Origin of the sequence: Mesorhizobium sp. M1252, from assembly GCF_040318265.1 — a bacterium.
Lineage (GTDB): Bacteria > Pseudomonadota > Alphaproteobacteria > Rhizobiales > Rhizobiaceae > Mesorhizobium.
In genome coordinates this window covers 114673-218868 of record NZ_JAMYLX010000011.1, presented here as the reverse complement: position 1 = coordinate 218868, position 104196 = coordinate 114673, and the positions used below count along the sequence as shown (strand labels likewise).

The window sequence follows — 104196 nt, the reverse complement described above, 5'->3', positions numbered from 1 at the left end:
TGCTTTTCGGAGTGGCTGTCTGCTGGGCCATTTTGTGTCGGTTTGACCTCCAATGCTCTTTTTTCTCAACTTCTTTTTCCCCAATACTCGCTGAACATCGGGCGCCGCTCGCCGCGCCCCCCCCCCTTCGTTTGGGAGGTTGTATCAGGCAGCGATGTCGAAACGGTCGGCGTTCATCACCTTGGTCCACGCCTTGACGAAATCGCCAACGAATTTCTGCCCGGCATCCGCCGACCCGTAGACCTCGGCCAGCGCGCGCAGCTGCGCATGCGAGCCGAAGATCAGGTCGGCGCGTGTGGCGGTCCACCTGACTGCCCTGGTCTTGCGGTCGCGTGCTTCATAGACCTCATGCGAGCCCGGCTCGGAGGCCGGATCCCAGATGGTGCTCATCGAGAGCAGGTTGACGAAGAAGTCGTTCGTCAGCGTGCCCGGCCTGTCGGTCAACACACCATGCTTCGAGCCGCCGGTGTTGGCGCCGAGCACGCGCAGGCCACCAACCAGCACCGTCATCTCCGGCGCCGTCAGGTTGAGCAGTTGCGCCCGGTCGACCAGCATGGCTTCGACCGACATCGGCGGTTTGCCCCTGACATAGTTGCGGAAGCCGTCAATTTTCGGCTCGAGCGCCGCAAAGGAATGGACGTCGGTCTGCGCCTGCGAGGCGTCGGTGCGGCCGGGCGTGAAGGGAACCTTCACCGCATTGCCGCCATCCGTTGCGGCTTTCTCGACCGCGGCGACGCCGCCGAGCACGATGAGGTCGGCCAGCGAGACCTTCTTGCCGCCTGCGTTGTACTCGTTCTGGATGGCTTCGAGCTTCGCCAGCACGGTGGCCAGTTCGACAGGCTGGTTGACCTCCCAGTCCTTCTGCGGCGCCAGACGAATGCGCGCGCCATTGGCGCCGCCGCGCTTGTCGGAGTTGCGGAAGGTCGAGGCCGAGGCCCAGGCGGTCGAGACCAATTGCGAAACGCTGAGGCCCGAAGCCAGGATCTTGGCCTTCAGCAATGCGATATCCTGGTCGCTGACCAGCTCATGGTCGACGGCCGGAACCGGATCCTGCCAGATCAGCTCTTCCTTCGGCACCAGCGGGCCGAGATACCGCACGACCGGCCCCATGTCGCGATGGGTGAGCTTGTACCAGGCACGGGCGAAGGCATCGGCGAACTGCTCCGGATGCTCGTGGAAGCGGCGCGAGATCTTCTCATAGGCCGGGTCGGCCCGCAGCGCGAGGTCGGTGGTCAGCATTGCCGGCGCATGACGCTTCGAGGGATTGTGCGCGTCCGGCACCGTAACCGCGCCAGAGCCGCCCTTCGGCGTCCACTGATGGGCCCCGGCCGGGCTCTTGGTCAGCTCCCATTCGAAGTTGAAGAGATTGTCGAAGAAGTTGTTGCTCCACTTGGTCGGCGTCGTCGTCCAGGTAACTTCGAGGCCGGACGTGATCGCATCGCCGGCAATGCCGGTGGCATGCTTGCTCGACCAGCCGAGGCCCTGCGCCTCGATGCCCGCGCCTTCCGGCTCGGCGCCGACAAGTGCTGCATCACCGGCCCCATGGGTCTTGCCGAATGTGTGGCCGCCGGCGATCAGCGCCACGGTTTCCTCATCGTTCATTGCCATGCGCGCGAAGGTCTCGCGGATGTCGCGGGCCGAGGCCAGCGGATCCGGCTTGCCGTTCGGCCCTTCCGGGTTGACGTAGATCAGGCCCATCTGCACCGCGCCGAGATGGCCGTGCAACTCACGGTCGCCGGAATAGCGCTTGTCGTCGAGCCACTTGGTTTCCGAACCCCAGTCGACATCCTGCTCGGGCTCCCAGACATCGGCGCGGCCACCGGCAAAGCCAAAGGTCTTGAAGCCCATCGATTCCAGCGCGACGTTGCCGGTGAGAATCAACAGGTCGGCCCAGGAGATCTTGCGGCCGTATCTCTGCTTGACCGGCCACAGCAGCCGGCGCGCCTTGTCGAGATTGGCGTTGTCCGGCCAGCTGTTCAGCGGCGCGAAACGCTGCTGGCCCGCACCGGCGCCACCCCGGCCGTCGCCGATGCGATAGGTGCCGGCGCTGTGCCAGGCCATGCGGATGAACAGCGGCCCGTAATGGCCGAAATCGGCCGGCCACCAATCCTGCGAATCCGTCATCACCTTGTGCAAATCCTCGATCACCGCGTCGAGGTCGAGCGTCTTGAACTCCGCGGCGTAGTCGAAAGCTTCGCCCATCGGGTCCGAAAGGCTCGACTGCTGGTGGAGAACGCCGATGTCGAGCTGGTTCGGCCACCAGTCGCGGTTGGTCCTGGCGGAGGTTCCATGCGCGACCGGGCATTTGCCGGCGCTGTTGTCGTCGGTCATCGCGTCCATCTTGGCCTCCGAATTGCTGATTTATGTGTTGTTTTTTCCGGGCCGGCCGGGAGCCGCGCCACTCTGGAATGGTTCCAGACTAAGCCGTCTCTTCGATAAAAACAAATTGCCTTTCCTGTTTGTTGCGATAGGCTTTCCTTATGATTGGCTTGACCGTGCGGCAGATGCAATATTTCGAGGCTTTGGCGCAAACGCTGCATTTCGGCCGCGCCGCAAAACTCGCCGGCGTCAGCCAGCCGGCGCTGTCCGCGCAGATCGCCGAGATGGAGCAAAGGCTGAACTGCCGGCTGTTCGAGCGCGGCGGCAAGACGGTGCGGATGACGGAAGAGGCGCAAGCGCTGCTGCCACGCATCGAGCGCATCCTGCGCGACATCAGTGATGTCGAGACGACGGCCCGGCGCGGCCGCCCGGCCATGGAAGGCCGCTTCCGGCTGGGCATCATCCCGACCGTGGCGCCGTATCTTTTGCCGCATGTGCTCCCGGAGCTGAAGCGGCATTTTCCGTCCCTGCAGCTCGAACTGCGCGAAGCAGTGACGGCATCACTGGTCGAGGACACGGCAACCGGACGGCTCGACGCCTTCATCGCCGCGCTGCCGCTCGAGCAGCCGGGCCTGGTCACCGAGGAACTGTTCGCCGACCGCTTCTTCCTCGCCGTGCCAGCCGGAGATCCAGCCTTCGCCTCGCCACCGGTGCCGCCGGAAAGCCCGGCGCTGGAGCGGTTGATGCTTTTGGAGGAAGGCCACTGCCTGCGCGAACAGGCGCTGGCCCTGTGCGGCAGCGTGCGTCCCGTAGCGATGGCAAGCTACGGCGCCACCAGCCTGACGACGCTGCTGCAGATGGTGGCGCATGGTCTCGGCGTCACGCTCATCCCCGAAATGGCGGCAAGGCCGGCCAGCGCCATGCCGGACCTCAAGATCGTGCCGTTCCAAGAGCCAATGCCGCAACGCACGATCTGCCTCGCCTGGCGCCGCAACAAGGTGCGGCATGATGAATGCGTGGAACTGGCGAAGATCATTCGGGGGTTGGATGCGGCGGTGCTGGGGGTGTGAGTCGTTCGGGTCTTAGATGGCGCCTTGGGAACCCCGAAAAGAAACTCAAATCAGGCGCGTTCGAGAATACCCGCCTTGACGGCTGGTCGCCAGATCGCACCAAAGCCTCAAGGGATAAATACCAGAAATACATACGCGAAAAATACCACGGCATGGACGATTCCGGTCAGGAAGGTCGTCCTTTCGTTGCTAAAGCTTACGCCGCATATGAAAAGCGCTAAAACCAAAAGTACTGCGTCAGCTTCCGGGAGCCCCAGGGTCAACCCTCGTCCCGTAAGCAGGCTGGCTGCTGCGACCGCAGGTATTGTCAAACCAATCGTGGCGCAAGCCGAACCCATTGCGACATTCAGGCCGCGCTGCAGCTCATTGTTGAGTGAAGCGCGAACCGCCGAAATGGCTTCCGGCATCAAAACCAGACCCGCGATCATTGCTCCCACAATGCTGTCAGCCTGGGCCACCTGGTAGGCAACGAGCGCATCTTCCACACTTGCGGCGACCTGCTCGGCGAGCATGACAATTCCGATCAGTCCGATGACCAGGAGCAGAGCGCTGGAAGAGACGCTTTTGTGAGGGGCGGTTCGCGCCGGAGCGTCGTGTGCCAGTCCTTCGATGAAGTCGTCCCGGTGCCGGACGGTTTGCGCGAACACAAAACTTGCATAGAGCAGCACAGAAAGTACGCTCACAAAACCAAGTTGAGCTGCTGAAAATGTGCCGGGATCGGTGGTCCGTGTATAGGTCGGCAGGATAAGCGTCATGACGGTCAGTGCGACCAGAACGGCCAGATATGCGCTGGTCCCTTGACGGACAATTGCCTGCTTGCGGTGACGCCAGCCGCCAAACGTGAGACACATTCCGACAACGCCCGTGGAGGCAATCATCACCGTCGAGAAGACGGACTCACGTGCAAGCGTGGGGTTGTTCTCTCCATGCAGCATCATGGAAACGATGATCGACACCTCGATAGCCGTCACGGCAAAAGTCAGCACCAATGTGCCGTAGGGCTCTCCCACACGGTGGGCAACCGCCTCGGCGTGGTCGAGCACCACGAAAATGGTGATGAACATGATCGCACTCGAAAGCGCTCCGACGAGGACCCTGACGCTCTGCGAACCTTCGTCCACCGATAGCCCGCTGGCTATGACCGCAACGGCCATCGCGACGGCAGCCAATGGCATCGCATAGGACGTCACCAATCGTGCGAAACCAGTCATTCAAGCCCCCATGCGTTTCTGCGAACCTTGCGGCAGGCCTGTATGGAGCACCCCGATGTCATTGCGAAGCCGGCAATCTCCATCACCGGCCTCAGCCCCTCAAGCCGTCTTCTGCACCACCAGCCCCAGTTCCTCCATCATCGCCTCGCGCATCAAAAACTTCTGCGGCTTGCCCGTCACCGTCATCGGCAGTTCGGTGCGGAAGCGGATGTAGCGGGGGATTTTGTAGTGGGCGATCTGGCCGGCGCAGAAATTCTTGATCTCCTGCTCGGTGGCGATCTGGTTGGGCTTCAGCACGATCCAGGCGCACAGCTCCTCGCCATATTTGGCGTCGGGAATGCCGAACACCTGCACCTCCTTGACCTTGGGATGGCGGTAGAGGAATTCCTCGACCTCTCTGGGATAGACGTTTTCGCCGCCGCGGATGACCATGTCCTTGACCCGGCCGACAATGTTGCAATAGCCCTCGGCGTCGATGGTGGCGAGATCACCGGTGTGCATCCAGCCGTCGGCGTCGATCGCCTCGCGGGTTTTTTCCGCGTCGTCCCAGTAGCCTTTCATGACGGAATAGCCGCGGGTGCACAGCTCACCCGGCGCGCCGACGGCGACGGTGGCGCCCTCGGCGTCGATGGCCTTGACCTCGACATGCGGATGGATGCGGCCGACAGTGGAGACGCGTTTTTCCAGCGGATCGTCGACGCTGCTCTGGAACGAGACCGGGCTGGTCTCGGTCATGCCGTAGGCGATGGTCACCTCTTCCATATGCATCAGCGACACCACCTTCTTCATCACCTCGATCGGGCATGGCGAGCCCGCCATGATGCCGGTGCGCAGGCTGGAGAGATCGAAGCTGGTGAAGTCGGCGTGGTCGAGCATGGCGACGAACATGGTCGGCACGCCGTAGAGGCCGGTGCAGCGTTCCTGCGCCACCGCCTTCAGCGTCGCGCCGGCGTCAAAACCCTCGCCAGGAAACACCATGGTCGCGCCCTTGGTAACGCAGCCCATCGTGCCCATCGACATGCCGAAGCAGTGGTAGAGCGGCACCGGGATGCAGAGCCGGTCGTCGACGGTGAGCTTGATCGCAGCGGTGACGAAATTGCCATTGTTGACGATGTTGGTGTGGGTCAGCGTCGCGCCCTTGGGCGCGCCCGTCGTGCCTGATGTGAACTGGATGTTGATGGCCTCGCCCGGCTTCAGCCCTTCGGAGATGCGGTCGAGGCTGTCATGCTCGTCGCGGCCGGCCATCGACAGCACATCGGCGAAATTGAACATGCCGGGCGAGTTGTCGTCGCCCATGCGAATGACGATCTTCAGCGCCGGCAATTTCTGCGCCCTGAGCTTGCCGGGGGTGGCCCTGGCCAGCTCCGGCGCCAGCGTCTCGAGCATGCCGAGATAGTCAGAGGTCTTGAAGCTGGCGGCGGTGACCAGCGCCTTGCAGCCGACCTTGTTGAGGGCATATTCCAGCTCCGTCAGCCGGTAGGCCGGGTTGATGTTGACCAAGATCAGGCCGATCCGAGCGGTGGCGAACTGGGTGACCAGCCATTCCCAGCGGTTAGGCGACCAGATGCCGACACGGTCGCCTTTTTCGAGGCCAAGCGCCAGGAAGCCGGCGGCGAGCGTATCGACCGTGTCCGACAGTTCGCTCCAGGTGAAGCGCTTGTCCTGGCCGACGAAGACGGCAGCATCCTGCGTGGCGTATCTGCCGACCGTGTCGGAGAAAAGCTGAGGGATCGTCTTGTCGAGCAGCGGCACCGAACGGTCGCCCGACACATGTGCCCGGCCGTCGAGCGGAGCGATGAACGCCCTGCCGCGCCCGCGCAGATTGGTGGCGTTCTTGAGCTCGTCGAGATTAATCGCCATCGCCGTTTCCTCCCGATGAGTGAGCCTAGCAGCCTGATGGGGTGGTGGAAAGTACAGGCGGTTCCCCTCCCCCTCGAGGGGAGGGTGCCTCGCGAAGCGAGGCGGGTGGGGTCCTCGGCGAAGTGCTCGACTTCCTTGGTCACGGTCGACCCGGCTTGGGTGGTCTCGCGTCGAGCACTGCCGGAGCGACCCCACCCGTCCATCCGCCTTTGGCGGCTGTCCACCCTCCCCTCAAGGGGGAGGGAGCGCGCTCATCTTCGCGGCTATTTCCCGCACTAGCGCCTCATCCGCAGCAGCACGATCTTTCCTGGCAGCCACGAGGCAGGCCTGCGACTTCAGCACAACCCCATCGGCCAGCACCTTGAGATGGTTGGCGCGCAGGGTCGAGCCGGTGGTGGTGATGTCGACGATGACGTCGGCGAGGCCTGCCGCCGGTGCGCCTTCGGTGGCCCCGAGGCTTTCGACGATGCGGTAGACCTGGATGCCGTGCTTTTGCGAGAAGAACTGCTGCGTGAGCCGCCAGTATTTGGTTGCGATCCTCAGTCGCCTGCCGTGGCGCTGGCGGAAATCGGCGGCGACATCGTCGAGATCGGCCATAGTATCGACGTCGAGCCAGATGCCGGGCACCGCGACCACGACATCGGCATGGCCGAAGCCGAGGCGAGCGACGATTTCGGCGCGCGCCTCCCAGTCGGCGAGGTTTTCGCGCAGCAGATCCTCGCCGGTAATGCCGAGGTCGACCGAACCTTGCCCAATCTCGCCGGCGATTTCGGACGCCGACAGGAACGCCACCTCGATGCCCTCGGCGCCGTCGATGCGGGCGCGGTACTGGCGCTCATCGCCGGGCAGGCTGACGGCAAGCCCGGCCCTGGCCAGTACCTCCAAGGCCTGCTCCTTGAGCCGGCCTTTCGATGGGATTGCCAGCGTGATCATTGCGGCTCTCCCCGCAGCGCTTCGATGCGGTCGAGCCAGACAGAGAAGCCGACGCCGGGGATCGGCGTCTTGGCGCCGAGCAGGGTCAGCAGCCGGTCGTAGCGACCGCCGCCGGCCAGCGGCCGCTCGCCACCAAGTGCTTCGATCTCGAAAACGATGCCGGTGTAGTAATCCAGCGGACGGCCGAAGGCAGCGTCGTAGCGGATCGTCTTTGCAGGCAGGCCATGTGCCTCGATGGCTTTGGCGCGGGCGGCGAATTTTTCCAGCGCCGCGCCCAGCGAAAGCCCGGCAGAGGCCGCAAAACTTTCGAGCGCAGCACTCGAGCCGTCGAGCGGCACGTCGATGGCGAGGAAATCCCTGAGTGCTGCAAAGGCCTCGTTCGACAGCCGCACGCTGCGCAATTCGGCCTTTTCGATCAGCCGCCGGGCAATGTCGACTGGCGCGCGTCCGCCGGATGCCAAAAGGCCGGCCTCTTCCATGCCGCCGGCAATGTGGGCGGAAAGCGCTTCGAGATCGCCATCGAGCACCAGGGCCGCGACTTCGCCGTCAAGCTCACCGTTGCGTGGCGGGTTGGCGAGATCGGACAACGCTGCCTGCAGCATCGGCGCCGAACCGAAGGCACGCGCAAGTCGCATGCGCCAGCCGCGCGGCAGGCCGAGGGCCGCCAGCACCGCCTCGAAGATGGTCTGGTCGCCGAGCGTGATCGCAAGAGGTTGCGCCGGCAGCACCAGCTGCAGCAGCGCATGCGCATCGACCAGCGAACGCGCATCGGCCTCGGCCGTATCGCGGTCACCGAGATCCTCGATGCCGGCCTGAAAGAACTCGTTGCCGCCCTCGCGGCGCTGGCGGAACACTTCGCCGATGTAGGAATAGCGACGCGGCGTGCCCGCCTGCGAGGCGATGTGGTCGAGGCAGACGGGGATGGTGAATTCGGGCCGCAGACACAGCGTCTTGCCGGTCTCGCTTTCGGTGAGAAAGATGCGGCGGCGCAGATCCTCGCCGGCCATATCGAGGAATGGGTCGGCCGGCTGCAGCACCGCGACCTCAACCGCATGGGTGTTGCGGGTGGCGAAGAGCTTAGTGATTTCGGATGCGATGGCGGGATAGCGAGTCATCGGCTGGTTGGGTGCGAGGCACCCCCCTCTGGCCTGCCGGCCATCTCCCCCTCAAGGCGGGAGATTGGCAGCTTTAGCGTCGGATCGTTTCCTGCAGCGATGAAGATTCGCGAAAGCGCCGATGACATCCAATCTCCCCCCTTGAGGGGGAGATGGCCGGCAGGCCAGAGGGGGGTGTTCAAGCGCCACCCTTCGCACGGTCGGCCGCCTGCGCCGCCAGAATCTTCTTCACCTCGGCGACCAGCTCGCTCTCCGCCACGGTCACCTGCGCTGGCCTTGCGGCCCGCCATTCGGCGTTGTCGGTGATCTCGGCCGACATGCGTGCGCCTTCGATCAGATCCTTGATCTGCAGCTCGCCCTTGGCGCGCTCGTCGCCGCCCTGAATGATGGCAACCGGGCTGCCGCGGCGGTCGGCATATTTCAACTGCGCCTTCATGCCGGCGCCGCCGAGATACATTTCGGAGCGGATGCCGGCCGCGCGCAGGCCGGCCACCATCTTCTGGTAGCGGCCGAGGCTTTCGGTATCCTTGTCCATCACCAGCACGACGACCGGCGCGATCACGTCTGTGGTGTCCAGCTTGCCGAGGTTCTTCAGCGCCGTCATCAGGCGGGAGACGCCGATCGAAAAGCCGGTCGCCGGCACCGGCTCGCCACGGAAGCGCGAGACCAGCCCGTCATAGCGGCCGCCACCACCGACCGAACCGAAGCGCACGATCTGGCCGTCTTCGTTGGGGATTTCGGCCAGAAGCTCGGCCTCGAAAACCGGGCCGGTGTAGTATTCGAGGCCACGCACGACGGAGCGGTCCATGGCGATACGATCTTCGCCGTACCCTGCCGCCCTGACCAAGGCTTCAATCGTGGAGAGCTCGCCAACGCCTTCCTGATAGATCGCGTTCGCATCGACATTGGAATCCTGGCGGGCCTGTTCCCTCGCTGTCGCGAGAAGAACGGCCTCGGCTTGCGCCTCATTCAGTCCGGCACCCTTGGCAAAGTCACCCTCGCCTTCCTTGCCGCCATCCCAGCGCCCCGGACCAAGCAGCAGTCTCACGCCTTCCGGTCCGAGCTTGTCCAGCTTGTCGATCGCGCGCAGCACCGTCAGCCGACGCCCTGCATTCTCATCGCCGCCAAGGCCGATCGCTTCCAGCACGCCATCGAGCACCTTGCGATTGTTGACGCGGATGACGTAGTCGCCGCGCTTGATGCCGAGCGCTTCCATCACGTCGGCCATCATCATCGCCATTTCAGCATCAGCCGCGACGCCCGGTGTGCCGATGGTGTCAGCGTCGAACTGCATGAACTGGCGGAAGCGGCCGGGGCCGGGCTTTTCGTTGCGGAACACCCAGCCGGAGCGGTAGCTGCGATAGGGCTTCGGCAGTCGCTCAAAATTCTCGGCGACATAACGCGCCGTCGGCGCAGTCAAATCGTAGCGCAACGACAGCCACTGCTCGTCATCGTCCTGGAAAGAAAATACGCCCTCATTAGGCCGGTCCTGGTCGGGCAGGAATTTGCCCAGCGCATCGGTGTATTCGATCAGCGGCTGGTCGGCCGGCTCGAAACCATAGAGCTCATAGACCGAGCGGATCGTCGCCATCATCTTCTCGACGGCGCGGATGTCTTCCGCACTGCGGTCGGCAAAGCCGCGCGGCAGCCGCGCTTTCGTCTTTTCCGATTTGTCGGCCATGGGATGGGTCTTTTCGCTTAGTAATCGATGACTTGTTTGGAGTGGGCGTGTCCTAACCGAAGCGGCTTTGTGCGGCAAGGGTTTGCGCTTTTTCCTTCTCCTCCGAAACAAAACGCACCAAAAGGAAACAATTCCGCCATCGGCGCGGCATCGTGCCGACACAATCAGAGCCGATAAGCGCGCCGAAACAAAGGGTTGGGGCCATGACTGCGGCACACAAGTTCGACATCAGAGACGACGGCTTGCATGAAGTCCGGCTGCGGCCGGCCGAGAGCCGTGCGCAGGTGACGGCGAGCCTCGGTCCGTTTGAGGTCACCGCCGACGAGCGCAAGGGTTCCACCATGCGCGAGGCGCTGATGACCGGATTGCTGGTGATTTATCCGGCCTTTGCGGCACTGGCGGCGATTGTGGCGGGATTGTTCCTGACTGGCGCCAGCGGGACGTGAGTTCCTTACCCTCCCCCTTGTGGGGAGGGTCGACGCGTAGCGTCGGGGTGGGGGTGCGGCGCCAAGATACCCCCACCCGCGCCTTCGGCGCGACCTCCCCACAAGGGGGAGGTAGGGGGACAGCGCCCTACTTCGGCCTCTTAAAGGCCTTGCGTTCCTTCTCCACCTGCTCCCGGCAAACACACCCCTCGAGATGGTCGTTGACCAGACCCATCGCTTGCATGAAGGCATAAACCGTCGTCGGTCCGACAAAGCTCCAGCCGCGCTTTTTCAACTCCTTCGAAATCCTGATCGAGACCGCTGTCGTCGGGTTGGCGCGTAGATGCGCCATGTCCACCACCGCCGGCCGCTCCTCCGGCCCCGGCTCGAACTTCCAGAACCAGGCGGCCAGCGAACCGAACTCGTCGACCATTTGGCACGCCCGTTTGGCGTTGTTGATGGTCGAGACGATCTTGCCGCGGTGACGGATGATGCCGGCATTGGCGACCAAGCGCTCGACATCCTCGTCGGTGAAGGCGGCGACCTTGTCGAAGTCGAAACCGGCGAAGGCCTCGCGGAAATTCTCGCGCTTGCGCAGAATGGTCAGCCAGGACAGGCCGGACTGAAAGCCTTCCAAGCAGATTTTTTCGAACAGCCTGCGGTCGTCGGCGACCGGCCGGCCCCATTCATGGTCGTGGTAGTGCAGATAGTCCGGCAGATTGCCGTGCCAGAAGCAGCGCGTGATCCCGTCGGAGCCGGTAAGCAGTCCGGTGTTGTCTTGCGCCATGGCCGATCCATCCGTTAACGCGCTTTCGCGCTGCATTTACCACGGCTTTACCAGATTCCTGAACCCGGCGGTAACCACACCAAAAGGTTTACTGACAAAGCGGCATTTTACGCATTCCGATTCATGTTTCGGTTGCCGCTTCGCGCCAAGGATCGCGCAACCGGGGGCAAGTTCCGCCTCCGTCCGTTCGACGATCAAGGTGCGTTCCGATGAAGATCTTTTTGCGTTCCGTGCTCGGCGCCGTGGCCATTCTGGCCGCCGGCGTCACCTCGTCTGCCGCCAACGACCGCTATGCCGAAAGGCCGCCGGTGATGGTGAGCCCCGACCTTTCCGCACCCTGGGTGCTGCAGCTTGGCCGGGCGCCCGGCATCGTGCGGCAGAGCCGACAGGTGGTCCAACAGCCGCGCGTTCGCTATGCGCAGCCGGCGCGACCCGATCGGGTTCGCACTGCTTCCGTGCAGGCGCCGGTCAAGCGCGTGGTGATGCGGCCGCAGATCAATCCGCTCTATCTGCCGCAGGAAGTCGCCTATGACGGCCCACAGAAGCCGGGCACGATCGTCATCGATACGACGCAGAACTTCCTGTTCCTGGTCGAGAAGAACGGCAAGGCGCGGCGCTATGGCGTCGGCACCGGCAAGCCTGGCTTCGAATGGTCTGGCACGCACAAGATCACCAACAAGCGCGTCTGGCCGGACTGGCGCCCGCCAGCGGAGATGATCAAGCGCGAGGCCGCCAAGGGCCGCTACCTCCCGACCTATCTGGCCGGCGGCGAGGAAAACCCGCTTGGCGCCCGCGCGCTCTATCTCGGCACGACGGAATACCGCATCCACGGCACCAACCAGCCATGGACCATCGGCGGCTCGGTGTCTTCCGGCTGCATCCGCATGCGCAACGAGGACGTGGTTGACCTTTACGAGAGGGTCAATGTTGGAACGACCGTGGTCGTGATATAGTCGGCTACCGAATCATCTGGTCCAGAAGGTTAGACCTTCAGGATCGGGAAGAGTTTACGGGGACGGGCCGTGTGGGGATGCGGCCAGTCAGGAAAGGGCAGCCCGGGAAACCGCGCTGCCCTTTCTCTTTGCGGCTATAGCTGAGCCAGGCTGCGCCAGAACGTCGCGCCAGGGGGATGACGGTTCGCTTTCACGCTGCCTTGCCGCATTTCCCCTGCTATAGGGACGGCTAAACTCCCCTGCGCCAAACTCGCTGCAAAGGTTCAGCCATGTCTCCGCCAGACGATAGCCGCTATCTCCGGGGCGGCCCGGTCGCCCAGCGCATCATGGCATCCGTGCGCGAGGATGCCGCCATCGCCACCGCCGAAGGTTTTCCGCCCAAGCTGGTGTCGATCACCGTCGGCGATACCGCTGCCGTCGATGTCTATGTGCGCAACCAGCGCGCCAAGGCCGCGCTTGCCGGCATCGGTTTCGAGGAGCGGCGGTTCCCCGCCGACATCAGCGCCGGCGAACTCGAGGCGGCGATCCACGGCCTGAACGCCGACCCGCGCGTCACCGGCATCATCATCCAGCGGCCGGTGCCGGCGCATATCCCGATCAAGACGCTGCAAGCGGCGGTGCATCCACTGAAGGACGTCGAGGGCATGCATCCGGCGTCGATCGGCAATATCGTCTACAACCAGCTCGATCTCGCGCCTTGCACGGCTGCGGCCTCGGTCGAGCTGCTCAAGGAAACCGGCCTCGACCTCAAGGGGCTCGAAGTCGTCGTCGTCGGCCATTCCGAGATCGTCGGCAAGCCGATTGCCTTCCTGCTGATGAGCGAAGGCGCAACGGTGACGGGTGTGCCACCACATGACGCGCTCGGTGGCGGCACATGCGCGCCGCGCCGATGCGCTGTTCGTCGCCGTCGGCAAGCCGCGGCTGATCAAGGCCGACATGGTGAAGCCCGGTGCGGCCGTCATCGACATCGGCATCAATTCCGAGATCGGCCCGGACGGCACGAGCCGCATCGTCGGCGACGTCGACACCGAGAGCGTGAAGGAAGTCGCGTCCTGGATCACGCCGGTGCCGGGCGGCGTCGGCCCGATCACTGTGGCGATCCTCTTGCGCAACACAATGGTCGCGCTCAGCCGCCAGCGCGCGCGCTACCAGGCGACGTATGGCGTGGTGGGCCGGCTGGCAGCGGAATAGCTGCTTACTCGGCGGCGACCAGGTTTCCTTCGGAGACGCCCTCCGGCTTCGGACCACCATAGGCCCAGTCGAGCAGCTTGATCGTGTGCACCACCGGCAGCTTTGCAGCCGAAGCGATCTGGGTGATGCAGCCGATGTTGCCGGTGGCGACGATTTCGGCGTCGGTCGCCTCGATGTTCTTCACCTTGCGGTCACGCAACCTTGCGGAAATCTCCGGCTGCAGGATGTTGTAGGTGCCGGCGGAGCCGCAGCACAGATGCCCCTCGCGCGGTTCGCGCACGACGAAGCCCGCCTTGGACAGCAATTCCTTCGGCTGGCGGATGATCTTCTGACCGTGCTGCATCGAGCAGGCGGAGTGATAGGCGACGACGGTGCCGGGTTTGCGCACCGGCTCGGGCAGGTCGAGGCTTGCGAGATATTCGGTAATGTCCCTGGCCAGCGCCGAGACCCGCGCGGCCTTGTCGGCATAGGCCGGATCGAGGCGCAGCATGAAGCCGTAGTCCTTGATCGTTGTGCCGCAGCCCGATGCGGTGATGACGATGGCGTCGAGCCCGCCCTGGTCGATGGCACGCGTCCACGCATCGACATTCTGCCGTGCCGAGGCAAGGGCTGCTGCCTCGCGGCCCATATGATGGACCAGCGCGCCACAGCAGGCTTCGCCCTGCGGCACCACGACCTCGACGCCAAGCCTGGTCAGCAATGCAATCGTCGTCTCGTTGATGGCGGGGTCGAGCACCGATTGGGCGCAGCCGGTGAGGATGGCGACGCGACCTTTCTTCGTCCCCTTGCCAGCATGGACGCCGGGAGAGGCCATTGGCGAGACCGTCGGGATCGAGGCCGGTGCCAGCTTCAGCATCGCGCTGAGCGGCTTCAGGGCCGGCACCTTTTCGAACAGACCAATGAACGGCTTGCCCAGTCTCGCCAGTTTCAGCGCGGCACGAAAGCGCCCGGGATAGGGCAACACGAAGGCCAGCATGGCGCGGGTGAGCCGGTCGAGCACCGGCCGCTTGTAAGTCTCCTCTATATGGGCGCGGGCATGGTCGACCAGATGCATGTAGTTGACCCCCGACGGACAGGTCGTCATGCAGGCGAGGCAGGACAGGCAGCGGTCGATATGGGTGACGATCTCCTTGTCGGCCGGGCGGCCGTTCTCCAGCATGTCCTTGATGAGGTAAATCCGGCCGCGCGGCGAATCCAGCTCGTTTCCCAATGTCACATAGGTCGGGCAAGTGGCGGTGCAGAAGCCGCAATGCACGCATTTGCGCAGGATCTTCTCCGATTCCGCGACATGGGGATCGGCGAGCTGGGCAAGGGAGAAGTTAGTTTGCATCTCTTTTAGTCTTTAGTTTAGACGCAATTCCGGACGGAAAACCGCTTCACACTTTTCCTGGAATTGCTCTAGGCCATGCGGCCGGGATTGAGGATGGACTTGGGATCGAACTCGGCCTTGAGCCGCGCCGACAGTGCGGCCTTATGCGGTGCCTGCGGCTCGAACACCGGAACGGCGGCGCGATGCGAAGGGGTGGCGCGCACCAGCGTGGCGTGGCCGCCGCCAAGCTTTCTGATCAGCCCGCGCAGCAGGGCGGCCTCGGGATCGCCCTCCTCCATGCGCAGCCAGACCAGCCCGCCCTGCCAGTCGTAGAAGGCGCTGACACCGATCTGCATGCGTAGCGTCAGCACCATCTGATGGGCCTGAAACGGCGCCATGGAGACGCGCCAGACCGGCTTTTCGCTACGGTCGGCGAATGGCGTGCAGTCCCTTATGTCACGCCAGAGGGAATGCGAGGCCTCGCCTGCAATCTCCTGCAGCGGGCCCGCATTTTTGAGCAGGGTTTTCAGTGCCTCGATGCGGTAGGCGACCGAAGGGCCGAAGCCTTCGACGCGCAGCAGCGTTGCGGCGTCGGCCCCGAGACTGCCGCCGGCAACGCGCGCGGCGGTGCGCTCGGGCAGATGGGCGGCGCTCGACACTTCGGCGCTGGAGCCTAGCGCCAGCGCCATGGCGGCAGCCGCCGCATCGTCGAGCAAGCCGCGCACGGCAAGCGTCACCTCGATCTCGGCCGCCGGCAGCACCTTGAAGGTGACATCGGTGAATACAGCCAGCGTGCCCCAGCTGTTGGCCATCAGCTTCGACAGATCGTAGCCGGTAACATTCTTGACGACGCGGCCGCCTGATTTGAACGCTTCGCCACGACCGGCAACCGCGTTGATGCCAAGGATATGGTCGCGCGCGGCGCCCGCCTTCAGCCGGCGCGGGCCGGACAGGTTGGCGGCAAGCACGCCGCCGATCGTGCCTCTTCCCTTGATACCGCCGAACAATGGGCCGTAGTCCATCGGCTCGAAAGCAAGTTGCTGGCCGTTTTCGGCGAGCAGGCTTTCTATATCGGAAAGCGGTGTGCCGGCCTTCGCCGACAGCACCAGTTCGGCCGGCTCGTAGAGGGTGACGCCGGTGAGCTTCGAAAGATCGAGCGTGTGTTCGCTCTGCTGTGGCCGGCCGATGCCGCGCTTGGAGCCGTGGCCGATGATTTCCAAAGGTGACTCTTCCGCGGCCGCCCATTGGACGATGGAGAGGGTCTCGGCCGATGTGGTGGGAGTGAAGGTCGTCATGGCGAAGATGGGTCGAGTTCCTTCGCGCCCCCCTCTGTCCTGCCGGACATCTCCCCCTCAAGGGGGGAGATCGGAAGTCGCATCCGATTTCGCCAATCTCCGACCTTGAAGGAAGGGTAAGGCGCGCAAGCTGCCAATCTCTCCCCTTGAGGGGGAGATGTCCGGCAGGACAGAGGGGGGTGTTCACGCGCCAACTTAGCCACTCAAAACCTCGGAATGTCCGGAAACGCCACCTGGCCGCGATGCACGTGCATGCGCCCAAGCTCCGCGCAGCGGCGCAGTTGTGGAAACACCTTCCCGGGGTTGAGCAGATGGTTGGGGTCGAAGGCGCATTTGACGCGCATTTGCTGGTCGAGGTCGATCTGGTTGAACATCTCCGGCATCAAATCGCGCTTCTCGACGCCGACGCCGTGCTCGCCGGTCAAGACGCCGCCGACCTTGACGCAGAGCCGCAAGATGTCGGCGCCAAAACTTTCCGCCTTGTCGAGTTCGCCCGGCACGTTGGCGTCGTAGAGGATCAGCGGATGCAGATTGCCGTCGCCGGCGTGGAAGACATTGGCGACGCCAAGGCCGTATTTCTCCGACAGTTCGCGCATGCCGGCGAGCACACGCGGCAATTCCTTGCGCGGGATGGTGCCATCCATGCAGTAATAGTCGGGCGAGATGCGGCCGACCGCCGGGAAGGCCGCCTTGCGGCCGGCCCAGAAACTCAGCCGCTCCTGTTCGGATTGCGAGATGCGGCAGGTGGTGGAGCCGTTCCTATAGGCGATCGCTTCGACGAGACCGATCAGGTGATCGACCTCGACGCCCGGCCCGTCGAGTTCGACGATCAGCAGCGCCTCGACATCAAGGGGGTAGCCGGCATGGACGAAATCTTCCGCGGCATGGATCGCCGGCCGGTCCATCATCTCCATGCCGCCAGGGATAATGCCGGCGCCGATGATGTCGGCGACGCATTGGCCGCCCTGCTCGCTGGTCGGAAAGCCGATCAGCAGAGCGCGCGCCGTCTCCGGCTTCTTCAGGATGCGTACCGTGACCTCGGTGACGACGCCGAGCAGGCCTTCGGACCCCGTCATGACGCCGAGGAGATCATAGCCTTCCGAGTCCAGATGATTGCCGCCCAGGCGCACCACCTCGCCGTTCATCAGCACCATCTCGATGCCCAGAACATTGTTGGCGGTCAGGCCGTATTTCAGGCAGTGCACGCCGCCGGAATTTTCCGCGACATTGCCGCCGATCGAGCACGCGATCTGGGAGGATGGGTCAGGGGCGTAGTAAAAGCCCTCCTGCTCGACGGCAATGGTGATGCCAAGATTGGTAACGCCTGGCTGAGCGACGACGATGCGGTCGGGATAGTCGATGGCCAGAATGCGGTTGAAGCGGCTCATGACCAGCAGCACGGCATCCTCGAGCGGCAGCGCGCCGCCCGACAACGAGGTTCCGGAGCCGCGCGGCACGACACGGATGTTGCGGTCGTTGCAGTATTTCAAGATGCGCGACACCTGCGCCACCGTTTCCGGCAGCACCACGACCAGCGGCAATTGCCGGTAGGCGGTGAGACCGTCGCTTTCGAAAGCGCGCATTTCGTTGGTGGCGTCGACGACGCCCTCGCCCGGCACGATGATGCGCATGTCGGCGACGATCTCTGCGCGCCTTCGCATCGTGGCGTCGTCTGGCTTGGGCATGACAAGGCCGGACATCGGCGGCGTCCTCCGCTTGGCTGGTAAAAATCTTTTACCAGTTACATCCGGATGTTGCAAACACCGCGTCGGGCAAAGAGCGTACTGCCAGCCTTCCGCAGCGGCAATCTGCCGCTATGGATCTTAACCCTCCCCCTTGTGGGGAGGGTCGCGAACGCAGTGAGCGGGGTGGGGGTCCGCGCGACGAAAGCTCTTTACGAGCACCCTCACCCCGATCCGCTATGCGGATCGACCCTCCCCACAAGGGGGAGGGTAAAGTGCGCTCCTACTCCCCCGGATGTTTCGCCGGCTCGGAGTGCATCCGCCTGACTCGCCGCACGCCCCACCAGACCAGCACGATGGCGACCGGCACCGCCGCGGCAGTGACGATTTCGGGTGCAAAGGCATGGCCGAAGATCGAGGCGCCCTTGGCGAGATAGGAGATCAGGCCGACGACATAGTAGGACACTGCCGCCACCGACAGGCCTTCCACCGTCTGTTGCAGCCGCAGTTGCAGCCGGGCGCGGTTGTTCATCGACGCCAGCAGATCGCGGTTCTGCTTCTCGACCTCGACATCGACCCAGGTGCGCAGCAGCGTGGTGGCGCGGGTTAGTTTGCGCGACAGGTTGGCCTGGCGCTCCTCGACCGAACGGCAGGTGCGCATGGCAGGCGCCACCCGCCGCTGCAGGAAGCCGCCCCAAGTGTCGTAGCCGGGCACGGCTTCTTCGTCCAGCGCTTCCAGCCGCTCGACAACGATGCCGTCATAGGCGCGACTGGCGCCGAAGCGATAGAGGCTGGAGGCGGCATCAGCCTCGAGTTCAGCGGCAAGCTCGGTCAGGTCGGCGAGCAGCGTCTGGCTGTCGCGGGTTTCAGCGACCTTCATTTCCAGCGTGGTCTGCGCCAGCCGGTCCTCGATGCGGCGGGCGCGGCCCGACAGCGTCAGCGCCAGCGGCAGGCCGAGCATGGCAAGCGTGCGATACGTCTCGACGTCGATCAGCCGCTGCGACAGCGCGCCGGTCCGCGCCGGCGTCAGGCCGCGATCAAGCACCAGGATGCGGGTCAGGCCGTCGCCGTCCTGGCGGAAATCGGTGACTATGGCCGCATTGCCGCGCTCGACCAGCGAATAGCAGAGGCTCGTCGGGTCGAAGGCCGCAATCAGCTTCTCGCTTGCCGGCGTCCATTTGCGGATCTCCAGCCTTATGCCTGAGATCACCGTTCCCGGCGGCGAGAACCCGTTGCCGAAAGGAGAATCCTCCTGCGCCCTGCCGCTTTCGGCAAGCGGCCCTTCCCAAAGATAGGTCGAGAATTCGGTGTGCCGCTCCCAGCGCACCGTACCCTTGCCCCACTTCATGGCGTGGTGGCGGGCATGGCGGTCGGGCGCGGCAATGCCGAGGCGCCGCGACAGTTCGGAGAGCACGGCCATGTCGACGCCGGAGCCGCCCTCGGTCATGAAGGCGAGTTGCACAAGCACGCGCGGCTTCTCGATCAGCGGATGCGGCCGGGCATGGACCTCGCCAAGCGCGCCGGGCCGTCCCTCATGCGCGGGAAAGCCCATCACGCTGCCCTGGGCGCGCGGCTGGAATTCGAGGTTGGACGTCTCGTCCGACACGGTGGTCCCCCTGTTCTCGACCCTTCGTGTGATGGCGTGCTCTAAAGGCAATCCATGAGGCGCGTAAACACCAAAGTCTAGCATCGTAAGTCCTGCCGGCGCGACGCGCAGACCGACCCGATTGGGCGAATTGGATAAATAATTTGACCAGTTGGCGACGCTGGCTTTATCTTGCGCGACACAGGTTCAATTTCCCAGGCCCCCGTTGAGCGATATTTTCTCCAGGATCGAGCATTCGCGCACCGCCGACGAGGTGGTGCAGCAGATCGAAAGCCTGATCCTTGAAGGCGTGCTGCGCACCGGCGACCGGCTGCCGGGCGAGCGCGAGCTGGCGCGCCAGTTCGACGTGTCGCGGCCGATCCTGCGCGACGCGCTGAAGGCGCTGGAAGGGCGCGGGCTGCTGATCACCAAGGCCGGCGGCGGCACCCATGTCGCCGACGTCATCGGCCAGTTGTTCACCAAGCCGGTGACCGACCTCATCTCGATGCACCGCAAGGCGGTGACCGACTATCTGGAATACCGCCGCGAGATCGAGGGTGTTGCGGCCGAATATGCGGCGCGGCGCGCGACAGCGGACGACATTGCGCTGCTCGACCGCATCATGGCGCGCATGGACGAGGCGCACCGCACCGGAGATTTCGACGACGAGGCGGAAATCGACGTCGAGTTCCACCATGCTGTGTGCGAATGCGCGCACAACATCATCCTCTTGCACACACTGCGCTCCTGCTACCGGCTGCTGTCTGAAGGCGTGTTCCAGAACCGGCTTCTGGTGTTCAGCGTGCCCGGAGCGCGCGAGGCGCTGCTGGCCCAGCACCGGGCGATCTACAAAGCGGTGAAGGCAGGCGATCCGGCTGCCGCCCGGCAGGCGGCGATGGACCATATCTCCTATGTCGAACGCTCGATGCTCGAGGCCGAACGCAGCGGCGACTGGCAGCGCGTGTCGCGGCTCAGGCTTAAGCAGCGCTCCGACGCCGACGACGGCTTCAAGACGACTGGCTAACGAGGAACCACCATGAGCGACATCCTCACCATTGCCGATCTCAAGGACCTGGCGCGCCGGCGGGTGCCGAAGATGTTCTACGACTATGCCGATTCCGGCGCCTGGACCGAAAGCACCTACCGCGCCAACGAGGAGGACTTCCAGAAGATAAAATTCCGTCAGCGCGTGCTGGTCGACATGAGCAACCGCTCGCTGGAATCGACCATGATCGGCGAGAAAGTGGCGATGCCGGTGGCGCTTGCCCCAACTGGAATGACCGGCATGCAGCATGCCGATGGCGAGATGCTGGCCGCGCAGGCGGCAGAGGAATTCGGCGTGCCGTTCACGCTGTCGACGATGAGCATCTGCTCGATCGAGGATGTCGCGTCGGTGACCAAGAAGCCGTTCTGGTTCCAGCTCTACGTGCTTCGCGACAAGGATTTCGTGCTCGACCTGATCGACAGGGCGAAGGCTGCAAAATGCTCGGCGCTGGTGTTGACGCTCGACCTGCAGATCCTGGGGCAGCGCCACAAGGATGTCCGCAACGGGCTGTCGGCGCCGCCCAAGATGACGCTGGCCAACATTGCCAACATCGCCATGCGGCCACGCTGGCTGATGGGCATTGCCGGCACCAAGCGCCGCACCTTCCGCAACATTGTCGGCCATGCCAAGGGCGTCGGCGACGTCGCTTCGCTGGCATCGTGGACTACGGAGCAGTTCGACCCGCATCTGTCGTGGAAGGATGTCGCCTGGATCAAGGAACGTTGGGGCGGCAAGCTGATCCTGAAAGGCATTCTCGACAAGGAGGACGCGCTGATGGCGGTCGAGACCGGCGCCGACGCCATCATCGTTTCCAACCATGGCGGGCGCCAGCTCGACGGCGCATCGTCGTCAATCATGGCGCTGGAAGAGATCGCCGATGCCGTCGGCGACAGGATCGAGGTGCATATGGACGGCGGCATCCGCTCGGGCCAGGACGTGCTGAAGGCGCTTTGCCTCGGCGCCAAGGGCACCTATATCGGCCGCCCGTTCCTGTACGGGTTGGGCGCCATGGGCGAGCAAGGCGTGACCCTGGCGCTGGACATCATCCGCAAGGAGATGGACGTCACGCTGGCACTGTGCGGCAAACGGCTGGTGACCGAGATGGGCAAGGACCAGTTGCGGCGATAGGGTCTTGTTCACCGATTAGACCCTAGCCTCGCTGGATCACGGAGACGAAGCCGCCTTGACCGAGACCGGCATCCACTACCTCGACGCGCGCGCGCCCGATGGCATGCGCCTCTATGCGATCGGCGACGTGCATGGCCGGCTCGATCTGCTCGCCGCCATGCATCGCCGCATCGAGAGCGAACTCGAATACAAGCCGACCAGCGATTGGCGCGTCATCCACCTCGGCGACTATGTCGACCGCGGACCAGAGTCCAAGGGCGTCATAGACTTCCTGATCGAGGCACAGAAACGCGATCCACGGCATCTGATGCTCGCCGGCAACCACGATATCGGCTTCCTCGATTTTCTCGACGAGCCCGACCCGGAAGGGCTGTTCATCCGCTATGGCGGCGTGCAGACGGTACAATCCTATGGCGTCGACCTAGCGGGACACGCAAGCTGGTTCGGCAAGGCCGAGGCGTTACGGCGGGGACACCAGGCACTGGTCAATGCTGTACCGCAAGCCCATGTCGACTTCCTGCGGTCGCTGCAATTGTCACTGATATCAGGTGATTTCTTCTTCTGCCATGCCGGCGTCAGGCCTGACGTGCCGCTGGAGAGCCAGAGCCCGCAGGATCTGGTCTGGATCCGCGACGTCTTCCACAACCATCCAGGGCTTTACCCGAAGGTGATCGTGCACGGCCACACACCGGTGCCGGAGGCGGAGGTGATGCCGAACCGCGTCAATGTCGACACGCTCGCCTGGCAGTCAGGCATGCTCAGCGCGCTCGCCGTGGACGGCGCGGACAAGCGTATCCTGACTGTGCAGGGAAAAGCGTTTTAGCGAAGCGCGGCGGTGACGCCGTAGCCGTCGACGGCCTGATGGTTGTTGGCTGCATCGGCGGAATAAATGCCGAGACCGCACAAAACGATGGCAGACAGCATGACAAAGGACAGAAGCGCTGCTTTCACGGACGTCATCTCTAGTTGAGCTTCCTGCATCTGGGCACGAGGCGGTTACCAATGGGTTGAAACCGAGAATTCGTCTCAAAGTTTCGACGATTTCGCGCTTGTAGGTCGATTCTGTATCGGCGGTGTGTCGCGCGGATCACACAGAAGGTTCATCGCGGTTGCATTGCCGATGCATAGCGCGCGCCTTGTAGGATGGCGTTCGGCCACAAACCAAGGACGAAAGAAGTTGTCCCCGGCAGATTCCCCGCCGCGTGCCAATTATGCAACGGCCGCGCGTTGGCTGGGTTCAGATCGTCGCCACCCAGGCGCGGGCAATGGCCAAGCCCGCGGCATCAGCCTCGGGGCCGTTGAGAGCCATTTCGCTGTCGAGGCGATCGTGCCAGTCGGGATGGCGATCGGCAATCAGCGGCGCGAAGGACGTGCTCCAGTCCCTCACCATCGGCCGGTCGGCCTCGAAATGGAACTGGAAGCCGTAGACGGCGCGGCCGATTCGGAACGCCTGGTTCTCAGCAATTTCGCTGCCGGCAAGCCGCACCGCATTTGACGGCAGCGCGAAAGTGTCGTCGTGCCATTCGAAGATGGGGAAATCCTGGGGAAGTGCGCCAAGCACCGGATCGGTTCTGGCGTCCGGCGTCAGCGATACCTTGTGCCAGCCGAATTCCGAGGCGCCGCCGATCTGGTTCTCACCGCCGAAAGTGCGGGCAACCAACTGGCTGCCCAGGCAGATACCGAGAACCGAGCGATCCTTGGCGGCGAAATCGCGGGTCAGTTCGAGCAGCGCCGGGAAATACGGGTAGTCATCGTCGGCCAGCGCATTCTGACCGCCGCCAAGCATCACCATGGCATCGTGTCCGGTCGCGTCGTCCGGCAGCGCATCGCCCTTGTAGGGCCGGCGCAGGTCGAGATCGGCGCCGGCTTCGGCGAGCGCGGCACCAACCTGGCCAAGGCCGGTGTTGTCGTAGTTCTGGACCACCAGCACCCGCATCGCAAAACCCTGCTGACATGAAATGACGCGACGAGCGATATCATGTCGCCCGTATTGCAGCCAAGATGCGTATTCGGGAGAGAGCTATGCCACTGCAGAACCGGGTCGATCCGTTCGGCGCCATCCATGCCATATCCGAGCGCGGCCTGTTCACCGGCAATCGCGGCATCATCCACGATCCTGAGACCAAGACGCTGCTGAAAAAGCGTTGGGCCTTGCCGGCCTGGATCATCTGCGTCTGCCAATTCCGCAATGTGCGGCGCGAGCCGATGGGCAGGAACAGGCCGGGCGGCAGGGCCGGCTGGACCGAGTTGTTCTTCCTCGACGAGGTGACGGCGCTGGCCGCCGGGCACCGTCCCTGTTTCTATTGCCGGCGTGAGCGAGCCACGGATTTTGTCGGGCGTTTCGGCAAAGTCTTCGGTGTAAACGAACCGCGCGCGCCAATGGTGGACAAGCGGCTGCACAAGGAGCGGCTGGCTTCCGGCGGCAAGCCACCTGATGTCACCATGGGAGAGCTTGCCGAATTGCCGGACGGAGCGATGATCGCGGATGGCGGCTCGGCCTATGCGCTGCGCGGCGGCAACGCGCTGCCCTGGTCGTTCGCAGGCTATGGCGATGCGGCGGCCTTCGACAGCCTTGCCGGCCGGTCGCTGCGCCTGCTCACACCGGCCACGACCGTTTCGGTGCTGCGGCACGGTTTTGAACCGGTGTGGCATCGTTCCGCCGAGACTTGACGCCAGGCACCGCCTCGCCCATTCCTCGGCGATGCGCGCCAGTTACAAGATGCAGCGGCTGTTCGTGCCGGACGACCTCGCGGCAGGCATCGAATTCGATGCCGGCCAGCAGCAGAGCCACTATCTCATGCATGTGCTGCGGCTCGGCGAAGGCGCCGAGATCCTGGTCTTCAACGGCCGTGACGGCGAGTGGTCGGCGGCGATTGCCACCAGGTCGAAAAGGGCGGTGCGGCTGAAGGTGCTGGCCTCGCAGAGACCGCAACCGCCCCTGCCTGACCTGATCTATTGCTTCGCGCCGCTGAAACAGGGCCGGCTCGACTATCTCGTTCAGAAGGCGGTCGAGATGGGCGCCGGCATCCTGCAGCCGGTGATCACCCAGCACACGCAAGTGGCAAAACCCTCCATCGACCGGCTGCGCGCCAATGTCGTCGAGGCGGCCGAGCAATGCGGCATACTGGCGGTGCCGGAAGTGCGAGAAGCCGAGAAATTCGAGCGTCTGCTCTCCGGCTGGGACAAGGAGCGGCGACTGATCTTCTGCGACGAGGACGCCTCGACCAACAACCCGCTGCCGGCATTGCAGGCGGTGCCGGAGAAGAAGCTGGCGCTGCTGGTCGGACCGGAAGGCGGCTTTTCCGACGACGAACGCAAGATGCTGCGGGCGCTCCCCTTCGTCACTGCCATCCCGCTCGGACCGCGCATCCTGCGCGCTGACACAGCAGCTGTAGCGGCGCTTGCGGTGATGCAGGCGACGGTCGGAGACTGGTAAGAAGCGTAAAGATCAATTCCTGTTGACCTGTGGCTCAGGATTTTTCGCTTGATCGGCTGCTGACATTTCGTCCATTTAGCGCCGGCGGGCTCCGAGAGCCGCAGAGGGGGCCCCATGGCGCGCGACACAACCGATTTCCGGCCAATCGAAGACATCGACGAACTGGTCGAGCATCTGGCCGAAGGCAACAAGCCGCGCGACAAGTGGCGCATCGGGACCGAGCACGAGAAGTTCCCCTTCTATGTCGACGGCAACGCGCCGGTGCCTTATGGCGGCGAGCGCGGCATCCGCGCCATCCTCGAAGGCATGCAGCAAAAGCTCGGCTGGGACCCGATCATCGATGACGGCCGCATCATCGGCCTGGTCGAGCCGACCGGCCAGGGCGCGATCTCGCTCGAGCCGGGCGGCCAGTTCGAGCTGTCGGGCGCGCCGCTGGAAACGATCCACCAGACCTGTCGCGAGGGCAATGCGCATCTGGCGCAGGTACGCGAGATCGCCGAGCCGATGGGCATCCGCTTTCTCGGCCTCGGCGGCAGCCCGAAATGGTCGCTGGCCGAGACGCCGAAAATGCCGAAATCGCGCTACGAAATCATGACCCGCTACATGCCCAAGGTCGGCACCAAGGGTCTCGACATGATGTATCGCACCTGCACCATCCAGGTGAACCTCGACTTCGAAAGCGAAGCCGACATGCGCCGCAAGATGCAGGTGTCGCTGAAGCTGCAGCCACTGTCGACGGCGCTGTTTGCCAACTCGCCCTTCACCGACAGCCGGCCGAACGGACTGCAGAGCTGGCGCGGCGACATCTGGCGCGACACCGACAACCAGCGCTCGGGCCTGCTCGAATTCTGCTTCTCGCCCGAGTTCGGCTTTGCCGACTATGTCGAATGGGCGCTCGACGTGCCGATGTATTTCGTCATCCGCGACGGCCACTATCACGACATGACGCACATCACCTTCCGCCAGTTCATGGCCGGCGTTGCCCGCAATGAAGTACCGGACGGACTGCCCACCATGGGCGACTGGGCGAACCATCTGTCGACCCTGTTCCCTGACGTCAGGCTGAAGCGCTTCCTCGAAATGCGCGGCGCCGATGGCGGGCCGTGGCGCCGCATCTGCGCGCTGCCGGCCTTCTGGGTCGGGCTGCTCTATGACGAGGCCGCGCTCGACGCCGCCGAGGCGCTGACTTCGAGCTGGACCTATGAAGAAACGCTGGCGATGCGCAATGCGGTGCCGGAACAAGGCATTTCCGCGCCGTTCCGCAACACGACGCTGCGTGAGATCGGCCGCGATGTAATGACGATTTCGCGCCTTGGGCTGAAAAATCGCGGCAGGAAGAACCGCGACGGCTATGACGAGACCTCGTTCCTCAACACGCTGGACGAAGTCGTGGCGCGCGGTACCACCAGTGCCGAGGAAATGCTGTCGGCCTACCACACGCGCTGGGGCGGCTCGATCGAGCCGGTGTTCATGGAATATGCGTATTAGCGTCGCGCCTTGAGCAGCGGCAAAAGCCGCTTCAATCGAACATCGAAACGAACTAGGTTCTCCCTCGAGGATTTCCCGGAGGAGAAACCGATGCCTACCTTGTTCGACATATTGGCGCAGGCGCAGAACGGCAACGGCATGCAGGCGCTTGCCCAGCAGTACGGGCTTTCCATGCAGCAGACGCAGGCGGCTGTCGCCGCTCTGCTGCCGGCCTTCTCGCAAGGGCTGCAACGCAACACCGCCGATGCCTATGGGCTAGGCGCCTTCATGACGGCGATGGCGAGCGGCCAGCACGCCAAATACTTCGAGGACGCGACCAGGGCTTTCTCACCGCAAGGCGTCAATGAGGGCAATGGCATTCTGGGTCATCTGTTCGGCTCGAAGGAGCTGTCGCGCGCGGTGGCCAGCCAGGCCGCGCAGGCGACCGGCGTCAGCCAGCAGATCCTGCAGCAGATGCTGCCGGCCATCGCTTCGATGGTGATGGGCGGATTGTTCAAGCAGACGACAAACCAGTTGACCGGGGGTCAGATGCAGGCCGCCGGTGGCTTCGGCGGCGGCAGCAATCCGCTCGGCGAGATCATCGAACAGATGATGCGGCAGGCGGGCGGCGGGGCACAGCCTGCGCCGCAGCCAGCACCCAATCCTTACGGTGAGAACCCGCTGGGCAAAGTGCTGCAGGACATGTTCGGCGGCGGCGCCCAACAGCCGCAAAGCCAGCCGCAACAGGCGCCCAACCCATATGGCGACAATCCGCTGGGCAAGGTGCTGCAGGATATGTTCGGCGGTGGCGCGGCACAGCAACCGCAGGGCCGGCCGCAGCAGCCAACACAGCCGCAACAGACGCAGAGCCCTTACGGCGACAACCCGCTGGGCAAGATTTTTGAAGAGATGATGCGGCAAGGCGGTGGTGGCGGCTTCGGCCTGCCCGGTGGGCAGCCGGCGCCGCAGCAGCCGCAAGCACCCCAGCCGCGACAGGCACCGCAGGAGCGCCAGGCGCCGCAACCGCAGGCCAATCCGAGCGGCAGGCCACGCAATCCGTTCGACGATATTTTCGGCAAGATGTTCGAGACCGGCGCCCAGCAGCGCGACGACTATCAGAAGGGCGTGGAAACGATCTTCGACCAGTTCAAGCGGGACATGGACCGGCGGTAGTTGGCGGTAGTTGGGCGCTGACCTTCGCGGCTTCGGAGCAAGGAACGAAGCGACGCGGCGCAGACCGCACGATGACGACGGAGCTTTAAAAGAAAAGCCCGGTCCTGGAGGAGGACCGGGCCAGTGTGCAGGCTGGCCGGCGGGGAACCGGCAGGGAGTGGGGAGCCTGCTATACTCGTTGGTCGTAGCGAGCCTGAGAAAGGTTCACGGCAACCGAAACAATGCGCCCGATATCACGCTATCTGGCGGGCGAGATCTTCGATTGTATCGGCGCGATCGCTCGCAATCGCACGCAGCTTCACGGTCGGATCGGCGCCGAACGGCACATCGATGGCGACATGGAGATCCGCGCGCGTCAGGCCGATATCGGCGAGTTCGGCGTCCGACATCTCGCCGAGGCGATAGAAGGCCCGGCGATTTTTCCAGGCCTGGTAGGCATTGAGAAGGGTGTTGGCCACGCGCGTCGCAACGGCCGGACGCGAGGTGATGCGCGAGGTCTCGGTGGCGAAATCAAACGTGGTCATGTCGGTCTCCTTCAGACTCGAACTGGACAAGACCAGGCGATCGGCGCTGGGGACAGCGGCCGTTCCGGTCTCGATTCACATGCCTTCATGTGGACAATGTGAATTTGCCACGCACCGATTGATTAATCCAACGAATGTTTCTAATCTTTAGCATCAACGCTAGTGATGGATTGGACCGATGAAAGCGCCGCTCGATCTCGACCAGTTGCAGACCTTCATCTCGATTGCCGATACCGGCAGCTTCACCCGTGCGGCCGAGGAAGTGCTGCGCACGCAATCGGCGGTGTCGATGCAGATGCGCCGGCTGGAAGAGCGGATCGGCAAGCCGCTGTTCGAAAAGGACGGCCGCACCAACAGGCTGACCGAGGAAGGCGACAAGCTGCTCTCCTACGCGCGCCGCCTGCTCTATCTCAACCGCGAAACGCTGGCCGCCTTCGATGATCAGCGGCTCGAAGGCACCATCCGTATCGGCACCCCCGACGACTATGCCGACCGGTTCCTGCCCGAAATCATGGCACGCTTCACACGGTCAAATCCGCGCGTCGAACTGACTGTCATCTGCGAGCCGACACCAGGCTTGGTCGAGCATATCAAGCGCGGCAATCTCGATCTTGCGCTGGTGACGCACAATGATACGCGCGGCCAGTCGGAAGTGGTGCGGCGCGAGCCGCTGCTATGGGTGACCTCGGCCAACCATGCCACGCACGAACAGGAAGTGCTGCCGATGGCCTTCGGCCGGCCGAACTGCATCTGGCGGCGCGCCGCCGTCGATGTGCTCGACCGGCAAAGCCGCGACTATCGCATCCTCTTCACCAGCTTCTCGGCGACCGTCATCACCGCCGCGGTGCTGTCGGGGCTGGCGATCTCGGTGCTGCCGGAATGCGCGCTGCGGCCCGGCATGCGAGTGCTGGGCGAAGCCGACGGTTTTGGCGCGCTGCCCGACTGCCGCATCGGCATCATGCGCGGCCAGACCTCGCGGCCCGAAATCGTCGACGCGCTGGCCCGGCACATCTCGGAAAGCCTCGACAATATTTCCGTGCCGCTCGGCGAAGAAACGGGAAGCTTCGATTTCGCCTCGCTCGCCTTCGCCAAGATGAAGCGGAGCAAGCCGAACCAGATCCTGCCTGGCTGGTAGGAACGATCAGGCCGACGCTGCCGCCTCCGTCGTTGCGTTGGCCGACGACAGGCCGGGCAGCGCCACCAATTGCGCCGGCTCCAGCGGCGGCGACAAGAGGTAGCCCTGCAGCTGCTGGCAGCCCATGGCGACCAGCAGCGCCTTTTGCACCTCGGTCTCTACGCCCTCGGCGGTGACCTCGACCTTGAGCGCGCCGGCGAGATCGATCAGCGCCTTGACGATGGCGCCCGAATTGCCGTCGCCGTCGAGAAGCCGCACGAAGGAGCGGTCGATCTTGAGCTTGTCGATGGCATGGCGGCGCAGATAGCTCAGCGACGAATAGCCGGTGCCGAAATCGTCGAGCACAATGCCGACGCCCGACTGGCGCAAGGCGGCCAGAGCCGCTCTGGTGGTGTCGTTGTTTTCCAGGAGAACGTTTTCGGTGATCTCGAGCTGCAGGCGCTTCGGCGCCAGTCCCGTTTCGGCGAGGATCGAGGCAACCTCTTCGGCAAAGCCGACGTCGCGCAATTGCAGCGGCGAGACATTGACGGCGAGCCACGGCAGTTTGGTCTTCACGGCGAAGCGGCAGGCTTCCAGCAGGGCCCATGCGCCGAGCTGCCCGATCATGCCGCGTTCCTCGGCGATGGCGATGAACTGCGCCGCCGGCAGTGCGCCATGGACCTCATGCGCCCAGCGCATCAGCGCCTCGGCGCCGACAATGGTCTTGCCGTCGCTGGCAAAGACCGGCTGGTAGGCGAGCTTGATACCGGTGCCGCCATTTAGCGCGCTGCGCAGCTCGCTCTCGACCTTGCGCTTGCGCAGCAAAAGGTCGTCCATGTCGCCAGCGAAGACCTGGTAGCGGCCACGGCCGTTCTTCTTGGCTTCGTAGAGCGCGATGTCGGCCTTGCGCAGCAGATCGTCTGCATCGGCATCAGGGCCTGTCGACAAGGCTATGCCGATGCTGGCGCTGATAAAGACCTGATCGTCCATCAGTTTGAACGGCTCCTGCAGTTTCTGCAGCACCCTCTCGGAAATATCCTCTGCGTTCCTTACGTCGCGGACATCGATCAGGATCACCGCGAATTCGTCGCCACCCAGTCTTGCCACCGTGTCGACGTCGCGAACCGTATGCTGAAGCCTGGCCGCCGTCTGGCGCACGAGTTCGTCGCCTGCCGGGTGACCAAGCGTGTCGTTGACATGCTTGAAGCGATCTAGATCGAGATAAAGCAGCGCGACCTTGCTTTCATTGCCGGAGGTAAGCAAGGCACGCCGCAGCCTGTCCTCGAACAGTGCCCGGTTGGGCAGGCCGGTGAGCGTGTCGTGAAAGGCGAGATATTGCGCCTGGGCCTGGCTGGTCTGCAGCGCCGATGACGCACGGCGCAGACGCCGGAGCAGAAAGGCGAGCACGCTCGCCGCGACTAGCGCGGCCAGAGCCAGGGCCGGGCTGGCCTTGCCCACCAGCGTCAGGCCGGGCCGTTCCTGGTCCCAGGCAATATAGCCGAGGATGACACCCTGTTTGTCGATAAGCGGAATGGCAGCCGAGCCAAGCGGCTGAGCCATCGGCAAGAGATGCGCCCCCGCCAGCAGATATTTCTGGGCAATCTTGCCGATCACCGCGTCGTTGATGAACTCTATAGAGACATGCAGATATTCGCTGCCGGGTGCCTGGGTGACGCGATCCGAACTCGGCACCAGAGGCATGACGCTGAGTATGGCAGGCTGACCGCCAAGCGAGACCAGATCGTCGGCAACGAATTTTGCGCCGGCCTGGCTTGCGTCCTTGCTCATCATCTGGCGCAACCTGGCGATTGTCGGCCGCAAAGCGGGTTCGTCCTCGCCAAAGACGGCAGGCGACACGACCTTCCCTTCGCGCATGGCGTGGACCGGCCGGTTGGCGTCGTCCAGCACATAGATCCGGTTGTGGCCGTAATACGAGGACATCCAGACGCTGAGATTCTCTGCCATCCAGGTCTGGTTGCCGGCCTTGGCGTTGATAACGGAATCATCCCAGACGGCGACGCTTTCCTGCTCGCGCTTTACCGCGGCGACCTGGTCCTGCAGGCCGTTGGCCAGGAAAACCTTCTGCCGATCGAGCGAGACCCGGTCGGCCTGCATGGTGGCGTAAAGGCCGAAGCCGACAACGATGGCCAGTGCAAAAACGGCAAGCGTCAGCACCGTCAGGGTGACCTGGAACGTCAACGGGCTGCGTTGTCTGCGGGCGCTCATGCGTCCTCCTTGGCCCAGAGTCAATCAGGACAGGCTTAAGATCAAGTTATGGAATCTTGACGCGGAGCGACAACAGCCGCTCAATCGGCCGATGAGCGACGCAGAATCCGAATCACGAACCAATGCCACCGAATACACGGTGAGCGAGATTTCCGGCGCGCTGAAGCGCACGGTCGAGGATGTCTTCGGCCATGTGCGGGTGCGCGGCGAAATTTCCGGCTATCGCGGGCCGCACTCTTCCGGCCATGCCTATTTCACACTGAAGGACGACCGCGCGCGGCTCGATGCCGTGGTCTGGAAAGGCACGATGAGCCGGCTGAAATTCCGCCCCGAAGAGGGGATGGAGGTGATCGCCACCGGCAAACTCACCACCTATCCCGGCAAATCCAACTACCAGATCGTCATCGACAATCTAGAACCCGCCGGCGCCGGGGCGCTGATGGCGCTTTTGGAAGAGCGCAAGCGGCGACTGCAGGCCGAAGGGCTGTTCGATGCCGGCCGCAAGCGGCGGCTGCCCTTCATGCCGCGCACCATCGGCGTCGTCACCTCGCCGACCGGATCGGTCATCCGTGACATCATCCATCGCATCAAGGACCGCTTTCCGCTGCATGTGCTGGTCTGGCCGGTGAAAGTGCAGGGCGAGACGGCGGGGGCGGAAGTGACGGCGGCCGTCAACGGCTTCAACGCGCTGGCCTGGGATGGAGCGATTGCCCAGCCCGACCTTCTGATCGTGGCGCGCGGCGGCGGCAGCCTCGAGGACCTCTGGGGGTTCAACGATGAAGGGCTGGCGCGCGCCGTCGCTGCCTCGCGCATCCCGGTGATTTCGGCCGTCGGCCACGAGACCGACTGGACCTTGATCGATCTCGTCGCCGACATGCGGGCACCGACGCCGACAGGTGCGGCGGAGATCGCGGTGCCGGTGAAAGCGGACCTCGAAGCGACACTAGCCAGTCTTGGCGCACGGCTCAAAGCAGCTACCTTGCGCAATTTCGAACGCAAGCGGCAGGCCTCGCGTGCGGCCGCCCGCGCGCTGCCCTCGCCCGACCAGTTGCTGGCGCTGCCGCGACGGCGGCTGGACGAGGCGGCCAGCCGGCTTAGCCGGGGGCTGATGGTCTCCACCGAAAGAAAGCAAGCTCGGTTCTTCGCCGTGAAGCTCACTCCGGCAACGCTGTCGCGGCGAATTGCCGAGGCGCGACGCACCAACGACCGCAACCTTTTGCGCGCTCAAGGGGCGCTGCGCGCATTGGCGAGAGCCCGGCGCGCGGAGTTGAATCGTGCGGCGGATCAGTTGCCAAAATGTGCGAAAGCATCCCTGCAACGGCACAGGCAGCAACTGGCTTTGCTGCAAGGCCGCATTACGATCGAGCCAACGGCACGGCGGCAAACCGTGCAGAGGGATCTGCTGACAGCTTTGACGAGACGCGGCACGCAAGCGGTACTGCTCAGGCTGGAGCGACTGCGCGGCCGCATCGTCCAATCCGAGAGGCTGATGGCAACGCTGTCGCACAAGGCTGTGCTGGCCCGCGGCTTCGCGCTGGTCAAGGATGCCGACGGCGCGGTGATCAAACTGGCAGTTGATGTGGCGCCGGGCGCTGGCCTGCAGCTGGAGTTCGCCGACGGCATCGTAAATGCAGTCGCGACCGGCGACGCCGAGCGGGTGCAGGCCGTTGCCAAACCAGCGGCCACGCCGCCCGCCAGCAAACCCGCTGCAAAGCCGACGGCCAGCAAACCGAAAGAGCCGGGCAATCAGGGCTCGCTTTTTTAGAGGACCGCATGACCGGACATGACCCGCATCTTCAAACGCCGGCGGGCAAGCCGCGCGCGCGTGCTTTCGGCATTGCCTTCGAGGGCACGCCGGGCGGCTTCAACGCCATCACCGATGTGCTCGGCGTATCGGTCGGCTATGCGACGCTGATTTCCGGCGAGGGTCTGCTCAAGGTTGGCACGGGGCCGGTGCGCACCGGCGTCACCGCCATCCTGCCGCGGCCGTTGGCTGAGCTCGCCACGCCGGTGTTTGCCGGTGTCTTCAGCCAGAACGGCAATGGCGAGTTGACGGGGTCGCACATTATCGAGGAAGTCGGCGCCTTCAACCTGCCGGTCACGATCACCAACACGCATTCCTGCGGCGTTACCCGCGACGGCACGCTGCGCTGGATGCAACGCGTGCTGTCGGCGGCGCTCGACAGCGGCTGGGGCCTGCCGGTTGCGGCGGAGACCTATGATGGTTTCCTCAACGACATCAACGGTCATCACGTCGGCTTCGAACATGTCGAAGCCGCGCTCGACGGTGCCGCCGGTGGAGCGATCGAGGAAGGCAGTGTCGGCGGCGGCACCGGCATGATTGCCTTTGGCTTCAAGGCCGGCTCGGGCACGGCATCGCGCATCGTCGAGTGGCAGGGCATCAGGCATACGGTCGGCGTATTCGTGCAGGCGAATTTCGGCAAGCGGCGCAATTTCACACTGCGCGGCGCCCGCGTCGGGCCCGATCTGGTAGAGCCGGCGATGCGCGAAGGCACGCCGCGTGCCGAAAAGGGCTCGATCATCGCCATCGTCGCCACCGATGCGCCATTTCTGCCGCACCAGATGAAGCGGCTGGCAAAGCGCGTGCCGCTCGGCATCGCCATGACAGGCGGCTTCGGGTACCACAGTTCGGGCGACATTTTTCTGGCCTTCACCACCGCCAATCCGCAAGCAGCACTTGCACCATCGGGACGAACCGCAAACGTCGCTTACATCCCGGACGTCAATATCGATCCGTTCTTCGATGCGGTGGCGCAAGGCGTAGAGGAGGCGATCCTCAATGCAATGGTCGCCAATGAGGATATGAGCGGACGCGACGGCAATTTCGTGCCGGCGCTGCCGAAGGCCTGGCTGAAAGATCGATTTGGATAGAGGACAAGGCCTGGCGGCACCAGGCCTGTTGCGTCACGGTTTGGCCGCGTTGCTCTGGTCGGCCTCGGCCGCCTCTTCGAGCCGCGATGCGATCAGTTCCTGGATGTCGCCGACTTCTTCCTGGATATCTTCCAGCGGAATGCCGACCTCAGCGGCCTTGGCCGCGCACTCCTTGGCGAGGGTCTCGGCCTGCTTCTCGATCTTTACCGGCGAGTGCTGGCAGTGGACCTTTTCACCGATCCATCCGCGCAAGAACTCGATCGCATGTTCACTCATACTGCTTTTCCCTGGCGGCTATGCCGGTTGGTAACCGTAAACGTCCGCACCCGGTAAAGGATGCATGCTGCCATTCGAACCGAGTCGGCTTCGCCCGGCAAGTTGATCTTGTCGGAGGTCCGAAGAGCCGAATGAAGGGAAGGGTTCAATGAGCACGTTCTGATTGTTTGATAGAGTGGTACGTTGGCCGGGATCGGCTTCGGCTCTATGCTATTGTTCTTACGATCTTTTCCTGCTGTCGACGGCCGATTTGTATCACAATAGGGATCACAACGCGTAACACATTTTCTGCTGCTTCGTGGTACACCGCCACAGCTACACGGTCGAAGCCGCCGCTATATAGTGACATCATTATGCGATGTCGACTCTATCAGCCATCCTGCTTCTTTCCGCCGCGCTGTGTCAAACGTCATCCCCGTCCAGTATGGAGATCGGATGGCCCCGGAGGGCGTATGAAGATATTGATTTTATTGCGTTTCGTGAGCCAAAATCAGAAAGCTCTCGTCAGCGTCACCCCGCTCGACTGCCTCCGCCACACTCAGCGCCTCCGACGTCGATTCCTTGCACGTAACGCGCGGGCCGGATGAACGACAACATTGGCGCTTTGGCAGCGCGCTCCTGCTAAGGACGATGTCTCGATGCGACAAGCTCTGCCTTGCGCTGCGCCGTCTCCAGCCCGATTGAGATGAAGGCGCGCGCATGCCGGGCCAGTTCCATATTGTCGGCCCACAGATTGCGCCAGATCGCGGTCTTCCGTGACAGGTTCTCGTCGACGATCTTCGACGAGAAGGATTCAAAGCTGAGGTCGTCCCTATAGCCGATTGCGGTCAGCGCATCGAAGATCGCGGCAAAGTCGATATTGCCGGTGCCGAGGAAACCGCGATGGCTCTCGCCGATATGGACATAGCCGATCTTGTCAGCGGCATGACGGATAGCCAGTCCGACATCGGCCTCCTCGATGTTCATGTGGAAGGTATCGAGATGCAGGAAGATGTTGTCGGAGCCGGTGTCCGCGATGAAGGCCAGGCCTTGTGAAGCGGTGTTGAGCAGATTGCTTTCGAAGCGGTTGACGATCTCCAGATTGAGCGTGACGCCGGCGGCCTTGGCCGTCTCCGCAACCTTCGCAAGTGTCCCCGCGCTGCGGTTCCACTGATCGCGCGTCGGCGCCTGCGTCTGCAAGCCGTGGCTGGTACTGAGGATGCCGCCAATCTTCTGGCCGCCGAGATCGCGGGTGAGCGCGATCGTCTCGTTGAGGATCTTGACGCCGCGCGCGGCAACCGCCTTGTCGGCACTCGAAATGTCGCCGTCGGCCGGCAGGCCGATGCTGATCGCGACGCCAAGCTTGAGGTCGGCGATGCGCCTGGCCAGCCCGCCAACGTCGACATTGGCGGGGTCAAGATAGGAGAACTCGATCAGGTCGAAACCGGCCTCCTTGGTGTTGGCCAGCGTGCGTTCGAGGTCGCCTTGCGCCGAACTCGCCGACCAGACGAAGGAATGAATACCGATGCGCGACATGATCGTCTCCCGTTTCTGGAATTGAGATGCGGCCGGGTTGCCCCGGCCGCATCGGCCTTGGGAGGCTTAGCGGGCTGCGGTCCAGCCCTTGTAGTCTTTCAGGTTCTCGCCCGTGATCAGCTTCGGGTCGAGCAGCACGGTCGGCTCCGCCGGCTTCTTGCCGGCAAGCAGCTCAGCCGCCATCGTCAGCGACTGGCCAGCCATCACGTAGGGATCCTGCGAAGCCGAGGCCTTGATCATCGAGGTGCCGGAAGCGAGTTCCTTCTCGATATCGGGAGCGCCATCCACTGCGGTGAAGATGAATTCCGAGCGATTGAGCTGCTTGGCCGCAAGCTGGGCGCCGATCGCCGTCGGATCGTTGATGGCAAACACCGCATCGATCTTGTCGAAGCGGGTCAGCAGCGACTGAAAGACCTTCAGGCCGCCGTCGCGCGAGCCTTCGGCATTCTGGTCGTCGGAGAGGATCTTGATGTCGGGGTGTTTTGCAAGGACGTCCTTGCAGCCCTTCACCCGCTCCAGGATCGACGACGACGCCGGGCCGTTGAGGATAACGTAGTCGCCCTTGCCGCCGGTGTGGTCGACCAGATACTGGCAGGCCTCTTCGCCGGCCTTGACGTTGTTGGTCATGACGGTGACGTCGGCGCCTGGCGCCGAGACGTCGAAGGCGGCAACGACGATGCCCGCTGCTTGCGCCTTCTTCACCGCCGGGCCGATCGCCTTGGCATCGACCGCATTGAGCATGATGACGTCGACGCCGGCGGCGATGAAGGAATCGACCTGAGAGACCTGCTTGTTGAGGTCGTAGTCGGCCGACACTGACGTCACCTCGACCTTCGGGTTGATCTTCTTGGCCGCGTCCTCGATGCCCTTGATGGTGGCGACGAAGAAGGGGTTGCCGAGCAGGCCGACCGAGATGCCGACCTTGTTGAGGTCCTTGGCCGATGCGGGCGCGATGGCGGCAGCCGCGAGTGCGACGCCGCAGAGCAGTTTAGCGATGGTCTTCATTGCTTTCCTCCAATTGCCCCGCGCCTCTCACGGTGCGTTACACAAACCGGTCGTTTACGCCGGCGACCAAGGTCAATCACGTTCTCGCTCCTGCCTGGAGCCTGTAGCGGTCGAGGGCGACTGCCACGATGATGACCAATCCCTTGATGATGTACTGCCAGATGTCCGAGACACCGGCCAAGATAAGCCCATTGGAGAGCACCGCTATGATCAGGCCGCCGATCAGCGTGCCCCAGATCGAGCCGACGCCGCCGACGAAGCTGGTGCCGCCGAGAATGACCGCGGCGATGGCATCCAACTCGTAGGACTGGCCGAGTTGCAGCCCGTTGGCCGCATAAAGCCGGGCCGCTGACATGGCGCCGCCAAGGCCGGCCAGCAGGCCGGAAACGCCATAGACAAAGAGCAGCACCAGCGGCACCTTGATGCCGGTCAGCCGCGCCGCTTCGGCATTGCCGCCGACGGCATAGATCCAGGTGCCGAGCACGGTGCGCTTGAGCACCAGCCAGGACAGCACCACGACCGACAAGGCGATGATGACCAGCCAGGGAACGCCGAACAGCGTACCGTTGCCGATGAAGTCGAACGGCAGGTCCGAGTTGAACACCGTGGTGTCCTGGCCGAGCAGGCGGGCGACGCCGCGCACAGCGGTCAGCGACCCCAGCGTGACGATGAAGGGCGGCAGTCTGATATAGGCGATCAGCAGCCCGTTGATGACGCCGAAGCCGAGGCCGACGAGAATGGCCGCCGGCACGCCCAGCAGTCCCCAATCAGGCACCAGCGACACCATCACCGCCACCATCGCCGAGGCGGCAAGTATCGAGCCAACGGACAGGTCGATCCCGCCGGTCAGGATGACGAAGGTCATGCCCGCTGCCAGCACGATGTTGATCGACGATTGCTGCATGACGATCAGCAAATTGGTCTGGGTGAAGAAGCGCGCGTTCATCAACTGAAAGCCGACCGCCAGCAGGATCAGGATCGGCAGCATACCAAGGGCGGCGAAGGCGGTGCGCAACCGCCGGCTCCTGCCGACAACCTGGCCACTGATCTCGGTCGCCTTGTCGGTCATCCCTTGGCCGCTCCCGTTGCAAGTTCCATGATTGCTTCCTGGCGCAGCGGCTGGTCTTTGGACGCCGTAACCTCGCCGGCAATCGTGCCGTCGCGCATTACCAGCACGCGGTCGGCAACGCCGATCACCTCCGGCAGTTCGCTGGAGATCATCAGGATGGCGATGCCCTTTTTGGCGAGATTGTCGATCAGCCGGTAGATTTCCGACTTCGCTCCGACATCGACGCCGCGCGTCGGTTCATCCAGGATGACCACTTGCGGCTCGGTCTCGAGCAGGCGGGCAAGCAACACTTTCTGCTGGTTGCCGCCCGACAGCGAACCGGCATTGGCCTGTACCGACCTGGTGCGGATGGAGAGATCCGAAACGGCAGTGGCAGCACGTCTCTCGGCGGCTTTGAAATCGCGCAAGCCGCCGGGCCGCGCATCCCTGGCCAGCACGCCCATGCTGATGTTGTCGGAGATCGACATGTCGAGAAAGAGGCCGAGCTCCTTGCGGTCCTCGGTGAGATAGGCGATGCCGGCATTCAGTGCCTCGCTTGGCGAGCCGATGGTTACGGGCTTGCCGTCGAGTTCCAGCGTGCCGGCGATGCGTCTGTCGGCACCGAAGATCAGTCGCGCGAGTTCGGTGCGGCCCGAGCCGACAAGGCCAGCCAGAGCCAGCACCTCGCCCTTGTACAGTTCGAAGGAGCAGTTCTTCAGGAGATTGCCGTCCGCCATGCCGCGCACCGACAAGGCGACCGCGCGCTTGTTGTCCGGCGGGCGATGATCCTTCCTGTAAAAAGCGGACAGGTCGCGGCCAACCATCATCGAGACGAGGCGCGAGGCGTTCAGCTCGGCGCGCTCGAGTGTGCCGACATAGCCGCTGTCGCGCAGCACGCTGACACGATCGGCCAACTGGTAGACCTCTTCCATGCGGTGGCTGATGTAGATGATGGCGATGCCTTGCGACTTCAGCGTCGCGATGACCTCGAAGAGACGGTCGGTCTCGCGCGAGGTCAGCGAGGTGGTTGGCTCGTCCATGACGATGATGCGCGCGCTGGTCGAAAGCGCGCGGGCGATTTCGACCAGCTGACGCTCGCCGAGCGACAGGCTGGAAACCTGAGCCCGTGCGGAGAAGGACACGCCGAGACGCTTGATGATCTCATTGCTGCGCCGGTAGCACTGGTCGCGGTCGACGATGCCGAAACGCCTCGGCTCATTGCCGAGGAAGATGTTCTGCGCGACCGTCAGGTTGGGCGCCAGCGACAGTTCCTGATAGATAACCGCAATGCCGTGAGCCCGCGCCTTGATCGGGTCGCCGGTGACGACCGGCACGCCGTCGATCAGTATCTCGCCGCCGGCATCAGGCCGATAGGCGCCGGACAGCACCTTCATCAAAGTCGACTTGCCGGCACCGTTTTCACCCATCAGCGCATGGACTTCGCCGGAATGGACGGTCAGCGACACGTCCTGCAAGGCGCGGACTGACCCGAACGTCTTCGAGATGTGCCGCATTTCCAGCACTGGCTGGCGCGTGACTTCGGCCTGAGCAGCGACGATCACCGTGCGCCTCCCGCTGCCGCGCGGGGGATGCCCTGCTCGCCGATGAGGCCACGCCATGTGTCGCGATATCGGGCAAGTCCGGTGAACCTTGCGGCACGCACGGGCTCCGGCACTTCCGCGGCAAATTCGCGGCCGACGGTCTCGAAGGCCAGCGCCGCCGCCCCGGTGGCGCTGCCCTCCAGTGTGGCCCCTTGCAGGAAGGCCTGGCTGGGACGCAGTTGCGCCACTAGCCCGGCGAGCAGGCCGCCAGCGTTCAGTCCGCCATCGACGATCACGGTGTTGTCCGAATGGATCTGGTCGAGGCAGAGGTCGACCATCAGCGCGACGTAGAGCAGCGCCACGGCTGCGCGTTCCTCGGCGCTTGGCATGCGGCCGACCAATTTGCCGGCGCGGCCGGGCATTGGTCCGCCCGGCGCGAAGCTCGGCAGCGCCATGCTGCCGGCGTTGATCACCCGCTGCACTGCCGCCGGCGCGATCGCGCCTTGCCAGCCGTCGCTGATCGTGGCGAATTCGCGCCCGCCCATGAAGCGGATGGTCGGCACAGGGCCGCCGTCGATATCGACATTGACCAGCATGTCGCGCTGGCCATCGAGCGCGTCGAGCAGGCAATCCGGATTAAGCACGACGACCCAGGTGCCGGTCGAGACGACGGTGACCGGGCCAAGCTCCTGCCGGCGATAGGCATGGAGCGCGGCATTGCTGTCATGGACACCATTGTGGATGGCGATCCGCCGCTTCGTGTCGCCGAGGCGTTGCTCGCCGACAACCGAGCCCGCCCGCTCGAAAGCGGGCATCCGGTCGCGCCAGCCCTCAATATCGACCAGCGAACTGAAGTCGCGCTTGCGCGGCGCCCATAAATGCGAGTGGCAGCCGAGATAGGACACTTCCGAGACCGCCCGGCCGCCAAACCGCCAGCTCCAGTATTGTGGATAGCCGAGGATCGATTTCGCGGCCGTGAATGCACCGGGTTGCACCGCCTGTAGCCACAGCATGTGGCGACCGTAGTTGAAGCCGAGCGGCAATCGCGGCGAGAAGGTCTCGGTGAAATCCGGAACGAGGCGATCAATTTGCGCGGCAATATCAGCCGGCGGCTCTTGCTCATAATCGAGTATCGGATGCGTCAGCGCCGCCTCGTCGACCAGGGCAAAGGTGCAGCCATGGCCCGACACCATCACGCCCTGTACGCCATGGACGTCGGAGGCCTCGCTTACGGCGCGAACCGCCCAACTGTGAAGTGCTGCCTCATCAAGCACGCTGAAGCCATCTTTGCGCATCCAGTTCGGCCGGGTCCGGCGCTCGTCGACGATGCGCCCGTCCTGAGCGAAGACGAACAGCTTCGAATTGGTCTTGCCGAAATCGAGGACGGCCATCTTCACTGGATGGCTCCCGAAGCCGAAGCGATGCGCACCATGACGCCCGCGTCTTCCAGCATGCGCGCGTCGACGTCGGACAGGCCGTCATCGGTCACCAGCGTGCCGATGCGCGACAAGGGCAGCGCGATGTTACGGGCGTGGATCGACAGTTTGCGGCTGTCGGCCAGCACCACGATCTGGTCGGCACACAGGCTGAGATCGGCGATGGAGCGGACCAGCAGCGGGTGCGATTCCAGCACGCCCTCCTGGCCAAGGCCTTGCGCGCCGAGAAAGAACTTCGATGCGTAGAACGGCTCCGCCTGGGTCGGTGAATGGATGATGCCCGGCTCACGATGCAGATCGCCGCCGGCAACGGTCAGGCTGCAATGGCCGTGGTCGCTCAGATAGGCCGCGAGCGGCATCGAATTGGTATAGAGACGGATGCTGCGCTCAGCCAGCTTGACCCCAAGGTGGAAGCAGGTCGAACCGCCATGCACGATGACCGCATCGCCGTCGCGCACCATCGTGGCCGCGAGAGCGGCGATCTGCCGCTTGGCCTCGACCGCGAGGTCGCGGTTCTCGTCATAGGGCCTGGCATAGGCAACACCCGCCTGTGAAGCGCCGTCGAGCGCCGAGATGCCACCATAGACCTTCCGTGCTTCACCGGCCTCGTCGATCTTGTCGATGTCGCGCCGCACCGTCGCCGCCGACACGCCGAGCTGCTCCTGCAGTTCGCGCACCGACGCGAAGGGGCGATCCCGCAGCAACTCGACGATCTGACGCTGGCGGCCGGAGTCGCTCAATCGTTTTTCCTCCCAGGAGCCGTTTTTGCCACGGCATTTGACGTAACTTACTCAACATCTTTCCGATTGCAAGAACCTTTGATGACATTAGATCACTATTGACGTAAGTCGCTCGCATCTGCGATACACATCAACATCCCACGACGGGTATCCGAAGCTGCGAGGCTGACGGAGCTGATAGAGGAAATGCGCCATGGCGAGCTATGCGGATGCGCAGGAAATGGCTGCTTTGCGGGCGCTTTCGGCCAGCATCGGGCGCAATCCAAATCTGACCCAGGCCGCCGGCGGCAACACCTCGCTGAAAGCCGGCGACACGCTGTGGATCAAGGCTTCCGGCACATGGCTGAAGGATGCGCTCTCCGAAGACATCATGGTCCCGGTGGCGATGGCGCCGCTGCTCAGGGCTGTCGAACAGCGCGACAGCGCCGCCGACCAGCCGCAGATCTTCGCCATCGAGACGCTCAACGCCCGGCGCCTGCGCCCTTCGATTGAAACCACCGTTCACGCGCTGATGCCGCAGCGCGTCGTCCTGCATGTCCATTGCGTCGAAACCATTTCGCTGGCGGTACAGGCCAATTGCGAGGTGGAAGCCGCCAGACGCCTTGATGGTCTCAAATGGGCGTATGTTCCTTATTTCCGGCCAGGCCTGCCGCTTGCCCAGGGTATTGCCGAGCGGCTTCAGGCTGGGGTCGACGTGCTAATCCTTGCCAATCACGGGCTGGTCGTCGCGGCCGATACCGTCGCCGAGGCCGAAGTGCTGCTGCGCCGCGTCACGCTGCTTCTGGCGCGGCCGGCGCGCCAAGTGGCGGAACCGGATGTTGCGGGATTGGCGGCGCTGGCCGGGAAAACCGGTTACAGGCTGCCGGCGGAAATCGAGGCGCACGCGGTCGCCATCGATCCCGAAAGCCGCCGCATGGCGTCCGGGGGCAGCCTCTACCCCGATCACGTCATCTTTCTGGGTCGGGGGTCGGTGGTGGCAAAGCCCGGTGAGGATGTGCCGCGCGTCATCGAGCGGTGCGGTACAAACCCCGTGGCGATCCTGTTTCCCGGGCTGGGCGTGCTGATGCGCGGCGATGCCAGTGCGGGCGCCGACGCCATGCAACGCTGCCTTGCCGACGTGACGGCACGCATCGACATTGCAGCGCGGCTGAACTACCTCACCGCCGCCGAGAACGATGAACTGGTCAACTGGGACGCCGAGAAGTATCGCCAGAAACTCAATGCCGCCAGCCGCTGACACGCCGCTTGCCATAGGCATCGACATCGGCACGTCCGGCGCGCGCGCGGTCGCCATGCGTCCGGATTTTTCCATTGCCGCGCGTTCCGCCGTTTCGCTCGAGTTGTTTGGCCGGAATGCCCGCGACCCTGCAGTGTGGTGGTCAGCGGTCGGCGCAGCGCTGGCGGAACTGCTTTCGGGCATCGACCGAACAGCGGTCCGGTCGATCGCTGTTGACGGCACTTCAGGTACGTTGCTGCCGGTCGACGGCGCCGGGCGGCCGCTGGCCGAGCCGCTGATGTACAACGATACGGTCGCCGACAACGCCATTCTGGTCGCGATCGCTCGCGAAGCCCCAGCGACCAGTGCCGCACTTGGGGCGACGTCCGGTCTCGCCAAGGCGCTCTGGTTCCAGCGCACGCCCGGTGTTGCCGCGGTGCTGCATCAGGCGGACTGGATCGCGGGACAATTCTCCGGTCGCTTCGATGTCAGCGACGAGAACAATGCCTTGAAAACCGGTTACGACATCACGGCCCGCTGCTGGCCGGACTGGATTGCGGCCACCGAAATGCGCATGGAGTTGCTGCCCGGTATCGCCAGGCCGGGCGATGTCGTCGGCAAACTCACCGCGGATGCCGCGGATATGTTCGGCTTACCGCGCGAAATCGCCGTCGTCGCCGGAACGACCGATGGCTGCGCCTCGTTCCTGGCGACAGGTGCCGCGGCAATAGGCGACGGCGTCACCGCGCTGGGGTCGTCGTTGACCGTCAAGATCCTGTCCGACCGGCCTATCTCGGCGCCACGCTTCGGCATCTACAGCCATCGGCTTGGAGATGTCTGGCTGGCGGGCGGCGCATCGAACTCCGGCGGCAAGGTGCTGACACAGCATTTCCCTCTGGCGCGCATCGTCGAGCTGAGCATGGCGATCGACCCGATGACCGAGACCGGCCTCGACTACTATCCTCTTGCCACTGCAGGCGAACGCTTTCCGATCGCCGATCCGGCACTGCCGCCGCGTCTTGTGCCGCGACCGGTGGAGGACGCCGACTATCTGAAAGCCATGTTGGAGGGTATCGCCGCGATCGAGGCGCTCGGCTATGACAGGCTCGCCGAGCTCGGCGCTCCGCAGCTGACGTCGGTCAGAAGCGTCGGCGGCGGTGCGGCGAATGCCGCCTGGACGGCGATCCGGCAGCGCAGACTTGGTGTTGATTTCCTGCCGGCGCTTTCGGACGAAGCCGCCGCCGGCACAGCGCGGCTGGCGCTGATGGGCGCAAGCGCGGCGGGGCTTCTATGAGCGCGAAAACAGTCGAACACCTCAACGGCGTCAACCAGCTGGCCGAGCGCTATGATTTTTTCCTGCTCGATCAGTTCGGCGTGCTGCATGACGGCGCCAGCCCCTATCCAGGGGCAGTGGAAGCACTGTCGGCGCTGAAGCGCGCCGGCAAGACCATTGTGCTGATCTCGAACTCCGGCAAGCGGGCGGGGCCTAACGAGAGCCGGCTGCTAAAGCTCGGCTTCGAACCGGGAAGCTGGGACCATTTTGTTTCTTCCGGCGAGGTCGCGTGGGAGTTCTTCCACGACATGGCGGTATCCGGAAAGCTACTGCCAAACACGAAATGCCTGTTGATAAGCCGCGACGATGACCGCTCGGCGATCGAAGGTCTGCCGTTCGCATTGACTAAGGACGGTGACGATGCCGGGCTGGTGCTGATTTCGGCCAGCGAGGGCGACCGCTATGATCTTGAGCACTATCGCCGACTTCTTGCGCCGGCTGCGGTGCGGCAGGTGCCATGCTTCTGCACCAACCCTGACAAGATCATGCTGACGGCAGTGGGGCCGCGCTTCGGCGCCGGCCGGCTGGCGGATCTCTACGAGGACCTCGGTGGTAGCGTCACGCGTATCGGCAAGCCTTACCCCGCCATATTCGGCGCCGCACTAGCGCTGGCAGGCGATCCAGACCGCGGCACTGTGGTCTGCGTCGGCGACAGTGTCGAACACGACATCGCCGGCGGACTTGCTGCCGGCGTGGCCACGGTGCTGGTTCTGTCAGGAATATTGGCGGAGACCCCTGACCTGTTCGATCTGTTCGACACGATGGACGCCTACCCGGATTACACCATGGATCGCTTCAGGTTTCGCTGATTTGATTCACCTGGCAGCGCTCGCGCGCGAATCCGGCCTCAACGCCTCGTGGCCGACGAGCATTGGCCGGCTGGCTCAAGACCGCCGAACAGCGCGGATCCAGTCGAGCCGCGCGGCTGGAATGAGGCCGTAATTGTAGAAATTGATGCCGTCAACACCGGGCGCCAGCGCCGGCTTCACCTTGGCCGCGAGGATGTCGGGGCGGACCATTTCCGGATAGAACAGCCGGTAGCCGGCGCCGAGGAATTTGTCCGCGCCCAGTGCCGCACGGCCGGCCGCCATCAGGCTGGCGACATCGCCGGCCTGCATGTCGTAGGCGCACAGGATCGCCCCGTCGCAGACCTTGCCCAGCGCTGCCAGATCGCAACCGCCAAGCCAGCCGTCTTTCAGATCGATAATAACGACCCGCGTCGTGGGATCGGCTACCTCGCGCAGTTCGGCGACCAGGCTGGTCACTGGCTCGAATCGCCACAAGAGATAGGCATGGAGCTCCGGCCACGGGGCAAAGGCGTCGAGGCCGCAGGCGGGGAAATCGGGAAAGCGCCGCTCAGGCACCGCACGCTCGCAGGTCTCGACGATCCATTGCCTGGTCAGCTTGCGCGCCGCCTCGGCATCGATGCCGGCTTTTGCCGCACGGGCGACGCAGGACGGACAGAAGCACAGAGACAAAAGAAAATCGTCTTCCGGCGTCAGCCCGACACCGTCCTTCTCGTGATGGTATTCATGGGCAAAGCCCATGAAGGACGGGCTTTCAAGTTCTATCCGGTCCGGCCGGTAGCTGTGCGAGATGTCGGCGATCAGCGCGCGGACATAGGCGCGCGCATCGGGATGGGACGGGCAGAGATTGTAGTAGTTGGCATCGCCGAAGGCGTTGCGGGTGACGGCCTGCGGATGCAGCATGCCCAGGCGGGTGTTGTGCAGGCAGACCGTCCAGCACGAAACGCCTAGCCCGCCTGCGTCGCGCCTGCGGATAAGCTGACCGAGCACGTCGCCGCCCTCAGTGATCACGTCAGCCACCTTGGGCTGGATGGCTAGACTTCCCCAGCGCGCAGCGGTCGGCTTGAAATAGATGGTGCCGTCCTCAGGGAAATAGGCCTTGCGGCGCGGGCTGCGCGGCTGCAGGAAGCGCCCGGCATGATAGGATGTCGCCAGGCTGATCATGTTGAGCCCGGCGCGCTCGACAAGATCACGTTCGACCGTCTCCAGGCCGAGATCCTGGATGTCCCAGGGATAGGTCCACATGGACAGTTGCTGCATGGAATATCCTCTGCCTTTGGCTCAGCCGTCGACCGGCTCTGCGACCTGCATTAGGCAGTCGCCCGCCTCACACATCGTGTGCAGCCGGCGCGACAGCACCAAGCCGCTTTCGGCGAAATGCAGGGCCTCCTCGGCAACATCGAGCCGCTCGAGATCGTGGTACCAGCCGGCCAATTGTCCTGAAGTGACACTGTCGCCGAGCCTAGCGGCGGGCTCGAACCAGCCGCGGCGGGTGGCATAGAGGCCCTGGCTGTGCCTGGACAGGGACAGCAGCCTTGTCGGCGCCGAAGGCTTTTCGCCCGCGCCAAGAACCGGCGCGTCGACCACACCCATTGCTATCATCAGACGGTCGAGCGCGCGGGCCGTGATCGCCATCGAATCGACCGTTGCGGTGCCACCGCCGCCGAACTCACCGCTGACGCCGACGGCGCCGGCGCGGCGCGCTGCGCCCATCGAGGTTGGCGAGGCCTGGCCGTTGTCAGCGATAAAGCCGTAGGGCATGCCGAGCGTGCGCATCAGCTCGACGCCACGCCGGTGGCGCTCGGGATCGGCGTTGCGTTCGACCAGCGCGGTCGGCAGATGCTCCATCGACGTGCCGCCCGAATGGATATCGAAGACGACGTCGTGACGAGGAAACAGCTCCGTCTCAAGGAAATTGGCGAGCCGGCTTGTCGGCGTTCCCGAGGGATCGCCGGGAAACGCCCGGTTGAGATTGCCGCCGTCGAGCGGCGAGCAGCGCTTGGCGGCCATCACCGCAGGGGCGTTGGCCATCGGCATGATGGTGATGCGGCCCTTGATCCGCTTCGGATCGAGCCGGCGCGCCAGTTTTGCCAGCGACAGCTCGCCCTCATATTCGTCGCCGTGATTGCCGGCCATCAAAAGCAGTGACGGGCCGTCGCCATTGCGGATGAGGCAGATCGGCACCTTGACCTGAAAGTAGGGCGAGCGATCGATCGAGAACGGAATGCTTAGATGGCTGAGCGTCTTGCCGTCGCGGTCGAAATCGAGCGTGTGGGCGAGGCCGGTGTGCATGGTCAGACCGCCGCGACCGCGGTGATTTCGATGCGCAGATCAGGGTCGGCAAGCCGCGCCTCGACGCAGGCCCGCGCCGGCAGGCGGGCAGGATCGATCCAGGCATCGTAGATGCTGTTCATGGCCTCGAAATCACCGATCTGCGGCAGGAAGATGTTGACCGCCACCAACTTCGACTTGCTGCTGCCGACCTCGACCAGCAGCGCCTCGACTTTGGCAAGCACGTCGCTGGTCTGGCCTTCGATGCCGGCCTTGCGATCGTTGGCCACCTGGCCGGCTATGTGAACGAGGCCGCCATAGACGACTGCCTGCGACATGCGCGAGCCGGACTGAAAATACTTGATCATATCGGATCCTTTCGAGGTTCTCTTTTTGGGGGATCTGGTCAGCCGAACCAGGTGGGGAAAGCGTGGCGGACGTGGCCGGTCGCGTCGACGCCGAAGATCACGCGATAACGGTCGAGGCAGGTGCAGGGATGCGAGATGCCGAATTCGACGACGTCGCCGACGGCCACGTCGTCGCTCGGTGCAATCGACAGGAAGGAATGCTGGTCGTTGAGCTTGACCACCTCGGCGCGCGCCGCCGGCATCGGCAGCGGCTTGCAGGCACGAAAGACGGTGAGCGGCGTTGGAAAGCCCTGGTCGAACGACACGTCGCGCATGCCCATGCCGCAGATGACAAGGCCCGGCTCCGGACGCGACAGCACTTCGGCCCAAAGGCGTAGCGCAGGGCGAAAGGAATGCCGCGCCGAAGCGCTGATGCCGCCTATGGCAAAACCTTTGCGGGCATCGAGGGCGCCGAGCGAACGGTCATAGGTGCCGTGGTCGTGGAAGAAGATGGCGCCGCTGCGCAGCACCAGCGTTGCGTTGCCGTCGCTGGAAACGAGGGGTGCAAGCGCCGCGACCACCTGGTCGAAGAAGGCGGAGCCGCCGGCTGTGACGATCAGCGGTGCGTCGCCGCCGACGCGGGCACGCAGCCGCAGGAACATGTCGGCGGTCATTGCCAGCAGGCCGGATATCACCTCATCGGTGCGACCGGGCTCGGGTTGCGCCGCCGCCCCTTCATAGGTCGCAACGCCGGCGATCAGCAGCCGCCCGCCGGCAGCCGTGATCGCATCGGCGATGGCCTCGGCTTGCGCGGTGGTGCGGGCGCCCGCCCTGCCCGCACCAAGTTCGACCAGCACGCGCAGCGGCGGCAGCGCCGCATTGGCGCGCCAAGCCTCGGCAAGCGGGTTCACGGCGTCGACCGAGTCGGCAAAGACATAGAGCTCGGCATCCGGCCAGGCACCAGCAAGCACGGCCAGCCGGTTGGCGCCGCCGGCTCCTCCAACCTCATTGGCGATGATCAGCCGTGTCAAGCCGGCCTTCAGCATCACTGTCGCTTGCCTGATGTCGGCGACCGTCGTGCCCCATGCGCCGGCCTCGACCAGCGACCGGGTAAGATCGGGCGCCATCGGCGTCTTGGCATGCGGAGCGATCGCAACATTGTGTTCGCGCGCATAGCGCAGGAACAGGTCGCGATTGGCGGAGAAGGCCGCCTCGTCGAGGGTCAGCACCGGAAGCGCCATGCGTCCATCGGCCGGATGCCAGTGCTCGGCCGCGACAAGGCTGCTGTCCAGCCCGGTTGTGCCGGGAGGCACGCCGCGGATGCGGTCGTCGAGCCGAAAATTTTCGCGCACCGAAAGGGCTGGAACCGGTGAGTTTTCAGTCATGCGATGCTAACCCTTTTACCGTCGCAGAACGAAGCCAGGATCGATCGCCGGTCACAGCCTGAGAGAGATACGTGCCAGAACCTTACGCCGGACCGATCATCGACGCCCATCATCATCTTTGGGATCTCAGACTGGGACGGCATCCCTGGCTCGCCGCCACGGCCAGCGAGCGCGGCGGCCTCGGCGAGCTTGGCCCCTTGCGGCGGAACTATCTGCCCGGGGATTATGCGCGCGATGCCATAGGGCATAATGTCATCGCCACCGTCCATGTCGAAGCCGGCTGGGCGAGTGGCGACTGCATCGGAGAAACGCGCTGGCTTGAAACACTCGACAAATCGCGCGGCGTCGCCGCCCGCTATGTCGTTCACGTGCCGCTCGCCGATCGCCAGGCGCCGGCGCTGATCGAAGCGCAAGCCGCGTTCGAGCGTGTCGCCGGCGTGCGCGACATATTGAGCTGGGATCCCGGCCCTGCCCGCCGTTTTGCGGCCCGTGACGGCATCATGGACGATCCGGCCTGGCGCGCCGGGCTTGCCTTGCTTGGCCAGCATCGGCTGGCCTTCGACATGATGGTGTTTCCGCGCCAGCTCGCCGACGCGGGGCTGCTTGCCAGGGCCTTCCCCGATCAGCAATTCGTGCTCAACCATTGCGGTAGCCCGATCGACCGCGACGCCGATGGCATGCAGGTGTGGCGCGACGGGCTGCGGCTTCTGTCGCAATGCGACAACGTCGCCATCAAAATATCGGATCTGGTCGCCTACGATCATGACTGGACGCTCGACAGCCTGAAGCCCGTCGTCCTGCATTGCATCGATTGTTTCGGCACCGGTCGCGCCATGTTCGGCAGCGACTTTCCGGTCGCCGGCCTGCATGCCTCGTTCGATGACATATATGACGGCTTCAAAACCATCACAGCGGACTTTTCCGCCGACGAGCAGACGGCGCTGTTCTTCGGCAACGCAAGGCGCATCTATCGGCTCGACGATGTGTCATCGGCGCGCCTGCTCCCGGCCTGAGAGCAGCAGCAGGCCGAGGATCAGCGAGCCGAACAGGATGCTGCGCCAGCCGGGCGATGCGTTGACGACGGTGATCAGCGCGGTGATGGTGACCAGCAGGATGGCGCCGGGGATGGTGCCGGCATAGGTGCCAAGCCCGCCGAGGATCGAGGTGCCACCGAGGACCACGGCGGCAATCGAGGCGAGCAGATAGGGATCGCCGATGCCGACATAGCCCTGTCCGTTCATGCCCAACACGAGCACGCCGGCAAGTCCCGAGCAGAAGCCGCTGATGCCGTAGACCGCAAGCGTCGTGGACGTGACCGGAACACCGGACAGCGCCGCGGCAAGCGGGTTGGCGCCCATGGCAAAAATCCGGGCGCCGAGCGATGTCGCATGCATCGTGGTCAGCACGATCACCGAGACGACCACCCACAACAATACGCCAGCGGGAATGCCGGCCGGCCGGCCATTGCCGAGCCAGTGGACCAGCGGGTTCTCGGCGGTCACGGCGCTGCCGCCGGCGATGATGATCAACAGACCCTGCAAGAATGTCGCCATGGCCAATGTCATGATCATCGGGTGGACGCGCAGCAAAGCGACGCCGAGCCCGTTGACCAGGCCGATTGCCGTGGTCAGCACCAGAACGGCAAGAATGGCGGTGATGCCGGTCGGATCCACCTGCCACGACAGCAGCGGCAGGCTGACGGCGCTGACCGTGACGATGGCCGCGACGGAAAGGTCGATGCCGCCGGCGATCACCACAAAAGTCTGGCCCGCGGCAACCAGGCCGATGACGGCGCCGAGCTCCACCAGATAGCGCAGATGGCCATAAGCGCCGAAGCCGCGCGAAACGAAGCTCGCCACGATCCAGACCGCGGCAACGATGGCAACGGTGAGAAACGGCCGGCTGCGCAGGACCGTCAGGGCGCGTTTGCCGCCCGCGCTGTCATTCCATGCTGTCATTGCTGTGCCTTGCGGAATTGCGGGATGGCGACCGCGCCGATGATGATCAGGCCCTGGGCCACATATTGTGCGACCGGCGTGAAGCCGAGGAAGAACATGACGCTGATCATCAGGCTGAGCAGCAGGCTGCCGGCAAGCGCGCCGCGCATCGTGCCCTGGCCGCCGAGGAAGCCGATGCCGCCGAGCACCGCAGCGGCAATCGAGTTCAGGGTAAAGGCGGCGCCGATGACCGGGTCGCCCGAACCGGTCTGTGCGGCGACGAACAAGCCGGCGCCGGTGGAGAGCAGACCGCTGATCGCATAGGCCGCAATGCGCGCGCCGTCGACCGGCACGCCGGAGCGATAGGCGCCGACCGGATTCTCGCCGGCGGCATAGAGGCTCAAGCCAAGCGGCGTGGCGAGATAGAGCTTCCACAGGAGAACGATGAGCACCAGCAGCACGAATGCCGCCGGTGTGTTGCCGGCAAGCAGGTCGGACAGCCACGCCGGGATTGCGCCGCCGGGCCGCGGCAGGATCAGCAGTGCGGCGCCGCCGATGATGAACGACCCGGCAAGCGTCACCACGATGGCCGGCAGCCGAAGCCGTACCACGATGAAGCCGGTCGCCGCCCCGATGCCGAGGCCCGTCAGCGCCACCGCGGCAGTGCCCCCGGCGACGCCCAGCGGCCCGGCCATCGTCGTCGCGGCGATGACCGCGCCCAAGCTGACCGTCGCGCCGATGGCCAGGCTGATGCCGCCGGTGAGCATCAGGATCGCCTGCGCCATCGCGACCAGAGCCAATGGAAACCAGCTCTGCGTGAATTTGGCGAAGCCGGACGCCGTGAACAGACCCGGAAAGAGGACGCCATAGGCGATGAGAAACACCAGGACGACGGCAAACAGGCTGCGCACGCCGACATTGCGACGCAGTTGCACCGGCCAGTAGAGCGCGCCGGTCTGCCGGGCGGAGGAAGATGTGTTCATGCCGCAACCTTCCGCTGTTCGGCGCCCATCGCCGCGGAGACGATGGCTTCCTCGCTCAGCGCTCCACGCGCCAGCATGGCGACGATGCGGCCTTCGCGGACGATGGCTACACGGTCGCAAAGGTGCACGAGTTCGGGCGTGTCGGAACTGAGCAGCACGACCGCCTTGCCGGCGGCGGCGAAATTGCGAAGCATCATGTAGATCTCACGCTTGGTTTCGACGTCGACGCCGCGCGTCGGATCGTTGAGCAGAAGCACCAACGGGTCGTGCGGCATCCATTTCGCCAGCGCCACCTTCTGCTGGTTGCCGCCCGATAGAGCCTGCGCCGCCCGGCCGAGGTGACCCTTGATGCCGAGTTGGGCGGCAAGGCTTTTGGCCGTCTCGCGCTCTGCGCGGCGGCTGCGCAGCTTCAGCGCCGGCAGCCTGGCAAAGGCGGGCAGCATCATGTTGGTGATGATGGGATGGATCAGGTGCAGGCCCTCGCGCTTGCGATCCGCGGGCACATAGGCCAGCCCCAGCGCGTTGGCTTTCGGCACGCCGCCGGGCAGGCCGGAGGCGCCGTTGACGGTCGCCGACGCCGTCCGTGCCGGAATGGCGCCGTAGAGACCGAGCAGCAGATCTTCCTGCCCTTGCCCGACCAGGCCGCCAATGCCAAGCACTTCGCCCGTTTTGATATCCAGATCGACGTCGCGCATCAGGCCGGCCGAAAGATTTCGGACGGAGATAGCGTCGGCAAGCAAACTGGAAGGCTGCCATTGCGGAAAAAGATCACCGGGATCGCGGCCGACCATCAGCCGAACCAACCCGGCGGCGTCGGTGCCTTCCAGGGTGCGGTCGGCCGTGCAGGTGCCGTCCTTCAGCACGGTGACGTGCTGGCACAGCGCCATGACTTCGTTCAGTCGGTGCGAGATGTAGAGAATGGCGATGCCTTCGCCGCGCAACCGCTGCAGCAGATCGGTGAGGATTTTGGTTTCGGTTGCCGATAGCGACGATGTCGGTTCGTCGAGAATGAGCACGCGCGGCCGGCGGTAGAGCGCCTTGGCGATCTCCACCATTTGGCGGCGGCCGAGCGACAGATTCCCGACCGGCGTCGACAGCGGCTCGTGCAGCCCGACAAGTTCGCATGCGGCCCTCGCCCGCGCAGCGAGTTCGCGGTAGTCGATCAGGCCGAACCGTTTGGGATAGGCGCCGAGACCAACATTTTCGGCGATGGAAAGACTGGCCGTCAGGCTGAGTTCCTGCTGGACGACGGCGATGCCGGCCTGCCGCGCAACAGCTGGCGTCATGCGTGAGACCGCGCGTCCATCGACCTCGATCGTCCCGCCATCCGGTCTCAAGGCGCCGGACAAAAGGTTGATCAAGGTCGACTTTCCGGCGCCGTTCTCGCCGAGCAGCGCATGCACGCGGCCCGGCTGGAGAGCGATTGAAACGTCGCGCAGGACGGGGTTGCCGAAGAAAGACTTCGACACCCCGCGCGCCGCGAGCAGCGGAGCCATGGTTGTCAACGCTACAACCCTTCAGGCTTATTTCTGAGCCAGCAGCTTCTTGAACAGCTCCTCATCGTAAGGAGAAAAGATGTAGCCGTCAGCCGGGAAGTCCTTGGCCCGGGCGAGGTATTCGTCGATGTTGGAATTGTCGATCACCGGCAGCGGAATCTTGACGAAAGCCGGCACATCCTTGCCTTCCAGCGCCTGAACGGCGGTGTAGGTGGCGAAGGCGCCGAGCCAGTTCGGCTGCATCGTCGCCCAGCTCTTCAAGCCCTTTTCTTTCCAGAGTTCCAAAAACTGCCGGGCGTTCTCACCGGTGATCGGCACCTGTTCACGGCCCTGCTTGTCGAGGGCCAGCACGGCGCCTGCCGACAGAGCGCCGCCGAGCGACAGGATGCCGTCGATCTCGGGGTTGGCGAAGAGCAGGCTGGTGACGGCTTCCTGTGCCGGCGCGACGTTGTAGGGCGTGTTGGTCTCGGCAAGCACCGTCACGTCGGGATGGGCCTTGAGCTCAGCGTCGGCGCCTTTGCGCCTGTCATCGCTGACCGAAACCCCGGCGGGGCCATTGAGGATCAGGATCTTGCCCTTGCCGCCGATGGCGTCGATCAGGAACTTGGCGGCCTGGTCGCCCCATTGCGAAGAATCGGTGTTGACCTTGGCGGTGACCTTGTCGGTGTCGACGAGGCTGTCGAAGTTGATGATGGCGATGCCCTTGGCGCAGGCGTCGGCCAGAACGCGTGCCGGTGCGGTCGACGAACCGGCGATCAGGATGATGGCGTCGACATCGGAATCGATCATCGACTGAATCTGCTGGATCTGGACGTTGGCATCGCCCTGAGCGTCGGTGACGACGAGCTTGTCGACCAGTCCCTGCTTCTTCAGGGTCTCGACTTCGGCTTCGATCGTGCCTTGGGTCTGCTTCATCCAGGTCGGCACGGAATAGATGTTGGCCCAGCCGATCGTGTACGGCGCCTTGCGGTCGCCCTTGATGCAGTTGGCGGCAGCATTGGCCTGCGAGGCGACGCCAAAGCTCAGCACGAGACCGAGGCAAAGCGCGCTGGCGGATGCGAAAAACGGTGATTTCATCATGACTGTTCCCTTCAGAGGTTGTGGCCTCGACGTGCAGAACAAGGGCGAGGAAACCCGTCGGTCGCCGGGTCTTGGAAACCGTGTGTCCTCTCGGGATTTGTCTGCGTCCGGCTCGTTAGTTTGTCTGGTATTTCAGACAATGTGTCTGTATATCGGACAAATTGGATGCTAGACCGAGCCTTGACATCTTTCAAGCGCCTTGAGACGAGAACCGAAATGATTTTGGCGGATGGTCATGAGCGACGGCACTAACGATGCGATCGGGAAGGAAGCCGGCGCGGAGCCGCGCAACGGCGAACGACGACGCGGCATTGACCGCGTCATCATGCTGCTCGAGGCGTTGCTGCGGCACCGCGCGCCAATGCGCGTCGGCGACATCGCCAAGATGATCGGCGCGCCGCGTTCGACCACCTACGAGATCGTCAACAGCCTGCTCGACGCCGAAATGCTCGAAAACGTCGGCGGTGAAGGTTACGTCTATTTCGGACGCGCCATGCATCTGTTCGGCTGGGCCTACTCACATCACAACGCCCATTACCGTCGCATCATCGAGACCTTGGATAAGTTGGCCGCCGAGACAGGCGAGACGGTCCAGCTATGCGGCCTGCGTGGCAACAAATACGTCGTTCTGGACTGCCGAGATTCGCCGGGCCCGTTCCGGATCTCAAGCGATGTCGGGGTCGAGGTGCCGATCCCATGGACGGCATCCGGACGGCTGCTCCTCGGCCATATGAACGAGCAAGAGTTGAGGGACTTCATCCCATCTGGCGACTACAAGCTTCCCGACGGCCGCATCATTGCACCAGCCGAATTCTTTGCCGATGTTGCCCTGGCCCACCGGCAGGGTTTCAGCGAGACCGCCGCTCTGGCGGACCGCTTCACCTGGTGCATGGCAGCGCCCATCCACGACGGCCACGGCGCCATCAAAAGGACCTTGTGTCTGGTGTTACCCGTCGACACGCCGGAGCCACGGCGCGACGAACTGCTTGCCTTGCTGCGCGAGCGCGCCCGTGGACTGTCTCTGGCGGGAGGCTGACGATCAGCCGTCGTGCCCTCTGGTTGAAGCCTCTTAAAGGCACATGGATTCCGCTCTTCCCCATCGGTTCCATTTAGGTTCGGGACCTTAGTCCCATAGTCGGTGGATAAGGTCCGAACCAGGGAACACGCAACCGGAAGCCACATTAGGAGAAGACCGTCGATCAAAGTCCCTTCATCGCCGGTTGAGGATCCCGCCGCTCTTACTGTCGAGAGCGCGGCGGGATCCTTACGCGCGGAGCGAGCACATGAGATTTGTCGAAATTTTCACAGATGTGCTTACGGCCCTGCTTCTCGCTTTATTCGTGTGCGGGATATTCGCTGTTTTCGGAGGCCATCTGGTTCCTCCACGCTACGCAAAGATGGTGTTGCTGCCGGACCTCGATAAGATGACGACTGCATCATCTACACCCAGCTTGCCCGATTCCATCGACTTGCAAGTTCAAAAGCGCCCAGAGGTGCAAAGGTCTGCCGGCGTGACACAGCGCGCAGTCGGTCTGGAGCCGCCAGTGCCATCCAGCAAGCGGTAAGAATCAGCGGAGGTTTCCCCAGCTATCAGAGAGCGCCGGCGATTATTGACAGACCCGGCTCTTGAAATTGGCTGAAATCGCCGCTCCACATTTCCGCATCTGTTTGAATTGTGTTTATCAACTAGTGCGAACGCTATGGCGAAGCAGGTTGAGTTGGCGGCGTTCCTGGCTGATCCCCGCCAGTGCTTGATCGCGGCGTGGGATCCTTGTCGAGCTTGGGATTTCGGTCCACCGGTTCGCCATTCACATCATCGGCCTTGGAGTTTGCGGGGTCCGTTTGGCCAGGATTTGGGCTGTAAGTATCTGGCGATGGAACCCGGCTGTTTTGTTGTGTCGCCGGTGTCTTAGCCTGCTCGCCATAGATTTCAGCGATCCCCCAGGCAACGAGCGCCAAGACAAGGCCTGCCAAGAGCACGCCAAGGACCGGTCGCCCCAAGCCACCCTGCCTGGCCCGCTTTTCCGGAATGTTTCTGCTCATGATCGCAACCTTGGGCTAAGAGGAGTGGCCCGCGCTCCAGGAGCGAAGACGCGGGCAGTCAAGAGCTCCGGCAGTCGGCCATGCGGCGAACAGGGAACTCGCTGCACATACCGAACTCGCTGGCGCTGTTGATGTTCCCACGGAATCCAAACAGCGCGCGCCGGGAGCCGGACTGGCAATTTGGGTTGGAGTGGCTGGAACGAGCCAGCTCAAGGTCAACGAGCGGCGGTGTGCGTAAGCGGGCATTGCGAGCCAGACTGGAACTTTGCCGAATCTGCCGCGTTGCCGACCATGGCCGCCAGCGGCAGGAGCATCATCATGAACGTCGAACGTAACCCGGCCGAAGACAGAGGCGATATTCAGTCTGGGGTGACAGAGGACAAGACGCCGGGATTCGACCCGGCGGCGGCGCCTATGGAAACCGATGCCGAAGCAGCAGACACCTGCGCCGTGCCGGTTCCCGCAGCGACGGGCACGCCGGCTTTCGCTAATCAAGCAAGCTTCGCCAATGCGATGCGGCGGCCGGACGACGAGCGAGCCCCGGCCCCGAGTAAAAACGGCCCGGTGCTGGCCATTGTCGCGCTTGTCGTCGTTGCCGCCGTCGTGTTCGTTGTCGCCGCGATGCTGGCGCGATAGCAGATCCTGCGCTTGCGCCAAACCTCTGCCCTGCGAAGCGATCAGGGATGCGGTCGTGGCAGCAGGCGATCAGCGGCTGGAAAAACAAGCTGCAGGTTGCAGCGGCGCATGGCACGCCGGCCGGCACCCTGGCCGAGCAGCATTGCGGCATGGCCGAACCCGGCTCGGCCGCCAAGGGTTGAGGCCGGATGCTCGTTGGAAGCGGGAACATTTCACATCAAGCCAAGTTCGGGCTCGCAGGGCTTGTCGTCAAGGAACAGCACATGAAGGCCCTCACATGGCACGGCAAAGGCGACATACGTTGCGAACAGGTGGCCGATCCGACGATCCAGGATGAACGCGACATCGCTGCAGAAAGTTCAGAACGGCGATATCGACCCGTCATTCCATCGCGCTGGCCTCAAGGCCGGGCCCGAACTTACAAAACCTTCCGCGACAAGGAGGACGGCTGCATCAAAGTCGTGATGCGCCCGCGCGGCTGACCGTTCTGTCCAATGGCCCGACTTTGTTGTCCGGCCGTCTGCATGCTGAAAAGGCGAGAGTTGAAAATGGCCAAGGACAAACCCGTATCGACAAACCCGGCCGCGACACCTCCGGTCAGATCGCCTGAGGCCGCCGGTTTGCCACATCCCCGTCGCGATGCTGAAGACAGCGATTCCGGCGCCAAGCCGACCGCACCCAAGACCGCTGGCGCCCAGCAAGCGTCCAGATCGCCACTCGACAGCCGCATTGCAAATCGCAATGCCGGCCGTCCTCGTCAGGCAGGCACGACGCCTCGGCCGACCGACGAACCGCTGGAGTAAAATGAAACCTAAGCTGCGGCGCGGGTATCCGCACCGCGGTGTGTGTGCGCAGTCAGGGTCTTCCTGCCCTGCCGACAGGGCCATACAGGTCTTGATCTCTCGTGGATCGTCGGGATCGGCAATCAATACTTTAGCGGGAAATTCGATGGTACCGTTGGCTGGGATCGAACCAGCGACCTCCGGATCCACAATCCGGCGCTCTAACCATCTGAGCTACAACGGCACGTTCGCCTGAGCCAGATCGTGGTGAAATTCATTCTCCGAGATCCGCTCTGTCGTTCGGCGATGCGTCCAATACGGTCTATCAGAGACTAATTCAAGGCCTTTGATAAGGCAAAGCCGGTTCTGCCAACAGGCGCCGGTTTTCTTCGGCAAAAGAAAAAGGCCGGCGGGAGGAGGTGCCGGCCTTTTCCTGTTACGAGCCAGCGGGAGGAGGTGCTGGCTGGTCACCCCGGAGAGCAGAGGGAGGAGGTTCCACTCGCCGGGTATTCATTTGGACAACTCTATCGCACACCTATTTGTCTGACGAAATGCGACGTTTTGATGCATCGCAGAGTTGTGCGCAATTATTAGGCGGCCTTGATGTCCTTCAGGGCCTTCTCGAAAGCGGTCTTGACCGGCTTGGAGACGTCTTCGGCAGCCTTCGAAGCAACAGCCTGGAAGTCCTTGGCCTGCTCGACGGTGGTCTCGACGCGCTTGCGCAGGAAGGCGGTCTGCAGTTCGACCACTTCCGACAGCGACTTGGCGCCGATGAGGGCCTCGAGATGCGAGAAGCCGGCTTCGGCATTGGCGCGCAGAGCGGCGATGGTCTTGAGCGACAGGTCGCTGGAAACGGTCTTGGCAGTCTCGAAGGTCGATTCCAGGACTTTCTGGGTCTCTTCGGCGCCGGTCTTCAGCTTGGAGTAGGCTTCCTTCGACTGCTCGACCCCCTTTTCGGCGAAAGCGCGGATCTGGTCGGTTGCCTTGGAAGCGTCGAAGCTCGGGAATTCGACGTTTTCGATGGTCTCAGCGGTCTTGGCCTTGGTCATTTTCCATCCTTTCGGGGTAGCGGCTTTGACAAAAAGCCGTCTCGTTCATGTATGATGGCAATATAGCGGTTTTTTTGTGCGATGCAATATCTTTGTTGCAGTGCACCATAAATTTCTTCCCATGCGTCACCCAAGAGGTTATCCAGGGACATTCCGAGAGCTGTTAACCAAGTGGCCAGAGATTCCACCTGCTTCCCGCCATGGCTTGTGGACCTTCGCCGCGCGGGCTTTTATTAACAAAGCGTTAACTGCAAATTGCCCGCCTTGTAGGTTCGCCAAGAGGGGTTCGCCAAGAGGTTTCACCGAAAGGGTCCGCCAAGCGCATGCCTTCCGAGAACTACTCTTTCCTCGATGTCGCCGTGCTTGATGCGGTTCGCCAGCGCTTCGCCGCCGGCGACGCGATCGCGATTCTGTCGGCCGACCTCGAACAGGTGATCTGGGCCAACGGCCCGGGCGCTGCGGTGTTCGGCTATCCCGATATCGAGGCCATCATCGGCGCCTCGGCTCAGCTGCCGCTGATCGCCAGGCGCCAGATCATGGCGACCGCGGGCTTCCCGCAGATCGGCAGCGACCGCGCCATTACGGTACGGCTGGCGACCGGCATCACCAGCCGCGCCGTCGGCTTCCTGGCCAGTGCGGTGACTATGCCGGACGGCGAAAGCGCCATCATGCTGGTGGTGCCGGCAGCGCAGGCCGGCTCGCGCAGTGCTGCCGACATTGGGACCCGCGCCATCAGCGGCTTTACCGAAGACGGCCATTTCATCGCCTTTGTCGACGCCGCCGGCACTGTCGAGGCGGCTTCGGATGGCTTTGGCGCGCTCGCCATCCGGCCTGAGACGCTGGCCGCGCTTGTCGCCGACGTGGCGAGCCAGGACGACCGCATCGTCAAGCGGCTGGTCCCCGGCGGCGCCACGTCCTATCCGGCCGGCTTCGCGCGCCTGACCGAGTCCAGGCATCTGCTGGTGGTCATCGACGAGGATCAGCTCGGTGAGGAAAATCCTGTCGGCGAGCTGGATGCCGAACCTGCTGCAGCGCAGGTCGACGATGGCCCGGCGCAAGCCGCCGCGGAGAACGCGGTAACGGTGGATGCGGTGGCTGACCACCCCACCGCAAGCGGGAATCAGGGCGCCCCACTCGCGGCCGCGCCTGATGTCGGGGAGACAGGTCCGGCTGCCACCGAGCATGATGCTTCGGCGTCAACCGATACAAAGGCGGACCATCGCGAGCAGACGACCGGCCGCGAGCAGGCGGCGAATGACAGCGCGCCGGCGCAACATGATCATTGGTACTTCCATGCCGGCGAAGAGCCGCAGGCGGGCGAGCCGGACAGCCCGGCGCAGGCCGAGCCGGACTCTGTTTCCCCGGCCGAGAGTGCGCAGTTGGACAGCAGTGCCGCTGCGCCCGCCCTGCCGTCCGACGCAGCCCCACCGGCTGCGCCTCCCGCCAAACGTGAGGTCGACCGCTCGGCGCCGCCGCTGCGCTTCGTCTGGCGCACCGACGCCGAGGGCAAGTTCAGCGCGCTGTCGCCGGAATTCGGCGACATTGTCGGCAAAGCCGCCGCCGACGTGATCGGCCGCCGCTTCAAGGACGTCGCGACAATTTTCGGCCTCGACGCCTCGGGCGAGATCGCGGGCCTGCTTGAACGGCGCGACACCTGGTCGGGCCGCTCGGTACTGTGGCCGGTTGCCGGCTCCGACCTGAAGATACCGGTCGATCTGGCAGCACTGCCTGTCTATGGCCGCAGCCGCGCCTTCGAAGGTTTTCGTGGTTTCGGCGTCGCCCGCGCCGGCGATGCGGTGGTCGATCCGGAAGCAATCGGCATGGCGCTGGTCCCCAATGGCGCGCCAGCGGCAGCAGCCGAGCCGGCCCCGGAACAGCCCGTGGCGGAAGCTCCCAAGGCGGCCGATCCGTTCGAGGGCGAAGTGCCGGCACTGACCATCGTGCCGAAGCAGGAACGTCGTTTTGCCGACAAGGTCATCCGGCTGGCCGAGCATCGGCAGCCCGCCAACGACAAGCAGCCGACAAGCGAGAGGGGCCTGTCGACGCTGGAGCGCAGCGCTTTCCGCGAAATCGGCGAGCGGCTGAAGAAGGACAATCCCCCGCCGGAGCAGCCGGAGACTGCCAAGCAGGCCGAACCGGCCAATCCGGATCAGGTAACGCCAGACCAGGCCAAGGCAGATGAGCTCAAGCCGGATCATGTCGAGGCGAACCAGGCTGAAACAGCCGCGCCAGCCCGACAACCCGCCGAGGTCTCGAGTCCGGACGAAGCCGGCCCGGCTGCCGTGGCTGAACCATCGGCAGCCGCACCCGAAAGCGAAACGGCTGAGGCCGAACCGCCGGAAAGGGATGCCGAGGACGAAAAGGACCTGACGCGGCTTGACGGCGAGCAGCCGGACGACGGCCTTGCGGACAGCGAAGCAGGCGAGGCGAAGGCGCCGACAGTGTCGCGCTCCCTGCTCGACTATGCCGATCCCGAACCAGGCTCCGTCACCGAAGACAGTACGGAAGCAACGTCGTCCAACGACGAACTTGCGCCGGCTTCCGAACCGGATGATACGCAAGCCCAAGAGATCGTCGAGGCCGCAGAGCCACAGCCGGTTGTTGCCGAGACGCCGGCCAATGCCGGTGAAGACGACAGCATGACGTCGGCCGACTTCCGCGATGCCGAGGACAATGAGGATTGGGCGCCGTCCGACGAGGCGACCGATTCCGCCGTGGAAGACGGGGACAAGGCCGGCGATGCGGACACAGTGCCGGCAGAACCACAGCGCCTGAAAGTGCCGCCGCTCAAGCTTGAGGGGTTCATGCCTTCGGCATTCTCGGCCGGAGATGAACACAAGGCCCCTGACACGTCGATCCTCGGCAAGCTGCCGGTGCCGCTGCTCATCCATTCGGGCGACGAGCTTCATTACGCCAATGAGGAATTCCTCGGCCTGACCGGCTATGACACGCTTGAGGACCTGAGCGACGCCGGCGGGCTCGACGCGCTGTTTGCCGATCCCTATTCAGAAATGGCCGGCGAAAGCGACCACACACTCAAACTGAAGACGCGCGAGGGCCAGGAATTTCCGATCGAAGCCATTTTGCGTTCGGTGCCGTGGCGCGCCGGCAAGGCGCTGATGCTGGTGGTGCGACGTACCGGCGATAACGAGCCGCCGATGGTTGCGCATCTCGCAGCCGAGGAGCAGACGCAGCCCGATGTCTCCGAACTCAAAGCGCGCATTGCCGAGATGCGCACCATCATCGACACCGCGACCGATGGTGTGGTGTTGATCGGCCGCGACGGCGACATCCGCTCGATCAGCCGGCCGGCCGAGGCGCTGTTCGGCTTCGACAGCGACGACGTCACCGGTAAACCGTTCGCCTCGCTGTTTGCCATCGAAAGCCAGCGCGCGGCCCGCGACTATCTGAACGGCCTGTCCGAGCCCGGCGTGGCGAGTGTGATGAACGATGGCCGCGAGGTGATCGGGCGCGAGGCGCAAGGGCGCTTCATCCCGCTGTTCATGACCATCGGCAGGCTGCCCAATGACAGCGGCTTCTGCGCCGTGGTGCGCGACATCACGCAGTGGAAGCGGGCCGAAGAGGATCTGACCCAGGCGCGCGCGGTGGCCGAGCGCGCCTCCTCGCAGAAGACCGATTTCCTCGCCCGCATCAGCCACGAGATCCGCACGCCGCTCAACGCCATTATCGGCTTTTCCGAGCTGATGGTGGACGAGAAGTTCGGCCCGGTAGCCAATGACCGCTACCGCGACTATCTCAGAGACATCAACCGCTCGGGCAACCATGTGCTCGATCTCGTCAATGACCTCCTCGACATTTCGAAGATCGAGGCCGGCCAGCAGGAAATGGACTACGAGGCGGTGTCGCTCAACGATACGCTGGCGGAGACGGTGGCGATGATGCAGCCGCAGGCCAACCGCGAGCGTGTCATCATTCGCTCCAGCTTCGCCTCGCGACTGCCCGAAGTGGTCGCCGACCTCAGAAGCGTGCGCCAGATCGCGCTCAACATCCTGTCCAATGCCATTCGCTATACGCAAGCCGGCGGACAGGTGATCGTGTCGACCGCCTATGAAACCTCCGGCGACGTTGTCATGCGGGTGCGCGATACCGGCATTGGCATGAGCCATGCCGAGATCGAGCAGGCGCTGAAGCCGTTCAAGCAGATCAATGCGCTGAAGCGCGGGCGTGGCGACGGCACCGGTCTCGGCCTGCCGCTGACCAAGGCGATGGTGGAAGCCAACCGCGCCCGCTTCACCATCACCTCGACGCCGGGCGAAGGGACGCTGGTCGAGGTCGCCTTCCCGTCGACGCGGGTGCTGGCCGAATAGGGCCGGCCATTCCCGGGCGAGAATCCCGGACAAAGAAAAGGCGTCCAACAGGACGCCTTAAATGGGATTTGCTGTCACAACGGGGGCTTGAGCGAATCTGATCCTCAGGGGACGAGGAACGGGATTTCTCCCTCAAGTTACGTGCGACTATCGACGCCGGGCCTTAACAACTCCTTACCGGCCGTCCAAAAAATTTACGAGTGTGTACCACTCATGAAATCTAGGTAAATTCGACCGACATATCTGGTTAACCATCCCGGCCGCGTCACTCAGCCAGCTGCGGCAGGTTCCTGAACAGCTCCAGCGCCTCTGGATTGGCCAACGCTTCGTTGTTCTTGATGGCGCGGCCATGCACCACGTCGCGCACTGCAAGCTCGGTGATCTTGCCCGATTTGGTGCGCGGAATGTCGCTGACGGCGACGATCCTTGCCGGCACGTGGCGCGGGCTGGCGCCGCTGCGGATCTTGGAACGAATGCGCTTTTCCAGATCCTCGTCCAGCGTCACGCCGGCGGCCAGCCGCACGAACAGCACGACGCGCACGTCATTGTCGAAATCCTGGCCGATGCACAGCGCCTCAAGGATTTCCGGCATCTGTTCGACCTGATTGTAGATCTCCGCCGTGCCGATGCGCACACCGCCCGGATTGAGCGTCGCGTCGGAACGGCCGTGGATGATCATGCCGCCATGCGCGGTCCATTCGGCGAAGTCGCCGTGGCACCAGACATTGTCGAAGCGCTCGAAATAGGCCGCATGGTATTTCTTGCCCTCAGGATCGTTCCAGAAGCCGATCGGCATCGACGGGAACGCTTTTGTGCAGACCAGCTCACCCTTTTGCTCGCGGATCGGCTTGCCGTCATCGTCCCATACATCGACGGCAAGGCCGAGGCCGGGACCCTGGATCTCGCCGGTCCAGACCGGTTGCGTCGGTACGCCGAGCACGAAACAGGAGACGATGTCGGTGCCGCCGGAAACCGAGGCGAGATGTACGTCCTTCTTGATGCCGTCATAGACGAAGCGGAAATCCTCCGGCGACAACGGTGAGCCGGTCGAGGAAATCGCCCGCACACTCGACAGATCATGGCTGCAGATCGGCTTGAGCCCGGCCTTGCGTACGGAATCGATGAATTTGGCCGAGGTGCCGAAAAAGGTCATCTTCTCGGCATCTGCGAAGCTGAGCAGCACATTGCCGTCGGGGTGGAAGGGCGAGCCGTCATAGAGCAGCAGCGTGGCGCCCGAGGCCAGGCCCGACACCAGCCAGTTCCACATCATCCAGCCGCAGGTGGTGAAGTAGAAGAAGCGGTCGCCTTCGATGAGTCCGGCATGCAGCCGGTGTTCCTTGACATGCTGGACCAGCGTGCCGCCGGCCGAATGGACGATGCATTTGGGAATGCCGGTGGTACCTGACGAGAACAGGATGTAGAGCGGATGCGCGAACGGCAGCCGCTCGAACGTGACCGCTTTGGCGGTAAAGGGTAACAGCGCCTCTTCGAGCGCCACGGCCTTGTCGATGATCGCTGCGATATCGCGCGAGGTACCGAGATAGTCGACGATCAGGACCTTGCGGACGGTTTCGAGCTTCGCCGCAACGGCAGCGATCTTGTCGGCTACCTCGATTGCCTTGCCATTGTACCAATAGCCGTCCGGCGCAATGAATATGACCGGCTCGATCTGGCCGAAACGGTCGAGCACGCCCTGCTCGCCGAAATCGGGGGAACAGGACGACCAGACCGCGCCTATGGAGGCGGCCGCCAGCATGGCGGCGACGGTTTCCGGCATGTTGGGCATCATCGCCGCGATGCGGTCGCCCTTTTTCACCTTGAGCGACAGGAAAAGCTGCTGAAAGCGCGAGGTCAGCTGGTGCAGTTCGCTCCACGACAGCCGCCGCTCGATCTTGTCCTCGCCGCGAAAGACAATCGCGTCGCCGGAACCGGTCTTCTTCAGCAGGTTCTCGGCGAAGTTCAGCGTCGCATCGGGAAAGAACGATGCGCCGGGCATCTTGTCGCCATCGACGAGCACGGTCTCGCCCGCATCGGTCCCTTTGTCGCCGACAATGCCGCAAAAGTCCCACAGCAGGCTCCAGAAGCCTTCGCGATCCTCGACCGACCAGCGGTGCAGTTCGGCGTAGGAGGCGAAGGATGTGCCGCTTTTGGCCGCTGCTGCCTTCATGAACGCGGTCAGTGGTGCTGCGTCGATCTGGTCTTGCGTCGGGGTCCAGAGCGGTGCTTCGGCAGCCATTATCGATCCTCCTTGAAGCCCGTCGCGTCGCAAGATAGATATGCTTTTGTTTTGATGCACGTCGTTGTCCCGGAACCGCTGCACTCTCCGGGCGACATGCACTAGCCTCAGCTTTACAGGCGCGCTGTCCCAAAAACGCCGCGCCTCGTAGCAGGCTGAAGCTGCATCGCTTATGCCTACCACCGTGCGGCAGAGCAAGATTTTGTTCCGCTAAACTCGGCCATGTGTGCGCAATTGCCATCGCCGGGCCATAAAGACTTGAAATGCCTCAGCCCTAAGTCGTAGTGACGACTGGAAGGCGTGGTGACAACTGGCGGTTACACCCGTCAGGCGATTTTTATCGGAATGAAAGCAACCGGGGCAATATGCCATCACCTTTGATCCGGCGCGGAATATGGGCGATCGGCGTTGCCGTGCTCGTCATCGCGCTGGTCGTCGCCGCTCTGCCGCTGTTTGCCTCGACCCGGATCGTGCGCGATCGCATCGCCTGGGAAATGAGCGCGTGGAGCGGTTTCAGGGTCACCATCGCCGGTTCGCCGCGCATCGAGGTGTGGCCGAAGTTCCGCGCCATATTGAGCGACGTCACGCTGTCGCAGTGGACCGAGACCGACGCGCCGCCGGTGATCGAGGCCGAACGGGTCGAGGTCGACCTTTCGGCCATGGCGGCGCTGCAGGGCGATGTGGTGTTTTCGACGGCGCGGCTGGTGCGGCCGACGATCCGGGTCCAGCGCGCCGCAAACGGCATATTCCTGCCCGCCATACCAACGGGCGGACGCATCACCCGCTCCATCGACACGGCGCGCGGCGTGGTCAACGCCGATCCGACGAAGCCGGACCTGAGCAAGCTGCCCGCCGATCCGTTCGGCACAGTGGAATTCAGGGACGGCCGCATGGTCGCCTCCATCGGCGGCAAGGACGTCGAATTGTTGACCAGCCTGTCCGGCCAGGCGAGCTGGGCAGCGATGAACAGCAACGCGACCTTGTCGGCGACCGGAATCTGGCGCGGCGAGAGCGTCACCGTCGATGCCGCCTCGCCCAAGCCGCTGGTGCTGTTTGCCGGCGGCGCCGCACCGGTCACGTTTTCGTTCAAGGCAGCGCCGGCCAGCTTCTCGTTCGACGGCACGGCCAGCATGTCGCAAAACGCCTATTTCGATGGCCAGGCGAAATTCGCCGCGCCCTCGCTGCGGCGCGTGCTGGAATGGTCGCAGGCCGGCATTGCCCCTGGTACGGCGATCGGTTCGGTCTCGATTTCGAGCAAGATCACGGCGACCGCCGGCCGCGTCAAATTCGAAAACACCGCGGTGACGCTCGACAGCAACCCGGGAATGGGGGCGCTGGATTTTTCGTTCGGCGACGCCTTGCCGGTGATATCAGGCACACTCGCCTTCGATACGCTCGACCTCAGGTCGCTGTTTTCGGCCTTCACGCCGCTGGCGCCGACCGGCGAGACCGGTCCCGGCGAAATCGACACCAGCTTCGCCGACCGGATCAATCTCGATCTGAGGCTGTCAGCGGCACATGCCTCGGCCGGCGCAATCCAGCTTGCCGACGTCGCCGCTACGGCGCAGGTGAAGAACGGGCTTGCCGTCTTCGATATCTCCGATGCGTCGGCCTTTGGCGGCAACGTGCAAAGTAGCCTGCGTTTCGACCGCAAACCGGAGGGCTCGCAGGTCGAGATCCGGCTGCTCGCCTCCGACATTGACGGCGCCGCTTTCGGCACCGCGGCCGGAATGACGCGGCTGGTGCCGGCCAGCACCGGCACTGTCTCGGTCATTCTCAAAGGGCCGGGCAAATCCTGGGACTCGATCTTCGAGAACGCGGACGGCTCGGTCTCTGCGACGTTCGGGCCGGGCGCGCTGAGCGGGCTCAATTTGCCGGCATTTCTGAAGCACACGGAACAGGGCGGCTTCTTCGCGCTCGACGACGTCTCGGACGGGACACTGCCGATGGACGGCGCCGAGCTCAAGGCCACCATCTCGAAGGGTGTGGCAAGGCTGGACAAGGCCGAGGCCAATTCGGCGAAATACAAGGTCTGGCTGTCCGGCATCGCCTCTTACGGCGGACGCGGGCTGGCGCTTTCGGGGGGTGTCACCCAGGCCGACCCGGCAGCGGCACCGGTCAATGGCCAGCAGGGATCCAACCAGTCGTCATTCTTCGTCGGCGGCACCTGGAGCACGCCGTTCATCTCGCCGATCAGCCGCGGCGTCTCAGGCGAATAGGCGGACCCTTACCGGGATCGCCCTATCCCTCGTTTGACGCAATCAACCGCGCTGCGCGGCCTGTTCGTCGAGCTGGCGTTGCACCTCACGCCGCTTGTTGGCGACCGAAGCGATGATGACGCCTACCGCCACGACGGCGATCAGGATGGTGCAGGCGGCGTTGATTTCCGGCGTCACGCCGAGACGCACCTGGCTGTAGATCTTCATCGGCAGCGTGGTGGCGCCAGGCCCGGAGGTGAAGGAGGCGATGACCAGGTCGTCAAGCGACAGGGTGAAGGCCAGCATCCAGCCGGAGACGATGGCCGGCATGATGACCGGCAGCGTGATCTGAAAGAAGGTCTTTACCGGCGTTGCGCCGAGGTCCAAGGCAGCTTCTTCCAGCGAACGATCGAACGACACCAGGCGCGACTGCACGACGACAGCCACGAAGCACATGGTCAAGGTGATGTGAGCAAGCGTCACGGTCAGGAAGCCACGGTCGAGACCGACGGCAACGAACAGCAGCAACAGCGACAGGCCGGTGATGACTTCCGGCATGACCAGCGGCGCAAACACCATGCCGGAAAACAGGATGCGGCCGCGGAAGCGGGTGTAGCGGGTCAAGGTCAGTGCTGCCAGCGTGCCGAGCACGGTTGCCACAGTGGCGGAGATGACACCCACACGCGCGGTCACCCAGGTGGCGTCCATCAGCCCCTGATTGTGGAACAGCGAGGCATACCATTTGGTCGAGAAGCCGCCCCAGACGGTGACCAGCTTCGACTCGTTGAAGGAGAAGACGATGAGCAGCACGATCGGCAGATAGAGAAAGGCAAAGCCCAGCACGACCGAGGTGACGTTGAAGCGGCTCCAGGTGGCGTTCATTTGTCCTGCTCCTGGGCGCGTGCCTGGGCCTGCTGGAAGAGCATGATCGGCACGATCAGGAGCAGCAGCAGGATGACGGCGACGGCCGACGACACCGGCCAGTCACGGTTGGCGAAGAATTCATTCCACAAGGTCTTGCCGATCATCAGCGTCTGCGAGCCGCCGAGCAGATCGGGAATGACGAACTCGCCAACCGCTGGAATGAACACCAGCAGGCAGCCGGCGATGACCCCGGGCAGCGACAGCGGGAACGTGATCTTCCAGAAGGCTGATGTCGGCGGGCAGCCGAGATCCTTTGCCGCCTCGATCAGCGAGTAATCCATCTTTTCCAGCGACGAATAGAGCGGCAGCACCATGAATGGCAGGTAGGAATAGACGATGCCGATGAAGATCGCCGTGTAAGTGTTGAGGATGATCAGTGGCTGATTGATGATGTGCAGCGACAACAGCAGCTGATTGAGCAGACCCTCGGGCTTGAGGATGCCGATCCAGGCATAGACGCGGATCAGGAACGACGTCCAGAACGGCAGGATAACCAGCATCAGCAAGGTCGGACGGATCGTCGCCGGCGCGCGGGCCATGCCGTAGGCGATCGGGAAGCCGACGAGCAAGGTCAGGATCGTCGAGACAGCAGCGATGATAACACTGGTCACGTAGGCTTTGAAGTAAAGCGCGTCCTGCGTTAGCCAGACATAATTGTCGACGCTGAGTTCGCGGAAGCGGACAAAGAACCCGGACATGCCGTCCCTGAAATCGAGCGCCGGCGTGTAGGGCGGCATGGCGATCGCCGACTGCGACAGCGAAATCTTGAAGACGATGATGAACGGGATGAAGAAGAAGAACAGCAGCCAGAGATAAGGCACGATGATGACGAGCCGGCTGACAAAGCCGGCACCGAGCCGCATCAGGAACGGTTTGGCCGCGGCCGATGGACCGGCGTCGGTGAGTGCAATGTTGGACATGGCCGCCCCCTACCGTGTCAGCACGACGCCGGCATCCGGCCGGAAGGAGACCCAGGCGCGGTCGTTCCAGGTCAGCGGGTCCTCGGTGACTCGCGCCGCGTTGAGCGCGCTTGCCCTGATGATCTGCCCGTCATCCAGCCGGATGTGGTAGACGGTCATGTCGCCGAGATAGGCAACGTCGTAGACCTCGCCCTCAAGCGCATTGACGGCGTCGGCCGGTTTCGTCGACGACACCTTGATCTTCTCCGGCCTGATGGCGAAGACGATGTCGGAACCGGCCTTTGTATCGGTGCTGTTTTCGACGACGATCTGGGCCCCTGTCGCGCCGGTGATGCGCGTGGTGTTTGCCGCACGCTCGGCGACCTTGCCCTCGAACATGTTCACATTGCCGACGAAGTGGGCAACGAAGCGCGAACTGGGGGCTTCATAGACTTCCGCCGGCGTCGCCACCTGCATCACCTCGCCCTTGTCGATGATGGCGATGCGGTCGGCCATGGTCATCGCCTCTTCCTGGTCGTGGGTGACGACGACGAAAGTGAGCCCGAGATTTTGCTGCAGGTCCATCAGCTCGAACTGCGTTTCCTCGCGCAGCTTCTTGTCGAGCGCGCCGAGCGGTTCGTCGAGCAGCAGCACTTTCGGCCGCTTGGCGACCGAGCGGGCGAGTGCGACGCGCTGGCGCTGCCCGCCGGAGAGCTGGTGCGGCTTGCGCTTGGCGAACTGCTCGAGCTTGACCAGCTTCAGCATCTCGGCGACGCGCTTTTCGATATCCGGTCCCGGCATGCCTTCCTGCTTGAGGCCGAAGGCAATGTTCTTTTCCACCGTCATATGCGGGAACAGCGCATAGGACTGGAACATCATGTTGACCGGGCGGCGATAGGGCGGGATGCCGCGCAAATCCTGGCCGTCGAGAAGGATACGGCCGGCGGTCGGCTCCTCAAAGCCGGCAAGCATCCTGAGCAAAGTCGACTTTCCGCAACCGGACGCGCCGAGCAGGGCGAAGAACTCGCGCTCGAAAATGGTCAGCGATAGATTGTTGACGGCTGTGAAGTCACCGAACTTCTTGGTGACGTTCTCGAACTGAATGTATGGCTTGGCATTCGGATCAGTCCAAGGCGCAAAATCCCTGCGGATGCTGCCAAGCGATTTCATGTCCCACTCCGTCCTGTTTTTTTGCTTCTTGCCCCAGAGAAGAATGGTCCCGGCAGATGACTGCCGGGACCAGTCGCGTTGCTTACTGGCCGGTGACGATCTTGGTCCAGCTGCGCGTGATCAGGCGCTGGGTCTTGGGATCGTAGGGCTGGACCGTATAGAGTTTCTTCAGGGTCTCGGCGTCCGGATAGACAGCCGGGTCATCCAACAGTGCCTTGTCGACGAACTGCTGCGAAGCCTTGTTGCCGTTGGCGTACAGCACATAGTTGGACGACTTGGCGATCACTTCCGGCTTCATCATGTAGTTGAGAAATTCGAGTGCCTCGGCGGCATGCGGCGCATCGGCGGGAATCGCCATCTGGTCGAACCACATCTGGGCGCCTTCCTTGGGCACGGAATAGCCGATCTCGACGCCTTGCTTGGCCTCGACCGCGCGGTTGCGCGCCTGGAAGACGTCACCCGACCAGCCGACCGCCAGGCAAATATCGCCGTTGGCGAGCGCGTTGATGTATTCGGACGAATGGAATTTGCGGATATACGGCCGCACCTTCAGCAACGTCTCCTCGGCCTTGGCGATGTCGTCAGGTGAGGTGCTGTTCGGATCGAGGCCGAGATATTTGAGCGCCGCCGGGATGATGTCGGCCGGCGAGTCCAGCACATAGACGCCGCAGTCCTTCAGCTTGGCCAGGCTGTCGGGATTGAAGAAAACATCCCAGCTGTCGATCTTGTCGGTGCCGAGTGCAGCCTGCACCTTCTTGATGTTGTAGCCGATGCCGACCGTGCCCCACATGTAGTTGATCGAGTATTCATTGCCCGGATCGTATTTGGCGGTGCGCTCCGAAACCGTGTCCCACATGTTGGAAATGTTGGGCAGCTTCGACTTGTCGAGCTTCTGGAACACGCCGGCCTGGATCTGGCGGGCCAGGAAGTTGCCGCTGGGCACGACGACGTCATAGCCGCTGCCGCCGGCAAGCAGCTTGGTCTCGAGGATTTCATTGGAATCGAAGGTGTCGTAGACGACCTTGATGCCGGTCTCCTTGGTGAATTCGTCAATGATCGAACTGTCGATGTAATCCGACCAGTTGAAGACGTTGACGACGCGATCCTCGGCATGGCCGCCAACGGCGAAAAGCGTCAGAAATGCCGAGGTTGCCGAAAGCCAGAGCGCTTTGCGGATCATGCTGTTCTCCTTTGATGAGTGTTCCTTCGCCAAGTCGTCGCTGTTCGAGCGCGATTGGGCATTTGCTTCAGAGTATTGAGCTTTCCGGGCAGCCACAAGCATGAACTGCCAGCGCCGTCCGGGCGGTTCGACGAGCGGCAGATGATGGCTCTGTGTGCCCGCATGGCGGGCGCGCTGACGCCGTCAGAGGCTTTCGCCGCGGCGCGGGCAGGGATACGACGCTGTGGTCCGGTCTTGGTCCGACCGGCGGGGACACTTGGCAAGATAAGCCTGTCTTGTTGTTGCCGTGCCCCCAGCCTGCCCGTGCCGCAGCAAGGTTGTCAATGGCCCGCGCGGGGAAGCTCGGTCAATAGGGCGTGCGGCTTCGCTAATTGGGGAAAGACGGGCGTAATTAGGGAAGACGGGCTCAACCAAGGGAAAGGCGGGTCAATTAGGGGATGGCAGGCCGGTGGTCCCCGGCCGTGCAGGCCTCGCCTGGCGCTTGAATTCAAGCGCGATATGGACGAGCAGCGCGGCGACCACCACCGCGCCGCCGATGATGGTGCGCACCGAGGGCACCTCGCCATGAACGAGCCAGACCCAGATCGGTCCGAGGATCGGCTCGAACGTGCCGAGGAGTGCTGCGATCGCCGCCGGAACCAGCCTCGCGCCGGTGGCGAAGAAGGCAAGGCCGAGGCCGAGATTGATGACGCCGAAGGCAAACAGGAAAGCCATGTCGTGGGCCGACGTGGCAAACTGCGTGGCTTGCGATGCGGCGAAAGCCGCTGCCAGCATCGTGCCGAGGCACGTCGCCGGCGTCATGCGCACATGGGCGAAGCGCCGGGTGATGACGGTGGCAATCGAGAACATGACGGCGATCAGCAGCGACAGCCCGTCGCCGATGGGCGATACGGCGCCGTCGAGCGATTCCGACACCATGATGGCGACGCCGGCGATGACGGCGGCGATCGCCACCCAGGTCGCGACGGCGACGCGTTCGCGAAACAGCACCCAGGCAAGCAATGCCGCCAGCAGCGGCACACCGGCCTGCATCAACAGGATATTGGCAACGGTGGTGTAGGCGAGCGCGACAACGAAGCACGTCGACGCCGTGGCGAAACAGACGGCCACGGCAAGGCCGGGCAGGCCCATGTCGCGAAACAGCCGCAACATGCCGCGCCAGCCGTCGCGCCAGGCCATGAAGCAAATCAGGAACACAGCCGCCCACAGCGATCGCCAGAACACCACGGTCCAACTGTCAGCGGTGTCGATGAAGCGGGCGATGGTGCCGCCAAAGCTCCACATCAGCGCCGACAGGAACACCAGCAGCAAGCCGACCCGCTCTTCGCGAGGCGAGACGATCGGCGGTGCGGCGATTGGAGAAGATGCGGTATCGGTCATGGGGTGCGACTGTCGGCTATCTCGGGGCGGCATGATGCACAATGGACGACAGAAACGTGCCGTATTCGCCTAGCGCATAGGCTACCGCCGGACGTGATCCAGCCCGGCATTCCCTTTGGCGCACCGCCAACCGGCAGCCATACGGGCAAACACCGCCGTTTCTAGGACGTGCCCTTGTTGCCGCGGATAAAGCGCCAAAGACCGGCCAGCGGTACCAGCAGCAGAATGCCGAACTTTTTCAGGGCGATGACCGCGACCGCAATCAGGCCGGCCTTTGCCGCGAGTTTTCCGGCGATGAGGCCGCCAATGCCAACCGCGGCGACCGTGTCGGTGCCGGGCAGAAAATCGGTGTATTTCTTGCCGGTGTTGAAGTCCGCCACGCCCAGCACTTCGTCCAGGCTCTGCTTGATCTCCGGCAATTGTTCAACCGTAGCGATGTAGCTCATCACGAAGACGCCTTCCCGGCCGAGGAAACGGACGTCGTAATTGAGCGTGTGGACGGTATCGTCTCCGAACTGCAGTTCCTTGGCCCAGTGCAGCCGCTTGTGGACGAAATCATAGACCGGCGGCGAGGCCCAGCCGATTAGCTTGATCGGGGGAAAGCCGTCCTTTACCCGCTGATCGTTGGCCGACAATGTGTCCGCCTGCATGCTGCTCAGCAGTTCGGTGTAGTCGATGGATGCGGCGTCGGCGTCATCGACATGGCCGATCTTTTCATAGCGCAATTCGATGCCCCAACCGTTGCCGGCGATGGGCTCGTACTTGGCCGGGAAGATCATGCCGATTGCTTCGGACGCGGTATCAGGCGGATTGCCCCAGGCCTCGGTCAGGACGGACGTCGCGTCCTTCTTGCCCAGAAAATAGAACTTGTCCTTGAGATCGAGATGGATGCCTTCGGGAAGGTCGACCGCGCCGGTCTTTGGATCGATTTTGTCCAGGAATGCCTTGCCGTCGTCACTATACTGTTGATAGTCCTTGAAGAATTACGAGGATTTTTCTGCCAGAACAGGCCCCGCCAAAAGGGCAAGCGCCACGCCAAGCCACAAAGCTTTCCTGTTCATAAGCCGTCCCCCCTTGGCTGCCCTGCAGCTCACCTTCGATAGCGCAGCGCCGATGCTTAATCAATATTTGGTTCGGCGATGGTTCGGGCCGCGCTGTATTGATTAGCGCAAACAGCTGCAGTCTTCCGCGACCTCAAGCCCGAGAAGCATCACTGGAAATCGAAGGCGCTCAGGCCCGTCACCATCTCGTCGAGACCCAGCGGACGGGTCACCGGCGGCTCGGCGCGGGCGAGGCAGCCGATGCGTTCGCATAGCCGGCAAGCGGGACCGACCGGCGTGGCGGCGCCCTGTCCGGCCTTTGCCGGCAGCCCGGCGCCATAGACGATCTCGTCGCGAAAGCCGATATCGCAGCCCAACAGCAGCGCGGTGCGGCGCGGGCGCTCGGAGAACGAACCCTGCGGCCCTTCGAGCGTGCGTGCGATGCAGAGGAACTCGGCGCCGTCGGGCATTTCCACCGCCTCGACCAGGATTTGGCCAGGCGAAGCGAAAGCGGCATGGACCGGCAGTTTCGGGCAGCCGCCGCCAAAGCGGCTTTGCGGAAAGCCCTGGCCGCTGGCCTTGCGGAAGCGGTTGCCGGCATTGTCGACCTCGAGCATGAAGACCGGGACGCCGGACAAGCCAGGACGCTGCAGCATGGTCAGGCGGTTCGCCGCCTGTTCGAAGGAGACGCCGAAACGCGAGCGCAGCACATCGATATCGTAACGAGCCCGCACGGCGGCGGCATGAAAGGCCTGATAGGGCATCATCAAGGCATGGGCGGCGTAGCGGCCGAACTCGAAGCGGGCGAGCCGGCGGGCTTCGTCCGTACCGAGCTTCAGCGCCTGAATTTCGCCGGCGATCGCGACCGTCATGCGGATCAGGCAGGCCTCCATGGCGACTTCGCGCAACTGGTCGAACGGCGACAGCCGCTCCGATAGAAAAAGACGCTGCGAATGACGGTCATAACGGCGCCGCCAGTTCGGCATGGTGGCGACCGGCAGCACTTTAACGACAATGCCATACTCGCGCTTCAGCCACGCCTTCAACGCGCCGAACAGATCGTCGCCGGGGTCGAGCACCGAGGTGAAGGCCTCGGCCTCTTCCTCCAGTGCTGCAAAATGGTTCGGCCGGCGCTCGAAAATCTCGTGCACTTCGTCGATCGGCAGCCGCGCACCGGACAGCGCCGTGGCGCGGCCCTCGCGCGCCAGAAGCTCGTTGAGATCGGACAGCCGCTCGGCCTGCTCGCGGTAAGCGCGAAACAGTTTTATCATCGCAGCCGATGCGTTGGGGGCTGCCTCGGCCAGTTCGATCAGTTCCTGGTCGCCCGGCAGCTCACCGGCAAGCAGCGGGTCGCCGAACACTTCCTTCAAGGCCGAGATCGACCCTCTCGCCTCACCCTGCAATTCATGCGGGTCGACCTTGTAGACAGAGGCCAGCTTCAGGATCAGTTGCACCGTCAGCGGCCGCTGGTTGCGCTCGATCAGGTTGAGATAGGACGGCGAGATGCCGAGCCCCTCGGCCATCGCCGTCTGGGTCAGGCCTTTGGCGATGCGGATGCGGCGGATGCGCGGCCCGGCGAATATCTTCTGGTCGGCCATCGGCTTTCCTTGACAGGAATTTACACGCCTTGCGAGCGATGAACGGCGCACCATCTTTTACAATCATGACAGATTTACAGCGGCAAGCAGTCAAACACAACACAGGTTTTCTCTTATTTTCTACCGGAAATGGCGGTTTTCCTCGCTCTCGTCGCGGCGCAATGTAAATGATGTCACACACAGACGACGCACACCATCCCAGGGTACGGCGTTTCAAGACACTGGCATCGGTTGATCTGGAGTGACCAATGACTGATTTTTACAATCTTGTCCCATCCGCGCCCGAAGGCCGCTTCGACGGCATCGAACGAGCCTATTCGCCGGACGATGTGAAGCGGCTGCGCGGGTCGGTCCAGATACGCCAGAGTCTTGCCGAAATGGGCGCCAACCGGCTGTGGAAGCTCATCCACGAGGAAGACTTCGTCAATGCACTCGGCGCCATGTCGGGCAACCAGGCGATGCAGCAGGTGCGTGCCGGGCTGAAGGCAATCTATCTCTCGGGCTGGCAGGTCGCCGCCGACGCCAACACCGCGTCGGCCATGTATCCGGACCAGTCGCTCTATCCCGCCAATGCGGCGCCCGAACTGGTCAAGCGCATCAACCGCACGCTGCAGCGCGCCGATCAGATCGAGACCTCGGAAGGCAACGGCCTGTCGGTCGACACCTGGTTCGCGCCGATCGTCGCCGATGCCGAGGCCGGCTTCGGCGGACCGCTCAACGCCTTCGAGATCATGAAGGCGTTCATCGAGGCCGGCGCTGCCGGCGTCCACTATGAGGACCAGCTGGCCTCTGAGAAGAAGTGCGGCCATCTCGGCGGCAAAGTGCTGATCCCGACCGCCGCGCATATCCGCAACCTCAACGCGGCGCGTCTGGCGGCCGACGTGATGGGCACGCCGACGCTAGTCGTGGCACGCACCGATGCGGAAGCGGCAAAGCTTCTGACCTCCGACATTGACGAGCGCGACCAGCCTTTCGTCGACTACGATGCCGGCCGCACGGTTGAAGGCTTCTACCAGGTCAGGAACGGCATCGAACCGTGCATCGCGCGCGCCGTTGCCTATGCGCCGCATGCCGACCTGATCTGGTGCGAAACATCCAAGCCCGATCTGGCGCAGGCCAAGAAATTCGCCGAAGGCGTGCGCAGGCATCATCCGGGCAAGCTGCTCGCCTATAATTGCTCGCCGTCGTTCAACTGGAAGAAGAACCTCGACGACGCGACGATCGCCAAGTTCCAGCGCGAGCTCGGCGCCATGGGCTACAAGTTCCAGTTCATCACATTGGCCGGGTTCCACCAGCTCAATTTCGGCATGTTCGAGCTGGCCCGCGGCTACAAGGCGCGGCAGATGGCGGCCTATTCCGAGTTGCAGGAAGCCGAGTTCGCGGCCGAAGTCCACGGCTACACCGCGACCAAGCACCAGCGCGAGGTCGGCACCGGCTATTTCGACGCCGTGTCGATGGCAATCAGCGGCGGCCAGTCGTCGACCACCGCCATGCATGAATCGACCGAGCACGTCCAGTTCAAGCCGGCAGCGGAATGAACCGATCGACATAACCAACAGAGGAAACGCCCGAAGGGCAAGGGAGAAGAAAATGGCATCGATAAGCCGCGTCAAGGAACGTGCAGAAGAGCAGTCCACCACGATGAGTGTCGACCAACAGGCGACAATCCGCATGCTGGCCAACGACCTGCACCGGCTCAATCAATCGGTGATGAAGGCAGTGGAGGCCGGCGTCTCGGTGGAACTGGTGCGCTCGGCCCGGCATCATGGCGGCGACGGCAATTGGGGCGACCTGCTGATCCCGGTGATCGTCACGCAGAAGAGTCACGGCTGATCTTCCCTAACGGAAGCTTTGTGCTTGTGGAACCTATGGACCCCGCCGCTCACTGGCCGATTTCAATGTCACCCGCGGGTTTTCAGCGCGGGTGACTTTTGCTTTTGAGCGTAAACTTAACTACAGTTCGAAAACAGACCTTGTCTCCGGGGTTTAATATTTCCGGCTATATTTCGCAGGTCCGTCATTTCAGCTTGACATGGCGGGCGATCTCACGCCAATTGGCTCTCGGATTTCAACCCTGCATTGAAGCAGCGCCGAGTGCCCGCCCCGCCCATGTGCCCTGTGAACCGCGAGACCGACACCGCCAAACATCTGAATTCGTCAAGCAGGGACGCGAACTCCGAGATATCAACGGATTTCTCCCACGTGCTGGTCGTTGGAAAATCGCCGATCAACCGGGTGGTGGTGTCGAAGATCGTCGAGAAGTCCGGACTGAAGCCGATCTCCGAGTCGCCCGAAATGGCGGCCAAGACATTGCGAACCCTCATTCCGGGCGCCGTCGTTCTCGATGGCGGCCCCGACAACGAGGACTGCCGCGCGCTGATGGCGGCCATCGACGCCTTGCGGCGGACATCTGGGCGGTCGCTCCCCAAGGTGATCCTGCTTTCAACCAAGACCGGCACGCCCGACAGCCTGGGCCTGTCGAGCGTGGTCGATGTGGTGGTAACCAAGCCGATCACCACCGAAAGGCTGCAGCCGGTGGTCGACCGGCTGATCAGTCTCGGGCGCGGCTGATCGCAATCCGCCCGAACGCGTGCGGGGCGGTCAGCCTTCCTTGCCGATGCTCTCGATCAAAGCCGGCAGTTCGCCAAGATCGACAATCTGGCGGAAGCGCGGTGCTGCCACCGGCGGTTCGACATGTTCGAGCACCCAGGTCAGTTCGTGCGGGACGTACACACCCCAGCTGCCGGCCTCGATGGCCGGCACCACGTCCGACTTGAGCGAATTGCCGACCATCATGCTGTCCTGCGGGCTGCCGTGGCGGCCAAAGATCCTGGCATAGGTGGCGGCGCTCTTGTCGCTGACGATCTCGACGGCATCGAACAGGTCGCCAAGGCCGGACGCCGCCAGCTTGCGCTCCTGGTCGAACAGATCGCCCTTGGTGATCAGCACCAGATGGTAGGTGCCGGCGAGCTTTTCGACTGTCTCGCGCGCATGCGGCAGCGCCTCGACAGGATGGCCGAGCATGTCGCGGCCGGCGGCAAGGATTTCGGCGATCGTCGAGGCCGGCACGCGGCCCTCGGTCACTTCGATGGCCGTCTCGATCATCGACAAGGTAAAGCCCTTGATGCCGAAGCCGTAGACGGCAAGGTTGCGCTTCTCGGCCTCGAGCAGCCGTGCCGAGATGTGCTCGGCCTCGCCATGATCGGCGAGCAGGGCTGCAAAGTGCTTCTCGGTCAGGCGGAAGAACTGTTCGTTCTGCCATAGGGTATCGTCGGCGTCGAAGCCGATGGTGGTCAATTTGCCTGGCATACGGTGTCTTCTGCTGCTCGATCTGCGGGAGGTTGACCCTAATCTGCGTGGCGCGATTTTCAACCAGGAAGCCGAAGACAGGCAGCTCCCCTTCCCTTCCATCACCGGCAACAGCTATACTGTGATAATTGCAACCCAAACTGGTGAATGATGCCGCCTGCGAAAAAGGAAGTCCGTCCGTCGACCCGCGGAGGACGCGTCCGAACGCCTGCCTTCGTGAAAAATCAACGCGGCGTGAAGAACTGGAAGGAAGTCAGCGCTTGGCTGGAATGGCGCGGCATCGAAGACATAGAATGCATCACGCCTGATCAGGCTGGCGTCGCGCGCGGCAAGATGATGCCGTCGAAGAAATTCACTTCCAACACCTCGCTGGCGCTGCCATCGGCAGTGTTCATGACGACGATTTCGGGCGGCTATCCCGAGGACGGCAACGGTTTCCACTATCCGGAGGATGATGGCGACCTAAAGCTGATGCCGGATCTGTCGACGTTGACCGTCGTGCCGTGGGAAGAAGACCCGACGGCCGCCGTCATCTGCGACCTCGTCCATCAGGATGGCCGTTCGGTCGAGTTCACGCCGCGCAACGTCCTGAAGCGCGTGGTAGCAGCCTATGACAAGCGCGGGCTGAAGCCGGTGGTGGCGCCCGAGATCGAATTCTACCTAGTGCGCAAGAACCCCGACCCGGATTACCCATTGACGCCACCAGTCGGGCGTTCCGGGCGGCCAATCGGCGGCGGAGCCGGCTATTCGATCGCCGGCGTCAACGAGTTCGACGAACTGATCGACGACATCTACCATTTCTCCGAAAGCCAGGGCCTGGAGATCGACACGCTGATCCACGAGGAAGGCGCCGGCCAGCTCGAGATCAATCTGCGTCACGGCGATCCGGTCGAGCTCGCCGATCAGGTGTTCATGTTCAAACGCACCATTCGCGAGGCAGCGCTGAAGCATGAGATCTATGCCACCTTCATGGCCAAGCCGATCCAGGGCCAGCCAGGTTCTGCCATGCACATCCACCAGTCGATCATCGACAAGAAGACCGGGCTGAATATCTTTTCGGCGAAGGACGGCTCGGAAACCGACGACTTCTTTCATTTCATCGGCGGCATGCAGAAGCATGTGCCGAACGCACTGGTGATGTTTGCTCCCTACGTCAATTCCTACCGCCGGCTGACGCAGTCGGCCTCGGCGCCGGTCAACAACAAATGGGGCTATGACAACCGCACCACGGCGTTCCGCGTGCCGCGCTCGGATCCGGCGGCGCGGCGTGTCGAAAACCGCATCCCGTCTTCCGACGCCAACCCCTATCTGGCGCTGGCGGCCTCACTTGCCTGCGGGCTGATCGGCATCACCAACAAGATCAAGGCCGAGCCTCCGGTGCTGACCACCGCAAACGCCGATGAGATCGACCTGCCACGCGGCCTGCTCGAAGCCGTCGATCTTTTCGAAGGCGACGAGGAACTATGCGCTCTTCTGGGCAAGTCCTTCGCCGCAACCTATGCAGCGATCAAGCGGGCGGAGTTCGAGACCTTCATGGAAGTGATCAGCCCGTGGGAGCGGGAGTATCTGTTGCTCAACGTGTGAGCGGCGACTTCGTCGTGTGAATGGTGAATAGTGAATGGTGAGTAGTTTCATATTGGATGGATGAGCGCAGACGTCGTGCGTCTCGCAGCCATTCACCATTCACCATTCACCATTGGCTGGTGTCCCCATGCCTTACCAATCACCTATCTCCCCCGGTCGCTCCTGGTACGAAGACACAGCCGGACCACGCCCTGAGTACCCTGCCCTGGAGGGCGACCGCAGCTGCGACGTCGTCGTCGTCGGCGGTGGCTTCACCGGGCTGTCGGCGGCCGCTCATTTGGCGAAGGCGGGAGCCGACGTCGTTCTGATCGAGGCGCATCGCTTCGGCGACGGCGCTTCAGGGCGCAATGGCGGCCAGCTCGGCACGGGCCAGCGCGCCTGGGCCGAAGAGATGGAGGCCGAATACGGCTTCTCCCGCGCCAAGGCGCTGTTCGACCTTGCCGAGGAGGCGAAAGCGCACCTGCTCGAATTCGCCGCCGTCAACCAGATCGACATCGACTATATGCCCGGCCAGTTGTCCGTGGCGCACAAGCCGCGTTATCTCGACGACTACAAGGCGCATGCCGAGATCATGGCGGGCCGCTTCAATTATCCGCACATCGCCTTCATGGATGCCAGGGAAACGGCCGAACGGCTGGGCTCCACACGCTACTTCGGCGGCACCCGCGACACCGGCACCGGACACATCCACCCGATGAAGCTGGTGATCGGCACGGCAAAGGTCGCGGCAGCGGCCGGCGCGCACCTGTTCGAGCAGACACTATCGACCGGTGTTACCTCCAGCGGCGGCAAGGTCAGGGTGACGACTTCGAGAGGAACCATCACCGCCCAGAAATGCCTGATCGGTGTAAATGCCTATGGCGGCACGCTCGAGCCGGTGAGTGCCGCGCACATCATGCCCATCGGTTCCTTCATCGGCGCGACGGTGCCGCTGGGCGTCGATTCGAAAGTGCTGCCGGGCGGCGAGGCGGTCGACGATTCGCGTTTCGTCGTGCGTTATTTCCGCAAATCCAGGGATGGAAGGCTGCTGTTCGGCGGGCGCGAGGTCTATGGCGTCAACGATCCGAAGGACATCCATGTCCATATCCGCCGGCAGATAGCCGAGCTTTATCCGGAACTGAGCGATGTCGAGATCACCCATGGCTGGGGCGGCTATGTCGGCATCACCATGCCCAGGAAACCGTTCGTGCGCGAGGTGATGCCCAATGTGATCTCGGCCGGAGGCTATTCCGGCCACGGCGTGATGCTGTCGAACTTCTTCGGCAAGCTCTATGCCCAGACCGTCGCCGGCAACCGCGACAGACTGAAGCTGATCGAGGACCTGAACATCCCGGCTTTTCCCGGCGGCCGGCGATTTAGAACGCCATTATTGTTCTTGGCACTGAACTGGTTTGCCCTGAGGGACCGAATATAGAGAAAGTATCTCATATCGGCCGTGGCTGGTACTGAGCTGATTCTATTGAGCTGTTGGTTGCCGCAGCGAGACGTTGCAGAATCCTTAACAAGAGCGCACAATTCCCCTGAGGGCGCACTGATGCCACAATCAAGGGCAAAGGATGCCGGTTCTGGGCGATTGAACGGGGATTTCTGCGGGCCTGCCCGCTTTGTTGTTGGGACCGATGCCGATCGAATGCCGGGCTGCCGGCGCCGATCGAAAGAACACCGGCTCATCTTTTGGAGGTGGCAAGAGTGAACGAGCCCTTCAGTTTCGGCGCGCCGGAACGTCGGCGCTTCGCCATGCAATTCGGCTATGACATGCGGCCCTCCTTCTGGCAGGGGGTGCGCACGAATTCGCATCTGGTGATCGCCGCGGTCGGCACCGCAGCGCTGCTTGGCGTGGCAGGCATAGCGCTTTGGCTGGCGTTGCCGGCCAACGACCGGCAAGCAGTCGCCAGCACACAGCAGAACGTTCCGACTTTTCCGGTCAAGACGACCAAGATTGCCCCGGTCGCGGCCACGGCTGCCGCGGTAGCGGCGCCACAAGCCGCGCGCAAGGGCGACGCGGTTTCATCGACGGTCGCTGTGGGTGGGGCTGCGATGCCGCCGCTGTCGGCCAACGATCCGCGCTGGACTGCGGCGCAATCCAACAGCGACCCTGCCGCGACGCCATCCGATCAGGCGCCTGCCGAGCAGGCTGCCGCCAAACCGTCCGATGCCGCGGCATTCGAAGAACCGGCGGCCCAGGGCGACGCCACGACGCAGTTGTCAAAGGTCGCTGCTCCCGCCAATGACGACGACGCGGAAACCGCCGCCATACCGACGCCAAAACCGCAACTTCCAGACGAGCAATCTTCCGCCGCAACGAACGATACCCAGGCCAAGGCCAAGCCACAGAAGGTGGCTGCTGCCGCCGGCACCGGACGCATCCTCAGGACGGTGACAATGCGCAGCGGTCCGCAGAAAAACGCCGCCGCCATGGGGACCGTGCCCGCCAAGTCGTCGGTGCAGGTGGTAAGTTGCAAGAAATGGTGCCAGATCGTCTACAACGGCAAGCGCGGCTGGATCTACAAGAGCTACATCAAGACCGGGGCTTGAGACGCAAGCCGCCAGATCTGGTCAGCCGCCGAGCAACCACCTGAAACGGTGTCTCCTGCGAGCAAGTTTGCGCTTCGCCAGGAAATCCCGCTGTTCCTCGAACGGCACCTCATAGAGGCCGCACATTTGGCAGCTTTCCGACTTGCGGCATATCGGGACCCAGCATTTGACGTCGTGTGTCCAGGCGAGCGCGATCCTTTCCAGATGAAGGTTGGACGAACTTTTCAGCAGAATCAGTTCTCCTGGGACTGCCGTCCGTTTGATATGATCCGAAACTTCCTTGGCAGTGCGAAGCTCAATGAAACGGCCGCTGTCGCGGTCGGCCTGGCTGGCGCGCGAGCGATGCGCATTGTCGCCGGTATAAATGACCTCATCGGCGATTTCGCGCGCGATGTTGTAGGCGGCGCCGTATTTCCTCGACGAGCCGGCGTAGTCCGATATCTGCCCCAGCACAATGCGCTTGCGAGCACCCTTGGCCTTTGCAATCATCTCCAGGGCAATGTTGAGCGAATGCCAGGGCGCTTTGGCCGTATCGACCAGGAATTTCGGACCCGCGGATACCTCTTGCACCGTAGAGCGGTTGGGCAGTGGTGCAAACGATGCCGTTCTCGCTACGACTTGCTCTGGCGGGACGCCAAGTTCCAAGGCGGCGGCAACAGCCGCTGCAGTCGGCAGCCAGAATTGCTCGCCGGGAAAAGGCGCTTGAATATTCAGGCTGCCACCGCGCCAATGAAGGGTGAACCGCAGCAATTCCGGATACGCGGCATGCACGTCACTCACGCGGTAGTCTGCCTCGCCGGACTGGCCGAAGGTCGCAATCCGGCATTCGCGCCAGACGCCATGCCGATCACCAGTGGGTCATCGCAATTGAGAACCGCAAGTCCATCAGGTTGGAGTGCCCCGACCAGCGCCCGCTTCTCTCCCGCCACAGCTTCCAGAGTCCTGAACTTGCCGAAATGCTCCAGACGGATCATCGTAACCACCGCCACACTCGGCTTCAGCATCTGCGCCATGGCGCTGATCGTGCCGAAGTCGGAAGCGCCGGCTTCGAAAACGACGTAATCGACTTTGCCGGCCTTCCTCAGGCGCTTGTAAAGCGTTCGAACCAACACCTTCATAGTGTTGGCCAGAACCTGTGTGTGGACCGAACCCTGGCCAGCCAGGATGTGTCCAAGCAGGCTTCCCGCCGTCGTCTTGCCGGAGCTTCCGGTAACACCGATGAAAATTGCCTTGCTTCTCGCCCGCGCACGCTTGGCCAGGTAAAGCCGCAGCCGCCATCCCAGATCGTAGCGACTTTTCTGCTGCCTGATCTTCATCACCCGCCAACACTATCCACGATCCGTTATGCCTTTCGGGGGATCGAGAAGTCAAACTGGGGTCCGGCGTGACGACGTCAACTGTTCGTTCCTCGGCCGGCCGGCGCACCGATGCGAACTCTTGCCGACATTGCTCTGTCTGCCATGCATTGCGAACAGCGAGGTACTTCCCGAATTGCTCAAATGCAGCGGCCGCCGTCGACCTCCAGCGCCACACCGGTGATGAAGGCGGCTTCGTCCGACGCAAGCCAAAGCGCAGCGTTGGCGATATCGAGCGGCGTCGACAGACGGCCGAGCGGTATCGAGGCACGGAATTTCTCGCGGATCTCCGGCGTGTCAGTGCCCATGAATTTCTCCAGCATGCCGGTCTCGCCGGCGACCGGGCAAAGGCAGATCACGCGGATGTTCTTGGGCGCGAGTTCGACCGCCATCGACTTGGTCGCGGTGATCGCCCAGCCCTTCGAGGCATTGTACCAGGTGAGCCCCGGCCGCGGCCGCAGACCGGCGGTCGAAGCCGTGGTCAGGATGACGCCGCCGCCCTGCCGCTCCATGATCGGCACCACGGCAAGTGCGGCGTGATAGATCGCCTTCATGTTGACTGAAGTGATCAGGTCGAAGGTCGCCTCGTCGACGTCGAGCATGTCGCCATTGCGGTGGGTGTAGCCGGCATTGTTGACCATGATATCGATGCGGCCGAAGGCGCTTTTTGCGGCATGGACCATCTCGTCGAATTCGGAACGCTGCGAAACGTCGGTCTGGGTCCAGATCGCGGCCTGGCCGATCTCTGCTGCAACGCGCTCCGCGCCCTTGGCGTTGAGGTCGGCGACGACGACCTTGGCGCCCTCTTCGGCAAAGCGCCTGGCCATGCCTTCGCCGAAACCTGACGCAGCACCCGTGATGACGGCAACCTTGTTTTCCAGACGCATGCTTTTTCCGCTCATTGAAGACCCACCTCGCAAGCGCATTTTCCTTTTTCTTTGATGCGTGTCTGTCTCCCAGAACCGCTTCGCACTTCTGGGCGACACGCATTAGCTTTCGTCACATTCCCGCTTTATGTTGCAGGCGCGAAAGCCCCGGGACCATCGCTTGACGAAAAGCCTCCGGGTGGCAGCCAGTGTCAAGGCACATTTGGAGCGAATCAATATGCAGTGATTTGGCCTCGATGTGACACCATGGCACTGGATAGTTTAAATCGATTAGATTATATCCTGCCGCGTCACAGCGAGCGGCGTCAAAGCGGACAGACCATGACCAGCCAGATCATTCCCGTCGAGCCTTTCGACTTCATCATTTTCGGTGGCACCGGCGACCTGTCGGAACGCAAGCTGCTGCCCTCGCTCTACCACCGCCAGCGCGACCACCAGTTTTCCGAGCCGACCCGCATCATCGGCACCTCGCGCTCCAAGATGAGCGACGAGGAATTCCAGGCTTTCGCCAAGCAGGCGATTTCCCAGCATGTTAAGCCGGCCGACATCGACGCCGAGGAACTCAAGACATTTCTTGCCCGGCTGTCCTACGTATCGGCCGACGCGACGACCGGTGCCGGCTTCGACAAGCTGAAAAAGGCGATCGGCGAAAGCGACCGCATCCGCGCTTTCTATCTGGCGGTGGCGCCGGCGCTGTTCGGCGACATCTCGCACCAGCTGAAAGCCCACAATCTCATCACGCCGAATTCACGCATCGTGCTGGAGAAGCCGATCGGCCGCGACCTCGATTCGGCGCGCAAGCTCAACGACGTGGTTGGAGACGACTTCCACGAAAGCCAGATCTTCCGCATCGACCACTATCTCGGAAAGGAGACGGTGCAGAACCTGATGGCGTTGCGCTTTGCCAACGCGCTCTATGAGCCGCTTTGGAATTCTGCCCATATCGACCATGTGCAGATCACGGTGGCCGAGACCGTCGGTCTTGAAGACCGCGTCACCTACTACGACAAGGCCGGCGCGCTGCGCGACATGGTGCAGAACCACATGCTGCAGCTGCTCTGCCTGGTTGCCATGGAGGCGCCATCGTCGATGGATGCCGATGCCGTGCGCGACGAGAAGCTGAAGGTGCTGCGGGCGCTGAAGCGCATCAACGGCAATGAGGCACCCAAGCACACCGTGCGCGGGCAGTACCGCGCCGGCGCCTCTGCAGGCGGCGCGGTGAAGGGCTATGTCGAGGAACTCGGCAAAGACAGCTCCACCGAGACCTTCGTCGCCATCAAGGCCGAGATCGGCAATTGGCGCTGGGCCGGCGTGCCGTTCTATCTCCGGACCGGCAAAAGGCTGGCGACCCGCGTTTCGGAAATCGTCATCGAGTTCAAGCCGATCCCGCATTCGATCTTCGGCGACAGCGCCGGGCCGATCTCAGCCAACCAACTGGTGATCCGGCTGCAGCCCGACGAAGGCGTCAAGCAGTTCATCATGATCAAGGATCCAGGCCCGGGCGGCATGCGGCTGCGCCAGATTCCGCTCGACATGAGCTTTGCAACATCTTTCGACGGTCGCGCGCCGGACGCCTATGAACGGCTGATCATGGATGTTATCCGCGGCAACCAGACGCTGTTCATGCGCCGCGACGAGGTCGAGGCGGCATGGAAGTGGATCGACCCGATCCAGAACGCCTGGGAAAGCGCCAGGCAGGAGGCGCAAGGCTATACGGCCGGCACATGGGGTCCCTCGGCCTCGATTGCGCTGATCGAACGCGACGGGCGGACATGGCACGAAAGCAATTGAGCGAGCCCGTCTATAACTGGAACGGCTTTGCCGGGCGCCAGGACCTGGCGGCAGCCCTTGCCGGCAATGTCGCGGCGCGCCTGACCAAGGCCATCGACGAGCGCGGCACGGCCCTGCTTGCCGTTTCCGGCGGCACCACGCCGGCAAAGTTCTTTGCAGCACTTTCGGCCATTCCGATCGCCTGGAACAAGGTGACGGTGACGCTGGTCGACGAACGGTTCGTGCCGGCCTCCTCGCCGCGCTCGAATGCGGGGCTGGTCGCGGCCAACCTGCTGCAGAACAAGGCGGCTGCCGCGCACTTCGTGCCGCTCTACCATGAGGCGGCAAGCATCGAGACCGCCGCGGCGGCCGACGATGCGGCGCTGAAGGCTCTGCCCTGGCCCCTCGATGTCGTCGTGCTCGGCATGGGCGGCGACGGCCACACCGCCTCGTTCTTTCCCGACGCCGAGAATCTCGGCGATTTGCTCGACCCGGCCTCATCAAGGATCGTGCTGCCGGTTCACGCGGCAAGCGCCGGCGAACCCCGGTTGACGCTGCCGCTGGCGCGGATCGTCGACGCCGGCTTCATCGCGCTGCATATAGAAGGCGAGGACAAGCGCACCGCCTTCGACGGTGCGATGGGACCGGGTGCGAAAAAGCCCATCCGCAAAGTGCTCGAAGCGGCACCCACCCCGGTAGAGGTGTTCTGGGCACCCTGATTTCACGCAAAGCAGTCCCGGCAGACGGTGGAGGACGTTCTTCCGGGGCTCGAAAGGACCGACCATGACAGCCAGACGCGACATCGAAGCCATCACGGAACGCATCCGCCAACGCTCGAAAGCCGGCCGCGAGCGCTATCTCGGCCGCATCGCCGAGGCCTCCAGCCGCACCGCCAACCGCAGCGTCCTGTCTTGCGGCAACCTCGCGCATGGCTTTGCCGTCTGCAGCCCGTCTGAAAAGCTGGCGCTCGGCGCCGACAAGGTGCCGAACCTCGGCATCATCACCTCCTACAATGACATGCTGTCGGCGCATCAGCCCTTCGAAACCTTCCCGGCGCTGATCAAGGAAGCCGCGAAGGAAGTTGGCGGCATCGCGCAAGTGGCCGGCGGCGTGCCCGCCATGTGCGACGGCGTGACCCAGGGACAGCCCGGCATGGAGCTGTCGCTGTTTTCGCGCGACGTCATCGCCATGTCGGCGGCGATCGGCCTGTCGCACAACATGTTCGACGCCGCCGTCTATCTCGGCGTCTGCGACAAGATCGTGCCGGGGCTGGTGATTGCAGCCCTCACCTTCGGCCATCTGCCGGCGGTGTTCGTGCCGGCCGGGCCGATGACGACGGGCCTGCCCAATGACGAGAAGGCCAAGGTTCGCCAGCTCTATGCCGAGGGCAAGGCCGGACGCGCAGAACTGCTCGAAGCGGAGTCCAAATCCTATCACGGGCCGGGCACCTGCACCTTCTATGGCACCGCCAATTCCAACCAGATGCTGATGGAGATCATGGGCCTGCATACGCCCGGCGCGTCCTTCGTCAATCCAGGCACGCCGCTGCGCGACGCGCTGACGCGCGAGGCGACCAGGCGAGCCCTGGCGATCACCGCGCTCGGCAACGCCTACACGCCGGTAGGCCGCATGATCGACGAGCGCTCTTTCGTCAATGGCGTCGTCGGCCTGCACGCCACCGGCGGCTCTACCAACCACACCATCCATCTCATCGCCATGGCCGCGGCGGCCGGCATCACGCTTACCTGGCAGGACATTTCCGACCTGTCGGAAGCGGTGCCGCTTCTCGCGCGCGTCTATCCGAACGGGCTTGCCGACGTGAACCATTTCCACGCCGCCGGCGGGCTTGGCTTCCTGATCCGCGAATTGCTCGACGAAGGCATCCTGCATGAGGATGTGCAGACGGTATGGGGCGAAGGCCTGAGGCCCTATGCGGTCGAGGCCCGGCTCGGCGAAGATGGCGGCGTCGTGCGTGAAGCCTCGCCGCTGCAGAGCGGCGACGAGAAGGTGCTGGCGCCGTTCAAGAAAGCCTTCCAGCCGACCGGCGGCCTGAAGGTGCTCGCCGGCAATCTCGGCCACGCCGTCATCAAGACGTCCGCCGTGAAGCCGGAACGCCGCGTCATCGAGGCGCCGGCCAAGGTGTTCGACAGCCAGCAGGGACTGAACGAAGCCTTCAAGGCCGGCACGCTGACCGGCGACTTCATCGCCGTCATCCGCTTCCAGGGCCCGAAGGCAAACGGCATGCCGGAACTGCACAAGCTGACCACCGTGCTCGGCATCCTGCAGGATCGTGGCCAGCGCGTCGCGCTGGTCACGGACGGGCGCATGTCTGGCGCTTCCGGCAAGGTGCCGGCGGCGATCCATGTAACGCCGGAAGCGGTCGAGGAAGGGCCGATCGCCAGGATCCATGACGGCGACATCATCCGGCTCGACGCTGATGCCGGCACGCTGGAAGTGCTGGTGCCGGGGCCCGAGCTCGCGCTGCGCCGCACGGCCGACATCGATCTCATCGGCAACGAGTTCGGTTTCGGCCGCGAGCTGTTCGCTGGTTTCCGCCAGCTGGTCGGCCGCGCCGACCACGGCGCCAGTGCTTTCGGCACGGCCTGAGGCATCATTGCCTATTTTGTAAAAAAGGCGGCTCGAGCTCGGTTTGAGGCCGCCCTTTGGTGAGGGATGGATGGCGATTACGGCTGAACCGTAATCTCGCTCCGTTCGCCGGCCTTGACCGTCACCGCCATTTCCTTGTCATGGCCTTGATCGGACATGTGGCGGAGGACGACATAGTCGCCGGCCGGGATAGTCTGCTGCCAGGTGTCGCCATAGTTCAGGCCGAGCGCCTTGCGGTTGCCCTGGATATCCTTCTTCGACGACAGCACCTCGATCGAATAGGCGCCCGGCGCCGACATCACCAGCACGCCGGCATCGAGCGTCACCTTGACGTCCGTGACGTCGCCAACCTTGACGCTGAAAGGCTGCTCGACGGTTGCGAGCTCAAGCGAGGTGACCGCGACATAATCGTCCGGCGGCAGCCAGAATTTGCTGTCGGGCCCATAGGAGTGGGCGACATCGTCACGCGAGCCGTCGATCTTTTTCTTGGCCTTGACGATCTGGACGCTGATGCCCGAGGAGTCGGCCTTGTCGCCACCTGCAGTGTAGTAGGCGTTGACGGCGGCATGGCCGACGCCGACGACTATGTCTTTTTCCACAGTCTGCCCGGCGGCGAGCTGGATGTTCTCGGTCACCGAGCCGCTGCCGATCGCAACCGTCACCTTCTGCTCACCAGCCGGCACGATGATCCTGGTGTCGCCATAGTGGGTGGTGCTGCCGCCCGGGAAGGCGAAGTCGACATGGGCTTCGTCACTGATCTCGGCGCCCTGGCTTGGCTTCGGATGGATGAGCATGGTGCCGGCGTTCAAGGTGAAGAGCGGCTTGTAGACCTGGCCCGCCTCGATCTTGACCTTCTGTTCCGCCCGAGCTTCGTCGGCGCGCGCGACGACGACATAGTCGCCCGGCTCGAGATTGGCCTCGTAGTTGTTGTACTGGGTGGTGACGGCCTCGCCGCGCGTGCCATCGGCCTTGGCCTTGTAGACCTCCCAGGCATTGCCGTCGGTGATCGGATCGCCGCCTTCCGCCATGACCACGCTCGGGATGAAATTGAATTCGGGCTTTGCCGGTTCAGGGGCAGGCGCCGGAGCGGGTGCCGGCGCCGGAGCCGGCGCGGCGACGGTTTCGACCAGTGCTTCCTGCAGCGCCTTCTCGTCCGAGGCCTGGATATATTTGCCGCCGGTGTTGTCGGCAAGGCAGGCGATCTGCTTGCCCTCGTCAGCGGTCAGGCCGAAGCCGACGACGTCGACGGTGAAATCGACGCCTGAGGCCTCCAGTTCCTTGCCCAGCGCGCACGGGTCACCTTCGCAGGTTTCAAGCCCATCGGTGATGAGGACCACGGTCGCCTTGTCCTCGGTGTATTTCAGGGCTTCGGCCGCCTGCTTGACGGCTGCGGTCAGCGGCGTCTTGCCGAGGAATTTCAGGCTGTCGGCAGCGGCCGAAATGGCGCTAGCCGAGCCGGCTTGCGGCGGCACGATCAGTTCGATGTCGTCGCAGTTGCCCTTTTCGCGGTGGCCATAGGCCATGAAGCCGATCTCGTCGTCGCCCGGGACCGACTGCAGTACGGTCCTCAGCGATTCGCGCGCGATCTCGAGCTTCGGCTTGCCGTCGATCTGGGCCCACATCGAGCCTGAAGCGTCAAGAATGATGATAACCTTGTTGGCGGCAAAGCCGAGCGAAGTCATCGACAAAAGGAGCAGCGCCGCAGCTACGCTCCGCAAAAGTCCCGCCATCGAAATCTCCTTGAGGCCGCCCTCTGATCCGCGCCGGAAGCTATTTGACAGCGCGTCCGGACACAAGCCTGGAGCGGGTTACTAGATCATGATGAGATTTGGATGAAATCTCATCATGATCTAACCCTTTGTTGGAGCACGATCTTTTCCAAAAACCGGCACCCACTTTTTGGGATCATGCTTCTAACGGTTGCAGTGTAACAGGATCGGCGCCGGCAGAGCTGGTAGCACGAAATCAGTAGGTGGTGCGCCGCTCTTCGGAAGGCGGACGGCCGAACTGCAGCCGATAGCTCTGCGCGAAATAGGAGTGCGAGGTAAAGCCGGTGGCAATGGCCACGTCGAGGATCGGCATGTTGGTCTGGCGCAGCAGTTCGCGCGCCCGCTCAAGCCTGAGCCGCATGTAGTAACGACCGGGCGTGACGCTCAAATGGCGCAGGAACAAGCGCTCGACCTGGCGCACCGACAGGCCCGCCGATTTGGCAAGCTGCACGGCTGATAGCGGCTCGTCGAGATGGTCGGCCATCAGTTCGACGATGCGCCTTAGCTTCTCCGACTTGCCGGTCAGGTCGCGCTCCGGCCCGACGCGCTGGCGGTCGCCGGCGGAGCGGATGCGCTCATGCTGGAACTGGTTGGCAACGCCGTTGGCGAGGTTCGAGCCGAAGTCGCCACGCACGATCTCCAGCATCAGGTCGATCGAGGTCGTGCCGCCGGCGCAGGTGTAGCGCTTGCGGTCGATCTCGAAGACGTTGCCGGTGCAATTGATGTCGGGAAAGCGCTCGACGAAGCCGGCGCGGTTTTCCCAATGGATGGTGCAGCGATAGCCTTCGAGCTGACCGGCTTCGGCCAGGAGGTAAGAGCCCACCGACAGCGCGCCGAGCGCATTGCCGCGCCGGCCCCAGCTGCGCAGCGCCGCCAGCACCTTGCTCTTGCCGGGGAACTCGACCGACAGGCCCACCGACACGAACAGGATATCGACCGGTGGCAAATCGGCGACGGCATAGTCGATCTTGAGCGGCAGGCCGTTGGAGGCCATGACGGGATCGCCGTCGGCCGAGACCGTCGTCCAGCCATAGAAATCGCGGCCGAGCAGGCGGTTGGCCGAGCGGAAGGTATCGATCGCCGCTGCCAACGAAAACATCGAAAACTTGTCGACCAGCAGGAACGCGAATTGCCGGCCCCCTTGAACGGGATCATCCACGACCGGCCGTTCAGAGGGTATAGTAAGGTTCGGCAAAGAAGCTGCTTTCTGGGTCAGAAGGAAGGCCGCTTCAAGCCGGCCGCAAGGTAGGCTGAGGCTAACGTATTGGCCATCAGCATGGCAATGGTCATCGGTCCGACACCGCCGGGCACGGGGGTGATGGCGCCGGCGGCCTTGGCCGCTTCGGCATAGGCTACATCGCCGACGAGGCGGGTTTTGCCTTCGCCCTTCTCGGGTGCGGCAATGCGGTTAATCCCGACATCGATCACGGTGGCGCCGAGCTTGACCCAGTCGCCCTTGATCATTTCGGGCCGGCCGACGGCGGCAACCAGAATGTCGGCTGTGCGGGCCAGTGCCGGCAGATCCTTGGTGCGGCTGTGGGCGATGGTGACGGTGCAGTTGACGGCAAGCAACAGATTTGCCATCGGCTTGCCGACGATGTTGGAGCGGCCGACGACGACCGCGTTGAGGCCGGAAAGATCCTTGCCGCGCACGCGTTCGATCAAAAGCATGGAGCCGGCCGGCGTGCAGGGCACGAAGGCTGTTTCGAGTTCGCCGGTGCCGAGCTTGCCGACATTGATGAAATGAAAGCCGTCGACATCCTTTTGCGGTGCGATGGCCTGGATGATCTTGCCGGCATCGATATGGGCGGGAAGCGGCAGCTGCACCAGAATGCCGTTGATGGCCGGATCGGCGTTGAGTTCGCCGATGATCTTCAGCAGTGCCGCTTCGGACGTGTCGGCCGGCAGCGTGTGCTGCAGCGAATGAAAGCCGCATTCCTTGGCGGTGCGCGACTTCGACGCGACATAGACCTGGCTTGCCGGATCCTCGCCGACGATGACCACCGCTAAGCCGGGCTGGGCCTTTCCCTTGGCGACCAGGTCCTCGGTCAAGGCCTTGACCTTCTGAACCACGTCTGCGGCGACGATCTTTCCGTCAATCACTTCGGCCATGAACCATCCTCGACATCATTCCAGCCAAGGCGCGGCGCGCGCCTTGAACGTTGCTTCGTGCATGTCGTTGTTCCAAACGTTCCGCCCATTCGGGTAAAGCCCGACGGCAGCGCTTTTTGGGCGCCATGCTGCGCGGCATTGTCACGAAATTTGGCCTAAGCAATCCCGTCAAAGCGCCGTCACATGCCGTAAACTCGAAACCGGCAGCTTTTATTCTGTGCTGACGGGCTCTGAGCGACTCATCCTTTCACGGAAAGGCTGAACCGCTCTATTTCTTGTTTTGACGCAATTCCCAAGGGAAAGCGCGCTACGCGCTTTTCCCGGGAAAACCGTTTCACACTTTTCCTGGAATTGCTCAGAAATAGCGGCGGTGCGAACGGCTTTCGGTGAGTTCGCGCACCGCTTCGCGAAATTCGCGCAGGCTGGCGCGGATATCGTCGATTTGCGCCTGCTGGTCTTCCGGCGCCGCCCCAGCGGGCTGCAGAGAAGACCACGGCCCGGACGCCGCGGGCATCGGCTGAGCCTGCGAATAGGCTAGTCAGCCGGCTGACGAGGCTGCGCGTAGCCAGGCTGCTGCGCAGGGGAATTGGCGTGCGGAACCTCGTTCCGGAAGTCCGGCTGGCGATAGCCCACAGGCTCCTGCACCGGCCTTGTATATTCGGCGGCTGGTTGGGCGCGGTAGGTCTCGACGGGTTCGCCTGACGTCCCGCTACCCGGCGCGGCTTTGCGCATCGCCGAGAACAGTCCGTCGAACAGACCTGGGCTCCGGGCGGGAGCGGCCGCGGTCGGCAACACCGGAGGTGCTGCCGGTGGCGGCGCCACAGGCAGCGGCGCGCGATAGACCTTGTCCTCGACCGGAGGGCGGCGCTCGTCCATTGTGCCGCGCGAACGCGAATTGGCACCGCCGTGCAGGCTGGCAAAGGCGCCGCGCATGGCGCCGACACCGATGCCCGAAGCAAGCCCGAGCAGCAGGCCGGCCATCGCTATTACAGCCCGCGACGGTCCGTTGGGTTCGAGCGGCGGTTGCGCGGGGGTCATCAGATTGATGTTGGTGGTGTTGATGTTTTGCTGTTCGCCGGTCTCCTTGGCGCGCAGAAGGTACTGTTCGTAGACGGAGCGTTTGGCCGTGGCATCACGCTCCAGTTCGCGCAGGCTGACCAGATCGCTGTTGACGTCGCCGCTCTGGACCTTTGCCTGAGCCAGGCGGGAAGCGAGATCCTGCTCAAGCTGGACCGAGCGCTTCAAGTCGACCTGCAGCGACGAGGCGATGCGGCGCAGTTCGCCTGCGATGCGCTCGCGCGAGCCGCCGAGCTGGGCGTTGAGCGCCTGGTATTCGGGATGACGCGGTCCCAGACGCACGGCGGCGCGGTCGGCCTCCTGCTTCAAAGCTGCATATTGCGCGCGCAGTTCGCTCATCGTGTTGGAATTGATTTCTTCCGGCAAGGTGCCGTTGATGACCGAATTGACGTCCAGCGAACGCGCCGACGCGGCCCGGGCATTGAGTTCCAGCGTACGGGCCCGGGTGACTGAGAGCTGCTCGTTGAGCTTCAGCATCTGGTCGTCGCTGATCAGATGGCCCTGCGCGTCGACGAGATCATGCGTGGCCCTGAAATCCTCGACCTTGCGCTCCGCTGTCTCGACATTCTTGCGCAGGTCATCGAGCTTGGCCGTCAGCTGGTCCGTCGCGCGCCCGGCCATCCCGAACTGGTATTGGGCCGCCTCCTGCTGGAAAACGTCCCTGGTCCTATTGGCTATCTCCGCCGATTTGTCGGCGCTTTGAGTGGTGGCGCTGATGGAAACGACAAAGCTCTTGCCGCTGCGCTCAACCGACAGGCTCTTGGCCAGATTGCCGACCGCCAGCGCCTGGCGGCGCACTTCACCGCCGCCGCCAGGGCCATCCTGGCGCGACAGTATCGAGCGAATGAGCGACAGGACGCCAAGGCCGCCAGAGCCCTGTCCGTTGAATTCCGGATCGTCGACGAGATTGAGATCGGCCACGACCTTGTCGAGGACCTTGCCGGATGTCACCATCTTGATGCGGGTTTCGACAACAGCCAGCGCCGCATCGGGCTGCCCGACCGGTTGGGTGAGATCGTTGTCGGAAAGCTTCAGGTCGCCTGGCTCGATGACCATCTGTGTGGTGGCTTCGTATTTCTTCGGTGTCGAAACGGCGACGGCGACGCCGAGCACCGTCCCCAATATCGTCGTCGAGACGATCAGCAACTTGGAACGACTAATGCCGCGGACGACCTGGAGCGGATCGATCAGCGGTTTCCATTCCTGCCCGTCATCGTCGTCGCGGTCCGGTTGCTGCTCGTGGAAAGAGCGGGGCTCATAGGCCGCGCGGGAGCGAGGCTCCTGACGCCGGCCGGAAACAGGCTCCTCACGCGCGCTGGCGGCCGAAACGGGTTCGCCGTCGGCCTGGAACTGCGGCGGCTCGGGCGGTGACGTTGGCGCCGGATTCGACCGCGCCTCGCGTTGCGAGCGGGCTATGCGGTGACGCGTGGCGGCGTCCTCGCGCCATGACGGATCCACCCGGTCACCGATCGAGACCGCCGACGCATCCGCCGCCTCATCGCCGCGCACGGCTTTGCCGAGCGCCAGGAGGGAGCGCTCGCGCCTCCAGTCTTCACGGTTTTCCCTGTCGACCATTGTCTCGAAACTTTACCTTCGACGGCGCAGGAGCGGCGGTCGGCCAATCGTTAAGTCACGCTAAACAGGCATGGGAAACAAAAGGTTAATTTCCGAAGTCTGCAAGTGAAAGTTTCTCGCTTCGCCACGCATTGCCGGGATCTGTAAAATGGCGTCAGAACCGCACGTTAAGCTTTGCGGCTTACGGCTTTCCTCGATATGACGCAGGCCAGCGACATACCGCAAAGGCGGACACTCGCCCGCATCGGCACCTTCCTCGCCGAAAGACGGGGGCTGGTTCGCGACTATCTTTCAGCCATCAGCGGCGCCGGCGGGCGGCTGGTGTTCTCGCTTGCCTATTTCATCGCACTTGCCAACACGCTGTCGATTGCCGAGTTCGGCATGTTCGCCACCGCCTCGGCGGCCGGCGTCATGCTGTCGCGCATCCTCGCTTTCGGCTTCATCTCGGCGCTTTACCGCACAGCCACCATCCGCCCCAATCTGATCGGCACCTTCACCGCCGGCTTCCTTTTGCTTGGCGCCGTGTCCTTACCACTGCTGGCGGCGGCCTCCTGGGGCGTCTACCTGATCTTCTTCGCCAGCACCGTTCCGCTGGCCGTCTTTGCCGCAATCGTCTTTGCAGAGGCGCTTTTGTGGCGGCCGGTCGAGGTGGTGCTGATCGTCAACAACGGGCTCGGCAAATTCGGCCGCGCCGCCGTGCTGTCGATCGTGGCCACGGCGTTCCGCGCGCTGGGCGCCGTGCTGTTCATGCTATCGGGCCAGCACAGCGTCTGGATCTGGTCGTTGTTCTACATCGGCGCCAACGCCGCCTCGCTGCTGCTGGCCTTCGGCTTCTATTATCCACGCCAGCGGCTGAGGCTGCGCACCGAGCTCTATCTCAGGCGGCTTGCCGATTCGATCTATGTTGCAGGAGCCGAAGTGCTGTTCTACCTGCAGTCGGAATTCGACAAGCTGCTCGTGCTGGCGATCGGCGGGCCGCATCTGGCCGGCATCTATGCCATCATCATGCGGCTGGTCGACCTGACGGCAATCCCGATCCGCACCTTCTCGATGATGCTGGTGCAGAGGATGATGCGGGCGCCGGAGCTGTTGTCGCGACTGCGGGTCAAGAGCGGTATCGAAGCCGGCGTGTTCCTGGTGTCGACATTGGCACTGGCCGCACTCGGCATCGTGCTGCATTTCTTCCCCAATGCACTTGGCCGGAATGTCGCCGAGGCGGCGCCCTTGGTGGCGTTGGCAATCGGCGTGCCGGGACTGCGCAACCTGGTCGAATACCAGGCCGAGCTGCTGTTCGCGCGCGGCCAGACCGCGCTCAGGGCGCTCAACCTCGGCCTGCTGGCGGGGCTGAAGGCGGTGCTGTTGACCTATGTGCTGACCACGATTGCCGACACGCCCAGGCTTGTCGTATCGCTCAATGTCGTCTTCCTGCTGCTCTATCTCGCCTCGGCGCTGCTAACCTATTCGGCGCTGCGCAAGCCCGCCAAGGCAATCTAAGCCAATCCGATCAGGCGGCGGATGCGGCCGATATCGGTGCCGATGAAGGATTGCATGCCGATCGCCACCTGCCCCGGTGCCATAGCGGCGACGAAGCTGCGGAATTCGTCATCCGACAGCGCCTCCCCGGTCCAGTGCACGCGGCAGAATTCCTCCGAGCCGTGGAAATGGCCGGCGCCCCCCAGCACATCGTCGACATAGCGGCCATAGATCATGCATTCGGAGAACCGGCGCACTGAAGCGATGACCTCGACCCAGCCGCGCGCGTGCACCTTCTCGATCTCGGCGCACATCGCCGTCACGGTCTGACGGCGCCAGGCGATCAGCGTCGAAATATAGTCGTGGTTCGAAACCTCGGATGCATCGATACCAATCGCCGAGGCCGCATTGCGCGACCAGATGCGATGCTCGTCGTGACCGTCGCTCGACAGCACGCCGTCGCGCCGGAACAGCCGCACCTTGCCGTCGCGCCAGAAGGCGCTCAGATCGAATGGCTTGAGGAAGGCGACGTCGGAATCGCAGAAGACCAGCACGTCTTCTCCAGCATGCGCAGCGATGGCGATGCGGCGCAGCTGCTGCACATGCCAGCCGCGCAGCGGCTGGGTCTTGAGACTGAGCCAGATGCGACGGCGAAAGAGGCTCATCGGATCGTCGAACACACGCAGCCAGCGCGGCAGCAGGTCGCGCTCGTCGACAACGCTGCGGCGGTCGTTTTCCAACTGGCGAAACAGCGCCACGTCGCGGTGCTCGACCAGAATGTAATGATGCGCCAAGCCGGAGACATGGCGGTCGAGGGTCTCGCACAACAGGCGGCAGCGTTCGAAATCCGGCGCATAGCTGGCGGTCACCACCGCCGCCGTCGGCGTTTGCGGCAGGGCACCGGTCTCGGCTGCAGGGCTCGGCACGACGCGGCTGTTCACCGCAACTCTCCGGCGGGCTCGGGCCGACGCGAGAATTTCTGCCTGACGACACGCAGCAGGAACACCGGATTGCCGACGACGTAGCGGCGCCACAGCCGGCCGGGCTCGATGCACAGACGGAACAACCATTCGAGCCTCAGCTGGCGTATCCACAGAGGCGCCCGCGGCACCGTGCCGGAGAGAAAATCGAGCAGCGCGCCGACGGCGATCGGCAGCGTGCAGTGGCGGGCATCGATATGACGGGCGATCCACAATTCCTGGCGCGGCACGCCCATGGCCACAAGCAGCACGTCGGGCCGCAATGCCTCGATGCGATCGACGATCGCCTGCTCTTCGGCGGGGGAGAAATAGCCGTCATGGATGACGACGAATTCGTGCTGCACCGCCAGAGCGGCCAGCCTGACCGACGCCGCCTCGGCGTTGGCGCGGGTGGCGCCAAGCAACCCGACGGTCAGCGGCCTCGCCGATGCCTGCAGAAAGGCCGGAATGAGATCAGTGCCGTTGAGATTGTCCGGGAACGGCGCGCCGTAGAGCAGCTTTGCCGCCAGATCGACGCCAACGCCGTCAGGCAGGATGAGGAAATCGTCGAGCGCCTCGGCAAAGACCGGATCGGTAGAGGCGATGTTGGCGTTGTGAGCGTTGAGAAAACTGACCTTGGTGAAGCGCCGCTCGGCAATCAGACGAGCGAGCAGCGCGATCGCGTCATCCCAGCCGATGGCAAGGACCGAAATGCCAAGGATCGTCTTCAGCGTATCGAGCCCGAAGGCGGCGCGGGCGGTGTGCATGTTCATGCAAACACCTCCTCCCCCACCGACCCGAGCTTTTCCAGGCCGAGCCTGATGGCGGCATCCAGTGCCTTGATCTGCCGGCGGTGAAAGGCGCTGCCATCGACATCCTTGACATCGGCCGCCGCTGCCTCCAGCGCGCCGGCGAAGGCGGCCGGATCGTCGGTGACGAAGCAATTTGCCGGGCGATGATCGATGCCGCGCAGCGAACGGCTGGTGGCGACCGACGGCAGGCCGAGCTCGAAGGTTTCGATGGTCTTGAGCTGAACGCCGCTGCCCGCGGTGCTGATCAGTGGAATGACGGCGGCGCCGCGCACGAAATTCTGGGCGTCGGACACGCGGCCGACAAATTCGACACCGGGATGGGCAGAGGTGATATCCGACGGCATGTTGCCGGCGACCCTGATGCGAAAGCTCCGGCGAAGATGCGGCACGACTTTTTCCAGGAACCAGTCGAGGCCGATGCGGTTCGGCTGCCAGGTCCAAGTGCCGATCAGCGCCGCGTCGCAATCGATGCGGCGCGGCTTGACCGGCTTTGGCGCCGTGGCAGTGGTCACCAGCGGCAGCACCGCCGAGCGGTCGTCGCTGGCAACGCCGAGTGCGGCGCGGTCTTCCTCGGCCAGCGTGAAGACGAAGCGAGCCCGGCGGCAGAGCCGCTCCTCCATGGACTTGAGCAGCCTGGCCTCGCGGGCAAACAGCAGGCGCTGGAAGCGACTGTTTGCTGCTGCCGCATTCTCTTTGGCCGAACCATGTTCGACATTGTGGGCGACGAAAATCGAGGGACGGTCGGCGAACAGTTTTTCAAAGGCGCCGGCGAACTGCACCGAATTCAGGACATAGCCGTCGAAGGGACCGGCGCGCTCGATCGCGGCACTGACTTCGCTGTCGGAAACCGCGCGCAGCTTCACGGAAGCGAAGGTGAGCCCTGACAGCACCGCCTTGCCAAGCCAGGCGAGCTTCTGCCGCGCCGAGGCGCTTTCCGTGCGCACGTCGACGGCGCCGAGCACGATGGTGTTTTCGGGGTCGCTGGGCGCCTTGCCCGGCCAGATGAAGCCGATGACGGTGAGGCGCACGCCGGCGCGCCGCAAGGCGGCGATGATCGCAGCGTTGGCGATCTCATAGCCCGAAGCGAGAGCGCCGTCGGGCACGATCGATGTGGCGAACAGCAGATGCATCTCACCTATCCAAGCGTCAGCCACTAGCAAAGCTGGGTGAACCCTTGATTAAATCATGCGACGCAACGGCTGAAAGGCGCGGACCGGCAGGCGCCGCTGCGAAAGGTGATTAACGAAACGTTATCGTCGCGGTGTTATCAAAAAGCCAGATTCAAAACATGCGGCTGGAGCGGATGATCCCTTTGCCATCGGACGGTTCGGTATCGATTGCGGGACGCTCTCCGGGGCTCGCCGCAGAGACGATCGAAGCCGTCGTCACGCTGCCGACCTTCATGCGGCCACAACTGCTGCTGGAAACGCTGGCGTCGCTGAAGGCACAGCAAACCAGCCGGCGCTTCGCCGTCATCGTCATCGAAAACGAAGCCAAGGCGCGTGAGGGCGCCAAGGCGGCCGTGCCGCTGTTCGAACGCGACGATATGAAAGGCATGGTCATCATCGCGCACGAGCGGGGCAATTGCAGTGCCTACAATGCCGGCTGGCAGACGGCGATCCTGCATTTTCCGGATTTCCGCCACCTGCTGGTCATCGACGATGACGAGATCGCCGACGCGGACTGGCTGGAGCGCATGTGCAGGACGGCGGAGACGCTTGGCGCCGACATTGTCGGTGGCCCACAAGTGCCGGTGTTTAGCGATCCTTCTCACGCCAAATGGGCCGAGCATCCGGTCTTTGCGCCCCCCTATCGCGAGACCGGGCGCGTGGCCGCACTCTATTCCTCGGGCAACCTTCTGGTCGGGCGCAATGTGCTCACCATCATGGGGCCACCCTTCCTCGACCTGCGGTTCAACTTCATGGGCGGCGGCGATTCCGACTTCCTCAGCCGCTCGGCGCAGAAAGGTTTCGTGCTTGGCTGGTGCGCCGAGGCAAAGGTGCGCGAAGGCGTTCCGGCCCGGCGCGTCGAGGCTGACTGGATCCGCGCCCGATCCTTACGCAACGGTGTAATCTCGACGCTGGTCGAAAAGAAGAAGCGCGCCGGCACGCCATTCGCCGGCGCCAAGGTGTTTGCAAAAAGCCTGGCGCTGCTGATAGCCTCGCCCGTGCGCGGCGCAATCAAATTGGCGCGGACAGGATCGCTGTCGACGGCGCTTTACCCCGTCTATGTCTCGCTCGGCCGCGTGCTTGCCGAATTCGGATACGCCAATGAGCAATACAGGCAGCCTGAGAAGAACTGAAGAGCTGCTGCTGGGCGGCATCGTCACCCGCGACGGCGTGGCGACGGCGATTGCCGCGCTGTTGTTTGCCGTCGTCATCGTGTCGTTCCGGCCGTTTCAGCCGGCAGGCGCGGAACTGACCGGCGACGGCGGCGACATCGTCAACCAGCTCGGCTTCAGTTCGCTCGGCGCCATTTCGATCTTCTCACTGCTGACGTTCGCCGACCCCAAGGTGGTGCGCTCGCTGCTCAGCCCGTCCTGGATTCTGATGCTCGGCTTTTTCATGCTTTCGGTCATCAACGCGACCGACCCGTCCTCGGCCATGCGCGCGGCCTTCTTCACGCTGCTTGGCGTTCTGACGATAGCGACGGTCCTGGTGCTACCGCGCGATGCCGACAGTTTTTCGAAAGTCATCATATTCTGCGCGATCGTCGTTATCGGCCTGTCCTATATCGGCCTCATCGTCTTTCCGCATGAGGCCCTGCATACGGCCGATTCGCAGGAGCCCGAACATGCCGGCCTGTGGCGTGGTGTATTCGCCCACAAGAACATTGCCGGACCAATCATGGCCTGCTTCAGCTTCGCCGGCCTCTATCTCTTCCGGCGCGGCCAGAAATTCTGGGGCGTGGCGATCTTCGGCGCGGCGATGATCTTCATGCTGCACACCGGATCCAAGACGACGGCCGGCCTGGTGCCGTTCTCGATCCTGATCGTCGTGCTGCCGGGCCTGATCGGCATGCGGTTCGGCACGCCGATCCTGTTTGCACTGGCGATCATTGCGACGGCCATCGGTACCTTAGGCATCGTCTTCATCCCGCCGGTGAAAGAGCTGGCGGCCACCTATTTCCCCGACCTCACCTATACCGGGCGCACGACGCTGTGGGAGTTCTCCGGCGAGATGCTGGCGAAGAAGCCCTGGACCGGCTACGGCTATGAAAGCTTCTGGGGCACGCCGCTGCTGCTGAGCCAGGACCAGCCTTTCGACCGGGCCTGGGACATCCGGACCATCGTGCATGGCCATGACGGCTATCTCGACATTGCGGTGCTGATGGGCATCCCGGCGCTGTGCGTTGCCGTCTACACTTTCGTGATCGCGCCGCTGCGCGACTACATGCGCATCCCGCCGCGCAAGGAGAACATCTATCTCGGTGACTTCTTCATGATGGTGGTGCTGTTCACGGCGCTGAACGCGTTCCTGGAAAGCTTCTTCTTCCATCGCGGCGACCCGGTGTGGCTGTTCTTCGTGCTCGGCGTGCTTGGCTTGCGGCAAGTGTCGCTGCGGCCGATCCCGGTGCGCCGGCGACCTTGACCGGCTGGCCTGATCCAGCACCCCTTGAGGGGCTTTCCCGTCTGCCCGCTAGCGTCTAAGGAGAACCCTTGTCTCGGAGGGCTCTCAATGACGATCAGGCTTGTTCTCGCCGGTTGCGGCAATATGGGTTACGCCATGCTTGCGGGCTGGCTGAAATCCGGCAAGCTTGCCCCGCAAGCCGTGTTCGTGGTCGAGCCCAATGCCGAATTGCGCAAGCGCGCCGAGCACCTCGGTTGCAGTGTCGCCGCGGACGCGAACGGGATCCCCGCCGACGCAGAGCCCGACCTCGTCGTCATCGCCGTCAAGCCGCAGGTGATCCGCGACGTCACCGCCGCCTATAAGCGCTTCGGCGACGGCAGGACTACCTTCGTCAGCATCGCCGCGGGCACGCCGGTCGCCACCTTCGAGCACATACTCGGCCATCTCGCGCCTGTCATCCGCTGCATGCCCAACACGCCGGCCGCGATCGGCAAGGGCATGATG

Annotated in this window: 85 protein-coding genes, 1 tRNA gene and 4 pseudogenes (1 of these 90 only partly in view); 38 read left to right on the top strand and 52 right to left on the bottom strand. The window is 63.6% G+C overall.

The features are described from left to right. Window positions 1-144: 144 nt before the first annotated feature. Window positions 145-2340, bottom strand: a complete 2196-nt coding sequence (katG, locus tag NKH22_RS22445; RefSeq protein ID WP_352911015.1) for a catalase/peroxidase HPI — start codon at window positions 2338-2340, stop codon at window positions 145-147. Between the two features lie 140 nt (window positions 2341-2480). On the opposite strand from katG, the gene NKH22_RS22440 reads away from it, so the two are divergent. Continuing rightward, window positions 2481-3389, top strand: a complete 909-nt coding sequence (locus NKH22_RS22440; RefSeq protein ID WP_023667719.1) for a hydrogen peroxide-inducible genes activator — start codon at window positions 2481-2483, stop codon at window positions 3387-3389. 107 nt (window positions 3390-3496) lie between these two features. Here NKH22_RS22440 and NKH22_RS22435 read toward each other — a convergent pair whose 3' ends face one another. From NKH22_RS22435 to hisS, 5 genes are all read right to left on the bottom strand, one after another. Beyond that, entirely contained in the window at window positions 3497-4600 is a 1104-nt protein-coding gene (locus NKH22_RS22435; protein WP_023820859.1) for a calcium:cation antiporter, read from the bottom strand. A gap of 99 nt (window positions 4601-4699) precedes the next feature. Further along, window positions 4700-6460, bottom strand: a complete 1761-nt coding sequence (locus tag NKH22_RS22430; protein WP_023820858.1) for an AMP-binding protein — start codon at window positions 6458-6460, stop codon at window positions 4700-4702. A gap of 231 nt (window positions 6461-6691) precedes the next feature. Beyond that, on the bottom strand, window positions 6692-7393 hold the full coding sequence (gene hisG, locus NKH22_RS22425) for an ATP phosphoribosyltransferase (protein WP_023695113.1): 702 nt from the start codon (window positions 7391-7393) through the stop codon (window positions 6692-6694). Next, entirely contained in the window at window positions 7390-8508 is a 1119-nt protein-coding gene (locus NKH22_RS22420) for an ATP phosphoribosyltransferase regulatory subunit (protein ID WP_352535631.1), read from the bottom strand. The genes hisG and NKH22_RS22420 overlap by 4 nt, the downstream gene beginning before the upstream one ends. A 178-nt stretch (window positions 8509-8686) precedes the next feature. Beyond that, entirely contained in the window at window positions 8687-10189 is a 1503-nt protein-coding gene (gene hisS, locus NKH22_RS22415; protein ID WP_023686833.1) for a histidine--tRNA ligase, read from the bottom strand. Window positions 10190-10392: 203 nt separating this feature from the next. On the opposite strand from hisS, the gene NKH22_RS22410 reads away from it, so the two are divergent. Beyond that, window positions 10393-10635 (top strand): hypothetical protein, encoded by a 243-nt coding sequence (locus NKH22_RS22410; RefSeq protein ID WP_023681830.1) that lies wholly within the window; start codon window positions 10393-10395, stop codon window positions 10633-10635. A 127-nt stretch (window positions 10636-10762) separates the two neighbouring features. Here NKH22_RS22410 and NKH22_RS22405 read toward each other — a convergent pair whose 3' ends face one another. Then, a complete protein-coding gene (locus NKH22_RS22405; protein WP_352911010.1) occupies window positions 10763-11401 on the bottom strand; it encodes a DNA-3-methyladenine glycosylase I in 639 nt (212 codons plus the stop codon). A 209-nt stretch (window positions 11402-11610) separates the two neighbouring features. Between NKH22_RS22405 and NKH22_RS22400 the strand changes: the two genes are divergently transcribed. Both NKH22_RS22400 and NKH22_RS22395 read left to right on the top strand, forming a co-directional pair. Further along, window positions 11611-12354: a L,D-transpeptidase gene (locus NKH22_RS22400; RefSeq protein ID WP_352498900.1), complete on the top strand. Its 744-nt coding sequence runs from the start codon at window positions 11611-11613 to the stop codon at window positions 12352-12354. A gap of 269 nt (window positions 12355-12623) precedes the next feature. Further along, window positions 12624-13545: pseudogene (locus NKH22_RS22395) on the top strand (bifunctional 5,10-methylenetetrahydrofolate dehydrogenase/5,10-methenyltetrahydrofolate cyclohydrolase). 4 nt (window positions 13546-13549) lie between these two features. On the opposite strand, the gene glcF reads toward NKH22_RS22395, so the two are convergent. The 4 genes from glcF to NKH22_RS22375 form a co-directional block, all read right to left on the bottom strand. Then, window positions 13550-14875 (bottom strand): glycolate oxidase subunit GlcF, encoded by a 1326-nt coding sequence (gene glcF / locus NKH22_RS22390; RefSeq protein ID WP_352911007.1) that lies wholly within the window; start codon window positions 14873-14875, stop codon window positions 13550-13552. A 68-nt stretch (window positions 14876-14943) separates the two neighbouring features. After that, window positions 14944-16149: an FAD-binding protein gene (locus tag NKH22_RS22385; RefSeq protein ID WP_352911005.1), complete on the bottom strand. Its 1206-nt coding sequence runs from the start codon at window positions 16147-16149 to the stop codon at window positions 14944-14946. Between the two features lie 203 nt (window positions 16150-16352). Further along, complete coding sequence (locus tag NKH22_RS22380) at window positions 16353-17849, bottom strand: FAD-linked oxidase C-terminal domain-containing protein (RefSeq protein WP_352513113.1); 1497 nt, start codon at window positions 17847-17849, stop codon at window positions 16353-16355. A 265-nt stretch (window positions 17850-18114) separates the two neighbouring features. Next, complete coding sequence (locus NKH22_RS22375; protein WP_352911003.1) at window positions 18115-19437, bottom strand: DUF3422 family protein; 1323 nt, start codon at window positions 19435-19437, stop codon at window positions 18115-18117. Between the two features lie 205 nt (window positions 19438-19642). Here NKH22_RS22375 and NKH22_RS22370 point away from each other — a divergent pair, with 205 nt between their 5' ends. From NKH22_RS22370 to NKH22_RS22360, 3 genes are read left to right on the top strand one after another with little or no spacing between them, the layout of a single operon-like run. After that, window positions 19643-20440 carry a FadR/GntR family transcriptional regulator gene (locus tag NKH22_RS22370; RefSeq protein WP_023830453.1) on the top strand — a complete coding sequence of 266 codons (798 nt, stop codon included), beginning with the start codon at window positions 19643-19645 and terminating at the stop codon, window positions 20438-20440. 12 nt (window positions 20441-20452) lie between these two features. Continuing rightward, on the top strand, window positions 20453-21589 hold the full coding sequence (locus NKH22_RS22365) for an alpha-hydroxy acid oxidase (protein ID WP_352910999.1): 1137 nt from the start codon (window positions 20453-20455) through the stop codon (window positions 21587-21589). Window positions 21590-21644: 55 nt separating this feature from the next. Continuing rightward, a complete protein-coding gene (locus NKH22_RS22360) occupies window positions 21645-22412 on the top strand; it encodes a metallophosphoesterase family protein (RefSeq protein ID WP_023827915.1) in 768 nt (255 codons plus the stop codon). Here NKH22_RS22360 and NKH22_RS22355 read toward each other — a convergent pair. Both NKH22_RS22355 and NKH22_RS22350 read right to left on the bottom strand, forming a co-directional pair. Further along, on the bottom strand, window positions 22409-22549 hold the full coding sequence (locus tag NKH22_RS22355; RefSeq protein WP_006206855.1) for a hypothetical protein: 141 nt from the start codon (window positions 22547-22549) through the stop codon (window positions 22409-22411). The genes NKH22_RS22360 and NKH22_RS22355 overlap by 4 nt on opposite strands. Window positions 22550-22826: 277 nt before the next feature. After that, on the bottom strand, window positions 22827-23525 hold the full coding sequence (locus tag NKH22_RS22350) for a type 1 glutamine amidotransferase (RefSeq protein ID WP_023692350.1): 699 nt from the start codon (window positions 23523-23525) through the stop codon (window positions 22827-22829). A gap of 86 nt (window positions 23526-23611) precedes the next feature. Between NKH22_RS22350 and NKH22_RS22345 the strand changes: the two genes are divergently transcribed. The 4 genes from NKH22_RS22345 to NKH22_RS22330 all read left to right on the top strand — a co-directional run bounded on the left by NKH22_RS22345 (window position 23612) and on the right by NKH22_RS22330 (window position 27665). Next, window positions 23612-24259, top strand: a complete 648-nt coding sequence (locus tag NKH22_RS22345) for a hypothetical protein (RefSeq protein ID WP_023692351.1) — start codon at window positions 23612-23614, stop codon at window positions 24257-24259. Between the two features lie 31 nt (window positions 24260-24290). Next, on the top strand, window positions 24291-25025 hold the full coding sequence (locus tag NKH22_RS22340; protein WP_023820852.1) for a 16S rRNA (uracil(1498)-N(3))-methyltransferase: 735 nt from the start codon (window positions 24291-24293) through the stop codon (window positions 25023-25025). Between the two features lie 114 nt (window positions 25026-25139). Further along, window positions 25140-26513, top strand: coding sequence for a glutamate--cysteine ligase (locus NKH22_RS22335; protein ID WP_023681841.1), 1374 nt, complete (start codon window positions 25140-25142; stop codon window positions 26511-26513). Between the two features lie 90 nt (window positions 26514-26603). Further along, complete coding sequence (locus NKH22_RS22330; protein ID WP_352910995.1) at window positions 26604-27665, top strand: DUF937 domain-containing protein; 1062 nt, start codon at window positions 26604-26606, stop codon at window positions 27663-27665. A 233-nt stretch (window positions 27666-27898) separates the two neighbouring features. Here the strand turns inward: NKH22_RS22330 and NKH22_RS22325 are convergent, their stop codons facing one another. Beyond that, window positions 27899-28189: a DUF1127 domain-containing protein gene (locus NKH22_RS22325; protein WP_023670560.1), complete on the bottom strand. Its 291-nt coding sequence runs from the start codon at window positions 28187-28189 to the stop codon at window positions 27899-27901. A gap of 178 nt (window positions 28190-28367) precedes the next feature. Between NKH22_RS22325 and NKH22_RS22320 the strand changes: the two genes are divergently transcribed. Then, on the top strand, window positions 28368-29324 hold the full coding sequence (locus NKH22_RS22320) for a LysR substrate-binding domain-containing protein (RefSeq protein WP_023670561.1): 957 nt from the start codon (window positions 28368-28370) through the stop codon (window positions 29322-29324). Window positions 29325-29330: 6 nt separating this feature from the next. On the opposite strand, the gene NKH22_RS22315 is transcribed toward NKH22_RS22320, so the two are convergent. After that, window positions 29331-31529 carry a bifunctional diguanylate cyclase/phosphodiesterase gene (locus tag NKH22_RS22315; RefSeq protein ID WP_352910992.1) on the bottom strand — a complete coding sequence of 733 codons (2199 nt, stop codon included), beginning with the start codon at window positions 31527-31529 and terminating at the stop codon, window positions 29331-29333. A 91-nt stretch (window positions 31530-31620) separates the two neighbouring features. Between NKH22_RS22315 and xseA the strand changes: the two genes are divergently transcribed. Both xseA and NKH22_RS22305 read left to right on the top strand, forming a co-directional pair. Further along, complete coding sequence (gene xseA / locus NKH22_RS22310; RefSeq protein ID WP_352910989.1) at window positions 31621-33294, top strand: exodeoxyribonuclease VII large subunit; 1674 nt, start codon at window positions 31621-31623, stop codon at window positions 33292-33294. Window positions 33295-33302: 8 nt separating this feature from the next. After that, window positions 33303-34421: a DmpA family aminopeptidase gene (locus NKH22_RS22305; protein WP_352910986.1), complete on the top strand. Its 1119-nt coding sequence runs from the start codon at window positions 33303-33305 to the stop codon at window positions 34419-34421. Between the two features lie 33 nt (window positions 34422-34454). Here NKH22_RS22305 and NKH22_RS22300 read toward each other — a convergent pair whose 3' ends face one another. The 7 genes from NKH22_RS22300 to NKH22_RS22270 form a co-directional block, all read right to left on the bottom strand. After that, a complete protein-coding gene (locus NKH22_RS22300) occupies window positions 34455-34697 on the bottom strand; it encodes a DUF768 domain-containing protein (RefSeq protein WP_023670565.1) in 243 nt (80 codons plus the stop codon). 621 nt (window positions 34698-35318) lie between these two features. Continuing rightward, the gene (locus tag NKH22_RS22295) at window positions 35319-36212 is read right to left on the bottom strand and encodes a sugar phosphate isomerase/epimerase family protein (RefSeq protein WP_352910983.1); all 894 of its coding nucleotides are present in this window, start codon (window positions 36210-36212) and stop codon (window positions 35319-35321) included. A gap of 66 nt (window positions 36213-36278) precedes the next feature. Beyond that, window positions 36279-37217 (bottom strand): ABC transporter substrate-binding protein, encoded by a 939-nt coding sequence (locus NKH22_RS22290; RefSeq protein ID WP_352910980.1) that lies wholly within the window; start codon window positions 37215-37217, stop codon window positions 36279-36281. Between the two features lie 76 nt (window positions 37218-37293). Further along, window positions 37294-38286 (bottom strand): ABC transporter permease subunit, encoded by a 993-nt coding sequence (locus NKH22_RS22285; protein WP_023738261.1) that lies wholly within the window; start codon window positions 38284-38286, stop codon window positions 37294-37296. Next, window positions 38283-39779, bottom strand: coding sequence for a sugar ABC transporter ATP-binding protein (locus NKH22_RS22280; protein WP_352463253.1), 1497 nt, complete (start codon window positions 39777-39779; stop codon window positions 38283-38285). Before NKH22_RS22280 ends, NKH22_RS22285 begins: the two co-directional genes overlap by 4 nt. Window positions 39780-39823: 44 nt before the next feature. Continuing rightward, on the bottom strand, window positions 39824-41203 hold the full coding sequence (locus NKH22_RS22275) for an FGGY-family carbohydrate kinase (RefSeq protein ID WP_352910977.1): 1380 nt from the start codon (window positions 41201-41203) through the stop codon (window positions 39824-39826). After that, window positions 41200-41982, bottom strand: a complete 783-nt coding sequence (locus NKH22_RS22270) for a DeoR/GlpR family DNA-binding transcription regulator (RefSeq protein ID WP_023701285.1) — start codon at window positions 41980-41982, stop codon at window positions 41200-41202. Before NKH22_RS22270 ends, NKH22_RS22275 begins: the two co-directional genes overlap by 4 nt. Window positions 41983-42175: 193 nt before the next feature. Here NKH22_RS22270 and NKH22_RS22265 point away from each other — a divergent pair, with 193 nt between their 5' ends. The 3 genes from NKH22_RS22265 to NKH22_RS22255 are packed head-to-tail and all read left to right on the top strand — an operon-like array spanning window position 42176 to window position 45340. Continuing rightward, window positions 42176-43219 carry a class II aldolase/adducin family protein gene (locus NKH22_RS22265; RefSeq protein ID WP_023670571.1) on the top strand — a complete coding sequence of 348 codons (1044 nt, stop codon included), beginning with the start codon at window positions 42176-42178 and terminating at the stop codon, window positions 43217-43219. Beyond that, entirely contained in the window at window positions 43203-44492 is a 1290-nt protein-coding gene (locus tag NKH22_RS22260) for an FGGY-family carbohydrate kinase (protein ID WP_023723356.1), read from the top strand. The genes NKH22_RS22265 and NKH22_RS22260 overlap by 17 nt, the downstream gene beginning before the upstream one ends. After that, on the top strand, window positions 44489-45340 hold the full coding sequence (locus NKH22_RS22255; protein ID WP_023732354.1) for a TIGR01459 family HAD-type hydrolase: 852 nt from the start codon (window positions 44489-44491) through the stop codon (window positions 45338-45340). Before NKH22_RS22260 ends, NKH22_RS22255 begins: the two co-directional genes overlap by 4 nt. Before the next feature lie 75 nt (window positions 45341-45415). Here NKH22_RS22255 and NKH22_RS22250 read toward each other — a convergent pair whose 3' ends face one another. Genes NKH22_RS22250 through NKH22_RS22235 form a run of 4 tightly spaced genes read right to left on the bottom strand, consistent with a single transcriptional unit; the run spans window position 45416 to window position 49340 of the window. Beyond that, window positions 45416-46597: a hypothetical protein gene (locus NKH22_RS22250; protein ID WP_031197889.1), complete on the bottom strand. Its 1182-nt coding sequence runs from the start codon at window positions 46595-46597 to the stop codon at window positions 45416-45418. 21 nt (window positions 46598-46618) lie between these two features. Further along, window positions 46619-47629 carry a succinylglutamate desuccinylase/aspartoacylase family protein gene (locus tag NKH22_RS22245; RefSeq protein ID WP_023686805.1) on the bottom strand — a complete coding sequence of 337 codons (1011 nt, stop codon included), beginning with the start codon at window positions 47627-47629 and terminating at the stop codon, window positions 46619-46621. 2 nt (window positions 47630-47631) lie between these two features. Next, entirely contained in the window at window positions 47632-47976 is a 345-nt protein-coding gene (locus NKH22_RS22240; protein ID WP_023686804.1) for a RidA family protein, read from the bottom strand. A 38-nt stretch (window positions 47977-48014) separates the two neighbouring features. After that, a complete protein-coding gene (locus NKH22_RS22235; RefSeq protein WP_352910971.1) occupies window positions 48015-49340 on the bottom strand; it encodes an alanine racemase in 1326 nt (441 codons plus the stop codon). Between the two features lie 71 nt (window positions 49341-49411). Here NKH22_RS22235 and NKH22_RS22230 point away from each other — a divergent pair, with 71 nt between their 5' ends. Then, a complete protein-coding gene (locus tag NKH22_RS22230) occupies window positions 49412-50353 on the top strand; it encodes an amidohydrolase family protein (protein ID WP_352910968.1) in 942 nt (313 codons plus the stop codon). On the opposite strand, the gene NKH22_RS22225 is transcribed toward NKH22_RS22230, so the two are convergent. The 4 genes from NKH22_RS22225 to NKH22_RS22210 are packed head-to-tail and all read right to left on the bottom strand — an operon-like array spanning window position 50327 to window position 54836. Further along, window positions 50327-51298 carry an ABC transporter permease gene (locus NKH22_RS22225; protein WP_023748645.1) on the bottom strand — a complete coding sequence of 324 codons (972 nt, stop codon included), beginning with the start codon at window positions 51296-51298 and terminating at the stop codon, window positions 50327-50329. The two genes, NKH22_RS22230 and NKH22_RS22225, sit on opposite strands and share 27 nt — an antisense overlap. Then, window positions 51295-52260, bottom strand: a complete 966-nt coding sequence (locus tag NKH22_RS22220; protein WP_023686801.1) for an ABC transporter permease — start codon at window positions 52258-52260, stop codon at window positions 51295-51297. Before NKH22_RS22220 ends, NKH22_RS22225 begins: the two co-directional genes overlap by 4 nt. Then, window positions 52257-53756 carry a sugar ABC transporter ATP-binding protein gene (locus tag NKH22_RS22215; protein ID WP_196815217.1) on the bottom strand — a complete coding sequence of 500 codons (1500 nt, stop codon included), beginning with the start codon at window positions 53754-53756 and terminating at the stop codon, window positions 52257-52259. The genes NKH22_RS22220 and NKH22_RS22215 overlap by 4 nt, the downstream gene beginning before the upstream one ends. 27 nt (window positions 53757-53783) lie before the next feature. Continuing rightward, on the bottom strand, window positions 53784-54836 hold the full coding sequence (locus tag NKH22_RS22210) for an ABC transporter substrate-binding protein (protein ID WP_023748647.1): 1053 nt from the start codon (window positions 54834-54836) through the stop codon (window positions 53784-53786). 235 nt (window positions 54837-55071) lie between these two features. Between NKH22_RS22210 and NKH22_RS22205 the strand changes: the two genes are divergently transcribed. The 5 genes and pseudogenes from NKH22_RS22205 to NKH22_RS31555 all read left to right on the top strand — a co-directional run. Next, window positions 55072-55872 carry an IclR family transcriptional regulator gene (locus NKH22_RS22205; RefSeq protein WP_023686799.1) on the top strand — a complete coding sequence of 267 codons (801 nt, stop codon included), beginning with the start codon at window positions 55072-55074 and terminating at the stop codon, window positions 55870-55872. Between the two features lie 1325 nt (window positions 55873-57197). Then, window positions 57198-57515, top strand: coding sequence for a hypothetical protein (locus NKH22_RS22200; protein WP_031196696.1), 318 nt, complete (start codon window positions 57198-57200; stop codon window positions 57513-57515). Between the two features lie 68 nt (window positions 57516-57583). Beyond that, a pseudogene (locus NKH22_RS22195) lies at window positions 57584-57697 on the top strand (SDR family NAD(P)-dependent oxidoreductase); the annotation flags it as partial. An 81-nt stretch (window positions 57698-57778) separates the two neighbouring features. Beyond that, a pseudogene (locus NKH22_RS22190) lies at window positions 57779-57859 on the top strand (alcohol dehydrogenase catalytic domain-containing protein); the annotation flags it as partial. Window positions 57860-57863: 4 nt separating this feature from the next. After that, a pseudogene (locus tag NKH22_RS31555) lies at window positions 57864-57997 on the top strand (glutathione-dependent formaldehyde dehydrogenase); the annotation flags it as partial. A 467-nt stretch (window positions 57998-58464) separates the two neighbouring features. Here NKH22_RS31555 and NKH22_RS22185 read toward each other — a convergent pair. Beyond that, window positions 58465-58541 (bottom strand) — tRNA-His (locus tag NKH22_RS22185). 346 nt (window positions 58542-58887) lie between these two features. Continuing rightward, the gene (locus NKH22_RS22180) at window positions 58888-59346 is read right to left on the bottom strand and encodes a phasin (RefSeq protein WP_023669330.1); all 459 of its coding nucleotides are present in this window, start codon (window positions 59344-59346) and stop codon (window positions 58888-58890) included. 323 nt (window positions 59347-59669) lie between these two features. On the opposite strand from NKH22_RS22180, the gene NKH22_RS22175 reads away from it, so the two are divergent. Next, a complete protein-coding gene (locus tag NKH22_RS22175) occupies window positions 59670-63674 on the top strand; it encodes a PAS domain S-box protein (protein ID WP_023820844.1) in 4005 nt (1334 codons plus the stop codon). Window positions 63675-63939: 265 nt separating this feature from the next. On the opposite strand, the gene NKH22_RS22170 is transcribed toward NKH22_RS22175, so the two are convergent. Continuing rightward, window positions 63940-65910: an acetoacetate--CoA ligase gene (locus NKH22_RS22170; RefSeq protein ID WP_352910962.1), complete on the bottom strand. Its 1971-nt coding sequence runs from the start codon at window positions 65908-65910 to the stop codon at window positions 63940-63942. A 365-nt stretch (window positions 65911-66275) separates the two neighbouring features. Between NKH22_RS22170 and NKH22_RS22165 the strand changes: the two genes are divergently transcribed. Beyond that, a complete protein-coding gene (locus NKH22_RS22165; protein WP_023751981.1) occupies window positions 66276-68129 on the top strand; it encodes an AsmA family protein in 1854 nt (617 codons plus the stop codon). A 42-nt stretch (window positions 68130-68171) separates the two neighbouring features. Here NKH22_RS22165 and NKH22_RS22160 read toward each other — a convergent pair whose 3' ends face one another. The 7 genes from NKH22_RS22160 to NKH22_RS22130 form a co-directional block, all read right to left on the bottom strand. Next, on the bottom strand, window positions 68172-68990 hold the full coding sequence (locus tag NKH22_RS22160; protein ID WP_023669326.1) for an ABC transporter permease: 819 nt from the start codon (window positions 68988-68990) through the stop codon (window positions 68172-68174). Then, window positions 68987-69952 carry an ABC transporter permease subunit gene (locus NKH22_RS22155; protein ID WP_027049422.1) on the bottom strand — a complete coding sequence of 322 codons (966 nt, stop codon included), beginning with the start codon at window positions 69950-69952 and terminating at the stop codon, window positions 68987-68989. The genes NKH22_RS22160 and NKH22_RS22155 overlap by 4 nt, the downstream gene beginning before the upstream one ends. Before the next feature lie 9 nt (window positions 69953-69961). After that, window positions 69962-71101, bottom strand: a complete 1140-nt coding sequence (locus NKH22_RS22150; RefSeq protein WP_023729070.1) for an ABC transporter ATP-binding protein — start codon at window positions 71099-71101, stop codon at window positions 69962-69964. 82 nt (window positions 71102-71183) lie between these two features. Next, window positions 71184-72281, bottom strand: a complete 1098-nt coding sequence (locus NKH22_RS22145; RefSeq protein ID WP_352910959.1) for a polyamine ABC transporter substrate-binding protein — start codon at window positions 72279-72281, stop codon at window positions 71184-71186. Window positions 72282-72707: 426 nt separating this feature from the next. Then, entirely contained in the window at window positions 72708-73661 is a 954-nt protein-coding gene (locus NKH22_RS22140) for a DMT family transporter (protein WP_023751980.1), read from the bottom strand. A 161-nt stretch (window positions 73662-73822) separates the two neighbouring features. Then, window positions 73823-74590 (bottom strand): DUF2167 domain-containing protein, encoded by a 768-nt coding sequence (locus tag NKH22_RS22135; protein ID WP_023740470.1) that lies wholly within the window; start codon window positions 74588-74590, stop codon window positions 73823-73825. A gap of 281 nt (window positions 74591-74871) precedes the next feature. After that, window positions 74872-76299, bottom strand: a complete 1428-nt coding sequence (locus NKH22_RS22130) for a helix-turn-helix domain-containing protein (RefSeq protein WP_352910956.1) — start codon at window positions 76297-76299, stop codon at window positions 74872-74874. A 248-nt stretch (window positions 76300-76547) separates the two neighbouring features. Between NKH22_RS22130 and aceA the strand changes: the two genes are divergently transcribed. The 3 genes from aceA to NKH22_RS22115 all read left to right on the top strand — a co-directional run bounded on the left by aceA (window position 76548) and on the right by NKH22_RS22115 (window position 78870). Continuing rightward, entirely contained in the window at window positions 76548-77837 is a 1290-nt protein-coding gene (aceA, locus tag NKH22_RS22125; protein WP_023689327.1) for an isocitrate lyase, read from the top strand. A 52-nt stretch (window positions 77838-77889) separates the two neighbouring features. Next, window positions 77890-78132, top strand: coding sequence for an SMc00767 family acetate metabolism repressor (locus NKH22_RS22120; protein WP_023669318.1), 243 nt, complete (start codon window positions 77890-77892; stop codon window positions 78130-78132). Window positions 78133-78408: 276 nt separating this feature from the next. Then, window positions 78409-78870, top strand: coding sequence for a response regulator (locus tag NKH22_RS22115; RefSeq protein WP_023669317.1), 462 nt, complete (start codon window positions 78409-78411; stop codon window positions 78868-78870). 30 nt (window positions 78871-78900) lie between these two features. On the opposite strand, the gene NKH22_RS22110 is transcribed toward NKH22_RS22115, so the two are convergent. Beyond that, a complete protein-coding gene (locus NKH22_RS22110; protein WP_023820842.1) occupies window positions 78901-79608 on the bottom strand; it encodes an HAD family hydrolase in 708 nt (235 codons plus the stop codon). A gap of 147 nt (window positions 79609-79755) precedes the next feature. Between NKH22_RS22110 and NKH22_RS22105 the strand changes: the two genes are divergently transcribed. The 3 genes from NKH22_RS22105 to NKH22_RS22095 all read left to right on the top strand — a co-directional run bounded on the left by NKH22_RS22105 (window position 79756) and on the right by NKH22_RS22095 (window position 83727). After that, window positions 79756-81192, top strand: coding sequence for a glutamine synthetase family protein (locus tag NKH22_RS22105; RefSeq protein ID WP_023681878.1), 1437 nt, complete (start codon window positions 79756-79758; stop codon window positions 81190-81192). Window positions 81193-81319: 127 nt separating this feature from the next. Continuing rightward, a complete protein-coding gene (locus NKH22_RS22100) occupies window positions 81320-82606 on the top strand; it encodes an NAD(P)/FAD-dependent oxidoreductase (RefSeq protein ID WP_352910952.1) in 1287 nt (428 codons plus the stop codon). A 275-nt stretch (window positions 82607-82881) separates the two neighbouring features. Then, window positions 82882-83727, top strand: a complete 846-nt coding sequence (locus NKH22_RS22095) for an SH3 domain-containing protein (RefSeq protein WP_352910949.1) — start codon at window positions 82882-82884, stop codon at window positions 83725-83727. A 21-nt stretch (window positions 83728-83748) separates the two neighbouring features. On the opposite strand, the gene NKH22_RS22090 is transcribed toward NKH22_RS22095, so the two are convergent. The 3 genes from NKH22_RS22090 to NKH22_RS22080 all read right to left on the bottom strand — a co-directional run bounded on the left by NKH22_RS22090 (window position 83749) and on the right by NKH22_RS22080 (window position 85969). After that, on the bottom strand, window positions 83749-84507 hold the full coding sequence (locus NKH22_RS22090) for a UDP-N-acetylmuramoyl-tripeptide--D-alanyl-D-alanine ligase (protein WP_023820839.1): 759 nt from the start codon (window positions 84505-84507) through the stop codon (window positions 83749-83751). Beyond that, complete coding sequence (locus NKH22_RS22085) at window positions 84504-85043, bottom strand: Mur ligase family protein (protein WP_023820838.1); 540 nt, start codon at window positions 85041-85043, stop codon at window positions 84504-84506. Before NKH22_RS22085 ends, NKH22_RS22090 begins: the two co-directional genes overlap by 4 nt. 179 nt (window positions 85044-85222) lie before the next feature. After that, a complete protein-coding gene (locus NKH22_RS22080) occupies window positions 85223-85969 on the bottom strand; it encodes an SDR family oxidoreductase (RefSeq protein ID WP_031197882.1) in 747 nt (248 codons plus the stop codon). Between the two features lie 321 nt (window positions 85970-86290). Here NKH22_RS22080 and zwf point away from each other — a divergent pair, with 321 nt between their 5' ends. The 3 genes from zwf to edd all read left to right on the top strand — a co-directional run bounded on the left by zwf (window position 86291) and on the right by edd (window position 90346). Next, the gene (gene zwf / locus NKH22_RS22075; RefSeq protein ID WP_023669307.1) at window positions 86291-87760 is read left to right on the top strand and encodes a glucose-6-phosphate dehydrogenase; all 1470 of its coding nucleotides are present in this window, start codon (window positions 86291-86293) and stop codon (window positions 87758-87760) included. Continuing rightward, window positions 87742-88458, top strand: coding sequence for a 6-phosphogluconolactonase (gene pgl / locus NKH22_RS22070; RefSeq protein WP_023669306.1), 717 nt, complete (start codon window positions 87742-87744; stop codon window positions 88456-88458). Before zwf ends, pgl begins: the two co-directional genes overlap by 19 nt. Window positions 88459-88522: 64 nt before the next feature. Beyond that, the gene (gene edd / locus NKH22_RS22065) at window positions 88523-90346 is read left to right on the top strand and encodes a phosphogluconate dehydratase (RefSeq protein WP_023689335.1); all 1824 of its coding nucleotides are present in this window, start codon (window positions 88523-88525) and stop codon (window positions 90344-90346) included. Window positions 90347-90423: 77 nt separating this feature from the next. Here the strand turns inward: edd and NKH22_RS22060 are convergent, their stop codons facing one another. The 5 genes from NKH22_RS22060 to NKH22_RS22040 all read right to left on the bottom strand — a co-directional run bounded on the left by NKH22_RS22060 (window position 90424) and on the right by NKH22_RS22040 (window position 96879). Further along, window positions 90424-92076, bottom strand: a complete 1653-nt coding sequence (locus NKH22_RS22060; RefSeq protein ID WP_023820835.1) for a vWA domain-containing protein — start codon at window positions 92074-92076, stop codon at window positions 90424-90426. 235 nt (window positions 92077-92311) lie between these two features. After that, on the bottom strand, window positions 92312-93310 hold the full coding sequence (locus tag NKH22_RS22055) for a GlxA family transcriptional regulator (RefSeq protein WP_032888631.1): 999 nt from the start codon (window positions 93308-93310) through the stop codon (window positions 92312-92314). Window positions 93311-93327: 17 nt separating this feature from the next. After that, entirely contained in the window at window positions 93328-94227 is a 900-nt protein-coding gene (gene folD / locus NKH22_RS22050) for a bifunctional methylenetetrahydrofolate dehydrogenase/methenyltetrahydrofolate cyclohydrolase FolD (protein ID WP_023820834.1), read from the bottom strand. Window positions 94228-94582: 355 nt separating this feature from the next. Further along, complete coding sequence (locus NKH22_RS22045) at window positions 94583-94741, bottom strand: hypothetical protein (RefSeq protein ID WP_352910945.1); 159 nt, start codon at window positions 94739-94741, stop codon at window positions 94583-94585. A gap of 20 nt (window positions 94742-94761) precedes the next feature. After that, window positions 94762-96879 carry a GumC family protein gene (locus NKH22_RS22040; protein WP_352910943.1) on the bottom strand — a complete coding sequence of 706 codons (2118 nt, stop codon included), beginning with the start codon at window positions 96877-96879 and terminating at the stop codon, window positions 94762-94764. A 198-nt stretch (window positions 96880-97077) separates the two neighbouring features. On the opposite strand from NKH22_RS22040, the gene NKH22_RS22035 reads away from it, so the two are divergent. Continuing rightward, a complete protein-coding gene (locus tag NKH22_RS22035; protein ID WP_023669300.1) occupies window positions 97078-98373 on the top strand; it encodes a lipopolysaccharide biosynthesis protein in 1296 nt (431 codons plus the stop codon). Here the strand turns inward: NKH22_RS22035 and NKH22_RS22030 are convergent. The 3 genes from NKH22_RS22030 to NKH22_RS22020 are packed head-to-tail and all read right to left on the bottom strand — an operon-like array spanning window position 98370 to window position 101253. Continuing rightward, entirely contained in the window at window positions 98370-99293 is a 924-nt protein-coding gene (locus NKH22_RS22030) for a DUF6492 family protein (RefSeq protein WP_023669299.1), read from the bottom strand. The two genes, NKH22_RS22035 and NKH22_RS22030, sit on opposite strands and share 4 nt — an antisense overlap. Further along, window positions 99290-100084 (bottom strand): WecB/TagA/CpsF family glycosyltransferase, encoded by a 795-nt coding sequence (locus tag NKH22_RS22025; protein ID WP_352910940.1) that lies wholly within the window; start codon window positions 100082-100084, stop codon window positions 99290-99292. The genes NKH22_RS22030 and NKH22_RS22025 overlap by 4 nt, the downstream gene beginning before the upstream one ends. Then, a complete protein-coding gene (locus NKH22_RS22020) occupies window positions 100081-101253 on the bottom strand; it encodes a glycosyltransferase family 4 protein (RefSeq protein ID WP_352910938.1) in 1173 nt (390 codons plus the stop codon). Before NKH22_RS22020 ends, NKH22_RS22025 begins: the two co-directional genes overlap by 4 nt. Window positions 101254-101426: 173 nt before the next feature. Here NKH22_RS22020 and NKH22_RS22015 point away from each other — a divergent pair, with 173 nt between their 5' ends. From NKH22_RS22015 to proC, 3 genes are all read left to right on the top strand, one after another. Next, window positions 101427-102425 carry a glycosyltransferase family 2 protein gene (locus NKH22_RS22015; RefSeq protein WP_023820832.1) on the top strand — a complete coding sequence of 333 codons (999 nt, stop codon included), beginning with the start codon at window positions 101427-101429 and terminating at the stop codon, window positions 102423-102425. Next, window positions 102394-103713, top strand: coding sequence for an O-antigen ligase family protein (locus NKH22_RS22010; protein ID WP_023820831.1), 1320 nt, complete (start codon window positions 102394-102396; stop codon window positions 103711-103713). Before NKH22_RS22015 ends, NKH22_RS22010 begins: the two co-directional genes overlap by 32 nt. 87 nt (window positions 103714-103800) lie before the next feature. Then, on the top strand, window positions 103801-104196 hold the 5' end (the start) of the coding sequence (gene proC, locus NKH22_RS22005; protein ID WP_023820830.1) for a pyrroline-5-carboxylate reductase. It continues 420 nt past the right edge of the window; the window shows 396 of its 816 coding nt (coding positions 1-396); the start codon lies at window positions 103801-103803; the stop codon falls past the right edge of the window.

Excerpts from the sequence above, each read along its gene's own strand:
- katG (WP_352911015.1), bottom strand. The coding sequence starts at position 2,340 with ATGGACGCGATGACCGACGACAACAGCGCCGGCAAATGCCCGGTCGCG.
- NKH22_RS22440 (WP_023667719.1), top strand. The coding sequence starts at position 2,481 with ATGATTGGCTTGACCGTGCGGCAGATGCAATATTTCGAGGCTTTGGCG.
- NKH22_RS22435 (WP_023820859.1), bottom strand. The coding sequence starts at position 4,600 with ATGACTGGTTTCGCACGATTGGTGACGTCCTATGCGATGCCATTGGCT.
- NKH22_RS22430 (WP_023820858.1), bottom strand. The coding sequence starts at position 6,460 with ATGGCGATTAATCTCGACGAGCTCAAGAACGCCACCAATCTGCGCGGG.
- hisG (WP_023695113.1), bottom strand. The coding sequence starts at position 7,393 with ATGATCACGCTGGCAATCCCATCGAAAGGCCGGCTCAAGGAGCAGGCC.
- NKH22_RS22420 (WP_352535631.1), bottom strand. The coding sequence starts at position 8,508 with ATGACTCGCTATCCCGCCATCGCATCCGAAATCACTAAGCTCTTCGCC.
- hisS (WP_023686833.1), bottom strand. The coding sequence starts at position 10,189 with ATGGCCGACAAATCGGAAAAGACGAAAGCGCGGCTGCCGCGCGGCTTT.
- NKH22_RS22410 (WP_023681830.1), top strand. The coding sequence starts at position 10,393 with ATGACTGCGGCACACAAGTTCGACATCAGAGACGACGGCTTGCATGAA.
- NKH22_RS22405 (WP_352911010.1), bottom strand. The coding sequence starts at position 11,401 with ATGGCGCAAGACAACACCGGACTGCTTACCGGCTCCGACGGGATCACG.
- NKH22_RS22400 (WP_352498900.1), top strand. The coding sequence starts at position 11,611 with ATGAAGATCTTTTTGCGTTCCGTGCTCGGCGCCGTGGCCATTCTGGCC.
- glcF (WP_352911007.1), bottom strand. The coding sequence starts at position 14,875 with ATGCAAACTAACTTCTCCCTTGCCCAGCTCGCCGATCCCCATGTCGCG.
- NKH22_RS22385 (WP_352911005.1), bottom strand. The coding sequence starts at position 16,149 with ATGACGACCTTCACTCCCACCACATCGGCCGAGACCCTCTCCATCGTC.
- NKH22_RS22380 (WP_352513113.1), bottom strand. The coding sequence starts at position 17,849 with ATGTCCGGCCTTGTCATGCCCAAGCCAGACGACGCCACGATGCGAAGG.
- NKH22_RS22365 (WP_352910999.1), top strand. The coding sequence starts at position 20,453 with ATGAGCGACATCCTCACCATTGCCGATCTCAAGGACCTGGCGCGCCGG.
- NKH22_RS22355 (WP_006206855.1), bottom strand. The coding sequence starts at position 22,549 with ATGACGTCCGTGAAAGCAGCGCTTCTGTCCTTTGTCATGCTGTCTGCC.
- NKH22_RS22350 (WP_023692350.1), bottom strand. The coding sequence starts at position 23,525 with ATGCGGGTGCTGGTGGTCCAGAACTACGACAACACCGGCCTTGGCCAG.
- NKH22_RS22345 (WP_023692351.1), top strand. The coding sequence starts at position 23,612 with ATGCCACTGCAGAACCGGGTCGATCCGTTCGGCGCCATCCATGCCATA.
- NKH22_RS22340 (WP_023820852.1), top strand. The coding sequence starts at position 24,291 with ATGCGCGCCAGTTACAAGATGCAGCGGCTGTTCGTGCCGGACGACCTC.
- NKH22_RS22335 (WP_023681841.1), top strand. The coding sequence starts at position 25,140 with ATGGCGCGCGACACAACCGATTTCCGGCCAATCGAAGACATCGACGAA.
- NKH22_RS22330 (WP_352910995.1), top strand. The coding sequence starts at position 26,604 with ATGCCTACCTTGTTCGACATATTGGCGCAGGCGCAGAACGGCAACGGC.
- NKH22_RS22325 (WP_023670560.1), bottom strand. The coding sequence starts at position 28,189 with ATGACCACGTTTGATTTCGCCACCGAGACCTCGCGCATCACCTCGCGT.
- NKH22_RS22320 (WP_023670561.1), top strand. The coding sequence starts at position 28,368 with ATGAAAGCGCCGCTCGATCTCGACCAGTTGCAGACCTTCATCTCGATT.
- NKH22_RS22315 (WP_352910992.1), bottom strand. The coding sequence starts at position 31,529 with ATGAGCGCCCGCAGACAACGCAGCCCGTTGACGTTCCAGGTCACCCTG.
- xseA (WP_352910989.1), top strand. The coding sequence starts at position 31,621 with ATGAGCGACGCAGAATCCGAATCACGAACCAATGCCACCGAATACACG.
- NKH22_RS22305 (WP_352910986.1), top strand. The coding sequence starts at position 33,303 with ATGACCGGACATGACCCGCATCTTCAAACGCCGGCGGGCAAGCCGCGC.
- NKH22_RS22300 (WP_023670565.1), bottom strand. The coding sequence starts at position 34,697 with ATGAGTGAACATGCGATCGAGTTCTTGCGCGGATGGATCGGTGAAAAG.
- NKH22_RS22295 (WP_352910983.1), bottom strand. The coding sequence starts at position 36,212 with ATGTCGCGCATCGGTATTCATTCCTTCGTCTGGTCGGCGAGTTCGGCG.
- NKH22_RS22290 (WP_352910980.1), bottom strand. The coding sequence starts at position 37,217 with ATGAAGACCATCGCTAAACTGCTCTGCGGCGTCGCACTCGCGGCTGCC.
- NKH22_RS22285 (WP_023738261.1), bottom strand. The coding sequence starts at position 38,286 with ATGACCGACAAGGCGACCGAGATCAGTGGCCAGGTTGTCGGCAGGAGC.
- NKH22_RS22280 (WP_352463253.1), bottom strand. The coding sequence starts at position 39,779 with ATGCGGCACATCTCGAAGACGTTCGGGTCAGTCCGCGCCTTGCAGGAC.
- NKH22_RS22265 (WP_023670571.1), top strand. The coding sequence starts at position 42,176 with ATGGCGAGCTATGCGGATGCGCAGGAAATGGCTGCTTTGCGGGCGCTT.
- NKH22_RS22260 (WP_023723356.1), top strand. The coding sequence starts at position 43,203 with ATGCCGCCAGCCGCTGACACGCCGCTTGCCATAGGCATCGACATCGGC.
- NKH22_RS22255 (WP_023732354.1), top strand. The coding sequence starts at position 44,489 with ATGAGCGCGAAAACAGTCGAACACCTCAACGGCGTCAACCAGCTGGCC.
- NKH22_RS22250 (WP_031197889.1), bottom strand. The coding sequence starts at position 46,597 with ATGCAGCAACTGTCCATGTGGACCTATCCCTGGGACATCCAGGATCTC.
- NKH22_RS22245 (WP_023686805.1), bottom strand. The coding sequence starts at position 47,629 with ATGCACACCGGCCTCGCCCACACGCTCGATTTCGACCGCGACGGCAAG.
- NKH22_RS22240 (WP_023686804.1), bottom strand. The coding sequence starts at position 47,976 with ATGATCAAGTATTTTCAGTCCGGCTCGCGCATGTCGCAGGCAGTCGTC.
- NKH22_RS22235 (WP_352910971.1), bottom strand. The coding sequence starts at position 49,340 with ATGACTGAAAACTCACCGGTTCCAGCCCTTTCGGTGCGCGAAAATTTT.
- NKH22_RS22225 (WP_023748645.1), bottom strand. The coding sequence starts at position 51,298 with ATGACAGCATGGAATGACAGCGCGGGCGGCAAACGCGCCCTGACGGTC.
- NKH22_RS22220 (WP_023686801.1), bottom strand. The coding sequence starts at position 52,260 with ATGAACACATCTTCCTCCGCCCGGCAGACCGGCGCGCTCTACTGGCCG.
- NKH22_RS22215 (WP_196815217.1), bottom strand. The coding sequence starts at position 53,756 with ATGGCTCCGCTGCTCGCGGCGCGCGGGGTGTCGAAGTCTTTCTTCGGC.
- NKH22_RS22210 (WP_023748647.1), bottom strand. The coding sequence starts at position 54,836 with ATGATGAAATCACCGTTTTTCGCATCCGCCAGCGCGCTTTGCCTCGGT.
- NKH22_RS22205 (WP_023686799.1), top strand. The coding sequence starts at position 55,072 with ATGAGCGACGGCACTAACGATGCGATCGGGAAGGAAGCCGGCGCGGAG.
- NKH22_RS22200 (WP_031196696.1), top strand. The coding sequence starts at position 57,198 with ATGAACGTCGAACGTAACCCGGCCGAAGACAGAGGCGATATTCAGTCT.
- NKH22_RS22180 (WP_023669330.1), bottom strand. The coding sequence starts at position 59,346 with ATGACCAAGGCCAAGACCGCTGAGACCATCGAAAACGTCGAATTCCCG.
- NKH22_RS22175 (WP_023820844.1), top strand. The coding sequence starts at position 59,670 with ATGCCTTCCGAGAACTACTCTTTCCTCGATGTCGCCGTGCTTGATGCG.
- NKH22_RS22170 (WP_352910962.1), bottom strand. The coding sequence starts at position 65,910 with ATGGCTGCCGAAGCACCGCTCTGGACCCCGACGCAAGACCAGATCGAC.
- NKH22_RS22165 (WP_023751981.1), top strand. The coding sequence starts at position 66,276 with ATGCCATCACCTTTGATCCGGCGCGGAATATGGGCGATCGGCGTTGCC.
- NKH22_RS22160 (WP_023669326.1), bottom strand. The coding sequence starts at position 68,990 with ATGAACGCCACCTGGAGCCGCTTCAACGTCACCTCGGTCGTGCTGGGC.
- NKH22_RS22155 (WP_027049422.1), bottom strand. The coding sequence starts at position 69,952 with ATGTCCAACATTGCACTCACCGACGCCGGTCCATCGGCCGCGGCCAAA.
- NKH22_RS22150 (WP_023729070.1), bottom strand. The coding sequence starts at position 71,101 with ATGAAATCGCTTGGCAGCATCCGCAGGGATTTTGCGCCTTGGACTGAT.
- NKH22_RS22145 (WP_352910959.1), bottom strand. The coding sequence starts at position 72,281 with ATGATCCGCAAAGCGCTCTGGCTTTCGGCAACCTCGGCATTTCTGACG.
- NKH22_RS22140 (WP_023751980.1), bottom strand. The coding sequence starts at position 73,661 with ATGACCGATACCGCATCTTCTCCAATCGCCGCACCGCCGATCGTCTCG.
- NKH22_RS22130 (WP_352910956.1), bottom strand. The coding sequence starts at position 76,299 with ATGGCCGACCAGAAGATATTCGCCGGGCCGCGCATCCGCCGCATCCGC.
- aceA (WP_023689327.1), top strand. The coding sequence starts at position 76,548 with ATGACTGATTTTTACAATCTTGTCCCATCCGCGCCCGAAGGCCGCTTC.
- NKH22_RS22120 (WP_023669318.1), top strand. The coding sequence starts at position 77,890 with ATGGCATCGATAAGCCGCGTCAAGGAACGTGCAGAAGAGCAGTCCACC.
- NKH22_RS22115 (WP_023669317.1), top strand. The coding sequence starts at position 78,409 with ATGTGCCCTGTGAACCGCGAGACCGACACCGCCAAACATCTGAATTCG.
- NKH22_RS22110 (WP_023820842.1), bottom strand. The coding sequence starts at position 79,608 with ATGCCAGGCAAATTGACCACCATCGGCTTCGACGCCGACGATACCCTA.
- NKH22_RS22105 (WP_023681878.1), top strand. The coding sequence starts at position 79,756 with ATGATGCCGCCTGCGAAAAAGGAAGTCCGTCCGTCGACCCGCGGAGGA.
- NKH22_RS22100 (WP_352910952.1), top strand. The coding sequence starts at position 81,320 with ATGCCTTACCAATCACCTATCTCCCCCGGTCGCTCCTGGTACGAAGAC.
- NKH22_RS22085 (WP_023820838.1), bottom strand. The coding sequence starts at position 85,043 with ATGAAGATCAGGCAGCAGAAAAGTCGCTACGATCTGGGATGGCGGCTG.
- NKH22_RS22080 (WP_031197882.1), bottom strand. The coding sequence starts at position 85,969 with ATGCGTCTGGAAAACAAGGTTGCCGTCATCACGGGTGCTGCGTCAGGT.
- zwf (WP_023669307.1), top strand. The coding sequence starts at position 86,291 with ATGACCAGCCAGATCATTCCCGTCGAGCCTTTCGACTTCATCATTTTC.
- pgl (WP_023669306.1), top strand. The coding sequence starts at position 87,742 with ATGGCACGAAAGCAATTGAGCGAGCCCGTCTATAACTGGAACGGCTTT.
- edd (WP_023689335.1), top strand. The coding sequence starts at position 88,523 with ATGACAGCCAGACGCGACATCGAAGCCATCACGGAACGCATCCGCCAA.
- NKH22_RS22060 (WP_023820835.1), bottom strand. The coding sequence starts at position 92,076 with ATGGCGGGACTTTTGCGGAGCGTAGCTGCGGCGCTGCTCCTTTTGTCG.
- folD (WP_023820834.1), bottom strand. The coding sequence starts at position 94,227 with ATGGCCGAAGTGATTGACGGAAAGATCGTCGCCGCAGACGTGGTTCAG.
- NKH22_RS22045 (WP_352910945.1), bottom strand. The coding sequence starts at position 94,741 with ATGCCCGCGGCGTCCGGGCCGTGGTCTTCTCTGCAGCCCGCTGGGGCG.
- NKH22_RS22040 (WP_352910943.1), bottom strand. The coding sequence starts at position 96,879 with ATGGTCGACAGGGAAAACCGTGAAGACTGGAGGCGCGAGCGCTCCCTC.
- NKH22_RS22035 (WP_023669300.1), top strand. The coding sequence starts at position 97,078 with ATGACGCAGGCCAGCGACATACCGCAAAGGCGGACACTCGCCCGCATC.
- NKH22_RS22025 (WP_352910940.1), bottom strand. The coding sequence starts at position 100,084 with ATGAACATGCACACCGCCCGCGCCGCCTTCGGGCTCGATACGCTGAAG.
- NKH22_RS22020 (WP_352910938.1), bottom strand. The coding sequence starts at position 101,253 with ATGCATCTGCTGTTCGCCACATCGATCGTGCCCGACGGCGCTCTCGCT.
- NKH22_RS22015 (WP_023820832.1), top strand. The coding sequence starts at position 101,427 with ATGATCCCTTTGCCATCGGACGGTTCGGTATCGATTGCGGGACGCTCT.
- NKH22_RS22010 (WP_023820831.1), top strand. The coding sequence starts at position 102,394 with ATGAGCAATACAGGCAGCCTGAGAAGAACTGAAGAGCTGCTGCTGGGC.